Annotated in this window: 94 protein-coding genes (2 of these 94 only partly in view); 34 read left to right on the forward strand and 60 right to left on the reverse strand. The window is 43.6% G+C overall.

The genetic code is table 11. The features are described from left to right. The 4 genes from pheT to rpmI form a co-directional block, all read right to left on the reverse strand. Positions 1-1,495: the 5' portion of a phenylalanine--tRNA ligase subunit beta gene (gene pheT, locus A6J60_RS07240; protein WP_096065385.1), read on the reverse strand. It extends 917 nt beyond the left edge of the window; the window shows 1,495 of its 2,412 coding nt (coding positions 1-1,495); the start codon lies at positions 1,493-1,495; its stop codon lies off the left edge, out of view. Between the two features lie 91 nt (positions 1,496-1,586). Then, positions 1,587-2,588, reverse strand: a complete 1,002-nt coding sequence (gene pheS, locus A6J60_RS07245; RefSeq protein WP_096066516.1) for a phenylalanine--tRNA ligase subunit alpha — start codon at positions 2,586-2,588, stop codon at positions 1,587-1,589. A 397-nt stretch (positions 2,589-2,985) separates the two neighbouring features. Next, positions 2,986-3,342: a 50S ribosomal protein L20 gene (gene rplT / locus A6J60_RS07250; RefSeq protein WP_007394884.1), complete on the reverse strand. Its 357-nt coding sequence runs from the start codon at positions 3,340-3,342 to the stop codon at positions 2,986-2,988. 83 nt (positions 3,343-3,425) lie between these two features. Further along, positions 3,426-3,623 carry a 50S ribosomal protein L35 gene (gene rpmI, locus A6J60_RS07255; protein WP_007394883.1) on the reverse strand — a complete coding sequence of 66 codons (198 nt, stop codon included), beginning with the start codon at positions 3,621-3,623 and terminating at the stop codon, positions 3,426-3,428. Positions 3,624-4,102: 479 nt separating this feature from the next. Between rpmI and hisIE the strand changes: the two genes are divergently transcribed. From hisIE to A6J60_RS07285, 6 genes are all read left to right on the forward strand, one after another. Then, a complete protein-coding gene (gene hisIE / locus A6J60_RS07260) occupies positions 4,103-4,966 on the forward strand; it encodes a bifunctional phosphoribosyl-AMP cyclohydrolase/phosphoribosyl-ATP diphosphatase HisIE (RefSeq protein WP_096066517.1) in 864 nt (287 codons plus the stop codon). Between the two features lie 71 nt (positions 4,967-5,037). Next, positions 5,038-5,292 carry a twin-arginine translocase TatA/TatE family subunit gene (tatA, locus tag A6J60_RS07265; protein ID WP_096065386.1) on the forward strand — a complete coding sequence of 85 codons (255 nt, stop codon included), beginning with the start codon at positions 5,038-5,040 and terminating at the stop codon, positions 5,290-5,292. Between the two features lie 132 nt (positions 5,293-5,424). After that, complete coding sequence (gene tatB, locus A6J60_RS07270; protein WP_096065387.1) at positions 5,425-6,288, forward strand: Sec-independent protein translocase protein TatB; 864 nt, start codon at positions 5,425-5,427, stop codon at positions 6,286-6,288. 86 nt (positions 6,289-6,374) lie between these two features. Further along, positions 6,375-7,139, forward strand: coding sequence for a twin-arginine translocase subunit TatC (tatC, locus tag A6J60_RS07275; protein ID WP_413772381.1), 765 nt, complete (start codon positions 6,375-6,377; stop codon positions 7,137-7,139). A gap of 302 nt (positions 7,140-7,441) precedes the next feature. After that, positions 7,442-8,956, forward strand: coding sequence for a UvrD-helicase domain-containing protein (locus tag A6J60_RS07280; protein ID WP_096065389.1), 1,515 nt, complete (start codon positions 7,442-7,444; stop codon positions 8,954-8,956). Positions 8,957-9,035: 79 nt separating this feature from the next. Then, a complete protein-coding gene (locus tag A6J60_RS07285; protein WP_096065390.1) occupies positions 9,036-10,037 on the forward strand; it encodes a tRNA dihydrouridine synthase in 1,002 nt (333 codons plus the stop codon). A gap of 38 nt (positions 10,038-10,075) precedes the next feature. Here the strand turns inward: A6J60_RS07285 and A6J60_RS07290 are convergent, their stop codons facing one another. The 4 genes from A6J60_RS07290 to A6J60_RS07305 form a co-directional block, all read right to left on the reverse strand. Next, the gene (locus tag A6J60_RS07290; protein WP_096065391.1) at positions 10,076-10,501 is read right to left on the reverse strand and encodes an MAPEG family protein; all 426 of its coding nucleotides are present in this window, start codon (positions 10,499-10,501) and stop codon (positions 10,076-10,078) included. Positions 10,502-10,578: 77 nt separating this feature from the next. Further along, a complete protein-coding gene (locus A6J60_RS07295) occupies positions 10,579-10,989 on the reverse strand; it encodes an OsmC family protein (RefSeq protein WP_413772382.1) in 411 nt (136 codons plus the stop codon). A gap of 266 nt (positions 10,990-11,255) precedes the next feature. Continuing rightward, the gene (locus tag A6J60_RS07300; RefSeq protein WP_096065393.1) at positions 11,256-12,071 is read right to left on the reverse strand and encodes a hypothetical protein; all 816 of its coding nucleotides are present in this window, start codon (positions 12,069-12,071) and stop codon (positions 11,256-11,258) included. A 69-nt stretch (positions 12,072-12,140) separates the two neighbouring features. Continuing rightward, positions 12,141-14,141, reverse strand: a complete 2,001-nt coding sequence (locus A6J60_RS07305; protein WP_096065394.1) for an autotransporter domain-containing protein — start codon at positions 14,139-14,141, stop codon at positions 12,141-12,143. Positions 14,142-14,693: 552 nt separating this feature from the next. Between A6J60_RS07305 and A6J60_RS07310 the strand changes: the two genes are divergently transcribed. Next, complete coding sequence (locus tag A6J60_RS07310) at positions 14,694-15,215, forward strand: RNA pyrophosphohydrolase (RefSeq protein WP_096065395.1); 522 nt, start codon at positions 14,694-14,696, stop codon at positions 15,213-15,215. 151 nt (positions 15,216-15,366) lie between these two features. On the opposite strand, the gene A6J60_RS07315 is transcribed toward A6J60_RS07310, so the two are convergent. After that, a complete protein-coding gene (locus A6J60_RS07315) occupies positions 15,367-16,215 on the reverse strand; it encodes an NRDE family protein (RefSeq protein WP_096065396.1) in 849 nt (282 codons plus the stop codon). 193 nt (positions 16,216-16,408) lie between these two features. Here A6J60_RS07315 and lgt point away from each other — a divergent pair, with 193 nt between their 5' ends. The 4 genes from lgt to A6J60_RS07335 all read left to right on the forward strand — a co-directional run bounded on the left by lgt (position 16,409) and on the right by A6J60_RS07335 (position 20,514). Beyond that, entirely contained in the window at positions 16,409-17,305 is an 897-nt protein-coding gene (gene lgt / locus A6J60_RS07320) for a prolipoprotein diacylglyceryl transferase (protein ID WP_096065397.1), read from the forward strand. A gap of 118 nt (positions 17,306-17,423) precedes the next feature. After that, positions 17,424-18,284, forward strand: coding sequence for a thymidylate synthase (locus A6J60_RS07325; RefSeq protein WP_096065398.1), 861 nt, complete (start codon positions 17,424-17,426; stop codon positions 18,282-18,284). A 54-nt stretch (positions 18,285-18,338) separates the two neighbouring features. Beyond that, on the forward strand, positions 18,339-18,923 hold the full coding sequence (locus tag A6J60_RS07330; protein ID WP_096065399.1) for a dihydrofolate reductase: 585 nt from the start codon (positions 18,339-18,341) through the stop codon (positions 18,921-18,923). Further along, positions 18,913-20,514: a phospholipase D family protein gene (locus A6J60_RS07335; RefSeq protein ID WP_096065400.1), complete on the forward strand. Its 1,602-nt coding sequence runs from the start codon at positions 18,913-18,915 to the stop codon at positions 20,512-20,514. Before A6J60_RS07330 ends, A6J60_RS07335 begins: the two co-directional genes overlap by 11 nt. A 92-nt stretch (positions 20,515-20,606) precedes the next feature. On the opposite strand, the gene A6J60_RS07340 is transcribed toward A6J60_RS07335, so the two are convergent. The 6 genes from A6J60_RS07340 to lnt all read right to left on the reverse strand — a co-directional run bounded on the left by A6J60_RS07340 (position 20,607) and on the right by lnt (position 28,077). Continuing rightward, positions 20,607-21,386, reverse strand: a complete 780-nt coding sequence (locus A6J60_RS07340) for a class I SAM-dependent methyltransferase (protein WP_096065401.1) — start codon at positions 21,384-21,386, stop codon at positions 20,607-20,609. A 204-nt stretch (positions 21,387-21,590) separates the two neighbouring features. Further along, complete coding sequence (locus A6J60_RS07345) at positions 21,591-23,423, reverse strand: aminopeptidase P family protein (RefSeq protein ID WP_096065402.1); 1,833 nt, start codon at positions 23,421-23,423, stop codon at positions 21,591-21,593. Positions 23,424-23,617: 194 nt separating this feature from the next. After that, complete coding sequence (locus tag A6J60_RS07350; protein ID WP_096065403.1) at positions 23,618-25,189, reverse strand: peptide MFS transporter; 1,572 nt, start codon at positions 25,187-25,189, stop codon at positions 23,618-23,620. 27 nt (positions 25,190-25,216) lie between these two features. Then, positions 25,217-25,417 carry a hypothetical protein gene (locus A6J60_RS07355; protein WP_096065404.1) on the reverse strand — a complete coding sequence of 67 codons (201 nt, stop codon included), beginning with the start codon at positions 25,415-25,417 and terminating at the stop codon, positions 25,217-25,219. A 277-nt stretch (positions 25,418-25,694) separates the two neighbouring features. After that, a complete protein-coding gene (locus A6J60_RS13525; RefSeq protein ID WP_096065406.1) occupies positions 25,695-26,141 on the reverse strand; it encodes a hypothetical protein in 447 nt (148 codons plus the stop codon). A 358-nt stretch (positions 26,142-26,499) separates the two neighbouring features. Beyond that, a complete protein-coding gene (lnt, locus tag A6J60_RS07370; protein WP_096065407.1) occupies positions 26,500-28,077 on the reverse strand; it encodes an apolipoprotein N-acyltransferase in 1,578 nt (525 codons plus the stop codon). A 380-nt stretch (positions 28,078-28,457) separates the two neighbouring features. Here lnt and recG point away from each other — a divergent pair, with 380 nt between their 5' ends. Further along, a complete protein-coding gene (recG, locus tag A6J60_RS07375) occupies positions 28,458-30,692 on the forward strand; it encodes an ATP-dependent DNA helicase RecG (RefSeq protein ID WP_096065408.1) in 2,235 nt (744 codons plus the stop codon). 59 nt (positions 30,693-30,751) lie between these two features. On the opposite strand, the gene A6J60_RS07380 is transcribed toward recG, so the two are convergent. Continuing rightward, the gene (locus A6J60_RS07380; protein WP_127891436.1) at positions 30,752-31,222 is read right to left on the reverse strand and encodes a hypothetical protein; all 471 of its coding nucleotides are present in this window, start codon (positions 31,220-31,222) and stop codon (positions 30,752-30,754) included. A 635-nt stretch (positions 31,223-31,857) separates the two neighbouring features. Then, the gene (locus A6J60_RS07385) at positions 31,858-32,388 is read right to left on the reverse strand and encodes a Spy/CpxP family protein refolding chaperone (RefSeq protein ID WP_096065410.1); all 531 of its coding nucleotides are present in this window, start codon (positions 32,386-32,388) and stop codon (positions 31,858-31,860) included. Positions 32,389-33,030: 642 nt separating this feature from the next. On the opposite strand from A6J60_RS07385, the gene A6J60_RS07390 reads away from it, so the two are divergent. Further along, the gene (locus A6J60_RS07390; protein ID WP_193778035.1) at positions 33,031-34,737 is read left to right on the forward strand and encodes a flavin-containing monooxygenase; all 1,707 of its coding nucleotides are present in this window, start codon (positions 33,031-33,033) and stop codon (positions 34,735-34,737) included. Positions 34,738-34,850: 113 nt separating this feature from the next. On the opposite strand, the gene A6J60_RS13380 is transcribed toward A6J60_RS07390, so the two are convergent. The 5 genes from A6J60_RS13380 to A6J60_RS07410 form a co-directional block, all read right to left on the reverse strand. Then, complete coding sequence (locus A6J60_RS13380; protein ID WP_193778036.1) at positions 34,851-35,021, reverse strand: hypothetical protein; 171 nt, start codon at positions 35,019-35,021, stop codon at positions 34,851-34,853. A gap of 479 nt (positions 35,022-35,500) precedes the next feature. After that, positions 35,501-36,034: a DUF2058 domain-containing protein gene (locus A6J60_RS07395; protein ID WP_096065411.1), complete on the reverse strand. Its 534-nt coding sequence runs from the start codon at positions 36,032-36,034 to the stop codon at positions 35,501-35,503. A 198-nt stretch (positions 36,035-36,232) separates the two neighbouring features. After that, positions 36,233-37,084: an arylamine N-acetyltransferase family protein gene (locus tag A6J60_RS07400; protein WP_096065412.1), complete on the reverse strand. Its 852-nt coding sequence runs from the start codon at positions 37,082-37,084 to the stop codon at positions 36,233-36,235. A gap of 133 nt (positions 37,085-37,217) precedes the next feature. Continuing rightward, on the reverse strand, positions 37,218-38,324 hold the full coding sequence (locus A6J60_RS07405) for a PTS transporter subunit IIC (protein ID WP_096065413.1): 1,107 nt from the start codon (positions 38,322-38,324) through the stop codon (positions 37,218-37,220). Positions 38,325-38,407: 83 nt separating this feature from the next. Next, positions 38,408-38,971: a TIGR00730 family Rossman fold protein gene (locus A6J60_RS07410; protein WP_096065414.1), complete on the reverse strand. Its 564-nt coding sequence runs from the start codon at positions 38,969-38,971 to the stop codon at positions 38,408-38,410. Positions 38,972-39,303: 332 nt separating this feature from the next. On the opposite strand from A6J60_RS07410, the gene A6J60_RS07415 reads away from it, so the two are divergent. Continuing rightward, positions 39,304-39,819 (forward strand): O-acetyl-ADP-ribose deacetylase, encoded by a 516-nt coding sequence (locus A6J60_RS07415; protein WP_096066519.1) that lies wholly within the window; start codon positions 39,304-39,306, stop codon positions 39,817-39,819. A gap of 130 nt (positions 39,820-39,949) precedes the next feature. Here A6J60_RS07415 and A6J60_RS07420 read toward each other — a convergent pair whose 3' ends face one another. Together A6J60_RS07420 and A6J60_RS07425 are read right to left on the reverse strand one after the other, a co-directional pair. Then, positions 39,950-40,681 carry a glycosyltransferase family 2 protein gene (locus tag A6J60_RS07420; protein ID WP_096065415.1) on the reverse strand — a complete coding sequence of 244 codons (732 nt, stop codon included), beginning with the start codon at positions 40,679-40,681 and terminating at the stop codon, positions 39,950-39,952. Positions 40,682-40,929: 248 nt separating this feature from the next. After that, positions 40,930-42,333 carry an FAD-binding oxidoreductase gene (locus A6J60_RS07425; RefSeq protein WP_096065416.1) on the reverse strand — a complete coding sequence of 468 codons (1,404 nt, stop codon included), beginning with the start codon at positions 42,331-42,333 and terminating at the stop codon, positions 40,930-40,932. Between the two features lie 721 nt (positions 42,334-43,054). Between A6J60_RS07425 and A6J60_RS07430 the strand changes: the two genes are divergently transcribed. From A6J60_RS07430 to A6J60_RS07455, 6 genes are all read left to right on the forward strand, one after another. Further along, positions 43,055-44,182: an OmpW/AlkL family protein gene (locus tag A6J60_RS07430; protein WP_096065417.1), complete on the forward strand. Its 1,128-nt coding sequence runs from the start codon at positions 43,055-43,057 to the stop codon at positions 44,180-44,182. A gap of 400 nt (positions 44,183-44,582) precedes the next feature. Continuing rightward, positions 44,583-45,224: an MOSC domain-containing protein gene (locus A6J60_RS07435; RefSeq protein ID WP_227526185.1), complete on the forward strand. Its 642-nt coding sequence runs from the start codon at positions 44,583-44,585 to the stop codon at positions 45,222-45,224. An 83-nt stretch (positions 45,225-45,307) separates the two neighbouring features. Next, positions 45,308-46,753, forward strand: a complete 1,446-nt coding sequence (locus A6J60_RS07440) for an efflux RND transporter periplasmic adaptor subunit (RefSeq protein WP_096065419.1) — start codon at positions 45,308-45,310, stop codon at positions 46,751-46,753. Between the two features lie 59 nt (positions 46,754-46,812). Further along, positions 46,813-49,896: an efflux RND transporter permease subunit gene (locus tag A6J60_RS07445; RefSeq protein ID WP_096065420.1), complete on the forward strand. Its 3,084-nt coding sequence runs from the start codon at positions 46,813-46,815 to the stop codon at positions 49,894-49,896. Positions 49,897-50,028: 132 nt separating this feature from the next. Next, positions 50,029-50,655 (forward strand): YceI family protein, encoded by a 627-nt coding sequence (locus tag A6J60_RS07450; protein ID WP_096065421.1) that lies wholly within the window; start codon positions 50,029-50,031, stop codon positions 50,653-50,655. Between the two features lie 231 nt (positions 50,656-50,886). After that, positions 50,887-52,596, forward strand: coding sequence for a formate--tetrahydrofolate ligase (locus tag A6J60_RS07455; protein WP_096065422.1), 1,710 nt, complete (start codon positions 50,887-50,889; stop codon positions 52,594-52,596). A 61-nt stretch (positions 52,597-52,657) separates the two neighbouring features. Here the strand turns inward: A6J60_RS07455 and A6J60_RS07460 are convergent, their stop codons facing one another. Continuing rightward, positions 52,658-54,292 (reverse strand): YifB family Mg chelatase-like AAA ATPase, encoded by a 1,635-nt coding sequence (locus tag A6J60_RS07460; RefSeq protein ID WP_096065423.1) that lies wholly within the window; start codon positions 54,290-54,292, stop codon positions 52,658-52,660. A gap of 313 nt (positions 54,293-54,605) precedes the next feature. Between A6J60_RS07460 and A6J60_RS07465 the strand changes: the two genes are divergently transcribed. After that, positions 54,606-55,511: a DMT family transporter gene (locus tag A6J60_RS07465; RefSeq protein WP_096065424.1), complete on the forward strand. Its 906-nt coding sequence runs from the start codon at positions 54,606-54,608 to the stop codon at positions 55,509-55,511. Between the two features lie 338 nt (positions 55,512-55,849). Continuing rightward, on the forward strand, positions 55,850-57,400 hold the full coding sequence (gene hemN, locus A6J60_RS07470; RefSeq protein WP_096065425.1) for an oxygen-independent coproporphyrinogen III oxidase: 1,551 nt from the start codon (positions 55,850-55,852) through the stop codon (positions 57,398-57,400). Between the two features lie 247 nt (positions 57,401-57,647). Here the strand turns inward: hemN and A6J60_RS07475 are convergent, their stop codons facing one another. The 8 genes from A6J60_RS07475 to A6J60_RS07510 form a co-directional block, all read right to left on the reverse strand. Further along, positions 57,648-59,309, reverse strand: a complete 1,662-nt coding sequence (locus A6J60_RS07475; protein ID WP_096065426.1) for an alpha-keto acid decarboxylase family protein — start codon at positions 59,307-59,309, stop codon at positions 57,648-57,650. Between the two features lie 344 nt (positions 59,310-59,653). Continuing rightward, positions 59,654-61,099: an esterase-like activity of phytase family protein gene (locus A6J60_RS07480; protein WP_096065427.1), complete on the reverse strand. Its 1,446-nt coding sequence runs from the start codon at positions 61,097-61,099 to the stop codon at positions 59,654-59,656. A gap of 248 nt (positions 61,100-61,347) precedes the next feature. Continuing rightward, positions 61,348-62,208, reverse strand: coding sequence for an SPFH domain-containing protein (locus A6J60_RS07485; RefSeq protein ID WP_096065428.1), 861 nt, complete (start codon positions 62,206-62,208; stop codon positions 61,348-61,350). 79 nt (positions 62,209-62,287) lie between these two features. Beyond that, the gene (locus A6J60_RS07490; RefSeq protein WP_096065429.1) at positions 62,288-62,764 is read right to left on the reverse strand and encodes an NfeD family protein; all 477 of its coding nucleotides are present in this window, start codon (positions 62,762-62,764) and stop codon (positions 62,288-62,290) included. 262 nt (positions 62,765-63,026) lie between these two features. Further along, positions 63,027-63,572 carry an outer membrane beta-barrel protein gene (locus A6J60_RS07495; protein ID WP_096065430.1) on the reverse strand — a complete coding sequence of 182 codons (546 nt, stop codon included), beginning with the start codon at positions 63,570-63,572 and terminating at the stop codon, positions 63,027-63,029. A gap of 322 nt (positions 63,573-63,894) precedes the next feature. Then, complete coding sequence (locus A6J60_RS07500) at positions 63,895-64,470, reverse strand: porin family protein (protein ID WP_096065431.1); 576 nt, start codon at positions 64,468-64,470, stop codon at positions 63,895-63,897. A 321-nt stretch (positions 64,471-64,791) separates the two neighbouring features. Beyond that, positions 64,792-65,379 (reverse strand): porin family protein, encoded by a 588-nt coding sequence (locus tag A6J60_RS07505; protein WP_227526094.1) that lies wholly within the window; start codon positions 65,377-65,379, stop codon positions 64,792-64,794. Positions 65,380-65,522: 143 nt separating this feature from the next. Continuing rightward, positions 65,523-66,092 carry a porin family protein gene (locus A6J60_RS07510; protein WP_096065432.1) on the reverse strand — a complete coding sequence of 190 codons (570 nt, stop codon included), beginning with the start codon at positions 66,090-66,092 and terminating at the stop codon, positions 65,523-65,525. Between the two features lie 709 nt (positions 66,093-66,801). Here A6J60_RS07510 and A6J60_RS07515 point away from each other — a divergent pair. Beyond that, a complete protein-coding gene (locus tag A6J60_RS07515) occupies positions 66,802-68,034 on the forward strand; it encodes an 8-amino-7-oxononanoate synthase (protein WP_096065433.1) in 1,233 nt (410 codons plus the stop codon). Between the two features lie 179 nt (positions 68,035-68,213). Here A6J60_RS07515 and dnaK read toward each other — a convergent pair whose 3' ends face one another. Further along, the gene (gene dnaK / locus A6J60_RS07520) at positions 68,214-70,148 is read right to left on the reverse strand and encodes a molecular chaperone DnaK (RefSeq protein WP_096065434.1); all 1,935 of its coding nucleotides are present in this window, start codon (positions 70,146-70,148) and stop codon (positions 68,214-68,216) included. 336 nt (positions 70,149-70,484) lie between these two features. Beyond that, positions 70,485-71,087 (reverse strand): nucleotide exchange factor GrpE, encoded by a 603-nt coding sequence (grpE, locus tag A6J60_RS07525; RefSeq protein ID WP_096065435.1) that lies wholly within the window; start codon positions 71,085-71,087, stop codon positions 70,485-70,487. Between the two features lie 496 nt (positions 71,088-71,583). Between grpE and A6J60_RS07530 the strand changes: the two genes are divergently transcribed. Beyond that, positions 71,584-73,065 (forward strand): efflux RND transporter periplasmic adaptor subunit, encoded by a 1,482-nt coding sequence (locus tag A6J60_RS07530; protein WP_096065437.1) that lies wholly within the window; start codon positions 71,584-71,586, stop codon positions 73,063-73,065. A 113-nt stretch (positions 73,066-73,178) separates the two neighbouring features. Beyond that, entirely contained in the window at positions 73,179-73,640 is a 462-nt protein-coding gene (locus A6J60_RS07535) for a hypothetical protein (RefSeq protein WP_096065438.1), read from the forward strand. Positions 73,641-73,735: 95 nt separating this feature from the next. Here the strand turns inward: A6J60_RS07535 and A6J60_RS07540 are convergent, their stop codons facing one another. From A6J60_RS07540 to dprA, 8 genes are all read right to left on the reverse strand, one after another. Next, complete coding sequence (locus tag A6J60_RS07540) at positions 73,736-74,827, reverse strand: hypothetical protein (protein ID WP_096065439.1); 1,092 nt, start codon at positions 74,825-74,827, stop codon at positions 73,736-73,738. Between the two features lie 62 nt (positions 74,828-74,889). After that, positions 74,890-75,360, reverse strand: a complete 471-nt coding sequence (locus A6J60_RS07545) for a DUF2269 family protein (protein WP_096065440.1) — start codon at positions 75,358-75,360, stop codon at positions 74,890-74,892. A gap of 101 nt (positions 75,361-75,461) precedes the next feature. Further along, complete coding sequence (locus A6J60_RS07550) at positions 75,462-75,938, reverse strand: DoxX-like family protein (protein WP_096065441.1); 477 nt, start codon at positions 75,936-75,938, stop codon at positions 75,462-75,464. Between the two features lie 460 nt (positions 75,939-76,398). Next, a complete protein-coding gene (locus tag A6J60_RS07555) occupies positions 76,399-77,430 on the reverse strand; it encodes an epimerase (RefSeq protein WP_096065442.1) in 1,032 nt (343 codons plus the stop codon). 255 nt (positions 77,431-77,685) lie between these two features. Continuing rightward, positions 77,686-78,714 carry a fatty acid desaturase family protein gene (locus A6J60_RS07560; RefSeq protein WP_096065443.1) on the reverse strand — a complete coding sequence of 343 codons (1,029 nt, stop codon included), beginning with the start codon at positions 78,712-78,714 and terminating at the stop codon, positions 77,686-77,688. 460 nt (positions 78,715-79,174) lie between these two features. Beyond that, positions 79,175-79,693 (reverse strand): GbsR/MarR family transcriptional regulator, encoded by a 519-nt coding sequence (locus A6J60_RS07565; protein ID WP_096065444.1) that lies wholly within the window; start codon positions 79,691-79,693, stop codon positions 79,175-79,177. Positions 79,694-79,935: 242 nt separating this feature from the next. After that, positions 79,936-80,625, reverse strand: coding sequence for an L-threonylcarbamoyladenylate synthase (locus A6J60_RS07570; RefSeq protein WP_096065445.1), 690 nt, complete (start codon positions 80,623-80,625; stop codon positions 79,936-79,938). Between the two features lie 83 nt (positions 80,626-80,708). Next, a complete protein-coding gene (dprA, locus tag A6J60_RS07575) occupies positions 80,709-82,034 on the reverse strand; it encodes a DNA-processing protein DprA (protein ID WP_096065446.1) in 1,326 nt (441 codons plus the stop codon). A gap of 469 nt (positions 82,035-82,503) precedes the next feature. On the opposite strand from dprA, the gene A6J60_RS07580 reads away from it, so the two are divergent. Continuing rightward, on the forward strand, positions 82,504-83,655 hold the full coding sequence (locus tag A6J60_RS07580) for a cytochrome-c peroxidase (RefSeq protein ID WP_227526095.1): 1,152 nt from the start codon (positions 82,504-82,506) through the stop codon (positions 83,653-83,655). Positions 83,656-83,806: 151 nt separating this feature from the next. Here A6J60_RS07580 and thrC read toward each other — a convergent pair whose 3' ends face one another. Then, positions 83,807-85,222, reverse strand: a complete 1,416-nt coding sequence (thrC, locus tag A6J60_RS07585) for a threonine synthase (protein ID WP_096065447.1) — start codon at positions 85,220-85,222, stop codon at positions 83,807-83,809. A gap of 175 nt (positions 85,223-85,397) precedes the next feature. On the opposite strand from thrC, the gene A6J60_RS07590 reads away from it, so the two are divergent. Beyond that, positions 85,398-86,330, forward strand: a complete 933-nt coding sequence (locus A6J60_RS07590) for a hypothetical protein (RefSeq protein ID WP_127891438.1) — start codon at positions 85,398-85,400, stop codon at positions 86,328-86,330. Between the two features lie 95 nt (positions 86,331-86,425). On the opposite strand, the gene A6J60_RS07595 is transcribed toward A6J60_RS07590, so the two are convergent. The 3 genes from A6J60_RS07595 to A6J60_RS07610 all read right to left on the reverse strand — a co-directional run bounded on the left by A6J60_RS07595 (position 86,426) and on the right by A6J60_RS07610 (position 88,959). Next, complete coding sequence (locus A6J60_RS07595; RefSeq protein ID WP_096065449.1) at positions 86,426-87,076, reverse strand: IS1595 family transposase; 651 nt, start codon at positions 87,074-87,076, stop codon at positions 86,426-86,428. Between the two features lie 310 nt (positions 87,077-87,386). Continuing rightward, a protein-coding gene (locus A6J60_RS07605) for an IS3 family transposase (protein ID WP_096064200.1) occupies positions 87,387-88,552 on the reverse strand; the annotation gives its coding sequence in 2 pieces (ribosomal slippage) (positions 87,387-88,294 and positions 88,294-88,552; 1,167 coding nt in all). A 53-nt stretch (positions 88,553-88,605) separates the two neighbouring features. After that, positions 88,606-88,959 (reverse strand): hypothetical protein, encoded by a 354-nt coding sequence (locus A6J60_RS07610; RefSeq protein ID WP_127891439.1) that lies wholly within the window; start codon positions 88,957-88,959, stop codon positions 88,606-88,608. 387 nt (positions 88,960-89,346) lie between these two features. Here A6J60_RS07610 and A6J60_RS07615 point away from each other — a divergent pair, with 387 nt between their 5' ends. After that, a complete protein-coding gene (locus A6J60_RS07615) occupies positions 89,347-89,634 on the forward strand; it encodes a polyhydroxyalkanoic acid system family protein (RefSeq protein ID WP_096065452.1) in 288 nt (95 codons plus the stop codon). Between the two features lie 122 nt (positions 89,635-89,756). Here A6J60_RS07615 and A6J60_RS07620 read toward each other — a convergent pair whose 3' ends face one another. The 11 genes from A6J60_RS07620 to rpmH all read right to left on the reverse strand — a co-directional run bounded on the left by A6J60_RS07620 (position 89,757) and on the right by rpmH (position 101,772). Then, entirely contained in the window at positions 89,757-90,365 is a 609-nt protein-coding gene (locus A6J60_RS07620; RefSeq protein ID WP_096065453.1) for a hypothetical protein, read from the reverse strand. Positions 90,366-90,469: 104 nt separating this feature from the next. Further along, positions 90,470-92,050, reverse strand: coding sequence for a transcription antitermination factor NusB (locus A6J60_RS07625; RefSeq protein ID WP_096065454.1), 1,581 nt, complete (start codon positions 92,048-92,050; stop codon positions 90,470-90,472). Positions 92,051-92,272: 222 nt separating this feature from the next. Continuing rightward, positions 92,273-93,337 (reverse strand): methionyl-tRNA formyltransferase, encoded by a 1,065-nt coding sequence (gene fmt / locus A6J60_RS07630; protein ID WP_096065455.1) that lies wholly within the window; start codon positions 93,335-93,337, stop codon positions 92,273-92,275. 66 nt (positions 93,338-93,403) lie between these two features. Beyond that, positions 93,404-94,006 carry a riboflavin synthase gene (locus A6J60_RS07635; RefSeq protein ID WP_096065456.1) on the reverse strand — a complete coding sequence of 201 codons (603 nt, stop codon included), beginning with the start codon at positions 94,004-94,006 and terminating at the stop codon, positions 93,404-93,406. Between the two features lie 660 nt (positions 94,007-94,666). Then, entirely contained in the window at positions 94,667-95,731 is a 1,065-nt protein-coding gene (gene ribD, locus A6J60_RS07640; RefSeq protein WP_096065457.1) for a bifunctional diaminohydroxyphosphoribosylaminopyrimidine deaminase/5-amino-6-(5-phosphoribosylamino)uracil reductase RibD, read from the reverse strand. 256 nt (positions 95,732-95,987) lie between these two features. After that, complete coding sequence (gene nrdR / locus A6J60_RS07645; protein ID WP_096065458.1) at positions 95,988-96,449, reverse strand: transcriptional regulator NrdR; 462 nt, start codon at positions 96,447-96,449, stop codon at positions 95,988-95,990. Positions 96,450-96,678: 229 nt separating this feature from the next. After that, a complete protein-coding gene (mnmE, locus tag A6J60_RS07650) occupies positions 96,679-98,070 on the reverse strand; it encodes a tRNA uridine-5-carboxymethylaminomethyl(34) synthesis GTPase MnmE (protein WP_096065459.1) in 1,392 nt (463 codons plus the stop codon). A gap of 231 nt (positions 98,071-98,301) precedes the next feature. Then, positions 98,302-100,020: a membrane protein insertase YidC gene (gene yidC / locus A6J60_RS07655; protein ID WP_096065460.1), complete on the reverse strand. Its 1,719-nt coding sequence runs from the start codon at positions 100,018-100,020 to the stop codon at positions 98,302-98,304. A 543-nt stretch (positions 100,021-100,563) separates the two neighbouring features. Further along, a complete protein-coding gene (gene yidD, locus A6J60_RS07660; RefSeq protein WP_096065461.1) occupies positions 100,564-101,028 on the reverse strand; it encodes a membrane protein insertion efficiency factor YidD in 465 nt (154 codons plus the stop codon). Beyond that, on the reverse strand, positions 101,021-101,422 hold the full coding sequence (gene rnpA, locus A6J60_RS07665) for a ribonuclease P protein component (RefSeq protein WP_096065462.1): 402 nt from the start codon (positions 101,420-101,422) through the stop codon (positions 101,021-101,023). Before rnpA ends, yidD begins: the two co-directional genes overlap by 8 nt. Before the next feature lie 215 nt (positions 101,423-101,637). After that, the gene (gene rpmH, locus A6J60_RS07670) at positions 101,638-101,772 is read right to left on the reverse strand and encodes a 50S ribosomal protein L34 (protein ID WP_007394757.1); all 135 of its coding nucleotides are present in this window, start codon (positions 101,770-101,772) and stop codon (positions 101,638-101,640) included. Positions 101,773-103,196: 1,424 nt separating this feature from the next. Here rpmH and dnaA point away from each other — a divergent pair. The 5 genes from dnaA (at position 103,197) to A6J60_RS07700 (ending at position 111,798) form a co-directional block, all read left to right on the forward strand. After that, the gene (dnaA, locus tag A6J60_RS07675) at positions 103,197-104,591 is read left to right on the forward strand and encodes a chromosomal replication initiator protein DnaA (RefSeq protein WP_096065463.1); all 1,395 of its coding nucleotides are present in this window, start codon (positions 103,197-103,199) and stop codon (positions 104,589-104,591) included. 148 nt (positions 104,592-104,739) lie between these two features. Further along, entirely contained in the window at positions 104,740-105,915 is a 1,176-nt protein-coding gene (dnaN, locus tag A6J60_RS07680) for a DNA polymerase III subunit beta (protein ID WP_096065464.1), read from the forward strand. Between the two features lie 742 nt (positions 105,916-106,657). Then, on the forward strand, positions 106,658-107,938 hold the full coding sequence (recF, locus tag A6J60_RS07685) for a DNA replication/repair protein RecF (protein WP_096065465.1): 1,281 nt from the start codon (positions 106,658-106,660) through the stop codon (positions 107,936-107,938). Positions 107,939-108,467: 529 nt separating this feature from the next. Continuing rightward, positions 108,468-111,077 (forward strand): DNA topoisomerase (ATP-hydrolyzing) subunit B, encoded by a 2,610-nt coding sequence (gyrB, locus tag A6J60_RS07695; RefSeq protein WP_096065467.1) that lies wholly within the window; start codon positions 108,468-108,470, stop codon positions 111,075-111,077. A gap of 133 nt (positions 111,078-111,210) precedes the next feature. Continuing rightward, positions 111,211-111,798: a manganese efflux pump MntP family protein gene (locus A6J60_RS07700; RefSeq protein WP_096065468.1), complete on the forward strand. Its 588-nt coding sequence runs from the start codon at positions 111,211-111,213 to the stop codon at positions 111,796-111,798. 103 nt (positions 111,799-111,901) lie between these two features. Here A6J60_RS07700 and rlmF read toward each other — a convergent pair whose 3' ends face one another. Next, the gene (gene rlmF, locus A6J60_RS07705) at positions 111,902-112,906 is read right to left on the reverse strand and encodes a 23S rRNA (adenine(1618)-N(6))-methyltransferase RlmF (RefSeq protein ID WP_096065469.1); all 1,005 of its coding nucleotides are present in this window, start codon (positions 112,904-112,906) and stop codon (positions 111,902-111,904) included. 299 nt (positions 112,907-113,205) lie between these two features. Further along, positions 113,206-114,348 carry a fructosamine kinase family protein gene (locus A6J60_RS07710; RefSeq protein ID WP_193778037.1) on the reverse strand — a complete coding sequence of 381 codons (1,143 nt, stop codon included), beginning with the start codon at positions 114,346-114,348 and terminating at the stop codon, positions 113,206-113,208. Positions 114,349-114,656: 308 nt separating this feature from the next. On the opposite strand from A6J60_RS07710, the gene A6J60_RS07715 reads away from it, so the two are divergent. Continuing rightward, positions 114,657-115,343 carry the 5' portion of a crotonase/enoyl-CoA hydratase family protein gene (locus tag A6J60_RS07715; RefSeq protein WP_096065471.1) on the forward strand. The gene runs 114 nt beyond the window's last position, so the window shows 687 of its 801 coding nt (coding positions 1-687); the start codon lies at positions 114,657-114,659; its stop codon lies beyond the right edge, outside the window.

A 115,343-nucleotide genomic window follows, 5' to 3' on the forward strand; every position in this document is an offset into this window, starting at 1 on the left:
CGGTGTCATCATAACGCATATCGACGCCAAGCTTAGGCAAGGTGCTTGGAATGTTGTCGTAGCCATAAATACGCGCGATTTCTTCAATCAAATCTTCTTTGATTTCAATATCATAGCGATGGCTAGGCGGTACGCAACTTAACACCACTTGATCGTCTTTTTCGGTTTCGGTCACTTCAATTTCAAGCGCTGTTAAAATCTTAACAATGCGGTCTTTGTCGATATCAATACCGATAACTTCTGCTACTTTGTTTAACGGTAAGTTCACCGTTTGACGGCTAGGCAGTTTATCCGTACTTTCAACCGTAGTAATCTGTCCTGCCTGACCGTGGGCCACGTCACTGATTAGGTTAACCGCACGGTTCAGCGCCGTTAATGGCAACTCAAAGTCGACCCCACGCTCGAAGCGCTGTGACGCATCTGTATGTAAACCAAAGCGACGAGCACGTCCTGCAATAGCCAGAGGGCTAAAGAACGCACTTTCTAGTACGATATTAGTGGTTTCATCAGTAACACTGCTGCGCATGCCGCCCATGATACCGGCCAATGCTAGGATACCCTCATCATCGGCAATCACCAACTCATCACCTTTTAAGGTAACGGTCTGCTCATTTAATAGCTCAACGCTCTCGCCTTCATTGGCCAGACGCACTTGAATATCACCAACAATTTTGTCTGCATCAAAGGCATGCAGTGGTTGACCCAGTTCTAGCAGCACATAGTTAGTGACATCTACTAAGAAGTTATGCAAACGCTGACCACTTTGTAGCAGTGCTTTTTGCATCCAATCTGGCGTCTCTACCTGACGATCGATATTTAATACAGGTTGTGCCAAGTAGCGAGGACACGCATCAGTTGCGACAACCTTAACCGCTTGGCTCGCATCTACTTCTGCTTGTTGTGACTGAATGTCTGGCGCGGTGCAGCTCATCGCATTAATAACCGCAATTTCACGCGCAATACCACGTACGCTAAAGCAATCACCACGGTTTGGGGTAATAGAAATGTCTAGGATTTTATTATCTAGGCCCAAATACTCACGAATGTCAGTGCCGACAGGCGCATCATCTGGTAGCTCAAGCAAACCATCAACCACATCCGGCAAGTCAATCTCAGAAGCGCCGCACAGCATACCTTGAGACTCTACACCACGTAGCTTGCTTTTTTTAATCTTAAAGCCTTTGCCATCTTCTGTCGGTAACTTAGCACCGATAGTCGCTACAGGCGCTCGCATACCGACGCGCACATTTGGCGCACCACAGACGATTTGTAGAGGTGCTTCGCCATTAATGTTGACTTGTGTCACGCGTAATTTATCGGCATCAGGATGTGGCTCAACCGATATAACCTCGCCCACAACCACGCCACTAAAATCGGCAGCAACCGCTTCGATGTCATCAATTTCTAAACCGGCCATGGTCAGCTGATCAGCCAGTTGCTCAGTATTATTGTTAGGGTTTACCCATTCACGTAACCACTGTTCGCTAATTTTCATAGAGTTCTCAAAAGAATATCAATTTATTGTATTTTGTCGTGTCGTATAGAATAGGCCAACTTTATGAGCCTAATATAAACCTAGTGCTGCATTAACCAAACTGGCGTAAGAAACGCACATCGTTTTGGAAGAACAAACGCAAGTCATCAATGCCATAATAAAGCATCGCAAAGCGTTCAATGCCCATACCAAAAGCAAAGCCGGTAAACTTGTCCGAGTCTATACCACAATTTTCTAATACTTTTGGATGCACCATGCCGCAGCCCATCACTTCTAACCACTTGCCATTATCTGCCAAAATATCTACCTCAGCAGATGGCTCAGTAAACGGGAAGAAAGAAGGACGGAAACGTACGGTCAGTTGACGACCAAAGAAAGCTTCTAAAAACTCATTAATCAGACCTTTTAATTCTGCAAAAGTCGTATGCTCAGTCACCATTAACCCTTCTAACTGATGGAACATCGGTGAGTGAGTTTGGTCAGAGTCATTACGGTAAACGCGGCCTGGACAAATAATACGAATCGGCGGCTCACCCGCTTCCATCGTACGAATCTGAACCGGGCTGGTGTGCGTACGCAATAAGTAGTGTGCGTCAAAATAGAAGGTATCATGCATCGCACGTGCAGGGTGATGTGACGGAATATTAAGCGCTTCAAAATTGTAATAATCACTTTCAACTTCAGGGCCAGTCGCCACGTTGAAGCCTGCTTGCATAAAGAACTGCTGCATGCGCTGAGCCGTCATGGTCACTGGATGTAGCTGACCTTTTTGTTGACCACGTGCTGGTAAAGTAATATCAATGCGCTCAGCAGCTAACTTGGCTTCTAGTGCCGCTTTTTCGATGGCTTGTTGTTGACTGTTTAAAGCCTCATTAATCTGAGTACGTACCTGATGCAACCAGCCGCCCTTGGTCTTTTTATCATCGGCATCTAGCTTGCCCATTTGCTTCGACCACTGGGTAAGCGCACTTTTTTTACCGGTCAAATTAACCCGCATTTGCTGTAAATCTGCGCTGGCTAAAATCTTAGCAATCGCTGACTGTGCGGCTTGCGTATAGCTTTGCAACTGATCTTGTGTCAGTTCACTTAACATCTCAGATAAGGTAGGTAAGCTTGCAATCAGCTCGTTGATGCTAGGTTGTGGCTCAGAGCTATGATCGTGTTGAGTGTTTGATGTGCTGTCAGATTGAGTCATGTAAGCATTCTCAGATAGTTGTTGGCTATGGGCAACCTGTCTCAAACAAGGTGCCTTAAAATAGGATGTTAAAAGTATAGAATTAAACTATGGAACTAAAATATTGAGATATCGAGGGATAATGGGAATTGTACGATTGAATGGGATGATTTAATCAGATTATAAATCACGCCGTTTGTTATCCACTCATATCCGTTTGTGTGTCAGTAATTGTAAGCAAATTAAACAAAAAAAGCCATCGATATGCGATGGCTTCTTTTTTTACGATAACTACTTATAGTTTAATTAATGCTAATTAAGCCAAAGCAGCTTTTGCTTTTTCAGTCAAAGCAGTGAATGCAGCAGCATCATGCATAGCGATGTCAGCTAGTACGCGACGATCGATTTCGATGTTTGCTTTCTTCAGACCGTTGATGAAACGGCTATAGCTTAAACCATTTAAACGTGCACCAGCGTTAATACGAGCAATCCAAAGACGACGGAAAGTACGTTTTTTGTTGCGACGGTCACGGTACGCATACTGACCAGCTTTAGTTACAGCTTGTACTGCTACACGATATACACGTGAACGAGCGCCGTAATAACCTTTAGCGCGCTTTAAGATTTTTTTGTGACGACGGTTTGCTTGAACACCACGTTTTACACGGGCCATAAGATACTCCTAATAAATTGATTTGCCTGAACTTATACTGTTAATAAGTAAAATAATATAAGAACAATAGAAATTAAGTGGGTTTATAAATAAGGGCACATACGGCGAACCGCAGCTACATCAGCAACGTGCACCAGTTTCGTACCACGTAATTGGCGAATACGTTTAGGAGACTTTTTGGTCAGAATGTGACGTTTGAACGCTTGTTTGCGCTTGAAGCCGTTAGCAGTTTTTTTGAAACGCTTAGCAGCACCACGTTTTGTTTTCATTTTAACTTTCATAAGAACCTCTTATTCTTTGTTGTTAGCGTCGGTGAATCTAAAAAGATAACACTTAGCTTAACAGCCAAGGGAAAACCTGTTCGTCAGTGTGTTTATCTTATTTAGTGATTCATAAAATAGAATAAATAAATCAGATTCCAGCACTGCCTTGAGGTGGGAAGCGCGCATTATATCAGAATAGGCGCTGTTAACCAAACCTATTTAGCAAAAACTTGTGTCAAATTTGACCAAAATTACGCTGTTTTGACAAAAAATAGCGAAACTTGATGGTTTATGACCCATGCCTAAAAAAGTTAGCCATAAATTGTTAACAATCTCATCATGATTGCTGATGATGATTAGCCGATAAACCTATATACTAGAGACGACCTTATTGTATTAAATATAGAGTATGCTTCATGTCTTATTCAGATCAAACCAATCCAGCAAATCAAGCTAACTTGTCAGATCAGTCTAGTGAGCGTCTTGATACCGCTTCTATGCCCGCCGGCAGTTGGCTAGATGAGGTTCAGTTTAATTCAGATGGTTTAATCCCAGCCATTGCTCAGGATAAAGAAACTGGCGAGATATTAATGATGGCGTGGATGAATCGTGAGTCGTTACAATTAACGGCTGACACCAAAACCGCGGTCTATTTTTCACGCTCACGCAATAAGCTGTGGCATAAAGGCGAAAGCTCAGGTCACACCCAAATTGTGCACAATTTATACTTAGATTGTGATGCTGATGTGATCGTGCTAGAGATTACCCAAATAGGTAATATAGCCTGTCACACTGGCCGCAAATCTTGCTTTTATCGTCAACTCGATCTGAGTAATCCAGAGGCACCAAGCTGGAAAGCGGTATTACCGGTATTAAAAGACCCAGACGCTATTTATGGTAATAGCAGCAATGATATAATAGCGGCAACAGATAACAGTGCTGCCTCTGCTGCAACTGGCTCTGGCTCTGAACAGCTATCGAACACCGACGGTCGTGCCAGCGCCATCCTAAAGCAACTCGACCAAGTGTTGATTGAGCGCAAGCAAGCGGATGCGGATAGCTCTTATGTGGCTAGCCTGTACGCCAAAGGTATTAATAAAATTTTAGAAAAAGTGGGTGAAGAAGCGGTAGAAAGCATTATTGCTGCCAAAGACTTAGCGCACTATAACGATCAGCCTTCCAAGCAGTCTGCCGACCAGCAAGCCCTAATAGACGATTTAATTTATGAAACAGCAGATGTCTGGTTTCATACCTTGGTCACGTTAGCTTGGTTTAATATCGGCTCTGAGCAAATATTAGCAGAGTTAGCAAGACGCTTTGGGCTATCGGGTATCGAAGAAAAGAACAGACGCACCCAATAGTAATGCTCCCTAATTTTTAAAAATATATTTTTCTATCAATGACTTCTGCAACATCATAAAAGGACAAGACTATGAGCTTATCTCCAATGCAGTTATTAATTATCCTAGGTATTGCCCTGCTTATCTTTGGTACTTCAAAGTTAAAAAACGCCGGAAAAGATCTGGGCGGCGCGGTAAAAGGCTTTAAAGATGCGGTAAAAGATGAAGAAGAAGCGCATGCCAAAAAGCAGCACAAAGTGATTGATCATGATGGCAATGCGAATAACAAAGTAAATAGCAGCAACATTGATGACGCCAAAGTAAAAGAAGACACGCATCAGTCCTAATGATTGGCTTTTAAACACCTGCCTTTAATAGGTTTAGATTAATAGCTTTCAGAGTAAACCATCAAAACAGTCAGCGGCAGTGCCTGATCGGCTTTGCTTGCTATTTATACAGTCATAGGACAAAAAGCGGTTATGTTTGACTTTAGTTTTTATGAGCTCTTGGTATTTGGTGTCATTGCACTGATTGTGCTGGGCCCAGAAAAGTTGCCGCAAGCAGTGCGCACTATGGGTACCTATTACGCCAAATTCCGCCGTACTGTGGGTACGATAAAGGCAGAAATGGAAGCAGAGCTTGATTTGGCCGAAACTCGACAGCTGATGCAGCAAGAGTTGGCCAAAATACGTCAGACTGAAGCGCAAATGAAGCAAGAGATGGATCAGTTGCGTGACAGCATGCAGGAGTTTGAGCAGCAGCAAAACTCACAGTTAAAGCAAACGCTGAATGCAGATGGCAGCACGTCTGAGAACGGTCTAACTACGGATACGGCTGCTACTGACAGCCACAGCCTCGAGTACAGTAATGTTGATAGCAGCAAGGTTGATGACGTCAATAACGATAAGCCACATCATGTTAGTGCGCACCGCAATTATGAAGACAGTTGGGTGCATCCAGTGGCTGGGGCAAACCCTGTCACCGCAACCACTGCGGCTGGACTGACGACAGCTGCTGCAACAGATTCCGAAGCAGTAACAGAAGACCACGTATCCGCTGCGTCGAATAGCGCGCAATCTACTCGCTATCAACACAACACCGCTGACGACTGGCAACTGCCGATGACCCGCCCTTGGGAAAATATGTGGTTCTTGTTGGGTGAATATGATCGCGTCAGACGCTTGCCGCCAGCGCCTTTTTTGCCTAATTATAAAGCCAATCCGCTGCTGTATATGCTGCCTAAAAACAGCAACGTTCAAAGCGCTACTGAGCAAGCTAACAACAGTACAGATACGGACAGCAGCACGCCCCTATCGACCGCTAGCTCTGAGGCCAAATCATGAGTTTGTTTAAGAAAAAGAAAGCTCGTTTTGCCTCAGACAACAGTAATGACCCCGAAAACCCCACTAACAATAGCGCAAGTGAGACTATGGCTAATAAGGATGACAACAGTCTGGCTGATATGCCGTTAACCGAGCATTTGGTTGAGCTAAGATCGCATTTAATTAAGATTATGGCCGTGGTTGCTGTTATCTTTTTGGGTTTAGTCGGCTTTTCACGTGAGCTTTATGACTTTATCTCTGAGCCTTTGGTTGAGATATTGCCTACCGCTTCGACCATGATTGCTATTGATCCTGTGGCCAACTTCATGGCGCCGATACGCCTAACCTTGCTGACTTCTGCGTTTATTGCGATGCCTTTTATCTTATATCAGATTTGGTCGTTTATCGCGCCAGGGCTATATAAGCATGAAAAGCGCATTGCGGTTCCTATCTTGTTGTCGTCAATCGTTTTATTTTATACCGGTGTGGCATTTGCCTACTTTATTGTACTGAAGCGGGCACTCAGCTTTTTAATCACCTTCTCGCCCTCTAGCGTCGTGCCTATGACAGACATTGAGAGCTATCTGAGCTTTGTCACTAAGCTATTAATGCTATTTGGTATTACCTTTGAGATACCTGTGGTCGTGCTTATTTTAGTGATTACTGGTATTGTATCGGTCGCAACGTTGGCTGAAAAACGCCGCTACGTGATTGTCGCTTGCTTTGCTGCAGCGGGTGTAATGTCACCGCCTGATGTACCGTCTATGTTTTTATTGGCACTGCCCATGATATTGCTGTTTGAATTTGGACTATTGATGGCGCGCCTTTTGATAAAAGAGAAAAAGGCAGCACTGGCCGAAAAAGAAAGCTAAACGCTCGGCAGGTTACTGGGTACATTGAGCCTCTGATTGAGCAAACGCTTAGCAACAGTATCGCTAACAAAAACACGCCATAGACCATAAGATAGGGTCGTTTGAAAGCGCCCTTATCTGCTAGTAACTGGCCGCTTAAAAGCGTCTAATTAAAGCGCTTAATTAAAAGGTGCTATCAACGCCAACCTAACCGCATTGCTTTAAATCCTCTGCTTTATCTGCATCACTCATTGCTATTTACTATCACACCCTCATATTTAACATTGTTCACTTTTCATTTTTATCACAATAGGTAACTGTCCATGTCCGTCACTGATTATTCGTCTGATTCTATGCCTGCTTATATGAGCGATCCGACCGATGAGCAGCTAGCAGCGCTAAATATGGCCATGGATGGCAAAACCTTTAAAGTCGTGGCCTACGCTGGTGCCGGTAAAACAACCACATTGAAGCTTATCAGCGAGCGCTTGCGTGGTCGTGGCTTGTATTTGGCATTTAACAAAGGCATTGCGACTGAAGCTAAGCAAAAATTCCCAGGCCATGTCGATTGCCGCACCTTCCACTCGTTAGCTTATCGCCATGTACCGCGTGACATCACCGCCAAGCTGTCATTACCACGATTTTCACCCAAACGCTTGGGCGATGATTTGGGACTGCGAACCGTACAAGTGCGCCGTCAAATCGAAGGCAAAACCAATTACGTTAACCTGACACCAGCGCGCCAAGCACGATTTGTCAGTGACGCGGTCAGCTATTTTTGTAGTACTCATGCCAGCTACCCTGCCCCGCGCCACTTGCAGTTTCCAAGCTGGGTCAATGAATCCGATGCTGAGCAGCTGCGTGAGATGCTATATCCAGCGGTAGAAAGACGCTGGCTACAATCCATTGATGCCCGTCATCCGGCCGGTATTGGCCATGATATTTATCTCAAGCTATGGGCCTTATCAAAGCCGAGCATTCCTGCCGACTTTATTTTGTTTGATGAGGCGCAGGATGCCGATCCGTTAATGATGGGAATCTTGACCCAGCAGCCTCGACAGGTGATTTATGTCGGTGATGCACATCAGCAGATTTATGAATGGCGCGGCGCGGTTAATGCCATGAAAAAGTTACCACTACCGCAAACCTTGCTGACTCAGTCATTTCGCTTTGGTGAAGACATTGCCGATGTCGCCAACTTGCTATTAAAAGCGCTGCAAGAAGAAGTACCGCTAAAAGGCAACCCTAAAAAGAAATCATCAACCTCTAAAATCTCAGCTCAAGGTAAAAAAGACGCTATTTTATGCCGTACTAATGCGGCGGCCATGACTCAACTGTTAGCCGGCTTAAAAAGTGGTCATAAAGTAGCCTTGCAAGCAGATGCTGATAGAATGCTCAAATTCTGTAAAGCGGCAGAGAGCTTAAAAGCGGGTAAATCAGCCTATGGCGTGCCTGAGCTGGCCTATTTTTATCAGTGGAGTGATGTACAAGACTATGCTGAGACCAATGAAGGCAGTGACCTGAAAACTTTAGTCAAACTGGTCGATGACCATGGCACTGACGTATTGAGCCAAGCGGTGAATAGCTTAACCGATGTCAAAGATGCCGATTATGTGATCTCAACCGCGCATAAAGCCAAAGGTCTTGAATGGGGCAAAGTTCAACTTGATGATGACTTTTATTATGACGTCACCCCGCATGGGTTAAAAATTAACCCAGAAGAGTTGCGTCTGTTATATGTCGCTTGTACCCGTGCCAAAGACACGTTAGATATTCAACATATTCAAGACCTTATCTCAGGCTTAAAAACCGGTAAAAAAGTCATGTATGGATCGTAATACTCCGCGAGCAATTGTCACTGTACTGACCATTTGCGAGAGCCAAGCGACGTTTTAATTATTATATAAGTTTAGAGTTATGAGCCAACACCCCCACTCTGCGCACCCTGCCACAGCACAGCTGTTCTCAAATCCAGTGCGCCTGCTTGCCCCGATGGAAGGCTTAACCGATCCGTTGATGCGTCAGATATTGACCCAAATCGCCAGTGACTTGGGCCGACCTTATGATTGGTCAGTCAGTGAGTTTATCCGGGTTACCCATCATGTGTTACCGGCTCATGTGTTTTACCGCTTTGTGCCTGAGTTGAATCATCAATGCAAAACTGCCAGCGGTACCCCGATTCACATTCAGCTGCTCGGTAGCGAGCCTGAATTAATGGCTCAAAATGCATTAGCCGCTTGTGAATTGGGCGCACCTGCCATTGACTTAAATTTTGGTTGCCCGGCTAAAACAGTTAACAATCATCGCGGTGGCAGCGTGTTACTCGATGAGCCGAGTCTGATGCGAGACATCATCTCTGCAGTGCGTGACACCGTGCCTAGCCACATTCCGGTGTCGGCTAAGATTCGTTTGGGTTATACCGATACCAGCAATCTTGATGATATTCGAAAAGCCATCGCAGACAGTGGTGCAAACTGGCTGACCATTCATGCACGTACCAAGACCCAAGGCTATAAACCACCGGCGTATTGGGAAAAGATTGTTGGATTTACTGAGCTTGCGATGCCAGTGATTGCCAATGGTGAAATTTGGAACAATCAACACGCGCAGCGCTGTTGTGAACAGGCCAATACTCCACACCTAATGCTTGGTCGCGGTGCGGTCACTCGCCCAGATCTGATTGCACAAGTGGATAACCCAGATACTGAGCTGGATTGGCAGGCATTGATTACTCATCAACTGGCATTTTTGCATGGCGATGCCAAAACTGAAATGGCTTTGATTGGGCGTTATAAACAGTGGTTGGCCATGCTGAGTAAGGGTTATGCTGAGGCCAAAGTATTATGGGATGACATAAAAAAGCTGCGCGATAAACAAGCGATTATCGAGCAGCTACAGGCACAACGTGACGAGGTTTAGCGTTTGGCTTTAGGCTGACTTATATTTAAAGTCGGTGTTTAAAACGCCATGCGTAATGACAAGTAAAACAGCATAAAACAACACACCATCGACAAACCCCAAACGATGGAGCGGAATGTGGGCATATTAATCACATAGGCGATGCCATACACAATGCGCAAAGCGATATACATCACTGCCAAATAGTTAACCACTATTTGCGGTACGAAAAACAGCATCGAAGTAATCACAGCCGCCAAAAAGATAGGCAAACCTTCAAAGCTGTTTTGCTGCGCCGCATTGGCACGGGCAGCGGCACCAGTTAGTTTGGCCAGCGACTCACGAGGATGGGCATTGTCTGCCAGACGAAACCCGCCCAACGCTTTGGCTAATAAGGCAAACACAATAGGCAGTGCACTGGCAATGATCATGGTCCAAATGGCCACGCTCGATGACTCCGGAATTAAGGCAAAAAACCAACTCATCTTATCTCTCTTTACCGCTTATGGGATTATCATATTTAGGATCTAGTCATTAGTATCTAGTGGCGCGTTGCACACCATTAGCCAGCGACCACTTCAAAGCTATGCGTAATATGCACACCGCCGTCTGCCAGCATCTTACTGGCTGAGCAGTATTTATCCGCTGACAGTGCAACCGCTTTCTCTACCTGCTTCTGTTTGACATCATTACCGGTGACCACAAAGTGCAGATGAATATCAGTATATACCGCTGGTACCGTATCGGCACGAACCGCTGATAATTCACAACGCACATCTTTAATATCTTGACGGCTTTTTTCTAAAATACCGACCACATCATAGCTGGCACAACCGCCAAGACCGAGTAACACCAGCTCCATTGGGCTAGCGCCTTTCTCTTTATTGGCATCAATATCAACCGTCTTACCGGATGGCGCTGTACCGATAAAATGTCTGTCTTGTTTCCAAGTCACATCGCCTTGAAGCGGCATGGTTTTTGGATCTAATCTTGGGGCGTCAGTGCTCATGTCTGCGTACTCCTGAAGGCTATCTTTTTTTGTAAGGTTGAGACTGTATTTTTATAAAGATTGTATTTTAATAGAGACTGCTGCTAATCCTAGCATGACAACGACCCAATGCAAATGACCTTTGGGTAATTTGCTGCGGCTGACGATAACTTTAGCTGCTACCCTCTATATTGATACTAAAAAGCCAGTGTCGATTGGCACTGGCTTAAACATTTAATATAAGCGATGACTTAAACACCATGCTTACCCATACCGCCCAGAAAGAATAGGAACTGCAAAGGTAGCGTAATCACATCCACACCAACCGCCACTGGCGTCAGAAGCTTTAATGCCTGACGGCCTTGGTTATCGTGCTCAATGGTTTCAGTTACCGTTAACTTGACTGGTTGCTTTAACGGATAGGATAAGCGGTCAGTATTATTGATGCCTTCGATTAAATGAATCTGAAGCGCCACTTCTCGTGAACATTGCACTGTATTATAGCCACTGTTTAACTGGGTAGAAGTTGGCTCAAAGCACCTAAAGCCTAACGACTCCATCTGTGCTACCTCACCATCTTTAATCAGATTAAGGGGTTTATAAAAGTTAATCTTGGTTGTCGCACACCACTTATTGTCTTTATAACATTCATTATTAACATCTATATTTAACGACGTGTTTGGCTGTTGTTTCATATAACTGCCGCCAGCGTCATAAAAATCCAAATACAGATAGTCGGTATCGGCTTTGGTAAAAATATCTTCTAGCAACTGTGGTCTTTTGGCATAATCACTGGTCAATAAGTAACCATTCTGCTGACCGACCAATACCAAGGCATGCTCATAACCACGGATAGGTTGAGCCGGCTTTCCCATGTGGGTAATGGTATCAGATAAGTGAACGATGACCTCTTTGTCCTTTTTATCGGCGGCATCACTAACCATCGCCGTCATACAAGACGATAACCACAGTGGTGACAGAAGCGTTCCTGCCATCAATGCTACTTTTAAAGCCTGATGTTTGATAGCTTTACTATTTATGGCTTTATCATTCATAGCCTGTGCCATTAACAACCTCTCCCACTGTTCATCGTCCACTCATTATTATCTGCAATAATTTAGCTTGGCATACAACGGTTAAAACTTGCTACTAAGACCCACAAAGACGCTGGTCATATCGTCGTCATCACCTGTGCTGTGTGACACACCCGCATTAGCCGTCATTGCACCGAACTCACGTGAGATACCCAGGCTCATGCCAAAGCTGTCATCATCGATATCAAACTTAGGTGTTGTAAATGGCATATCAGGCTGAGTGTTTAAACGTGCCGTGACTTGCTTTTGATTGTCATCCAGCTGTTTTTGATAATGTACATCACCGAAAATATGAGTACGATCGCTTAAACGGGTATTGGCTTTTAGACCCAACGTGCCATACGTGGTGTTGTACTTTTGCTTATCAAACTGCATGGCGATACCAGTCATCTCTTTTTCTTCGATGGCATCAAGTTTGACTTGGTTGAACGTCGCTGCCAGATAAGGAGTCACACTGGTTTGACTAAACTGGGCAAAATCACCAAATTGGATCGGATAGCCCGCCTGAAGCGTCGCATAGTAGCGCTTACCATCAATTTCTGATTCAAACTGCTGCTGCAAGTCATCTAGGCTGACCACTCGGTTAATATCCATATCAATTTTGCCATAACCAACGGCGCCATTGAGCTGTACGTTACCCACTTTGTTGCTGTGATACAGGCCGATACCTATTTCGTCGTGATCTACTTTATTGATGCCACTACGAATACTTTTGTCCAATTCTGCTTGGCTGATATGACCATAAATACCAGTCACCGCATCTGCAGAGCCCGCATAATCATAATCTAAACCCAATAATACTTGGGTGTTACCACTGCTATCAAATCCTGCCACATCCATTGAATTGACATCAACAGAAGCCCAAACTGAAGGGCCTGAGTAAGGCTGTGTTGGCTTAATATCTTGACGCTGATTGATATGATTTTGTAGGCGCTGAGTGGTTGCCAGTCCAGACTGAGTCGCGATGTGTGGTAATAGACCCACCTGACTCGGCGCAGTCGTCACTGCATTGGCGTAGTCTGCAATCATGCGGTGTGCACGGCCTGTAGGGTGAATGCTGTCAGCAAAGAAGTAGCTGTTTTCAGCACCTACTTCCTTCAAGTTATCTCGACCACATTCAAGCGAGCTGGTATCACCACAGGCTTTTGTTGAGACATCTTTATAACCATACGCAGCAGGATCTGCGGCTACTTGCTGTAATAAGCTAAACGTATCAAGTGGGATAATATTGGCGCCTGATTGCTGTAACTTTTGGTACAAAGCATCATTGTAGGCAGCTGCTAATCTATTCCCAGTTTTCTTAAAAACATCCTTGCCCAGTTTCTCCTCTAGGAATGCATTTCCCTCAATTGCCTCATCTGCTTGAATAGTCTCAGGTGTCAGTCCAACATCAGGTATATTCGGAACTAAAATATATTCAGCACCATTAGTGTGTAATCTACTAACTGTAGCAATTTGATCTTCTACTGCTGGAAGAATATAACCATCAATTGCTTTCTGAATAGTTCCCTCTTTATTGGAGATAAAGCTCCCAATATTTTTTTGTATGTAATCTGAAGCAGCAAACAAATCATTAGCACCGATCCAGACCGAATATAGGCCATTTGAATCCACATTGTTATTGGCCAGATAAGTGTCTAACTGAGTTTTTGCAGAAGCAACAGGCAGCCCTTCTCTTTCGACATCCTGACCGGCTCTTGCGCCGCCAATGGCATAGTTATTACCCGAATTATCACCGCCCAAAGTATTGGCTGTCGAATTCAATCCTAAGCTTTCTGCAAATGAGGTTGCCCACGTATTGTCTGGGTTGGTCGTAAATTGGCCTGATTCTTCTTTATCTAATACCGGCTTAAAATAACCACCATCGGTCAAACTGTCACCAAAAAAGGTCACGCTGCTGTAGTCGCTGTTATAGCCACTGGCATAAGCTGTACCGGTAGTGGCCAAGCTGATTGCTAAAATTGCTTTGGTTAAGGTTTTTAATGCTTGTGGCGTTTTGGTGTTTGAAGAGGCTACCGGGGTGTACAGATGAGAGTTCGACATCTTGACTTCCTTGTTATAAAAATAGGTAATGCTAAAGGGGGAATAGTGAACAATTGTATACGCTTTGCTAAAAGCAGGCAATGATTTTGCAAATTCTAATCGTAATCAATTGCCTAGCTGCTATTTTTGCATAACTGCTACCACAATTGCGACTAATTATTTCTTGCTATAACACTGCAGTGGATTTCAAGCAGCTGAGTGCCTAAATCACCTTTAACAGGTTGCTTTAACAGCGCTGAGACCCTATATATACAGTATAGAGAGGGCTTTATTATTAGGGCCCATCACAGTGACAGCATACTTAATTTGTTACCCTGATGATTATAAGTGCATGCCTTATTAAACAGTGAAACATTTTATATCAAAATATTATTACCATTTAACTCGATTTACTGGTTTAATAGAAGCAACGATAATCAACCTATTAATCCTTTGTTTTGATTGCAGATTCAACTGCAGGTTTACCTGCCTATTAAAATGATAAAAGATGCAAGATAATAAAGAGTAATAGATTGATCTACTTAAACATTTAATAATTTTAAGGTTATAGTCATGATTGATGCAGACGGCTTTAGAGCCAATGTCGGTATCATCTTGGCAAATACACAAGGACAAGTACTATGGGCAAAACGAGTTGGTCATGATTCTTGGCAGTTCCCGCAGGGGGGCATTGATGCAGGCGAAACGCCTGTTGATGCTATGTACCGTGAGCTGTGGGAGGAAGTAGGCCTATATCCTCGACACGTTCAGCTTTTAGCCTCAACTGATAACTGGCTAAGGTATCGCTTACCTAAGCGTTATATACGCCATGGTCAGCAACCTTTGTGTATTGGACAAAAACAAAAGTGGTTTTTGCTCCGGCTAGATGAGCCGAATACTGAACATATCCGCTTTGATACAGCAAAACCAGAATTTGACCATTGGGAATGGGTTAGCTACTGGTATCCACTGGGTCAAGTGGTTCATTTTAAGCGAGGCGTTTATCGCCGTGCATTGCGAGAGTTAGCACGTGAGTTACCGCTAAAAAAAGAGTTGATTTTACCTGAGACCACAAACCACTTGTTACAGGTTTGAGCCTCAATAAAAGCAACTTCTGCTTAAATATATTGATGTATTTAGATTAAAAAAGCCCGTATCTGAGTGATGCGGGCTTTTTTTGTGGGTATTTATATTATCGGGGCTTTTTTATATTTATGAGCATTTATAGTCCATTCGTTATCGTCCATTAACTGCGCCGCTGATATTCACGGCTCTCTAACACCAGTAGCAGTCGTTTATCTATGCCGGCTTCATTTGACGGCTGCAATCGCAACGTCAAAATACTCTGGGTACGCGTACCATAATTGGGTAATTCAGGCGTATCGATACAAATAGAGGACAACGACTGCTCTAATTGCTCGGGCATCCCCGTATCTGGCAGCTGATTACTCGGTGCCTGCACCCTATCTTGTAATACTTGCCAAGCCGCAGATTGCCAATAACTCATATCACCGTTATAAAACTCAAAACTCTCGGCAATCAGCGGCAGCACTTCTTGGCGCACACGCCCACGTAATTTTTCAGACTTAAACCAAGGATCATTGGGTTGACCATTTGAGATAACATGTAGCCCGCTGTGCAATGGCGTTGGCGGATAGCCTCGATTATTAACCACAACTGCTTGCCTCTGGTCTCCCACTATTAAATTAAAACCGGCATAGTCTTGCAGCTTAATCTGACGTGCAAAAACCAATGGTGATAAGTCACTGGTTAAAAAGTGAGTGACCAACTCACCCCGAGAGCGCTGATCTGGCGAGGATTGTCGCCCATCGCGAAAGTTAAGCACCACTGCCCAGCGACCATTTTGAGTGACTTGCTGTTGCAAATCAGTGTGCTCATTTAAACTAAGCTGCGAAGATATCTGATGTAATCCCAACCAAGTGCCGCCACTTTGCTGATCACGTCCTGCATAGATAGGTGACTCTTGCCACTGATGCGCCGCTAAGGTCGGACGAGCCAAAAACTCATCGCGATTAGACAACAGTACTAAAGGCATCTCGTCAAATAACTGCCACGCAATGGCAACAATACACATAATTTACTCTTCTTTGGTTGTTATCAGTTTATGGATTAAAGCAAGACTGTTGGTGAGCAAGCATAGCCTATTTTTGTGGCCAGCATCAATGATTTGTCTGTGGCTAAATGTGGCCGTTTTCAGTCTGCCAGTATTCGACACTGCCAAATTTTGCTATCATGAGCCACACCACATAACTACGTAGATTTCACTCATGATGATTCATCCCCAATTTGATCCGATTGCATTGTCACTTGGCCCTGTCCAAGTACATTGGTATGGCTTTATGTATCTACTGGCTTTTGCCGCTGCCTATGGCTTGGCCTGGTATCGTAGTAGCAAACGCGAAGGTTGGACCACCGAGATGGTCTCCGACTTAGTCTTTTACGGTGCACTTGGTGTGATTTTAGGCGGCCGTATTGGTTACGTCTTCTTATATCAATTTGGCGAACTACTGGCCGACCCCACTTATATCTTCAGAGTATGGGAAGGCGGCATGTCATTCCATGGCGGCTTTATTGGCGTTGCTTTGGCGATGATTTATTTTGCCCGCAAATACAAAAAGCCCATCTTTAATGTGCTCGATTTCATCGTACCTTGTGTTCCAACGGGACTGCTATTTGGGCGTATTGGTAACTATATCAACGGTGAGCTATGGGGCCGAGTTTCTGATGGCGGTTATAATTGGCTGACGTATTTCCCACAAGCCGCACGCTTTGATGCAGAGCTACTCAACAGCACGCCAGCGCTTCAGTCATTAGCCATGCAGGTCAATGAAGTCGCGCTACTACCGCGCCATCCTTCACAGCTTTACGAAGCCTTTGCCGAAGGGTTATTAACCTTTATTTTAGTTTGGTGGTTTTCTTCTAAGCCACGCCCACGCATGGCGGTATCTGCTTTATTTATGCTGTGCTACGGCATCAGCCGCTTTACCATTGAATTCTTCCGTCAGCCTGACGCTGGCTATGATCTGATTTTTGGTTGGATGAGTAAGGGTCAGTTATATACCCTGCCAATGATTTTAATTGGCTTGTTATTAATGGTATTGGCCTATCGCAATCAAGTCTATGACTGGGGCAAATACGCGAATAATGCACCTCAAAGTCGTTAAACCTGAGAGTCGTTAAATGCGTTAGCCATTAACACATTAAATCAGATAGTAAAAATCATATTGAACATTAGGACAGCGCGCTAAGCCGCTTTAACCAAACAAGATAGAGCAACTGACTATGACACCTGTTAAAAACGAAGCCGCTTACTTGGATCTCATTCGTTATGTACGTGACCACGGTACACCAAAAGGTGACCGCACTGGTACCGGAACGTTAAGCCACTTTGGCGCCCAAATGCGCTTTGATTTAAAAGATGGGTTCCCCCTACTCACTACCAAAAAGGTACACATGAAGTCGATCACCTATGAGCTGTTTTGGTTCTTAAAGGGTGATACCAATGTTCAGTACCTCCAAGATCATGGGGTACGTATCTGGAATGAGTGGTCAACTGCTGAGCAGACTGCCCGCTTTGGTCGTCCTGAAGGCGAGCTGGGTCCTATTTATGGTCACCAATGGCGTAACTATGGCGCCAGCCAAAGTGATGATGGTGGCTTCAATAAAGACGGGGTGGACCAAATTACCCAAGTTATTGATCAAATTAAAAACAACCCCAATTCACGCCGCTTAATCGTATCGGGCTGGAACCCAGCCGAAGCCAACTTAGTGGCGCTGCCGCCTTGCCATACTCTATTTCAATTCTTTGTCGCTGACGGTAAGCTCTCTTGCCAACTGTATCAGCGCTCAGCAGACTTATTCTTGGGAGTACCGTTTAACATCGCCAGCTACTCGCTACTGACGCATATGATTGCCCAAGTGTGTGACTTGGAAGTGGGTGAGTTCATTTGGTCAGGCGGTGATTGCCATCTGTATCAAAACCACTTAGAGCAGGTGAATGAGCAGTTATCACGCACGCCTTACGAGCTGCCGACCTTATGGCTGAACCCTGAAGTTACCGATATTTTTGACTTTACTTTTGATGATATTCGAGTTGAAAACTATCAAACACACCCTGCGATTAAAGCACCTGTGGCGGTTTAGCAAAATGGGTTATATCAAAACCCTCGAGTATTTTTCAGTATTTAAGGACATCACATGAGTTACGCCGGTACCCAAGTTGCCCAAATCGCTGCTATCAGCAACAACCGTTGCATTGGCAAAGGTAATGACTTACCTTGGCACATCCCAAATGATTTAAAGCACTTCAAAGCGTTGACCACCTCAGAAACCGATACCTATGCTGACAGCAGCGTTAAAGGTATCGTTATCATGGGCCGCAAAACATTTGAGTCAATGGGCAGCAAGCCGTTGCCGAAACGGGTTAACTTTATCGTTACAACCCAAATGGACTATGAACAGCAGCACAATCTCGTCGATAACAAAAACGTGTATGTGATGCACAATCTTGATGACGCCCTGACCCAAGCGGCGAATATTGCGCACGGTCTCAAGTTCGATACGATTTGGGTGATTGGCGGCGAGAAGATATTCAAAAGCGCCATGATATTCACCGACCGCATTGAGCTGACGCTAGTGGACACAGACATTGAAAACGGTGATGCCTTCTTCCCTGAGATTCCAGGCGGATTTGAACAGACCGAAATATCTGACTCATTTAGCGATGAAAAAAGCGGCTTAAGCTATAAGTTTGTGACTTATCGCCTTAAAGATGGTGAATAATAGCGCATCGTCCTCTAGTCACAGTAAGACTAAACAGGTCGTTTTTACACTGCTAAAAGTCACCAAAACCGTCTTCGTTATTCTTATTGTGCTGATTGCTAGCTTAGCACTGTTGGCTATTATCAGTCACCAGTCACTGCCTGACAATCAGCAGCGCACGATATCCACCTCCCTTCCTTTCAACCCTCAAAGCGCATTGGCTCAGCAGCTATTGCCAGACATAGAGGCACACCCACAGCAAAGTGGCTTGTACCTGCTAGACGACAGTCATGAAGCTTTTTTAGCTCGTCTAGCGTTGGCATCTTCAGCCGAAGATACGCTCGATGTGCAATATTATATTTGGCATGACGACACCACCGGCCATCTGCTGATGCAAAGCTTGTATCAAGCTGCTGAACGTGGCGTGCGCGTGCGACTGCTACTTGATGACAACAACACCGGCGGCATGGACGCCCTACTCGCTAGCGTCAATGCCCATCCTAATATTGAAGTACGACTGTTTAACCCGTTTATGCAGCGCCGTTTGCGTCCGTTGGGCTACTTAAGTGACTTTTTTCGCTTAAACCGACGCATGCACAATAAATCCTTTACTGCTGATGGCTTAGTGACCATTGCAGGCGGACGCAATGTCGGCGATGAGTATTTTGGTTTTGGTAGTGGCGTGATGTTCGCTGACTTGGATATGGCCGCTGTTGGGCCCGCTGCTCAGCAAGTAGAACAAGACTTTGATCGCTATTGGGCCAGTGATTCCAGCTACCCTGCTGAAAATATTATATCGATTAACAATCCTGAGCCTTTTGATACTCAACCAGCAACCGATGAAGAGACTCAGCAATTTTTGACCGAGTTAATCCACTCTAAGTTTGTCACTCAGCTCAAATCAGGCGAGTTACCATTGATTTGGACCAACACCGAATTAATCAGTGATGATCCTGCCAAAGGCTTGAGTAAACCCAAACAAAGTGATTCCGTCCTGGCTCATATTGCGCCATTAATGACGCAGACCAAAGAAGAATTACTGGTCATTTCACCCTACTTTGTGCCGACTCAAAAAGGTACGCAGCTGTTTGCTGACCTAGCCGATCAGGGTAAACAGGTTGGCATCTTGACCAACTCGCTGGCCGCTACCGATGTTATTCCTGTCCACGCCGGCTATGCCAAGTATCGCAAACCGCTATTAAATGCTGGTATAGAGCTATATGAGCTAAAGCCAATGGCCACCATCAGCACCAAAGATCATGGCGGCATTATCAAAAGCAGCGGTGCCAGCTTGCACGCCAAAACCTTTATTATTGATAGCAACACCTTGTTTGTCGGCTCCTTTAATATGGACCCGCGATCGGCTGCGCTGAATACTGAAATGGGCTTTGTGTTTGACAGCCCTGAGATTGCCAATTACTTGGTTGATAATATGAAGCAAAAGCAGATGCAGTACAGCTATGCTGTCACTAAAACTGCTGAGGGCAAGCTATACTGGCAAACCGAAGAAGACGGTGACATCATTGAGTTCAACAACGAGCCACACAGCAGCTGGCTATCTCGCTTCGGCGTCTGGGTGTGTTCATTACTGCCCATTGAGTGGCTATTATAGCCGTTTATTTGCACAGCTACACAGCGTCCTTATTTGTCAGCCTCTCTATCTTAAGCATCCTTATTTTTCAACATTGATATTTTCAAGCAATCCTATTTATCAGCAATCAGGGTTATCACATCTGTGGTAAACGAGCCGTCTGCTTGTACCTGAAAATAATCTGTCGCTTCTTGACCAATGCTTTGTTGCAGCGCACGAATCGCTTTTACATAGTGCTCAGGCGTGCGCATGCGGGTCACCCAGCTATTAAATTCTAACAGCAACTTATGGGTCTGCATTCGATTCACCTTCAGCCCTGCCTGACTGAACATGTTCTGCCATTCAGCAACAGAATAATCACGCACGTGACTGTTGTCACGCAGTATCTCAATGGTCTGCAAAAAGGTATCACACACTGGGTTTGGCGGTGCCATCACATCAATCATCATCACTGTTCCATTGGGCTGACACACACGGCGCATCTCTCGTAAAGCTTGTGGTACATCCTGCCAATGGTGTGCTGAAAAGCGGCTAACCACTACATCAAAATGGTTGTCCTTAAAAGGCAGGAACTCTGCAACACCTTGTTGAGTACTGATGTTATTCAGCCCTTTTTGCTCAGCAGAATCAGCCACTACCTTGAGCATATCTTGCGACAAATCGTAAGCGATAACGCTCTCGGCATGTGGCGCCGCATAAAAGCTGATGTGCCCTGCACCACTGCCTAAATCCAGCACCTTAGCATGATCATATTGCGCTACTATCTCTTCTACTAACGCGAACTCTTGACCTTGGGCATGCACGCTGCTGTTTAAGTAGGCTGTTGCTTGCGAGCCAAATTGATTGTCGACCACTTGGTTATGGGTCATAGTTTTAGAATTGGATTGAGTCATCGTTATTCCCTTTTTATATTTTGTCATTATCGTGCGTGGTGTGATGTTAATTGCAACAATAATTAATGCGGTTGGATTTAATAAAATTAGCGGTAATGAAATTGGAGTTCGTAAAATCAGAGTTGAATCAGCTTTAATAAAAAACCCTCCTTTAGCTGCCTAAAAGAGGGTTTTAAATCAATAGCTATACCATGTAGACCCGTACTAGATGGCTTTGGTACGTTCAGTTAACCAGTCTAACGCCTCACCTTCAACACGGTCTTTTAGCTCGTTATAGACGTGGCTGTGGTAGTCGTTTAACCAGTCGATTTCTTCTTGGTTTAACACGCTCGGGTCAACCAAACGGGTGTCGATTGGGCATAGAGTAACCGTTTCGAAGTTGAGGTAGTGGCCAAATTCACTCTCTTCTGGGGTTGGAACCGGTTGATTCACCACTAGGTTTTCGATACGAATACCCCAGCGACCTTCACGGTATAGACCAGGCTCATTACTGGTAATCATACCCACTTTCATCGCACGCTCTGGCGGTGTGGTCGCGCTGTAGGCGATCACTTGCGGGCCTTCGTGGACGTTTAAGAAGTAGCCCACGCCATGACCGGTGCCATGTCCATAATCACGCTGCGCTTGCCATAATGGGGCACGGCAAATGGCGTCAATAAGCGGTGAAGCAATACCGTCTGGGAAGCAAGCTCTGGCAAGGGCGATGTGCGCTTTTAGAACAATGCTAAAGTCACGTTTTTGTGCAGCATTGACGTTACCAATGCCGACCACACGGGTGATGTCTGTGGTGCCGTTTTGGTACTGAGCGCCTGAGTCGATTAACAATAAGCCATCGCCTTCAATGTAGCTAAACTTGTCTTCTGTGGCACGGTAATGTGGCAATGCACCGTTTTCATTGAAGCCGGCAATGGTTGGGAAGCTAGGTGATACATAGTGTGGCTGCTTGCTACGTACGTCAATCAGCATGCTGTCGACATCTAGCTCGCTTAAGCGCTCGCCTTGGTTTAGACGGTTTTCAAACTCACTAAAGAACTGACATAAAGCAGCCCCGTCTTGACGCATGGCTTCACGGATGTGCTCGATGTCTTGGTCTGTTTTGACTGATTTTAACAAGCTGCTTGGGGCAATGCTTTCAATCATGCCAATGTCATCGGCTAAGTCGTTTAAGGTGCCCACCGCCACTTTATTTGGATCCAATAGTAGCAAGTCTTCTGGCGTCAACTGACCCAGCGCTGCTTGTACTTGATCGTATTCAGCAACCTCAATACCGGCATCGGCAAGTAACTTAGCGATATCAGCACTCACCTTCTGAGTGTCCACATATAAGGTAGCGCTGTCAGCACTGATTAACATGTGTGCCAAAAATACTGGGTTATAGTCGACATCGTTACCACGTAAGTTAGTCAACCACGCGATGTCATCTAAGCTTGAAATCAGATGATGCGTCACTTCAAGCTGTTGCATCTGAGCACGCACTTCGGCCAGCTTTTCTTTTGCTGATTGTGATAAAAACTGCTCATCATGCGCATATAGGGGTGCACTTGGCAGCGCTGGACGGTCTTCCCAAATTTGATTTAATAAGTCTTCTTCTGTGATCAGACGGATGCCGTACTCTTCGTCATCATTGTCGTCTTCATCTGCGACATCTGCAAAAGCAGCTAACAATCTGTCCTGCTCAGCCAACGACAACACATTGCCGTCAATGGCAACACTGTCACCTGCTTTTAGATTCGCAGCCAACCAGTCGGCGTGATTAGGTGCTCCTTTTTGCAGCTTTTGTAATTCAATACCCGTACCATCAAGCTGATCAGCCGCTTGTACCCAGTAACGGCTGTCGGCCCATAGTCCCGCAAAATCTGCCGTTACTACTAAAGTGCCCACTGAGCCGGTAAAGCCAGATAGCCACTGACGACCTTGCCAATATTCAGGTAAATATTCTGATAAATGTGGGTCTGCTGATGGCACCACAATGGCATTGATATCATTGTCCTGCATCACCTGACGTAGGTTATTAATGCGTTGTTGGATGGTACTCATAATATCCTCTTTTTGTCTTGTCTGTATTTTGTCGATGTTTTTTATTTATAAGATTGTTTATTACGCTATTAAAAGCTAAAAACGTGCTACCAGAATTATGGTAACACGTTTTGTTTTTTGAACCGTTTTCAGTTAGTAAGTGTATCAACCAAATACTGACTGCCAACGATTAAAAAGATTCATGGCTCAGACCATTAAGCATTGTTTTTGAGCTTATCTTCAGCTTCACTGCGATCCAACATGGCTCTCACTGGCTTAGCCACTGCCAATAAAATAAGCGCAGTGACCACTAAGAAAATAACCATGGTCTTGAACAAGCCTGGCAAGCCATTGATGGTATCAGCAGACACATGCCCGCCAAAGAAGGCAGCCACTAAGTTACCCATGGCATAAGAGGTAAAGAACAGCCCCATCATCTGACCCTGCATACCGGTTGGCGCCAGCTTAGTCATAGACGATAAGCCAACTGGACTAAGTGCCAGCTCACCTAAAGTTAAAAGCAACAAACTACCGGTCAACCATAAAGGCGATACCAAAGTACCTGGGTTGTTCACTACCGCTTGAGCAGCAAAAATCATCACCCCAAAACCAGCAGCGGCCAATAACATACCAATGGCAAACTTAGTCATACTGTTTGGCTCAAGACCACGGCTGCCCAACTTCACCCAAATGATGCTGACAATCGGTGCCAATAGCAAAATAAAGATTGGGTTTAATGACTGAAACCAAATACTTGGGATGCTAAAGCCCATCACATCCAAATCGGTATAACGATCGGCAAATAAGTTAAACGAAGTCGGTTGTTGTTCAAAGCTTGACCAGAACAGCGTCGAGCCAATGATAAGTAAGAAACAAATGAACAAACGCAGCTTGTCGGTTTTATCCAACTTGGGGGCGATGAACATATAAGCAAAATATAAAATCACCATGCCGGCAATAATATAGGTCATGTACTCTGCAACCATTGCCGGATTAAATGGCATGATGCCAGTCGCAATCAATACAATCAGCGCAATCAAAACCGCCATAGACACCGCGACCCAGCGCCCTATGTTCTGGTACTGACTGTTAGGAATTTCCCATTCAGGCGTTATGCCTTTTGCTTGAGCATAGCGCTTTAAGTTTTTGCGTGCCGCAAAACGATACACCAGTAATGAGATTAGCATCCCGATACCACCAACGCCAAAGCCGATGTGCCACATTTGACGCTCTTGGAAAATACCAACGATTAATGCCGCAACCAATGCCCCAATATTAATACCCATATAAAACAAGGTAAAACCACCATCACGGCGGCTGTCGCCTTCTGGATATAGCGCCCCAACCATCACCGAAATACAGGTCTTAAATAACCCTGAACCCAGCACAATAAAGGTGAGACCAATAAAGAACAGTGACATACCCATAAAAGCAGATAAGGCGATGCTCAAATGACCTAAGCCAATAATAATACTGCCCCACCATAAAGCGCGCTCTTGTCCTAGCCAGTTATCAGCTAGCCAGCCACCTGGCACCGCTGCCAAATACAAAGTACCGGCGAAAATACCGTAAATAGCAGAGGCAGTGGCATCATCAAAGCCAAAACCGCCATTACTTACCGAAGCGACCATAAATAATACCAATAAAGGGCGAATACTATAATAAGAAAAACGCTCCCACATTTCGGTAAAAAACAACGATCGCAATGGCTGCGGATGCCCCATAAAACTATTATCTAACGCCTCAAACTCCGCTGAGGGCTTAGAGGGTCGTGACTCTATACTCATACATTTCGTTCCTTAACTGTCGATACTTTAATAGTAAAAAAACCAGCCCATCAATGCGCCAATACTGATAACAGCCATTACTGATGTCAAAAATGATTTACCACCGATATCGGTCTGTACGATGACAGTGATGGTATAAAAAAAAGCTGTTGTGGCGGTAATGCTCGCCCCTGCATGACGACAGTGGGTTGGTTGATTACGACAAATAAAATAGAATAAAAAATACAAAAAGCCCGCTTAATCCTTCGATTAAACGGGCTAACTGATACAGCTTATATCAGCTTCAAAGCTGGCTTTAGAGTTGGCTTAACGGTTAGTTGCGGCTGCAGCTGTGTCGTAGCTTTTGACAACACTGGTGACAAAGTTGATGACAAAACTGAGCCAATTTGAGCGTGGTTACGCTCAAACTGATGCTGAGAATCTAGGTAGCCGATGCTATGGCAAACGTTGATTGCCACAAAGCGTGCTACTGTGCCTGCCAGCTCATTAAATATCAAACCAACAACTACTGAGCGGTTGCTTCTTCAGTAGCATCAGCGTCTGCTGATTCAGATGCTTCATCTTCAGCAACTGTTGTGCTATCAGCGGCGACACCAGTAGTAACTTCAGTGGTCGCTTCCACCGCTTCTGCTGTTTCTTGTGCGGCTTCAGAAGCAGCATTTTCTTCAACAGCTGTTGCGATATCAGTCTCTTCTGCCGCTTCCGCTGTGCCTTCTTCAGACTCTGCTGCTTCTGCAGTGGCCTCTTCAGTGGTAGACGCTTCAGGTGCTGCCGCTTCTGCTGTTGCTTCCTCAGTTGTCTCTGCTGCAGACGCCTCAGGGTCTGCATGATTACCTGCTGGGCGTAAGAAGGCTGAAATAGCAATGATAAGTACGATAGCCAAAAAAGCAACAGTACCAACTAGAGCGTAGGCAAATTCTTTCTTCGGTTTATTTTGGCTTGCATCTGCCATAGGTCACCTATCCGTATAGTTTAGTTATAGCCAAAATGATAGCAAATAATCACTGTTATCGCTTATTTTGGACTATCAATAAAAGTTAAAGGGAAATGGTTCGTTGTCGTTATCCGCTTCAGAACCAGTTACAGTTGTCGCTATTATATCGCAATTTAATGCGTTTTGTGAAAATGCCCTATCCTATTTGTGGATTAGTAGTACATTTTATTTAAAATTTATTTAAAAACAGTCCCATTTATTGTGGCTGATCAATATTTGAGTCACTGCTGGATGTTAAATAGCAATGTTAACACACATTGATTGAGACCGCTTTTGGACCGCATTTAGCCGACATTCGGGCGGCTAATTTAACATATCACGCGCGTCTTGCGCCTCGTTTGGCAAACACACTCAACAATAATAACAGTCCTATCACAATCAATATAGGATAGTTACCAAAACGCACATAAGGGGTCATGCCGGTTCTTGATTGCACCTCACCACGCAACACCGTACGCTCAAACTGAGGCGCGCGCTCAACAATACGACCTTTGTGATCGATAATGGCAGTCACCCCGGTATTGGTTGCCCGCATAAACCAGCGACCGGTCTCAAGGGAGCGCATCTGTACCATTTGCAAGTGCTGTAAAGGACCGGCGGAAGTGCCAAACCAAGCATCATTAGAGATGGTTAACAAAAAGTCGGTGTCTTTGGCATTGCGGCGTGTGGTGTCTGGATAAGCCACTTCATAACAAATGGCGGTGCCTAAGTTGTGACCACGCACCTGCAGCGGCACTTGATTGGCATCACCGCGGCTGTAGCTCAGAATATCTGGGCTACCCGCCAGCTTTGGAAACAGATCCAGCGCGCCCTCTAACGGAATATATTCACCAAAGGGTACCAAGCGCTGCTTTTTGTATATCCCTTCAGAGTCAGCGCCTAATGCCATCACACTGTTATAGAACGGCGCATATTTGTCCGTTTCCGGATTATAAGCGGCATCGTCTTTAAAAGGCACACCAGTCAACCAAGCAGTATCAGTTTGCTTGGCAATTTTGTCCACTTCAGAGATAAAGCTCCAAGCCTTAGTTTGGAACATAGGAATAGAAGACTCAGGCCAAACCACAACATCTTGATCCCACTCGGTACTGGTTAAGCTGGCATAGATTTCTAAGGTTTTATACTGATAATCGGTCAACCATTTTAAATCTTGTGGGATGTTGCCTTGAATTAACGACACTTTTAGATTGTCACTGCCTGCTTTTGGCTGTGTCCAAGCGGGATTGGTCAGCCACAGACCAATACTGATTGCCATCAATATCGCAGTCACTACCAAATAGCCAGCACGCTTGCGAAACACATCTACCAGACTTGCCGCCAATAATATGGCAACGAAAGATACCGCAAATACGCCAGCTACTGGTGCCAGTGACGACAGCCAATACTGCTCGGTAAACGCATAACCGACGAACAACCACGGAAATCCAGTAAATAGCCAAGTTTTAAGCCACTCTTGTAATACCCACAGCGCAGCAAAAGCCAATGGCTGCTTACCCACAAAACGGTTAAATATCACCGCCATAAAGGCATGAAACAACCCCATTCCGAGTCCCATCACCGCAATCGCTAATAACGACAGCGGCATGGATACATAGCCATATTCATGAATAGAGGTGTATAACCAAAAGGCACCGACGCACCACAGCCCCATGCCATACGCTTCACCGATGATAAAGGCACGTTTATTGGTCATCGGGCCCAGTAGTAAGGCATAAAGCAGCGCTGGTGATAGCAAGGCAATAATCCAATAACCATATGGCGCCAGTGACAACATAAACATCGCACCGGCCAGCCAAGCGACGATCACTGCCAGTCCTATGGGTAATTGTGAGGCTTGCTCAGAGACGGCAGATGCGTTAAGTCGTTTTTGCAGATGTTGGGTTGAGGCTCGCATGACAGCTCCGGTAACTGATGTTTAGGACGTATTGCTATCCTATTTAACCTGCAATAATTAGCAGTACATTAAATAGGACAATAACATTCAATAAGACAATAAATAGAACAAAGGGATTACATGAGATTGGTGGTTTTAATAGGCGTATCATAACAGCCTAACCGCAAAAAATCTCAAAGCTGATATAGTATAAGCAATAAGTGCAAAGATAAAGAGAGACCCAACCAATAGACAGCAAAATAGGATATAACGCTAAACACAAACAGAAGTTCACATTGCCAATCATTCACGCTATTATTTGCTGATACTGCAACTTATTGATAGCGTTATATTGTGATAGCGTTATTCGATCACGCCCACCGTTTATCAAGAGGCTGACCATGCCCGATACTGCCCATCCAAACTCTAGCTCGATGCCGCCAACCAGTGCCGTTGATCTGCCGGTCAATGTCCTAGCCGGTGTCGGTAGCAAAATTGAAGGCCAACTTGAGCAGTTGAGCGTGGTACGTTTGTTTGATTTGCTACTGCATCTGCCCCGCGATTATGAAGACCGCAGTCGCTTAGTGAATATTCGCGACTTACAAGACGGTCAGTCTGCGTTAATTGAAGGTCAGGTGACTTTTGTCGATAACAAGCGCAGTGGCATGACCGTAGTGGTTGAAGATGCCACTGGCGCGTTGCAACTGCGCTTTTTTAAAGTCTATGCCAGCTTGGCGCAGACCATGACCTTAGGCACTCAACTACGTCTGTTTGGTGAGGTCAAATACAGCCGTTATGGCATCCAAATGGCACATCCTGAATATACGGTCGTGACGCCTGGTGCGCCTGTGGTCAATACTGGGTTGCAGCCAATTTACCCGATCGTTAAAGGCTTGCATCAAAATAAGCTACGCACTCTGGTCAAGTTAGCTTTACAAACCGTCTATCAGCAAGGCTTGCCGTTAAGCGTGTTTAACGCCTCCGACTGGGAAGCAGTCAATCATTTGCCGGCGCCGTTACCGACCAATTCGTATGGCTTGCCTATAACGCCCACTGCCGGCGCTGCATCACCACAACCAATAGATAACAGCATTCCCAGTTGGCAAGGCTTAAGCTTATTTGAAGCGCTGACTTTAATTCACACCCCTCCGATGCACACCGATATCAGCTTGCAAGTGGCACAGCTTGAGCAATTAAAAGAGCGTACCCACCCTGCCTGCCAGCGTCTGATTGTCGAAGAGTTAACGGCACATCAGTTAAGCATGCTATATCGCCGTAAGCAGCTGCATCAGCACAAAGCACCCAAATGTGACAGTGACAGCCCATTGGCCAAGCAGCTACTCGACAACCTACCGTTTAGCTTAACCGGTGCTCAAGACAGAGTGGTAAAAGAAATCACCAGCGATATGGCAACCTCTATTCCGATGCTGCGTCTGGTGCAAGGCGATGTCGGTGCTGGTAAGACCTTAGTGGCGGCATTGGCGGCTTGTTATGCACTTGATAGTGGCTGGCAAGTGGCGGTGATGGCACCGACAGAAATCTTAGCTGAGCAGCATCTGATTAACTTTAAAGCTTGGTTTGAGCCATTAGGTATTGGTGTGGGTTGGCTCGCCGGTAAGCAAACGGCCAAGCAGCGCCGAGAGTCATTAGAGCAAGTCGCAGAAAATGAAGTGCAAATCGTGGTCGGTACCCATGCCCTATTCCAAGAGTCGGTAGTGTTTGCCAAACTGGGCTTGGCCATTATTGACGAACAGCACCGCTTTGGGGTTGAGCAGCGCATGGCGTTGACTGATAAAGGCGTCGCTGACAGCACCCCGCATCAGCTGATTATGACCGCCACCCCTATTCCACGTACGCTAGCGATGAGTGCCTATGGCGACATGGACACGTCTATTATTGATGAGTTACCGCCAGGACGTACGCCGATTACTACAGTCACCATTGACCGTGCCCGCCGCGATGAGGTGATTGAACGCATTGCCGCTAACTGTAAAGAAGGCAAGCAAGCGTATTGGGTTTGTCCACTAGTCGATGACTCAAGCACCTTAAACGCACAAGCCGCTGAAGCCACTTTTGCTGATCTAAGTGAGCGCTTGGACATCCGCATCGGCATGGTACATGGCAAAATGAAGTCAAAAGAAAAGCAGCAAATCATGGCGGCGTTCAAAAATGCTGAATTGGATTTGTTGGTCGCAACAACGGTCATTGAGGTCGGGGTTGATGTGCCCAATGCCTCCTTGATGGTGATTGAAAATGCTGAACGCTTGGGCTTATCACAGCTACATCAGCTGCGCGGCCGTGTTGGCCGTGGCTCGACCAAAAGCTTTTGTGTATTGCTGTACCAAACTCCCTTATCCGAGACGGGGATTGAACGTCTTAACGTGTTGCGTGACAGCAACGACGGCTTTGTGATTGCCCAAAAGGACTTACAACTGCGTGGTCCCGGCGAGCTACTTGGCAAGCGCCAAACCGGTAATGTGGGCTATTATGTGTCGGATTTAACCCGAGATGAAAACTTACTGATGATTGCCAGTCATCTGGCCAAACGCTTGATTAATGATGACTCGCGCAAAACGGAAGTTACCCAGCTAATTCACCGCTGGATGCCAGAAGCAAGCAAATATACCAATGTGTAGCTGGTTGTACGGCGTATTAAATACGGAGCATTAAAATAGTTAATCTTAAACCAAGCAATCTATTCATTAATGCTGGCTTGCTTTCTTTTATAAATACGTCTGTCTTGCTTGATAAACCAAAATGGAATCAAGCCGAATAACACAAATGACCAAAACCATTCCCTGCGCTTTTGCTGCTGAATCTGTCGATATTTAGCATATTGCGTTTCGAAGTCATATAGCGTATCGCTACCGACCTCAATCTGATATGCCAAATTACCAAATCCACCCAACTTCTGATATTGAGCCGTCATAATCTGACCACGATAACCCTCATCTACAAATAAATCTGCACAGCCATCATAGGTGCTGTAATCACAATGCAAATGCACTTTATTGATAACCAAATATTTAGTCGCCGATGTTCTTCTACCGCTTGGATAAGTCATGGGTCGATATGGGGTCAGGCCCGATACTTGCTGTAGCTGCGATGGATCTGTGGCAAGCCTAGTGAACAATATAGGGCTGTCCATCAATGTATACAGAAGCAAAGGTATCCAGATTAAGCTGATTAACTTATTACCCTTAAACGCTTTAGGTAATGATGGTTTTAAATAAACCCTAGAAATTACGGCACAGAGCAACAAGATGAACAGCGCCATAAGTGAAGTCACCATATCAGCGATATAGAGGCCTATCATAGGTGCCACCACAGCATATACCCAGCTAATTATCACAAATTGCTTGGCTGTTGGTCGTGTTAACCGTTGTTTTAGAGTGGGTTTTGGCATAACAAGTTGGCTTCGGCTGCTGCGTTTTTGTTGTTGTCTATCCTGTTGTCTATGATACTTTAATCCAATATACCCAGTGGTTTAAAGTTTTGATACCGACACACTAACACTGTGATTTTATAACTCAGCTTTCTTTCAGCCATAAAAAAACGCCTCAGTGCAAACTGAAGCGCTTTAACAGGATATTAAGGTATTTTATAACGTGTCTTTTACAGGAAGTTTATCGTAGCAAGGGCGCTTAGATAGTCTTATAGTATTTTACAGTCCAAACCAAATAACTATTCAAATCAAACCATTCAAATTAAATAGCTATTAAAACTAAATGCTATCCAAATCAACACCCTTGCTAACGTATCTCACGTGTTGCTTGTCACTTGTTACTTATGATGCATGACTTATGACGCGTTACGCGTTGCATTTCTAGTCGCTCTATTCGCTTGACGCTCGGTTTGAATCTTTTCAAGCTGTGCAAGCTGCTCAGGAGTCAGAATGCTTGCTAGAGCCTGTTGCATTTGCTGACGCTTCGCTTGACGCTCTTCGGGAGTTAACTGTTTACCCTGTGGGTTTTGGCTACGATGCGCTTCTTTTAACGCCTCAATTTGACTTTTTTGAGTGTCAGTTAAGTTTAAGCTGTCGTAAAGCGCTTGCATACCGCCACGCTTGCCTTGTTGCTGACCTTGCTGTTGGTGGCGTTGCTGATGCTGACCTTGTTGACGCTGACCTTGCTGGTTCTGCTGATTGCCATCAATTCTTCTTATTTGTCTGGCTTCATTGATTTGTGCGCCTTGAGCGACTTGTTGGTTTTGCGCCTGTGCAGTCGCCGTTGTGGTTGGTGTTGCTGTAGTCGCAGCGGTTGCTTGGGTGACACCTGCCATAGCGAATAAACTAGAAGCGGCGACCAGTGAACTCATTGCAAACTTTTTCATGTTATTTCCTTTATGGGTTGTCATTTATTTATTTTGCATCGTCTGTTGCGACGACTGAATAGATAACAGCACTGCCATTTAGAACCTGACATTCAAAACTTGTCATTCAAAAAAGCTCATTGAAAAACAGCACTGAGGATAAGGGCTACTACTGTTTAGCTTACGGTTAGCTCTTTATACCCATGTATTCGATACAATATCTAATGCATTCGATACAGGTTTGGCTAAGCGCCTCATATCCAACGACATCCATCATAATCAACTTTTCTATTGCATAGGTTTATGAAGTTTTAAGAAGCGTAACAACTGTGTCTCAATTGCTTTTTGTTATACTGCTATGTTGTTGAATATAAGAACATTTACCTAAGATGCACAACCAAAGCCGTATCTTTCTGTTAAATAACACCGCGTAGAAAAAAACGTTATTTTTGTGAGCTGCCGCTATAACTGATTCTATAAAAGGATGAACTGTAAAAGTTAAAAGTATCGATATAACACATTGTTTTCTTTGATATATTCAAAAGCGCTTCTCACTTATTATTAAAAACAACTGCTTTTATTCAGCCACTGCGCTATGCTTTATTAAAACAACCTCATTATTTGTCCTATTTTATATACCGCCTCTTGTTTCAAGGAAGAATCATGCCTGACAGCAGCAATACCAAATCTAAAACCAATTCTGATTCCAACTCAATAAAACCAATGGTACCGCTATCAACCAAGCTGCCACAATTGCCGGCATTGCCTAACTTGCGCAAACGTGCAGCGGCCTCTGCTCGGCGCCGCTTACCACGCCTTCCGCTGATCAGCAAACAACCCAAGCTAGATGTGCTTATCATCGGGGCGGGTCTATCGGGTATAGACATGGCCAGTCACATCAAACGCGATAAAGTTTTGTCAAAATCAATAAAAAAAGGACGCGTGGCTATTGTAGAGAAGCGCGCAGCCATTGGCGGTACTTGGGACTTGTTCAAATACCCAGGGATTCGCTCTGACTCTGACATGACGACCTTTGGCTTTGCACATCGACCTTGGCTAGGCAATAAGACATTGGCCGATGCCGACTCGATTAAGCGATATATTGAGCAAACCGCTCAAGATGAGTCGATTACATCACTGATAAGCTTTAATACCAATGTCGTTCGTCTCGATTGGTCGAGTAAGCATCAGTATTGGACAGTAACCCTAGCTGATGTGAATAGCGGCAAGCAGCGAAAAGTAACCACTCGATTTGTGGTTGGTGCCACTGGTTATTATGACTATGACCAAGGTTATCAGCCCCAGTTTGAAGGTGAAAAAGACTTTAAAGGGTTAATTGTGCATCCCCAACAATGGGATGAGCAGATTGATTATCAGGACAAGCGTGTGGTTGTCATTGGGAGTGGCGCAACGGCGGTAACCTTGGTACCCGCTTTGGTCAAGCCATTGATTGATCCGAGCAGCAGTCAAAGCCACGCTAAGCAGCAAGCGGCGGCGCACGTAACCATGCTACAACGCACACCCACTTATATCGGCAGTGTGCCCAGTGAGGATAACAGTGTGCAGACATTATCGAGCCGCTTTAAGCTCAAGCCTCAGACCGCATATCGATTAGTGCGTGGCAGAAATATCTTATTACAGCAAGGGGTTTACCAGCTATCAAGAATAGCGCCGGATACGTTGAAAAAGGGATTGATTACTCGAGCCAAAAAGGAGCTGGGCGCTAGTAAGGATAAGCTGAAGCACTTTACGCCGGATTATCAGCCGTGGGATGAGCGTCTGTGCGCTGTACCTGACGGTGATTTGTTCAAAGCGGTACGCTCTGGACATGCCGATGTAGTGACAGACCGTATTGATCACTTTACAGCAGAAGGTATTCAACTGGCTTCAGGGCATCATTTGCCTGCTGATATTATCATCACTGCCACTGGGCTTAAGCTACAGATGCTTGGCGGTGCGCAGGTGTATCTCGACGGTCAACTCGAAGAGGTAAGCAAAAAGATGACCTATAAAGCGGTGATGGTAGAGGATGTGCCCAACATAGCTGTGCTATATGGCTATACCAATGCCTCTTGGACATTGAAGATAGATCTGGCTTGTGGCTATATCACGCGCCTGCTGCGTCACATGCATCATTATGGTTATCAGATGGTAACGCCTAAGCCTACTGCAACCGATGGCGAGCAAGCACATATCCAGCCTGACACCATTATGGGATCACTAACTGCCGGCTATATTCGCCGCGCACAACATGTGTTGCCAAAACAGGGCGACCGCTACCCTTGGTTTGTGACCAATAATTATTTTAGCGATGTGATTATGCTTAAATACCGCCGCGTTGAAGACAAATGGCTACACTTTAAACGTTAGCGTTTAACGGCTAATCCATTAAATTAACACATTAAAAAAGAGGACAGTGGTTACTGTCCTCTTTTTTTTATGTCTATCGATCATGACATCTTATAAACCATTAAGGTAACGGCTTATTTTTTCTTTTTGTTTTTCTTTTGCTTCTTAGACTGTTTTTTGTCTTTTTTAAGCTGCTTTTTTAGCTTCTTAATTTCTTTTTTCTTTTGCTTCACTTCTTTCTTGGCTTCTTTTTTAGCCTGTTTGATGTCTTTTTTAAGATCTTTAATATCTGACTTCTTAGCCATATTCAACTCCTTGATTGGTTACTTCATTAATAAAATGATTAAAAACAAATCCATTAAAAATAATAAAGCGATAAATATTTAAATTGTATCCCTTTCACCATCTATTTCACTAGCATTTATTCAACTTAATAGCTGTTTCACGTGAAACCTATCTCACTAACATGACTCAAACTACTTATTTAAAAATACAGAAGAATCATAAGTAATAAATAGTTAGTTAGCCATTAGCGTCGATGGCAAAAGTGTTAACTTAATAGTAGCAAACCTAGGATTTAACTCAAGCGTGTCCTGTATGCGCTGTGTAATATTAAGTAAGCAAACATTTATAATGAAGCGCATGTTTTAAATATTTATGTCTATTTAACCGCTACCCTACTCCTACCATGCTGCATTATTACAGCGCACTGTTATTATAGAGCACGAATTACAGAGTACGGCTATCAGGTATCGCTATTATTAGCAGAACCAAATTAAGTCAATTACCACATCAAATCATCAGGTATCACATACTCAGCATACGGATCATCTTCTGCTGGTTGGTCGTCCGCCTTATCATTAGATTCAACAATAAAACCTTCAAGCTTGTCATTAATACGATCCGCTAACGGTCGTGGTAGCAAGGCATAGCCCTCTTCTAGACGGGCGATACTGACGTGACCGGCAACAATTTGATCAAACAACTTTTGAGTGATGTTTAACTTTTTGATTTTGCTGTCATCAACAAAGCGATACTCAATATCACCTTGAGTATCGGTGATTTGATGCTGCTGAATCATTTGAATGATGTTGGCTCTGAGCGTTTTTTCTTCTAGCGCTTGCTGGCGCTGCTGATTAAGCTGTTGGTCTTTTTTTAGCTTTTCAGCTTGTGCATCAGCCACCGCTTTTTTGATCTCGGCATCAGGGGCATTACCGGTACGCTTAGCGTGTTCGGCTTGTTTGGTCAGTTTTTTGGCTTTTTTGCTGTCTACCAATCCAGCTTTTAACAGTTGTGCCTGTAACGCATTTTTCGCCATGAATCGTTCCTTAACGCTTAAGCTGATGTCGTCAATTCAAATCTTTATAATATTCGCGACATCAACCAAATAAAAGTAATAACCAAATAGAGTAGCAAGTTTTATAGCTCAGTGTCATCACATTTGTGTTTTAACCGACTCCTATCCTGCCAACCCTATGTATAAGCAAGCCATAAACCCACTGTGTAATATTGGGTATCATTGGGTGTTATTGGATTTGTCTTTAACATAGCCCTCGAACAATTGGGCTAGCTCCTGCTTAGTGTAGTTCACCTTTAGCTCATTTTGCATAATATCGCTGAACTGATCAAACTCAGTGATTTCAATCTGTTCGGTGCTGTCAGCATGAATCTTAAAGTAGGCATTGTTACGCAGCGAGTTGATTGAATCCTCTGTATTGCAAGAAACCACTAGCGTGTTGCGCCATAAACCCTCTGGGTTCATGTAAGAGTAGAAGTTACCCATCTGAAAGTCAGCTTCGACATTTTCGATTAAATTAAACTGAGTCGCGTTAAATGGTTTGCCTTTTTCAACAAGCTGCATGGTGTACACGCCTTTATCAGCGTCTACTGGCAGTACTTTGTAAGGAATACCTAAGTGACTCACCGCAGGCTCATTGGTGTCGCCAAACTTAACCGCCACGCTTGGGCTGCGAAAGCCAACGCCCACATCGACCAAGTACGTCTCACCTTCATAATACAAAATAGTCACGCGATGGGTCAGCGGTGCTCTTGGGGCCTCATTATTCACCACACGCGCAATGTGCTGAGTCACCTCAAAGCCTTTTAACTTAAGGGTTTCATACATCAGCTTGTTGTGTTCAAAGCAGTAACCAGCACGTTTATTGACCACTAAATTATTGTAGATGCCTTCAAGATCTATCGGTACCGACTCCCCAACTAAGATCTTTGGATTACCAAAGGCAAAGGCTTTCAGATGAGCGTCTGCCAGCTTGGAAATATCTTCTAGCGTTTTTAGGTCTGGATCAATGTTAAGCGTCTCTAGATAGTGATCAATAATGCGTTTAGTGTCTGTCTGTTTGCTATTCATAACTGCTCCAGCTTGTAAGTATTTATTGTTATAGAGGTAAGGTTATACGTTTCATCTTAATAAACTTCATCTTAACAAACTGGGTATGAAATAAGGTAACGGTTGGTTAAAGTAATAGCCGGTTTGGTTAAGGTTAGGGTAAAGTCATATCACCGTCATCAATCCAGCCGACGCGGCGCATCATCCAAGCAACTAAGCCTGCAATGAGCGCCGGTAATGCAAACATTAATAACACAATGGCCAGCCAGATTTGACTACTACTAAGCGTGCCAGCAGAGGCTTCAAGCACCCCAAACACCCCGACAAAGCCAGCAGTACCCATGCCTGCACCACTGGCAGTACTCATCAGACCAAATCCAGTAGTGGCAATCGGCCCGACCACGGCACTGGCAATCACTACCGGTAATAAAATAATCGGTTTTTTAAAGATATTCGGAATCTGTAGCATACTGGTGCCCAGTCCTTGAGCGATGACGCCACTGACGCCATTGTCTTTGAAACTGGCCACCGCAAAGCCAATCATATGCGCCGCGCAGCCGACCACAGCAGCGCCACCCGCTAGACCATCAAGGCCAATGGCAATACAAATCGCTGCGCTTGAGGTCGGCATGGTTAGCAGTAGTCCAACCACCACTGCTATCACGATTCCCATCATAAATGGCTGTAACTGAGTGGCCATCTCGATACCGGCACCAATGCTATTGACCACACTGACCACCGGCGGATTGAGCCAAGCGCATACCGCTAAGGCCACCACACCGACCGCCCAAGGCACTAGGATAATATCCAGTTTGGTTTTGCCTTGAATCCAACTGCCAGCGCGATAGGCAAATACCGTGGCTAAATAAGCACCGATTGGATTGCCCGGTACTGCTAAAAATGTCGCAGGTGAACCATCTTGTGGCGTGAACAAATGCCCTGCTATCAAAGCTTCAGAATGTGCGCCCATCATGCCAGCAACCAAACACGCAAACACCACCAAGGTTGGCGCCTTTAAATAATAAGCGATACCGACCCCGATGCCAGCACCCATCAAGATTGACGCCAACTTACCTAAATCCATTAACAGCGGCAGATTAAGTGCTAACCCCGCTTGAGAGAAAATCAGCCCTGCAATCAAGGTCACAAACAGACCCAGCGCCATACCGGTAAAGGCATCAATCAAATACTTATTGAAAAAAGCACGCAAAGGCGTGGGTAATAGAGTGTTCGGTGACGATTGCTTCGATGTGGTGCTCATGGCGGGTATCCCTATACTGATTCTAAATCTGAATCTGTTTTTTTATTTTGATGGTGCTATTGCTCGATTAACGCTGTCATCGGCTATTTTTCCCACTTTGGGGGCGGAGGCGTATAGTCCTGTAGCTTCTCAAGCAGCTCATTAATGTCATCAGACACGATCAACATATCCAGATAAGTCTGACGCATAAATCCAGCCTTAACCATGTCAGCTAAGAAGCTTAATAGCCCGTCATAGTAACCATTAACGTTTAAAAAGGCGCAAGGTTTGTCATGTAATCCAAGCTGAGCCCAAGTCCATACCTCAAATAACTCTTCTAATGTCCCTGCACCGCCTGGCAATGCCACAAAAGCATCGCCATAATGTGCCATTTTTTGTTTGCGCTCATGCATGTCTTTGACCAAAATCAACTCATTGATGCCGGTGTGTGCCAACTCTTTATCGGATAAATGCTTAGGGATAACGCCAATAACGTGTAAACCTGCGGCAACCGCAGCATTGGCCAATACACCCATTAGCCCGACTTTACCGCCGCCATACACCACATCCAGTTGATGACGTCCTAATGCCGCCGCAAACAATCGAGTTTGCTCGACGTAAATGGGCTCTAACCCTTCGCTTGATCCACAATAAACCGCTACTCGCATATTTTATTATTCCTTTTGTCTAACGCTTGTCTGTACTAAAGCCTGTATTCTATCACTGCTGTGTATAAAGTACTTAGCACACTATGGCTGCTGATGTTTATTGTCGGTTTTGGTTGATTGGTTTTAGACAGTGCGTTTGGCTTATACTAAATGCTAAATTTTAATAACCAAAGCCTGTTAATCACCATTAAGGAGTGTGTACCATGTCAGCCTCTCATTCTCATTCAGCTGCCGATAACCACAGTGTGTTTGATAGCACTGCCCTATCTCCACTTGCTCAAATCAAAATCAGCTCCGCTAACGATGCTGAATCTCACTCCCATTCAGAAGTAATGTTAACAGTGATTCAGGCCGACCTTACCACCTTACCCGTTGATGCAATCGTCAATGCGGCCAACTCAAGTTTGCTTGGCGGCGGTGGTGTCGACGGTGCCATTCATAAAGCCGCTGGCCCAAAGCTGTTGGCCTATTGTCGCACCTTAAATGGTTGCCCTACTGGAGAAGCAAAAATCAGCCCAGGCTTTAAGCTACCGTCAAAGCAGGTGATTCATACTGTCGGCCCAGTCTGGCATGGCGGTGAAAAAGGAGAGCCTGAGTTACTGGCCAATTGCTATCGTAACTGTATGCAACTGGCGCAACAAAACAACATCGCTAGTATCGCTTTTCCTGCGATTAGTACTGGCGTCTATGGCTATCCTATTGAGGAAGCGACCAAGATTGCCATTGCTACTGTGATAGACAGCTTAAGACAGGTGAGCGCAGCAGAAGCCGTCACCAAAGAAGTGATATTTTGTTGTTTTTCAGCTGCTGATGCCGCTATTTATCAACAACAGTTTGAGGCTTTTTAGATGACAGCTATTTAAGTTAGAGCTACTTAAATGAAAGCTATTTAGATAAAGACTATTTGGTTTGAGGCTGTTGAAATAAAAGCTATTTAAATGAAAGCTGTTTGAATTAAAACTTTTTAGACTTTTTGAGCTATGGCTTAGATTTGTAATGACCAAATTCATAGCGGATTTTTTGATTGCGCACCTCACCGATAAACAATCGGTGTAGATTGGCATGCAAATATTTTCTTCCAGTGGTTAGTACCCCATCTTGTTTGAGACGCCTTGGGTCAAAGGTAAATCCTAAAGGCAACATACGAAACCGGGTAATGTGACTGGCACGATTGACATAATCACAGTCTTCGCACAGGCTGATAGTAGTATCAAAGCCATTAATGGTAGTATGTACGCGTTTGGTAGAAAACAAACAGGCACCAATAGCAGTTGGGAACACAAACTGAGTCAAACCAATGCCGATATTAAACAGCTTATAGCCAAGACTATAACGTTTGGGCAATCCTTTTGGCGACAAGTACACCCCAGCCACTTGAAGCTGCTTGGTGTTTAAATGCTGTAACGCTTGTTGTAGAAAGTCAGGCGCTAGGCGCACATCGGCATCCAAAAACAGCAGGCGCTCATACTGAGCCAGATTTGCACCGGTATTGCGCCCCAAACACACGCCTCTTGTGCTCATCTGCTCGATATGCAGCCGTGGTAACCGCGTAGCATAACTTTCGGCGATGGCACAGGTCTCATCGTCACTGTTTGAATCGACCAAAATAACCTCGAAGTCTTGATGCGTTTGCTGCACCAAGTCATCGAGCAGTCCACTGATACGCTCGGCCTCATTTAAGGTAATAATAACAATACTGACTGAAGACACAGGGCCATCCTATAGGGTGTTAAGCACATACATAAAAAAGGTAACGCCAGTCCTAGACCGACGTTACCCATGCTACGTCCTAAATATGTCAGTATCATTATGCTAAACAATCGCCCAGCGGCTTTGACTAAAAACCATGCAGACTTTTAGTCAAACGACCTCAAATATAGGCGATTGCGGCTAACTATTGGTGCTCAATCAGTATTAAATAACTATTTAGCTATTTAATTAATTTAGCCTTCCAACACCTATTGTGGCCAAATTTTGCCTGGATTTAGGATATTGTTCGGATCCAGCGCCTGCTTGATGGCCTGCATCATCACAACCGCCTCGCCATGCTCATAAGCCATATACTTGCGCTTACCCTGACCAATACCATGCTCACCGGTACAAGTACCGTCCATATCGATAGCACGTTTTGCCAGACGACCGACCAAGTCTTCAGCCGTTTTTACCTCATCAGGGTTATTAGTGTCGACCAATAACAACACATGGAAGTTACCGTCACCCACATGCCCAACGATAGGCCCAATCATACCCGAGGCCTCAATGTCTTTGGCGGTTTCACTGACGCACTCTGCCAGACGTGAAATAGGCACACAGGCATCGGTTGACAACGCTTTGGCTTCAGGGCGTAGCGCACAGCTGGCCGGATAAGCGTTATGGCGCGCATGCCATAGTTTGTTGCGCTCAACTTCGTTGGTATCCCAAGCAAAGTCTGAGCCACCGCACTCCTCTACAATTTCACCGAAGATTTGTGCCTGCTCTTGGACACTGGCCTCACTGCCATGAAACTCAATAAATAAGGTCGGCGTCTCTTTTAGATTTAAATTAGAGTACTGGTTACACGCCTTGACTTGTAGCGCATCTAACAGCTCAATACGGGCAATCGGCAAACACATCTGAATGGTCATCATCGTCGCTTCACAGGCAGCTTCTACGCTTGGAAAATGACAGATACCACTGCCGATACACTCCGTAATACCAAATAGCTTTAAGGTAATCTCGGTGACAATACCCAAGGTACCTTCTGAGCCAATAATTAGACGGGTTAAGTCATAACCAGCCGCTGACTTTTTGGCACGGCTACCGGTTTTAATGATTTTACCTTCAGCCGTGACAATCTCTAATGACAGCACCACATCTTTCATGGTGCCATAACGCACCGCATTGGTACCCGACGCACGCGTGGCGACCATACCCCCAATAGTGGCATTGGCACCTGGATCAATCGGGAAAAATAAGCCTGTATCGCGCAGATAGTGATTGAGCTGCTCACGAGTAACACCGGGCTGAACGGTGACGGTTAAGTCTTCATTATTAACCTGTAACACCTCGTTCATCTCACTCATATCAATACACAGCCCGCCCTCAGGTGCGTTCAGCTGCCCTTCTAATGATGAGCCGATACCAAAAGCAATCACTGGCATCTTATATTGGTTACAAATCTCAACCGCTTGCGCTACGTCCTGCTTGCTTTGAGCCACAAGTACCGCATCTGCTGGCTGATTTTTCAACCACGTCATGGTGTGTGCGTGTTGCTGACGCGTCGTCAGATTAACACTGAGCTTATCGGCAAAGTGCGCTTGTAATTTAGCAATGGCCTCTTCATAGCGTGCTGGTTGAGAGGATTGATTGGCTGTTTGACTCATGACAGAACTCCTTAGGGTTAGATGATGTTTTATGGCTATACGACTTACTTGCTTTAGGACTTAACTGCTATATAAATTAATGGATAAACTGGTTAATCACTATATTAAAGACTTCTGAGTAAATGGTTAAGCTGTTTTCATCCAATTTCTCAGCGTTTTTGGTCAAGCTTTATCAATCTGTTTGGTTCAACGCTATCACTAATGTTGGTGTCAAAACTATTATTATTGAACAAATACTGACCGTGTTAATTGTAAAGTGACAGCAAATAACTCTTCAAATTGCTTACATTTGTTGGCAATTAGAACGTTAGTTTTATCTAAATTGCTTTATAAATCAAATTTATACGATAGCGATTGACTAACGTTGGTAAATTTTCTAGAATGAAGACGTCATTGAAACAATTGTTACTAAGTTGACACAGGATGACAACACTTTTTTAGAAGCTGCTTTTTAGAAGCTTACTATAAATAAACAGTGTGGTTATGATCAGATTAATTATATGCTCATCGTCAACAGCGTAAAAACTGTTTTGAAACGCCTGATAAAATCTACATGGAAGTTATTGCAGATTATAACGTTTAGCACACTACAAAGTTAGCTATATCTTGATAAAGATATCTTTGTATCAATAAGATAACTGTATCAAGCGCTAATCATAAAGTATGCTGCCATATTAATAGTTAGTGTGAACTCGACACTTTGCTTATACAAGGATGTATCATGAATAAAGCCCTATCACTTGCCTGCGTTGTCGCGGCCCCCGTCATCTTTAGCACGTCTGCTTTTGCAGAGTTTGATTACAAAAAATACATTGAGACAGATGGTAGCTTTAAACGCTTCTCGGTTTCTGCAGGTTGGTTACATGCCAACCCAAGCGGTGATGCGACTCCTATTAAAAACACCACCGCCATTCAAGATGGCTCAAGCCATGAAAATGGTAGTGTCAGAGCCAGTACAGTTAGGGATGTTATTGACCCTAATCAAGATAAAGATGTATATGATAAAGTTTATGGCACTATTGACGGATTAATATCAGACGACTCAGATCCAGACTTAGGTGCGCTTAATGCCTCAGGGTCAACGGTTATCAATGGCCTTCAGAACTTTGCTACTGCAGGTACTGGCCTTGAGTCTGACGATGTTGATACCGTTGGCCTATTATTCAACTACTTCTTTACCGATAATTGGTCACTTGAGGTCAAAGCTGGTATCCCGCCTAAAGTTGATATCCTAGGTAAAGGTACTGTTATCGCACCTTTTGAAGGTACGGTGAGTCCTGGTCCGACTGCTGTTGCTCTAGGTTTAAGTGAGTTTGATATTAAAAAGAATATCGAAATCACAGATATGACCCAGGGTAGTAAAGCTTCTACCGCTCGCGCTTGGTTACCTGCTGCTGAAATCCATTATCAATTTGGTAAATCTGGTGTTAATAAGTTCCGCCCTTATGTGGGTGCAGGTCTGATGTACGCTCACTTCAATGACCTAAAACTTAACTCTGGTATTCGTCAAGACTTAACGGATGCAGGCCACATGATTCAAAACATCAAAAATGGCCAAGCGGGACAGTCTTTACAGTATGATGGTCCTGATGGAAGAGTGACTCCTTCTGACAGTGGCATGCGTATTAAAGTAGAAGCAGATAGTGCTTGGGCCCCTATGCTGACACTTGGCGCGACTTATGACTTCGACGAAAGCTGGTTTGCAGTTGGCTCTGTAACCTATGCCAAACTTGACAGCGAGACCACCATTACCGTTAACAATGATGCAGGTGATGAGCTGATTCGTGCTAAGTCAAAAATTGACATCGACCCATATATTACCTATCTAGGTGTGGGTTACCGCTTCTAGGTCTTCTCTCCCACTCTATACAGACTAGAGTAGACAACATAGAAATGATTAATAAAAAACGTACATTCTTAGAATGTGCGTTTTTTTATTATGCTTACTATTATTACTACCATGGTGTTTGATTGTGCTTGGTTATACTGACTATTAGTAATCTTTAACTAGTATAACCAAGCTCGTACTTCTATCGCACTACTGATAAGATATACTGATAAGATTTTTGAACAATAATGATGAGTGAGCTGCTATGCCCCAACCTACCTCCAATACTGCCGAAGCTGCCTTATCGAGTACTGATTTTTCCAGTTCTGATTTACAAAACACGGTGAATGCACAGTCCCTCGGTTCACAACAGCTGCCATTACAGATAGCGACTTTAACCGATGTGCGTGCAGGTAAGGCGATGCCATTTACCCGCGAGCAGCTCAGCGCCATTAATAAGATACCTATTCAAGCGCCGGTTGCGGTCAATTACTTGGGGTTGGTTAGCGATGAGCAAGCAGATAGGCGCCACCATGGCGGTCACTTAAAGGCAGTACATCAAATGCCGACAACCACTTATGATAAACTTAATGCCGAATTTGATCTAAAACTAGCGGCTGGACTACTGGGTGAAAACCTTATAACCACAGCTGTTAGCGACGCTGTTGATATGAGCGAATCTACTGTCTGTATTGGTGATATTTATCAATACGGCGATGGTGATGACTGCGTGCAGCTACGCATTGTGCAACCCAGACGCCCCTGCTACAAAATTAATGATCAAATTGGACCAATGGCTAGCAATCGTAATATCGCTGCGTGGATTACCAGCCAAGGCATTGCCGGTTGGTACTTCCAAGTGGTCAAAGAAGGGGTAATAAATCAAGGTATGCCGGTTTATTTAATCAAGCGCCCTTATCCCTTTGCCAACTTACAGACGTTGTGGCAGCTTACGAATCAAAAACAACCGGTAAGCGCTGATGTCATTGAGCCTTGGTTGGCGATTGATTGCTTAGAAGACAGCTGGAGAAAAGCACTGGCGAAAAAAATCAAACAGACCTAGCGCCATTATTTTGTTTAAATTGATATATTATTTTAATTGCCAATAATTTTATTTATCCAAACCCAGGTGTTTGCGAGACTAATATGACAACTTCTTCAGATTCAAATAACAAAAAGCCGACCGAAGCAGACAACCATTCTGCTGACCAACATCAAGCTGATGTTGGTTCGAAAACGAGTGGCAATGCTTCTACTGATAGCCCTAATGCTAATGATAGCTCTAATGCTAATAAAAGCGCTGATGGCAAGGTTACTGGTAAAGTCGATACAACGGCCAATAGCACCGTAAAATACCCGACCTATACAGCCAAAGCTGCCACTCAATCAAAGCCGAACTGGCTATGGGTATTGCCGCTAGTGCTAGTCGCTTTAGCGATTGGTGTTTTTGCCGGCCAATGGTGGCAACAAAAACAGCTAGAGGCCAACGCCTCAGATGAAGAAAGAACTGTATCGCCACAAGTGGCTACTGCTACCGGCGTTACCGAAGTTGAAAAAGAAGTGACTCAAAAGCCAGTATTAACGGTAGAAACCGTCAAGCCAGAGCCTTCTGAGATGAGCAACGATCTGTCTGCAGATGGCACCATTAGCCCTGAAAATGTGTCTTCTGTCAGTGGTAAAGTCAGTGGCGTGGCTTTAGAGCAAGTGCTGGTAAAAGAAGGCAGTCAGGTCAAAAAAGGTCAAGTATTGGCCGTATTCGATACCGATGCCATTCAGCAACAAATCATCCAAGCCCAAGCTGAGCTAGCAGAAGCTGAGTCTAATTATGACTTAGCCAAAAAAGATGCCGAGCGCGTGCTGCCTTTATTAGACATTCGTGCTATTAGCGAACAAGAGGCTGATCGTTATGTTGCCACCGCCAATCAGGCGGCAGCGTCAGTTGCGGCGTCAAGAGCACGTCTGAACAACCAAAAAGTAACCATGCAAAATGCGAAAGTTACTGCCCCTGTCAGTGGCGTTATTAGCGAAAAGAATGCAGATGTGGGTAACGTACCTGGTCCTGAGCCTTTATTTACCATTATTGAAGACGGTCAACTTGAGTGGCAAGCCCAAGTTGATCCCAATAAAGTGGGTTCTATTAACGTCGGCACCACGGTTGAAGTGAGCCTACCGGATAACCGTAGCGTATCGGGTAAAGTAACCCGCATCTCGCCTACCGCTGAAGAAGGCAGTCGTCAAATTACTATCTATGCCTCTTTAAATAGAAGTCCTTATGCCAAAGCCGGTATGTATCAACGTGGTGTATTCAAGCTTGGCAGCAACAACCAGATCACTATTCCGGTTAGTGCGGTGATTACTCAAGATGGTTATGACTATGTGATGCAAGTGCGAGCCGATACCAACGATGAAGGCGAAACCATTCACCGCGTATCTCGCGTCAAAGTAGCACTGGGTGAACGCCAAGGCGATCGAGTGATATTGCTTGAGCCTCTCGAAACAGAAGACCCTATCGTACGCCAAGGGGGTAACTTCCTAAGTGATGGCGATGTGGTTCGTGTGGCGCAGCCTGAAGCAGCTACTGCTGACCAATAGAGCTTTCATAGTTTATCGGCGTTGTTTTTGACCTCTACTTTTCAAGCAGGATCTAATTTATGAGTCTTAACGTCTCAGCCTACTCAATCCGCAATCCGCTGGTCGCTATTTTGTTATTCATATTGCTGACCTTGGGCGGCATTTTAGGCTTCAAACAAATGAAGGTCCAGCAGTTCCCGGATATTGACCTGCCAGCAGTGGTGGTCACCGTGAGCTTGCCTGGTGCAGCCCCTAATCAGCTTGAAAATGATGTGGCCAAGAAGATTGAGAACCGAATATCAAGTATTGAAGGTATCAAGCACATTCGGACCACATTACAAACTGGGGTGGCGACCATCTCCTCTGAGTTTGTGTTAGAAAAAGACATTCAAGAAGCGGTCGATGATGTTCGCTCCGCGGTCGGAGAGGTGCAAGCTGACCTACCTGCTGCCGCAGAAGATCCTATCGTGACTAAGGTCACCACCGCCGGCTTGCCTGCGGTCACCTATACCGTAACCGCACCTGGCGTCAGCGTTGAGGACTTATCATGGTTTGTTGACGATACCATCGACAAGCGCTTGTCTGATATCAAAGGCGTCAGCTCAGTCAGCCGTGTGGGTGGTCTTGAAAGGGAGGTGCGTGTTGCGGTCGATCCGACCAGTCTAAACGCCCTAAAGCTACCCATTACCCAGTTGTCTGATCAGGTAGCAGGTATTCAACAAGACAACTCAGGTGGTGAATCCAAAGTTGGCAGCAGCAAACAAACCATCCGTGTGTTAGGTGCAGTCAGCCAAGCGCGTGAGCTCAATGATTTACAAATTGCACTACCCACAGGCGGCACTCAGCGCTTGGGCGAGATTGCCCGTATTACAGATGCCACTGCCGACCCTGACTCGTTAACCGTCCTCGATGGCAATACAGTAGTGGCATTTAACGTGTCGCGCTCGCGTGGTGCCAGTGAGGTTGAAATCGTCGAGCTGGTCGATGCTGAGCTTGAGCAATTACAAAAAGACATGCCCAGCTACACCATTACCAAAGTATTTGATAGAGCAACGCCGGTTGCCGAAGACTATGAAGCCTCACTGAGAATGCTGATCGAAGGCGGTATCTTGGCGGTAGTGGTGGTGTTCTTATTCTTACGCAACGTGCGTGCTACTGTGGTCGCTGCGGTTGCCCTACCCCTTTCTGTTATTCCGACTTTCTTAGGCATGTATCTGTTTGACTTTAGTTTAAACCTGATCAGCCTGCTCGCACTGTCACTAGTGGTCGGGGTATTGGTTGATGATGCCATTGTGGAAGTCGAAAACATCATGCGCCATTTGCGGATGGGAAAAACACCCTATCAAGCCGCAATGGAAGCTGCTGATGAAATTGGGTTGGCAGTAATTGCCACTACGTTTACCCTAATTGCGGTATTTTTACCGACCGCATTTATGAGTGGCGTTGTCGGTCAATTCTTCCGTCAATTTGGTTGGACCGCTGCCATTGCTATTTTTGCGTCTTTGTTGGTTGCACGCCTCATTACTCCGATGATGGCCGCCTATGTGCTGCGTCCTGAAAAAGACCACAAGCAAGGTACTAGCCGCACCATGAAGCTGTATCTTAAAACCGTTGCTTGGACCTTAAAACACCGCTGGTTGACCATGGCTGTGACTTTGATAATGTTTGCCGGCTCTTTGACCATGGTTAAGTTATTGCCAACCGCCTTTATTCCAGAAAATGACATCGATCAGTCGCGTATTGGCATTGAACTGACTCCAGATGCGAGCCTCGCTGACACCACACGCATTGCGAAAATGGTACAGCAAAAAGTATCCCAAATTGATGGGGTAAAAAGTATTTTAAGTGTGATTGGCGATCCACAAGCAGCCAGTCTGGACGCCTCTTCTGGTGGTGGCGGTGAAAATGCGGCCAGTATGGATATCGTACTGGAGCCACGTGGCACCCGCCCTAGCAAAATAGACATTGAACGTGAAATCGCCGATGTGTTAACCGAAGTACCGAGCGCTCGATTTGATGTTGGTTTATCCAGTGGTGGAGAGTCTGGTTATAGCTTCGCACTAACCAGTACCAACGCCAACTTATTAGAAAAAACTGCACAGCAGGTGATGGATGAAATACGGGCGCTACCTATGGCCGGTAGTGTGACCAGTAACCGCAGTTTACCCAGACAAGAGCTATCCGTGATTCCCGACCGAATCGCTATGGCTGACTTAGGCGCCACTACTCAAGGCGTTGCTGATACCTTACGCGTTGCCACTCTAGGCGACTATGAGCAGCGATTGTCAAAGCTAAACTTAGATACGCGCCAAGTGCCTATCGTGGTGCGCTTGCCGGATAATGTAAAAGACAATGTTAGCCAATTGGGTGATCTGTATGTACCTAGCAATGGCAGTTCTGGCGCCCGTGTTAGTGAAGTTGCGCAATTAGAATTTGGTACCGGTCCTGCGGAAATCCGCCGCTTTGACCGTGAGCGTGCTATCACCATTACCGCTCAAGTCGGTGAAGGTGAGCTGGGTGAGTTAATCACCGCTGTTAAGGGACTACCCAGCTTACAACCTGGCAGCTTACCTGCTGATATCCGCTTGATTGACCAAGGTCAGGCCGAAAGTATGGCTGAGCTATTCAGCGGCTTTGTGATTGCGATCAGTATTGGCATTATCTGTATCTTTGGGGTGTTGATTTTACTGTTTGGTAAAGTATTGCAGCCATTGACCATTTTGATGGCATTACCGTTATCGATTGGCGGTGCTTTCGTTGGCCTAGTGCTGAGTAACAGTAGCTTGTCGATGCCTTCGATGATTGGTTTTATTATGCTGATGGGTATCGCGACCAAAAACTCAATCTTACTGGTTGATTATGCTATTTTGGCCGAGCGTGAACATGGTCTAACCCGATTTGAAGCACTACTTGATGCGTGTCGCAAACGGGCACAGCCCATTATTATGACCACCGTCGCTATGGGTGCCGGTATGTTACCCCTCATCTTTGGTCTAGGTGATATTGATTCAACTTTCCGCCGTCCAATGGCTGCCGCTGTTCTGGGTGGATTGGTGACTTCAACCCTGCTGAGCTTGATTGTTATCCCTATGGTTTATACCTTTATGGATGATATATCACGCTGGTTTGCTAAGTGGTTACAGCCACACGGCAAGACCGATTAGTTGATACCGGACTCATAATTCACTAAAAAAATAGCAACACCACTCTAGGGCGTGTCTTCATTTACACCATTGAGGACATGCCCTAAATCAATATTAATAATGACATTAAAACAATAACAGGGAGTTTCTCTTATGACATCATCTATTCAGCGCCTTTCTTCTTTTCGCTTGTTACCTCTATTAACCGCTACCGGCTTAGCATTGACGATAATGAGTAGCGCCCATGCTGCTACTTACGACATCGATCCCACTCACGCCAATGTACGCTTTGCTATTGACCACTTTGGCACCTCTACCAATACTGGCGGCTTTTACAATTTAACCGGTAAAATCGACTATGACCCGAAAGCCAAAACCGGTCATGTGTCAATCGTTATTCCTCTAGATACTATTAATACTGGCAATTCTGAATTTGATGAGCATCTAAAAGGCAGTGACTTCTTTGATGTAACAAACAATCCCACTGCCCGCTTTGAATCGACGCAGTGGCATTTTGAAGACGTCAAATCAGGCTTTAGCACTAAGTCAGTAGTGACCCAAGTAGATGGCAACTTAACTTTAAATGGCAAAACTAAACCGGTTCAATTAACCGCTACCAAATTTAACTGCTACTTTAGCCCTATCTTTAAAAAGTCTGTCTGCGGCGGTGATTTTAAAACCACCATTGATCGTACTCAGTGGGGCATCAGCAAATATGTTCTGTTAGGCATGACCAAAAATGTTGACCTTAACATCCAAATCGAAGCGGTGAAGCAATAATATCGAAGCGATGCAGCAATAAGCCGATGACCCACATTCAATAACCATAACAGTAACGATTTATATTAAATAATAATTGACCAATAAGAATTTGAACTAACAAATAAGTCTGTGATATAACGACTTATCGTTAATCACTGAATGGTTAAATCATTAATTCAACAACAGCCGTTTACTTTTATTTTCATCGGGCTTTCCTCTCAACGATTTTAACTTAAAGACTTTTATTTCATGACACATTCTAGCGACATTGCCATTGCTCAAAGTGCCACCTTACAGCCTATCGCAAATATTGCCGATAAAATTGGCTTGGGCCCTGACCAAGTTGAACCTTATGGCCACTATAAAGCCAAAATCAATCCCAACGACGTGTTTTCCATGCCTGCCAAATCAGACAAAGGCAAGCTGGTATTGGTCACAGCCATCAACCCCACACCAGCTGGTGAAGGCAAAACCACTGTTACCATTGGCCTAGCCGATGCCTTAAACCGAGTGCATCAACAGCAAGGTAATGATAAGCGCACCGTGGTTGCTCTACGTGAGCCCTCATTGGGCCCAGTGTTTGGCATTAAAGGCGGTGCAGCGGGCGGCGGCTATGCCCAAGTGTTGCCGATGGAAGACATTAACCTGCACTTTACCGGCGACTTCCACGCCATTGGTGCGGCCAACAACCTGCTGTCTGCCATGTTAGACAACCATATTTATCAAGGTAATGAGCTAGGTATTGATCCTAAGCAAGTATTGTGGCGCAGAGCGGTAGATATGAATGACCGTCAATTGCGTCATGTCATTAGCGGTCTAGGCAAGCGTACTGATGGCGTTGCTCGTGAAGGCGGCTTTGATATTACCGTCGCCTCAGAGGTGATGGCCATTTTCTGTTTGGCAAAAGACTTGGTTGATTTAAAACAGCGTCTGGGCAACATTTTGATTGCCTATAGCTATGATAAAAAACCAATTTATGCCCTCGACTTAAAGGCACATGGCGCTATGGCTGCTCTACTAAAAGAAGCCATTAAACCCAACCTAGTACAGACCATCGAAGGCACGCCAGCCATTGTGCATGGCGGACCTTTTGCTAACATTGCTCATGGCTGTAACTCAGTAATTGCGACGCGCACAGCGATGCACTTGGCTGATTACACTTTGACCGAAGCTGGATTTGGTGCTGACTTAGGCGCTGAAAAGTTTTGTGATATTAAGTGTAATTTGGCAGGCTTAACTCCAGATGCCGCAGTGGTTGTGGCTACTATTAAAGCGCTAAAATATAATGGCGGCGTGGCCAAACAAGATCTAAAAGAAGAAAACCTCAGCGCGCTAGAGAAAGGCTTACCTAACCTGCTTAAACACATCGAAAACTTAAAGCAAGTGTTTGGACTGCCAGTAGTGGTCGCCATCAATCACTTCGTTACTGATACAGAAGCAGAGGTTGAGTTGGTACGACAAGCCTGTGCTGACAAAGGCGTTGAAGTAGCTCTAACTCAAGTTTGGGAGAAAGGCGGCGCTGGTGGTGAAGACTTAGCGCATAAGCTACTGACTTTATTAGATAAGCATGATGATCAACCAAGCAGCTTTAAGCTGGCTTATGACAATGAAGACAGCATTGAAGATAAAATCCGTGCTGTGGCGCAGCGTGTGTATGGCGCAGATGATATTGATATCAGCCAAGCAGCGAAAGTTAAAATTCGCCGCCTCACTGAGCAAGGCTTGGATAAAATGCCTATCTGTATTGCCAAGACTCAATACTCACTCAGTGATGATGCCAAATTATTAGGACGCCCAACCGGATTCAATATCCACGTGCGAGACCTAAGTGTGTCAGCCGGTGCAGGATTTATTGTGGTCATTTGTGGCAACATCATGCGTATGCCTGGCTTACCAAAAGTACCGGCAGCCGAGCACATCGACATTGATGCTAAAGGTAACATCACTGGTTTGTCTTAATTCAGGGCTTGGCTTAGGCCGTGGATATCAATTAAAGAAGAAATCTGATTGCAAAAAAACACTATCCGGAACGATAGCTCAGTGCTTCACTCAAGTGGCTGGTTTTGATATCAACGCTGCCAGCCAAGTCGGCAATGGTACGCGCTACTCTAAGCAATCGGTGATATCCCCTGGCTGATAAGTTGAGCTTAGCCTGCGCCATGGTGAGTAAGTTTTTCTCACTATCGCCAAGCACAATATGCTCATCAATCTCACTGGGGGTTAGCTCGCTGTTGGGTTTATCTTGCCTGTCTTGTTGACGCTGATAGGCTTCTGTCACCCGCTGACGCACGCCTTTAGAGGCTTCTCCAGCGCTGCTGTTTTGTAAATCGCTGATCGGCAGCGCTGGCACACTCACATGTAAATCAATGCGATCTAACAGCGGTCCTGAAATTTTATCTTGATAACGCTGAATTTGTTCAGGGCGACAATGGCAACGTCCAGAAGGGTCGCCATGGTAGCCACACGGGCAAGGGTTCATAGCAGCGACCAACTGAAAGTTAGCAGGAAAGGTTGCCTGTTGATTGGCGCGGCTGATGGTGATTTGTTTCGATTCTAACGGCTGACGCAATACCTCTAACACATGACGATCAAACTCCGGCATTTCATCTAAAAACAAAACACCCTTATTGGCCAAGGTAATCTCGCCAGGTTTCGGCCGTGAGCCACCACCGACTAATGCCACGGCGGATATGGTGTGATGAATTTCACGAAAAGGCCGTGTCCCATATTGATACTCGGTATCGGTGACAGAATAAGTGCTGGCAACCTCAAGTGCTTCTTCATCATTTAAGTCTGGTAAGATGGTTGGCAACCGCGCTGCCATTAAGGTTTTGCCTGAGCCAGGCGGTCCGGTAAATAACAAAGAATGCCCGCCAGCAGCTGCTATTTCTAATGCGCGTCTGGCATGATGCTGTCCTTTAACATCGGCTAAATCCACCTTATAAGTCGCATTAATAATCGGCGCTTTGGATAACACAGGCGATAACAGACCTTCGATAGTGCTGGTTCCATTAGCCGTCTTACCATCAGCCGTTTCAGCATCAGTCATGTTAGCATCATAGTTTATGCTATTTTCAGCGCGTAGATGATCGCATACCACTTGCAGTGTTGAGGCGGCATATACCGTCACCCCAACCACACGACTGGCCTCTTCGCCATTGTTGGCCGGTACCATCAGCTTAATTGAGCGCGGCGTTTGGGGCGGATCACTTTTATCAGTTTTAGGGCGTTGATTAGCCTGTTGTTTGGCCTTATTGGCTTCGGTTTTAATCGCCCGTGCCACGGCAAGGCTGCCTGACACCGAACGTAAATTACCGTTTAATGCCAACTCACCGATAAACTCATAACCATCGAGCCAGTCTGCTTCTATTTGGCCACTGGCTGCCAATATACCCATCGCAATTGGCAAGTCTAAACGGGCGCCATCTTTTGGCAAATCGGCTGGTGCCAGATTAATCGTAAGCCTGCGATTGGGAAATTGAAAGTTGGCATTGATAATGGCGGAACGCACCCTATCTTTGCTCTCACGTACCGCGGCTTCTGGTAAGCCAACGATGGTCAAGGCCGGTAGCCCTTGCGACAAATGCACTTCAACCATCACTTGTGGTGCATGTAGCCCAACCACAGAACGGGTACTAACTTCAGCAAAAGACATGAATAAAACCTTAATGTTAAGTGCCGGCTAATCAAAGCAAACGATTGATTGCTATATATAACGATAATTTATTAATTATTTTAAACTAATAATAAATTATTAGTTAGTAGTAAGCAAATGCTATACCACTAAAATCGTAGATGTTCTGTCTATGCCATTAAAATAGTCTTAATCTGCGCACTATGTTTAAATTATCTTTGCTTGCACTTTACTTAAGATTGCTACTATGCTGATAGCGTTTTAAAGTGATATTGAAACTGCTGTATTAGCGGTATCATTAGTCATTGCCATTAACCAATAAAAGGCCAGCTTGGTGAATAAAGAAACAATAACCGCTATTCTCTGTTTGATTTTTGGCGGTATGTTATTGGGTGTCTCAACCAATGTCGCTAAGTATGCAAGCGTCATCGGATTGGCACCGCTTGCTTTTGTATTTTGGTCCATCACTGGCGCTGCTGTGATTTTACTTTTGATTGCTCAGTATCGCCGCCAAGCGCTCCCATTTACAGCAGCCAGTATCGAATATTACCTAATCGCCGCTTTGGTCAGTGTCGCCGGCTCTAACTTAATTTTCTTCTCTGCCATACCCCATGTTGGCGCCAGCTTTGTTGCCCTGATTATCTGTCTGCCACCATTACTGACTTATCTGGGCGCGCTGCTGCTTAAGATGGAAACCTTTAAGCCCATGCGTGCTGCCGGAGTTGCTGCGGCGTTAACCGGTGCTGCGGTGTTGGCAGCAAACAAAGTCAGCGCACCCGATACCAGTGTGTTTTGGATTGTCATTGCGCTGTGTGGCCCTGTACTACTGGCAGTCGGCAATCTGTATCGCACCTTGCGTTGGCCAACTGGTGCCTCACCCAGCGCTTTGGCACCCGGCATGTTAGTTGCTGCTGCGCTACAGCTTGGATTGGTGAGCTTATTACCTAACTTCTCATTAGAAGTTGATATTAACAATAAGCTGATGCTATCGATTATTGTGCTACAGGCATTTATTTTTGCCGGTCAGTTCCAGCTATTATTCTTATTACAAAAAGCAGGCGGACCCGTATTACTAAGCTTATTGGGCTCAGCGGCAGCCCTATTTGCGGTACCTATTGCCATATTTCTACAAGCAGAACCGCCGCCAGAGGGCTTGGCTTTGGGCGCTTCTCTTATCACGCTCGGGGTTGTTTTAGTCACTCTTGGCGGGCTTAAAAATTGGGGTCGACTCAAAAACTGAAACGGTCGACAACAAGCTGAGGCGTACTATCCGTTATTAGTTAGATAAATCGTTTAAGTCGATACTAAAGAGGTATGGAAAACTGGCTGGATTAGAGCTACCTTAAGGTTATTTGATATAATCGGTACATACAAACACGATATGACGTATGTTTACCCATCCTCCTAGCTTTTATACCCTTTTTTAAACAATCACGTTTTTAAAACAATCACACTGAGCAAAAGAGCCTATTAATATTGATAATAGTTCAATAAAACCACTAGGCGCAGCAAGTTTGATAAAGCGTTGATATTTAGAGAAGCGGTATTGTTTATCGGGATACCGATAAGGCCAATGTTATGACTAATTCTTCGATTTTTACTGATCAAGCTGACCTGCCGCCTACCACACAGCGTCCTGACTTCACGCCAGCCAATCCTTATGCGCGTCGCCAATTTGACGATGCCAGCTCGGCGATGCCAAAGCTTGAGTATGACGATGCACTGATTCACAAATACAACCGTTCTGGGCCTCGCTATACCTCATACCCAACCGCGCTAGAATTTAAGCCTATTGAGGCCGGTGCAGAGCTTGATATCCTGACTCATAGAGATGCCAAAACGCCACTGTCTTTATATTTTCATATTCCGTTTTGTCGTCATCTTTGCTATTACTGCGCTTGTAATAAAATCATTACCAAAAAGAACAGTGATGCCGGCGACTATCTGGACTATTTGAAACGTGAAATCAAACAAAAACAGGCATTACTGGCCAAGTCAGAACCGGGTAAAAAGCCATTCGTTAAACAACTTCATTTGGGCGGTGGTACACCTACCTTTTTTAATGATGATGAACTGATTGAACTGTGGCAGTTTTTACAGACTCAGTTTGAGTTTGATGCACCCTCAGAACAAGGTGGTAAAGGCGATTACTCGATTGAGGTAGATCCTCGCGAGCTACGTGAAACCACTTTAGAAAAGCTACGTGAGCTTGGCTTTAACCGAGTCAGCTTTGGTGTACAAGACTTGGACCATAAAGTTCAAATCGCTGTTAACCGCGTGCAATCAGAAGCGTTAATCCAAGGCGTGGTCGATGAAGCACGTCGACTAAACTACAATTCGATTAATATTGATTTGATTTATGGCCTGCCACATCAGACGCCTGAGACCTTTGCGCACACTGTGGCACGTATTATCGAGATGGGTCCAGACAGACTGTCTATTTTTAACTATGCGCATTTGCCCGATAGATTTAAAGCGCAAAAACAAATCAAAGAAAGCGACCTGCCCTCGCCAGCAGAGAAGCTGACCATGTTCAAGCAGACCATCACTGCCTTGACCGAAGCAGGCTATCAGTATATCGGTATTGACCATTTTGCAAAGCCTGATGATGAGTTGGCCATCGCCCAGCGCGAAGGCAATCTACACCGCAACTTCCAAGGCTACACCATCTTGGGCGATTGTGATCTACTGGGCTTCGGTGTGTCTGCCATCAGTCAAATCAACAGCACCTTGTACTCAAGCTCTGGTGCCTCAGCCAGTCATATCTTACAGAACAATACTGATCTTGACGCTTATAGAGCAGATATTGATCATCAAAAACTGCCTGCCGTCAGACACATTAAGACCAACATTCAAGACCGCCTGCGTGGCTATGTGATTATGAACTTATTGTGTCATGATTATATTGACTTTAAAGACGTCAATCAGAAGTTTGGTATTGATGCCATTACCTATTTCATTAATGAAATTCAACAGTTGGGTGACATGCAGCAAGACAAGCTGATTGATATGGATGCTGCCGGTATCCGTATATTACCTAAAGGTCGCCTGCTTGCCCGAAACGTGGCCATGGCATTTGATACCTATTTGGCCGGTAAAGCCAAAGGTCGTTTCTCAAAGGTAATTTAATAACTGGCTATATAGTGAATCCACTGTAGCGCAGCAATAGATAGCGGTTTTTTTATAAGTTTAGCAGCGTTTGGTTTCTTTAAAATCAGGTACAGCTAACCAGAAAATTCTAAATAACCGTCATCACGGCATATGCCACTTTTCAAAAATTAGCTGTGCTACTTTTACTAACTTTAGAAGATAAAAACAAAAAGCCGACCCCTATGAGGTCGGCTTTTTTAGTTCAATATCGTTAACAATCAGTGCCTTACTTCAAAGACGCAGCCACTTCTTTTAACAGAGGAGGAATGTCCATCACACCGGTAATCACCTCAATGAAAACCATCTTATCAGGAGTCTGATACGCTTTATCTAACGCAGACTTCAACGCTGCTGGGGTATCTGCTTTTAGAATGTCACAGTTTTCGTCAGTCGCACCAAACGCCTTCGGCATTACCTGCCAATCACAAGCAGGAATGTCGTTATACAGCTCTTCTTCACCATGAATGGCACGCTCGACAGTATAGCCATCATTATTCACCAAGATGATGATAGGATTAATCTTCTCGCGCAACATGGCAGCGACATCTTGAATGGTTAACAAGGCTGAACCATCACCAATAAGTAGCACACTGCGCTTGTGCGGCGCTGCAACACCGGCGCCAAAGCTTGCCGGTAAGGTATAGCCGATTGAGCCCCACAGTGGTTGACCGTAGAAAGTAACCCCTTCTGGTAGACGCACTTCACTCATACCAAAATACGAGGTACCTTGGTCGGCAAACACAATATTATTCTCCTGCAAGCGCTCTGCGATTAAGTGCCACAAGTCTCGCTGTAACAACGGAGCGTCATCGTCACCGTGTTGTTTAAAGGCACTGACCTTACCTTTTAGCGGCTTAGACACCACGTTAATGCCAGAGGTCAATACCTCATGCAGTACTTGCAGGGCGTCTTTCATGGCGATAGGCGCAAAGGTATCCTCGCCGACTGACGCACGCTCTTGATGGATATCAACCACACGTGAGGTGTCGATATTTTGGGTAAAGCCAGCAGTGGTGGTATCGGTATAATTGACACCCAGCTTAATTAAACATTCTGCATTTTCGACTGCATCTTTAACCGTCGGCTGTGAAGGCTCACCAACATAAACACCCGCCCAACGCTCGCTGTTTTCATCCAACAAGGTTTTACCCCACGACAAGGTAGCATAAGGAATCGTAGTGTCGGCAATCAATGCTTTAAGCTGCGATTGTAAACCTAAGCGATGCACCATAAGATCAGCAATAAGTGTGGTCTCTTTGCCCTCTATATACTCGGTTAATGCTTGTTTGAAGTCAGCCAGTGCCTTATTACTGGTGATGTCTTCATCGGTATCTCTCAGCTGAGTGGTGGCTGGATAGATAGGCTGCTTGGCCACATCTGGCGATAACAACAAGTATCCTGGACGCTGCTTTTTGAGCACCAGACGTATGACTCTATCGATTTCAGAGGCGGCGTTTTCCGGCGTTATCTCAGCGCGCGCTACTGTCACTGGCTCTACCATCTTGATAAAGTGGTTAAACACGCCATCGCCTAAGCTATGATGCACACGACGTTGATTGTCAATCGCTGCAGTTGGTGGCGCACCGACCACATGTAGCACAGGCGCGTACTCTGCGTAAGATCCTGCGGTTGCGTTAATGGCAGACAGCTCGCCTACCCCAAACGTAGTCACCATAGCCGCAAATCGACGCTCACGAGCATAGCCATCTGCTGCATAACCAGCGTTTAGCTCGTTGGTATTACCAACCCAGCGCAACTTATCTGAAGCAATAATATTGTCTAAAAAAGATAAGTTATAGTCTCCTGGCACACCAAATACTTCTGTGGCGCCGGCTTCTGCGATGCGGTCAAACAGGTAATCTGCGATGGTATAGTTTGGCTTTTTCATAAGGCGTCCTTTTATTCTATTATTTATTAAATGATGTTATTAACTGAGTGATTCACTCAAGTAATTATTATTGTTGTGACAGTCAAACGCTTCTTAGGCAATCGACAGCCCTATTTATATTAACGGCTTATCATTTACATTAATGGCTTGTTAATGATATATAACCAATAGTTTGACTGCTTATTACTTATTTTAAGGCTTTACTTTACCAACCTTATCGCTATAGCGCAAATAACAACTGTGTTATAAAAAGTCGCAGATATGTAAACCCTTTATTTTCAAGGTCTAGGGGGCTAAGATAAAGACTAGGCGGTTACGGTAAAGGCTAGCGGTTAGGATAAATGTTAATTTGGCCAAACCTGATATAAGCGGGTCATATCTTCGATGCGTTTGGCGCTATCAAGATACTTTTGTTCGATACCTGCCTCTGAATCATTCATACCGAAATCATCATCATTGACCAGTCCAATGGAACCGTCCTGACGCAGCCAAATCCCCTCTAGCTTGTCATGCGGATAATCAATGGCTTGCAACACATCGACTGCCAAAGTTTTGGTCACCGGATGGATGCCTAGGTCAGCCAGCAGCTCCCAATTGTCTTCGCTTTCAGCCAGTAACTGCTCTAGTGTCAGCCCATTCACCAACAGCCCTAAATGCACATCATAAGCGACTGCTTTGGTAGTCAACAGCTGGTCGTGTTGATTGATATTGGTCGCAGCGCTAATGTCTATTTGATAAATACGCTTAACCGCATCTGCAGCCTGCAGCGGAAACTTTCGATCGTGCTCTACCACATAGAACTGATGCTCTGATAGGGCCGCAATGGCAGAGTTAACATGATGTGAGGCATCAAGTCGGTATAGATACTGGCCGACATCTCCTGTGTGTAAGTTAATGGTTATCAAGCGGGTTAAGCAAGACTGCCGCCCTGAACGATCTGGATTGTCCATTGAGGACTCCATTATGCCCACTAGCGTGCTTTGGTCTGGCGTAATGGTCAGTGACTCCATGCCTTTATTGGTTCGACGCTTGCTCAGCTCAGCCGGTAAACGTAGTGGCTTGCCATTGATAATCAGCGTGTTGCGCTCATCGGCCTCAAAGGGATTAATACGCCATATCTCTACCCCTTCAGCATCATAGTGCACTAAGTGAGGACCATATTCATCACTGACCCAAAAGCTACCATCGTTTAATGCCACCAATCCCTCAGGATCAAGGCCATTGATATCAGTTTTGACTGGATTATCTGTGGGGTGATAGGCCTGATTTGGATCGATCAGAATCGGAGCGCCTGTGACATCATAGGCAATCTCATTGGTACCACCAAACTCTGGCGGATTGGGCAAACCACTAATCGGCTGACCAGAGCGGTCTTTTAATATAATCTCTTTCACCTTGATAATGCTGCCATCTGCTTGTAACTCAAACAGGCCGATTTTTGGTGTAAATCCTGTTACCAAAAACTGCTTACCCTCGCCCAAACTGCCCTTAAAGTCAGAGTTTGGGCCTCTGTCGGTTAGAGCATAGAACTGATTGGGATGGGTTGGATGTGCACAGGCATCAGACCCAAAGCCGCCATTACGAATCTGTAGCGCACTGCCTGGGTAGGCGGCATTTTGATGCTGCTCATCCAATACCTCGTGCGGCAAAATGGCTCCCTGACGTATTGGGTGCAGTGGGGTGGAAGCGTGATCACTGGGCGAGTTATGATTTTGTGGTGTCGTTGTTGATTTTTTATTTTCTAACGGCTCATTTTTTAATTTTCTATTCGAAATATACGGATTTGACATAACACAACCTCTAACAACCTATTCTACTGTCCTGCGTCATTACTCTATACGCCATGCAGATAAGCTCAATGTCTGTCTCGCTAACTGCGAGATACTTAATGAATACATACATACCAATCATACCAATGACACTATTGTGGACTTTAACTTCAGCCATGAAAATAGCCCATCAGTAACTTATGTTGCTGATGGGCTAAAAAGGCCTTTGGGATTATGGGTAATGTCAGTTTATGGTAAGTACAAGCAACCTATGGCTTAAATTTGTTACCGACCATACCTTTAACTGTGCTTAAGATATCAGCTGGTAACACCACAGTCTTGGCATTATCAGACTCAGCCAACTCACGCATGGCTTTAATATACTGCTCACCAAGCAAGTAAACCACTGGCATTTCTTCTTTACCCATCGCTTGGGTAATCAGTCGAATAGACTCTTCTGAACCTTTGGCCAGTACCACTTGCGCTTCGGCATCACGGCGTGACGCTTCAAGACGACCATCTGCTTCTAAGATTGCCGCTTGCTTCTGACCATCTGCACGGGTCACAGTCGCACGGCGCTGACGCTCAGCCGCAGCCTGCTCTTCCATCGCTGTTTGCATTGTATCTGACGGGTTAATATCTTGAATTTCAACAGTTTTAAGCGTTATACCCCAGTCGGCAATATCTTCAGAGATGGCTTGTTTCAATAATGCCTTGATATGATCACGACTAGATAACGCACTGTCTAAGTCCATCTCACCGATAATAGAGCGCAGCGAGGTCTGCACCAAATTACGAATACCATGCTCATAATCTTCAATACCATACACCGCTTTTTCAGGCTGCACGATACTGATATAAGCCACAGCGTTGGCAATAATTACCACGTTATCACGGGTAATCACTTCCTGAGAGGGAATGTCTAATACAATATCCTTGGTCGTCAGCTTATAAGCCACATCATCGACATAAGGGATAATAATATTTAGCCCAGGCTCTAGAGTCTGATGATACTTACCCAAGCGCTGTACAATCCATTTGTAACCTTGAGGCACAATGCGCACCCCTTTAAATATGGTAAACACTACCAGTGCTACCATCACAATCATAACCACACTAAATCCGCCCATATTATTATCTCCTACTCCGTGTATCACTTATTATTTTGACTTATTATTCACTTGTTTTTTGCTTAAATCGATTATTGTTCTATCTGTATTCAACATGCGCAGGCAGCTTAGCAGGTGCGACTATGAGCTCATTACCAATAATCTCAATAACCACTACTCTCTCGCCCAACTCAAGAGGTTCACCACGGGTTCGGCAGCGCCATTCAGTTGCACCAACAATAGGAACGCTAAAGCGTATGGTGCCCACTTTATCTAGTGTCGGAACTTTAGTAATAATGCCGGTTTCACCAATAATGACACTACCTCCTAGGCCAGCTTTTGTACGGTCTATCGATAAGGGTTTAACGTATTTAAACCACATTACCACCATCAATATTGAAAACAATAGCCATAGCAGAACCTGAAAAACTTCGGGAATTGGAAACAGCCAGCTTAATAAAGCGACCATAACCGCAGCTATCCCAAACCAAAGCGTGGCGAAAGTCGTTAAAAACATTTCAGAGATGATGAGTACACCACCAAGCGCCAGCCAATGCCAAGGCTCTAAAACAAACATAATCTTATCCTTAAAATAGTTTCATCCTTAAAATAGCACTATCCTTAAGCCTGTATTTAGTATTATTTTAATCAATATGTTATTTATACTATCACTTTTAAGGACTTAGGTATTACTTTCTGCTTTCAAATTTTATTTACCAAATATATTTATCCCGCTAATTATAGCCTCTAATTTAACCTATCTTTTTTAAACAATAAAAAAACGACCGCAATTGCGGTCGTTTCTTTGTTCTTAAATCTAGTCTATATTAGATTAGATCTTAGAATTTGAAGTGTGCACCTAAAGTAACACCTTCAGCGTCTACGTCTTTATCGTTACCTAGGTTAACGTCGTTAACTTTTGGATACCATTCGTATGCTAATTCAACAGCAGCGTTTGGTGCGAAGTTATAACCGAAACCTAGACCGCCACCGATACCAGTGTCAGACTCAGAACGCTTACCATTAACACTTTCTAGCTTAACTTTGTTATGCGCAACGCCTAAACGGCCTTTAGCATATGCATTAGAACCAGTGATGTGGTGCTTATAAGTACCGTATAGACCGTAGTTCTCGCCTTTGTATTCTTGAGTAGCAGTAGCATCTTCTTTCTTAGTAGTGATGTACTCAGCCTCAAGACCAACTTCAGGAGTGAACTGCATGCCAAGGTAGCCACCGTATGAAAAGGCTTCATCTTTAGCATTTTCAAGGTCATAGTAACCTACTTTAGCACCGATGTATGGTTGTGCAGTCATAGCAGCTTGTGCACCAACTGTCATTAGTGAGCCGGCAGCTAAAGCAAGTAATGTTTTCTGTAAAAGTTTCATCGTGATTCTCCTGTAAAATAATCGTGACCTTTAAAAGTCACAAAATAGTATAAATACTAATATAGTTAACCTGTTTTCTATAGTTAAAATAGTAACAAATTATTTCATATAATATGTCGTCTTTTGATAGCTGAGTTGTTAAGTTTTGCAAACATATATTACCCAACAATCATATAGCACCAAAACAAAGTGGAATTTACTATAAGCCCATGTAAATATCAATGTTTATTAATGAACCATGGTGCTAAGTTAACGATAAATAACACAAAAAGCGACCGCCGGAGCGATCGCTTCTTTATTTTCTATCAGGACTAGACTTGGTTTAGAATTTAAAGTTAGCACCTAATGTTAAGCCTTTTGCTTTTAAGTCTTCGCCTCTGTTACCCACATCTTTGACTTCTGGATACCAGTCATATGCTAGTTCTACTGCTGCATTTGGGTTGAAGTTGTAACCTAGACCAACACCGCCAGCAATACCTGTGTCAGACTCTGAACGGTTGCCGCTAATATTGTCACGTACTTTAACTTTGTTCTTCGCAACACCTAGACGGCCTTTAGCATACATGTTTGAGCCTGGGAATACATAGTCTGCTGTACCATATAGACCATATACATCAGCTTCGTATTCGCTTTTGTTAACACCATTGTTGGCAAAGTCTTCTTTATTGGTAGTCATGTACTCAGCTTCAACACCGAAGTTTGGCGCAAACTTAGCACCACCATAAATACCGTATGAGAAAGCTTCGTCATCTGCTTTATCTAGGTCATACTGACCAATTTTAGCACCAACATATGGTTGTGCAGTCATGCCATTACCATAGTTAATGGCAGCTTGTGCGCCAACTGTCATTAGTGAACCAGCAGCAAAAGCAAGTAGTGTTTTTTGTAATAGTTTCATTATTGTTCTCCTATTAAACATATAAACATAATCTCATATAAGGCCAGGTGGACATCTGTCATAAACTACGAATTTAACTTAACTTATGTTTAGCAGCTGTGGCTAAGCGTTTTCGTTTAAAGCGTCTATGACCGCCACGCCCGTCCTTAGTATGTTTATATAATAGCAGAGCTTTCTGTTAACTCTGTGGACGTTTAATAGGTTCGCTGTTAAGTTTTGAAAACGAATAATGCCAGTTAAAACAAAAAGTTACTATACTCCTTTTATGGCTACAAGTCGCTACATACGCCAAAAAATAGTAGGCTTAATTAACACAACTTACTAGAATTTTAAATTGGCGCCAAGCGTAATCCCTGAGGCATCTGAATCACCCTGATCTGCAACGTTTTCAACTTTTGGATACCAATCATAAGCGAGTTCTACTGCTGCATTAGAAGCAAAGTTATACCCAAAACCCAAACCTCCAGCGAAGCCACTATCTGACTTACTGCCGTCATGTTGTGCGTAAGCAGAAGACTTTGCATCTATTTTGACTTTGTTTTTAGCCACACCGGCACGGCCTTTGACATATATTGGCGTACCTGGGAACAGATATTCTGCTGTACCATATAAGCCATAGACATCAGCATGATATTCTGACCTTTTTAATCTGCCAGTTTGGTAGTCTTCATCACTGCTACCTAAGTACTCAGCTTCGATACCAAAGTTCGGCGTAAACTTGGCACCGCCATAAATTCCGTAAGAGATACCCTTATCTTCTGCATGATCTAAATCATACTGACCGAATTTAAGTCCAACATAAGGTTGGGCTACCATACCATTACCATAGTTGACTGCTGCATTTGCACTCACTGCCATTAATGATCCTGCACAAGCAGCTGTCATCACAACTAACATTTTATTAAACATGAGCCCTCCCAAGCTTTTAGATAAATCACCGGTTAAAGAAAAAATAATCTTTATATTTAGGCTTAGATTCTACCGGCGCAACACAAAAAAAGCGACCGCCGAAGCGATCGCTTTTTTATTTTCTATATCAGACTAGACTTGGTTTAGAACTTGAAGTTAGCGCCTAACGTTAAGCCTTTTGCTTTTAAGTCTTCGCCATTGCGGCCGATGTCTTTAACTTCTGGATACCAGTCATATGCAAGCTCTACTGCTGCATTTGAGTTAAAGTTATAACCTAGACCAACACCGCCGGCAACACCGGTATCAGATTCTGAACGTTTGCCTGTGCTGCTGCGCATCTCAACTTTGTTCTTCGCAACGCCTAGACGGCCTTTAGCATACATGTTTGAACCTGGGAATACATAGTCTGCTGTACCGTATAGACCATATACATCAGCTTCGTATTCGCTTTTGTTAACGCCATTGTTGAAGTCTTCTTTGCTGGTAGTCATGTATTCTGCTTCAACACCGAAGTTTGGAGCAAACTTAGCACCGCCATAAATACCGTATGAGAAAGCTTCGTCGTCTGCTTTGTCTAGGTCATATTGACCGATTTTAGCACCAATGTATGGTTGTGCAGTCATGCCATTACCATAGTTGATAGCAGCTTGTGCGCCAGCAGTCATTAGTGAACCAGCAGCTAAAGCAAGTAGTGTTTTTTGTAATAGTTTCATTGTGCTTCTCCTATTGAAGTACGAAATCGAAATATAGTATCTTAATTGATAGTATTTTAATTAATTGTTGTAATGAGACACTTATTTAAACAGCTATTTAGATAGCCCGTTTAATCAGACAGTTGTATGAGACTTAATCGTGTTCTATATATCTTGTTCTCTAACTACAAGTTTTAAAACAGTTTTAATCTCAATGGCCTCGTCCCTTATCCATGCTTAGTATAGTAACAAAATATTTCATGGGGTCTGTCGCAGTTTGATAGGCTGCCGGTTAACTTTTGCAAGTTTTAGTTGTGTGAGCGGTTACAAACCCTAGTTTATGAAAACTTTTGTTACAAATAGCGATTTCTGCAATAGAAGCGATATATTTTTCCCTCCTTTTAAGCATCTACACCCCTGTTTTTAAAATATTTTTAGTAATAATTTTATAAATCAAACTTTTTTAGGCGCATCTTGCCAACTTTTAAGCAGATATGTGTAGGATTTGGGTCCATCTAAGCCAGGTTTAGATAATAAACTGTGAGTTGTCAAAACTGTTGTAGAATATATTCGATCAATTAAACAAGCAATTGAATTAATCAAACAGTCGCTACCTAACAAAAAAATGAAAGTAGACAAATAAAAGCAGACAAGCAAATAAAACACCACAGCGATTGAACTGACTTCGTTAAATCATCAGCACCACTTAAACCATTAAGGACAGACGTTTATGAAAGGACCCACGCGTTTAGGGGTTATGCAGCTATTAGACACTCTAAAGTCGAAAGATCAGTATCGAAAGCTACCGCCTATTAAACATCAAGATCAATGGATTATCTTAAATAATCAGCGACTGCTGAATATCTCAAGCAATGACTATCTAGGATTGGGTAATGAGAAACAGCTACAATTGCAGTTTTTGAATTATTTGCAACAGATGCCTGATACAGAGCTGCCAAAAATGGGCTCTACCTCCTCTCGATTGCTGACAGGCAATCACAGCCAACTGCCCTTACTAGAAGCCGAGCTATTAGACTGGTACAAGCTTGCCTTGCCTCAGCCACAGCGCTCAACCAGTAGCAAAGCAGTGTTAGTCGTCAATAGTGGCTACCATGCCAATATCGGTATCCTGCCAGCACTTGTTAAGCTGCCTATAAACACCTTAATTCTGACCGACAGTCTGATACATGCCAGCCTTATAGATGGTGTGCGTCTTATTGGTAAAAATCATACCCACTGCCGTTATCAACGCTATCGTCACAATGACTTACAACATTTGAGCGATTTGATTAAGCAAGCCGGTGCTGAGGTTGAGCGCATTATTGTAGTGACAGAAAGTATCTTTAGTATGGATGGCGATCGTGCGGATTTAAAAGCGTTAGTCGCGCTAAAAGCCCAAGACCCTCGTATTGAGCTGTACATTGATGAAGCGCATGCAGTTGGCGTGCTTGGTCACCATGGGTTGGGACTGGCTGAAGAAACCGAGACCCTAGAAGATATTGACTATATAGTGGGTACCTTTGGCAAAGCCTTTGCATCAATGGGTGCTTATGTCATTTGTGATGAATCCATCAGAGAGTGGCTGGTCAATCAAATGCGCTCGTTTATCTTCAGCACCGCCCTGCCGCCTATAACCCACTGTTGGACCCGATTCGTATTGGCCAAGATGCCTAAGCTGCATCCGCTACGTAGCCATTTGGCTGATATTTCTCTACGGGTGTCTCAAGCGATTAATAATGACTCAGACAGCCGTTCAAATACTCGCTATCAGTCGCCTATTATCCCTTATGTATTGGGCGACAATGCGAGTGCGGTACAAAAGGCACTGGCGCTGCAACAAGCGGGCTTCTATGCCCTACCTATCCGTCCGCCGACTGTTCCTGAGGGCACAGCACGCATCCGCTTAGTGATGAACGCTAAGCTAAGCAATGACGACTGTGAACGGTTGATTGAGCAATTATAGTCATAGGGCGATTGATCGGTTGCCATGTAGCCTTTCTTGCAGCCATTTTTGTAACCTTTCTCGTAGCCATTTAAGCTTAGCTTATAAGCTGAAGTTCTCGCAAAAAAAAGACCGTACTCTATTGAGTACGGTCTTTTTGTGACAACTAATTAATAGCTAAACGATAGCTAGATTAGTTATTACTTCTTGTCGTCTTCATTCACTTCAGTGAACTCTGCGTCAACCACATCGTCATCAGCAGCATTTTCAGCTGTTTCTGCGCCTGCTTGGCTTGGGTCAACACCTTGTGCACCGTCTTGGCCAGCAGCATAGATCTTCTGGCTGATTGGTAAGAAGGCATTGTCTAGTGCTTCAAGCTTCGCTTTGATGTCGTCGTGATCATCTTCTTTCGCTGCAGTTTCAAGGTCGCTGATTGCTGACTCAACCGCTGACTTCTCATCGGCTGTTACTTTGTCTTCAGCTTCTTTCATTGCTTTTTGAATCGCATGGATACGACCATCTGCTTCGTTACGTACTTGAGCTAGGGCAGCAAATTTCTCGTCTTCCGCTGCGTTTGCTTCAGCGTCTTGTACCATTTGCTCGATTTCTTCATCCGATAAACCAGAGTCTGCTTTAATCTGAATGCTCTGCTCTTTGCCAGTACCTTTATCTTTCGCTGAGATGTTCATGATACCGTCAGCGTTGATATCAAAGGTTACTTCAATTTGTGGGATACCACGTGGTGCTGGTGGGATATCGGTTAGGTTGAAGTTACCAAGCAATTTGTTCTGTGAAGCCACTTTACGCTCACCTTGGTATACCTGAATGGTTACCGCTGGCTGATTGTCTTCTGCGGTTGAGAATACCTGTGATTTCTTAGTAGGAATCATGGTGTTTTTCTCAATGATAGGTGTCATCACACCGCCCATAGTTTCAATACCTAGGGTTAGTGGCGTAACGTCTAGTAGTAGTACGTCAGTCTTGTCACCTGAAAGTACTGCACCTTGAATCGCTGCACCAACCGCTACTGCTTCGTCAGGGTTCACGTCTTTACGTGGCTCTTTACCGAAGAAGTCTTCAACTGTTTTTTGTACCAGTGGCATACGAGTCTGACCGCCCACTAGGATAACGTCGTCGATTTCGCTGGCTTTTAGGCCGGCATCTTCTAACGCTACTTTACATGGATCGATAGTACGTTTAACCAAGTCTTCCGTTAATGCTTCAAGTTTTGAGCGGCTGATAGTCACAACCAAGTGTTTTGGACCAGTCGCATCTGCAGTGATGTATGGTAGGTTCACTTCAGTGCTTTGCGCGCTTGAAAGTTCAATTTTAGCTTTCTCTGCCGCTTCTTTTAGACGCTGCATCGCTAGCGCATCACCTTTAAGGTTGAAGTCTTGCTCTTTTTTGAACTCATCAACTAAGAAGTCGATTAAGGCTAAGTCAAAGTCTTCACCGCCTAGGAAAGTATCACCGTTGGTTGATAATACTTCGAACTGTTGCTCGCCATCAACGTCAGCAATTTCGATGATTGATACGTCGAACGTACCGCCACCTAAGTCATATACAGCGATAGTGCGATCGCCTTGCTTTTTATCCATACCATACGCTAATGCAGCTGCGGTTGGTTCGTTGATAATACGCTTAACGTTTAGACCAGCGATTTTACCCGCGTCTTTTGTTGCTTGACGCTGTGAGTCGTTAAAGTAAGCAGGTACGGTTACTACGGCGTCTGTTACTTTTTCACCTAAGTAGTCTTCTGCTGTTTTTTTCATTTTCTGTAAGATTTCAGCAGAGATTTGTGGCGGAGCCATTTTCTTACCGTTCACTTCTACCCACGCATCGCCATTGTCTGCTTTGACGATTTTGTAAGGCACCATGCCGATATCTTTTTGAACTACTTTGTCTTCAAAGCGACGACCAATCAAACGCTTAATTGCATATAAGGTGTTGTTTGGGTTAGTCACTGCTTGACGCTTCGCTGATTGACCAACCAAGGTTTCGCCATCTTTATAAGCAATAATTGATGGGGTTGTACGTGTACCTTCAGCATTTTCGATGACTTTAACTTTGTCACCTTCCATTACTGCCACACAAGAGTTGGTTGTACCTAGGTCAATACCGATTGTTTTAGCCATAATATAAAACTCCAAATAATTTATTGTTTATTTCTAATTAACTGACATATTAGCGCTCAGCTCACCTATCTATAATCGTATCTATGACGTATCACCCATCCATTGTGATACCAAATCGTGATAGCCATGGTACATACCAAGATGTGGTAAGCCTCGCTTGTTGTCTCTATATATCGGTTTACTGCTTATATTTTTCAAGCCGTATTCCACAAAAACCTGTATTTTTTTGTCTTTTTATGTATTTCTGTTTGCTGTACAACATCCTATCTAAGCAATATTTACAGGCAACTTGATAAGACAAAGCTACTCATCAAGCGCCTGTTATATGGCTAAAACTTACTGGCCCACTTTAACCATAGCAGGACGTAGTAGACGACCGTTTAAGGTATAGCCTTTTTGTAATACTTCACCAACGGTATCAGCAGCTGCTTCTGGATCAATACCAACCGCTTCGTGATATTCAGGGTCAAATTTCTGATCCAATGGATCAACCACTTCAACCCCTTGCTTGTTCAATACATTTAAGAACGATTTGTGGGTTAGCTTCACGCCTTCTAAGATAGCGTCGTCGGCATTATCATCTGCCTGAACACTCACAATGGCACGCTCTAAGTTATCAACCACTTCCAATAGCTCTTTTGCAAACTTCTGCAAAGCGAACTTACGGCTTTTTTCAGTCTCTTGCTCCATGCGCTTTTGAGCGTTGTACGCATCAGCATTGGCACGTGCTTGACCTTCTTTAGCGGCTTTTACTTCATCTTCTAATTCGGCAATACGTGCTTCATAAGCGTCGACATCCACGCTGCCGTCAACGGTCACTTCATCTTCCACTTCAGGATTAAATTCATTAAGTGTTTTTTCTAATACAGTCTCTTCAGCTTGTGTTTGCTCATCTGCTTGTTGATTGCTGTTTTGCTGGTTTAACTCATCATTACTCATGATATCTCCTTAAAGATAGTTAGCTGGTTTTATTAAAATTATAGGAAGTGATGAAAATATATACGCGTCCTTTGGCAATCATGTATGGCAATCATGACAGCTGACCCATACTGCAGCTGATTAACAATCTACCTAACATTGCCTAAAACGATTATTAAATGTCTAAAATCTAGTACTTAAAATCCAATGATTAAAATAATGAATTCTTATTACTGGTTGATAAAGGCAGTACCGAAAATTTCAAGTGCAACGCACAAACTTAACACAATCTACCAACAAGATTGTGGGGTTGATGGATTAAAATTACTAGAGTCGCTCAGTAAGGGTGTTAAATCAGCCTTTCTTTTGCGTAAAATTTATTTTATTTTTTTGTTTTTAATGCTTTTTTAAGTCTGGTTTTAGGTCTAATATTTGGATTAATGATATTTAGCTTTTATTGCTGACTCATTGCTTACTAACTCATTGTTTTCTCTATACAACACAGGACCCCTGGTTTATGTTATTACCCTTGACCCTTGTCTCACACCAACAACGAGCGAGCCGCAGTCGTCTTCTTAGGGGTCTGTTAATTGGTATGCTCAGTACTAGCCTGGTACTGACTGGTTGCGGATCGTCTGCCAATCAAGTCGATCCAGAGTCAGGATTTGTGGTGCTCGATGATAAAGTTGTGGTCGATAATGACCTCATCCATACCAGTATTCCTGAACGCTATCAGCCCAGCTATAACCTTGAGGGCACCTTAGTGCCTGCCTTAACTTCAGACGTATCAATGCCTTATGATCTGATTTCAGGCAGTTTGATGGTAAAAGAAGGAGAGCAGGTCGAAAAAGGACAGGTTTTGGCCAAAATAGAAGCCAAAATAGCAGAGCATGAGTTACAAAAAGTCGCCGGTGAGTTTGTTGAGGTTTATGTCGATGGCGTGCAAATTCAGGGTGCCAGTCAATCCAATAATGACCAAGCCAGCGACAACCAAGCAGGTAGCAATCAAGCAGCTGACGACGCTTCACAAGACGCTCAAAGCACAGGCTCAGCCACACAGAATCCGGGTTCCCAAAAACCAACTGCCTCTGCAAAGCAGCCTGCACCAGCCACTAGTGCCACCGATAAAAGTGCAGACACTATAAAGTCAGCAAACAACTCCTCTGACTCTACTCAATCGCAGCAGTCGCAGCGTATGGTCACTGCTAATCTGGTCATAAAATCACCGATTACCGGTGAAATCACCCAAATTGATAACGCCAATCAACTCAGTAGCGCTGTTAATACAAACACTGCGAGCAAGCAATCTGCATCGTCAGAAAAAGCCTCTAATACATCGGCCAAAGCACCTAATGCTCAAGAAACTGCCGATCAAGATACTGACGCTAAAGATACTGCGCCTGACTCAGACTCTGCTTCTACTGCCACCTCTAACACTGATAAACAAAATCAGGTGAGCTATCCTGTGATTCATATTGATAGCAATCATGAGCTACAACTGACCGGTGAGCTGCCCATAACCACTCAATCGCAGCTTTCTGTTGGTCGACCTGTTAGCTTCACCGTTTATGACTTACATACTGAATTTTCAGGTCAAGTTAGCCATATCATTCCGGACACAACCACCAATACTTTGACGGTGCGTGCGTCATTAATCCCTGGTGAAGACAATGATAGTGAGCGATTAAAGCCAGGGATGGGCGCCTCTATGCGTATTGAATATGGTCAAATTGAGCTTGGCGTGCGTCTGCCACGAGAAGCAATTCATGAGGCCAATTTAGTCGAGCTTTCAGCCAAGCACCCGCGCCCGACCAGTCCGCTTAAAGGTTATGTTTGGATTGTAGAGCAGGACCAATCTTTGTCTTATAACCCAGTACAGGTAGTGCAGTACTTCGAAGACTCCGATAAATTCTTAGTCAGCGGCATTAATAATGACAGCCTAGTCTGCTTAGCTGACTTACCAAAAACAGCAGCCGGTAAGACGCTAACGGTTGAGTAACCCTTGTGGCTAGTAACTCTTTTTTATTGATTCGTTACTAGTCGCTAGTGCTAATATGCCTCTTTTAAACCAACTATTGCATCTATTCGCGTAACAAATATCAGTGTGAAAATATGACAACGACGGCAAAAAATCATTGGTTATTCTGGGGCTTTTGGATATTAATCAATGCCCTAACCAGCTTTATATGGGGCAGTTTACTTGTCAACTCAGCACTGTGGGCATTGCTCGGTATGTTACTCGGGATTATGGTGTTTATTGTGATTTATGGCGCAGTCGACCACTACTTTATTAAGCACAATCACTTAAATGTACACCGTGCGCTGCGACGAAGTGTGTTTATCAAAGCCGGCTTACAGCTGCTTAATGTGTTTGTGTTGATTGGCTTTTCTGTTTCGCCGGAAATATGGGCGGGTATCATCGCTGTTGGTATCACTGACGAGATATTGGGCATTAATCAAATCCAACACCCCTTTCTATTCGCCTTATTGAGTACCTTATTTACTGGCGCTTTATTATCATTATTGGTAGCCGCACTGACCGCTATTATTGCCTTAGTTAAACGTTGTCGTTAATTTCTTGTTCCACGTGAAACACAGGCCTTAGCTTGTAAAAAACTTAAGCTGAAAAGAAATTAAGCGACAAAAGCTTAAGCTCCAAAGAAATTTATCTACAGACAAAACTGCCGATACCCTAGCGGTTTTCGCCCTAACAGTTTAATAAAGTCGCGATTATCCGCAATCGAACCGTCTGCCAATAAGCGCAAACTGTCTGTAGTTAACATCGCCTCCGTTATCCTCCCCTTTGTGAGAGCTGATAGCAGCCAAGATATAGGCGATAGCATAATTAATCCCATTTGCGCCAACCACCATGGGATGGGGATTATATTAGGCACAGCCAATTGATATCTCTGTATGCGTAGTGCACTTATATAGTGGGCAAAACTGACCACTTCGCTGCCAGTCATGTTAATTAACTGACTGTTGCTTGGATTATTGCTACTCTTCCTCTTAACTTTTTCCGCAGCTTGTTTGTTGTCTGGTTCACTATCAGAGCTACGCTGCAGATTATCTAAGCCAGTATCCGCGGCAATCAACTCTGAACCCATTCTATCGGTATTGTCGCAGTTATTATTAGTATTAAGCACCAGAGTACTCAGCACCAGTGCCGCGAGTCCCTGTACTACATCATCAATATGTACTGGCTGAATCAAATAACGCCCGCGATCAGGCAATATCAAAACAGGCAGCTTTGCCAATCCCAAAAACATTGCTGTACTGGCACCGCCAGAGCCGAATACCAGTGATGGACGCGCAATAGATACTCTAAAGCCAGTGTCGGCAAGAGCCATTAACTGCGCATCACCCTGTCCTTTGGTCGATAAGAAAGCGACCGAATGCTGTGGGTGTGCGCATAGAGCAGATAAATTTATCCAATGTTTCACGTGAAACCGCTTGGCTAAGATTGCCATTTTCACAGGTATCGTATGATGCACTTGCTCGAGCAACTGTCGTTGCCTGCTCATGATACCTATCGCATTGACCACCACATCCACGCCTTGTAGTTGAGCCGTTATTTGCTGCCAATCAGGTGTAATAAAGTTAACCTGCTCACGGGTCGGGGTTATTAAAGTCACATTCGGCTGCTTAGACAGCCATGTTTTTAATTGTCCACCGATAAAGCCAGAGGCGCCCAGTAATAACACCACAATTTTATTTCCCAAGTCTGGCTGGGTAATATTTCTTCTAATTTGTGCTGACATCTTGTCCTTTATCCTCTCTGCATTTTTTATCATTTCAACATTTCAATACCCTCGCAAACGATTTACATAGGTTTAATGACCATCAAGAAGAATATAATTACCACTGCACTAAATGCCGGATATCCTGCCATCTCCCAACGTCTTGCCAATCGCCAATATTTAGCCGGTAGCTTATTTGAGCCTCGTTGCTGAGTATGCTGCGCCATATCGCGCATTTGTATCTGCCAGAACACCACTGGTAACCAAAAAATGCCAGCAAAAACAAATAAGGCCAATGACATCCAGATCCAAGTCGCGCTAAATGGCATACCTAAATAATGCGCCATCCACAGCCCTGATAACGGTTGAAAAATGACCGCTGGCGTTGTAAACCACCAATCTGCTTTACAAACCCATTTACTAACCACTGCTTGCGCGGGCACACTGTCACTGCGATTGGCCACGAATAGATAAAAAGCAGTACCCAATCCTGTACCCATAATTAATGTGGCTGATAAGATATGTAAGGTCTTAATCAATAGATATAGGCTCATCACCCCTTCTCCTTTTTAGATATAAACTATGTTTTAGACTAATTCAGTTATTTCTGTCTAAACAGAAATAGTCGTTTAAAAAAAACACCAACCGTTAACTATTAATGCGTTTGTCTATTAACGCTCACACGATGGTATTGATATAAAAAAAGCAGTATTGCGATGATGGGTATGTTTTTGATCAAAGGTGCAAATGGATGCAACAAGTTCTCTGGCAACCCTACAGCCACGATTAAACTATAAGTGGTCACCACTACCAGCTGAGCCAACCACAATAATGGCTGTTGGCGATACTTTGTTAATATCAGCAGGCCAAATACAACATCTAATAAAGCAGCCAGATAAAACACCAAGCTTTGATAAGTGTCACTAATACCCAATTCTGCCAACATCTGTAGCGACTGCTGCTTTGCGAAAAATACAGGTACCAGACCGCTATATAGCCACAACAGAGATAGACTTAAATAAATATACTTAGGCAAGGTCTTACCTCTTTTATTACTCAATGTTTTTTCATCCAATGCTTTTTCATTTTTACTCAATGCGTTATCTATTGATTGATGATAGGTAGCTGTCATAGTGACTCCTTTTTAACCCAACTCTTAAAAATTTTCGTTCAAGCTCTTTTTCATTCAAGATCTATAGTCATTATTGAATCAAGGCTTTCAGCAAGTTTGTTTTCGCTCGCCTATTTTTTCGCCAATATGCAGCCTGCTTATTTTTATAATACTTTTCTTATCACTGCTTTTTTTATCACCTCTTGTTTTTTATCTTTATTGTTAACTTTTCCGGTTTGTGTGTTTTGGACGATATTTATCTAAAACCAATCATTATAAAAACCATTATTTTCAATTAATCATTATTAGCTAACTTTTGTTTTTGAGAATTTGAAAAAGCCTTTTATTTTATTTATTACAGTATAAACAGAAATTAATATTTGCAAAAACATATAGAATAACTGACTAGTAATATCATTTTTTACAAACAACTATTGACGATTACTAGCCATAACAATTTTAAATTTTTTAATATTAGAGATTAATTTAAATTAGTAATGGAATACTGCTCAACCAGGGCTTTTTTCAGCGCAATATGCTCAAATTTGAAGCCGGTATTTAGCAATTGATTAGGCAATACTTTTTGACCATCAATCAGCAGAGTTGCCATCTCACCAAACATCAGTTTTAACACCGATGCCGGTAATGTCATCAGCGTAGGTCGATGTAACCAGTCACCCACTATCTGAGTGAATACCGCATTTCTAACCGGATCAGGAGCAGTAAGATTGTAGATAACGCTTTTGGCTTTTGAAGTGATCTTGGCATTTGTAGTATTCTTGGCTTCTGTAACACTATTAGCTTCTATCACATCGCCATCTTCTGCCAGATGCTGTTCAATAATATGCCAGGCAGCACGTACCCAGTCATTAAGGCTAATCCAGCTCATCATTTGATTGCCGTCACCCAGTTTGCCGCCCATTCCCATCTTGAATGAGGGTAATAACTTGGCCAACATACCGCCCTTAGGATGAATCACAATACCTGTGCGTAGAATAACCACAGGAACATTAAACTCTAATACTTCACTGGCTTTGGCTTCCCATTTCGCACATAGATGATGTGCAAAATCTTTCGATTCATCACCTTCAAAGGGGCTGGTCTCATCCAAAGGTCTGTGCCCTTGATTGCCATACCATCCAATGGCTGAGCCGCTGAGCATCAGCTTTGGCTTGTGCTCAATACGTGCGATATAGTCCATCAAAGCCTGAGTTGGCTTGATACGACTTTGCATCAATAGCTGCTTGCGCTGCTCACTCCAGCGCTTATCGGCAATACCTGCTCCGGCTAGATTCATCACGATATCAAACGCTTCCTCAGTCGTTTGCAGCTGCTCATAGCTCATCATGTTTATAAAGTCTGGATGCGCTTGATTGATATCTCGGGTCAGCCAAGTTATCTCAACAGGCTGATGTTTAGCTTGATTATGCTCAGAGCCATTGATACGGTTTTGCACCCAATGGCTAAACGCTGTCCCTATTAATCCTGTTCCGCCACTGATTAGTATCTTCATGTCACTCTTCCTGATAATGTTTTTCTTTTTTTGATTGTTTAAGTTTTAAATCTAATTAGGCACCTCAAACCAGCTATCCAATTCCTTGATTACTCTGATCGGTACCGGTTCTTAATGACTACTGACTACCGATGAGCTGACGCCTCGTTATTTCTTACGCTCCTTAGTTATTGATAATCCCACATTAGCTGTTCTAGGTTAAATATTCATTAATCTATTCAAATCACAACAACTAAATGGCACCAACGATAAGGCTTATAGTGCCAAGCGTTTGCGTATCGGACAGTGGTCATTATTCTCACTATACTTATCTTTTAACCTAACCACTGTATTGAAAATATAATCATTAATAACACCGCTGGTTGGCAGCACTCTATTTTGGGTTAATTGAGGCATGGTAGCGTCCAACCTTTTGGCAAGCTGCGGTAAATGATTGGTTGGGACTGATGGGAATAAATGATGCTCTACATGAAACAGTAACCCAAAAGTAAACCAATTAATAAGTGTATTGCGCTCGGTTCGGGCGATACTGCCTTCGGCATCATGATGCACGCCCCAAACTGCTATGATGCCGACCAACGCATTGGCTAAAAACATGACTATAAAATGATAAGCCGCGACTTTAGCCAATACAGGAAAGTACAGAAAGTCAGCCATGTTTTGCAGCTTAGTGGTCATGGCCACTACCCCACTGTTAGTCACTTCAGGTATCAGCATAGGCACAATCAAAGACATCACGATAAGCAGCACAGCACATAACAACGCAATGCCAATCAGTACAAATTCAATCGCTGACTTCATTCGGTTACGCTGATTACTTAACAAAAAGCCTTGTTTATAAATCGCCAGCCGATAGCTAACACCGCCTACAAGCGCCTGCTGCCAACTTAATTTTGCCAAGCTACCCTCAATGTCATCGTCACCCAAGGGGTTACGATGGTGCTGAAGATGCGTGGCTTTAATCGCATGCAAACTGGTCAATAAAAAAACACTCATCAGCATTAACAAAGCGGTCGTCACTCGTTTACTGACACCCAAGCTATGATGATAGCCATCATGCGCTTGGCGAAACGCTGATGCAAAAAACAAATAGGTACTGCAGCAAGCAAAGATAAACAGTGACTGACTAGCAAACCACCAAGACAGTGCTAAAAATGGATACGGCAAGATCAAGTTGTAAGCGACTTGCCACTGACTTAATTGACGCAAGTCTTTCCATTCAACCTGAGTAATGGCTTGTTTGATGATGTGCTTTTTATCCTGTAAATGTTGCTGCGATTTCATGTTGTCATTCCTTGTATCAACCCATTTTGGATAAATAATTAACGACTTATTTTCCGATCAATTTGGCGTTATTTATAGACAATAAAATTAAAATAATACTTATAAAATTTCCGAAAACTCGTCATAAAATTCAATATTTTATTTAAAATCTATTTAATTTAAATTATGATTGATTTTGCATATTTTCTGTAATTTCAGTCTTAACAGAAGTATTAAATTAAAAAAAAGAGCAAAAAAAATAGTGGGTAACCATATAATTTGGTGAAGTTAGTATCAACGCATAACTGATGCTTTGATTTATATTAAGGCGCTATAAAAAATAATGCTCTATAACGCCCAGTTATGACCTAATAACGACCTAACTAAAAACTACACCACACTCAGCCACTCAGCATAGACACTCTCACCTATATAGGGGGTTATTAAACGGAATCTAACAGGCTAATACGAGTAAATTAGATTAGCCCAACTTCTTCTTAATACGCGCACCCAGCTTAAGAATCTTTTTTAAAGTACTGGTCGGCAGCTTTAACATTTCATCCGACCAACTGGTTAGGGTGTCAACAAATTCTTGGGTCTCTTTAATGCGCGTTTGCACCTCTGAGTTCTCTTGAGCGAACTCGGGGCTATCAATTAAGCTCTGTAAGAAATCAACCGTTGGTGCCAGCTCTCGTTTTTGACGCTCAACAACAATGATACGTGCTAGCTCCCACACATCGGTATGTGTACTAAAGTGATCACGTCGATCTCCTAAAATAGATACCTTTTGTACCAGTCCCCAATTTTGCAATTCTTTTAAGCTATTAGAGACATTAGAGCGGGCCACACCCAACGTTTCGGTGATTTCTTCCGCATTTAGTGGGCGGCCGATAATATAAAGTAGCGCATGAATTTGTGACATGGTGCGATTAACGCCCCACTGTGTGCCCATTTCACCCCAATGTAAGACAAATCGTTCTGTTGCTGGATTTAACTTCATTTAATACTCTTCCTATAAGCTTTTGCCTAGTTTTATAACTAGAAAACAACCTCAGTATGCTACTTTCTGTTATTTCTGTCAATACAGAAATAACAGAAAAAAAACTCTATTGCAGATAAATAATAAGGTCTCAGTGGGTATTATTAATGATATTCAGATAGTCAGTGAAGATTCAGCCCCTACAAGTCCAAGGCGCTGTAGCCTCTAAGACCTGTTGCAGTCAATAATACTTAGCGAAATACCTAGCGAATCACCTGCCCTGTTGCCGCATCTCGTATTTGACTGGGTAGCGTATAGCCTAGGGTTTCGCCTAATAAATAACCTATTTGCTCACCAAAATAAGCATAGGCCTGCTCAAAGTTGCTGGCCGGCACCTGTCCTGATGGGTTACAGCTGGTAGAGACTATCAGTCCATATGGATTGTTATCACTGACCATATTGGCACACAGTTGGGTGACTTGTGGGTGATGGATGACCCGTACCGCGATGGAGTCATGCTTACCGGTAATCCAGGTCGGAAACGGTTGTTGCTGATGGCTGGGAATAGGCAGTAGCCAGGTATGCGCTTGTCTTTGTCCGTTATGCGCTTGCATCGCTGATGTAGACTGCGCTGTATTTGTGTTTTGATTGGTGTCTAGAGGCGGCTGCCAACTCTCTATAATCTGCTGACGCTGCTGAGCATCTAACCCTTCAAGTAAGGGCGCAATACGCTCAACACTGTCGGTAACCACTATCATGCCCTTCTCTGCTGGCCGCTGCTTAATGGCCAATATCTGCTCAACGGCTGCCTGATTATACGCATCACAGCCAATGCCCCACACGCTTTCCGTCGGATACGCAAGCAGACAGCCTTGTCGTAGCCACTGAGCGGCTTGTTCGCTAGAGTGCGTTGCTTGAGTACTAATCGAGTGTGTAGAGGTGTTTGAAGTCATGGTATATGGCAGGTTGTTTAATATCGGTGAATGAGGGTCATTTTAGTGAGTCAGATTGGTTGAAGCCGTTAATATACAGACGTTTAAACACGCTGATAACGACCGCCAGTTTGTGCAATAGCACCAAGCAGCTCAAGCTCCATAAGTTGGCTTAACAGGGTCGCTGTGTCTAATTGGGTTTTATTCATTAATGCGTCTAAGTCTTGTGGCTCAAACTCAATGTGCGTCCACAACGACTGCAAATGCGGGTCGACCTGAGTCACTTGATGTTTTGCAGCTGGTTTCGCCTCTTTTAACATAGGCTGTGCTTTGGGCTTTATTTTAGCACCAGTCGCTACTGTGGTGTTAAGAGGATTGTCGGTATTGTTTATAGCAGTATTAGTTGTACTAGAACTGGTTGTATCAGTGCTCGCTGTTGATTGAAATTCACTGGATTGGCCCTCTTTTTGAACATCAGCAGGATAGCTTGGCATTAATAACTGACTGCACAAATCAACCATGATCTGATCGGGGTGATATACCAAGGTAGCCCCTTCTCGAATTAGATGGTGACAGCCTTCGGCGTTGGCATTATCAATGCTGCTTGGCATGGCAAATACTTGCTTGCCCTGCTCTGAGGTCAATCTAGCCGTAATCAATGAACCGCTTTTTATCGCCGCCTCAGTGACTACTGTGCCTAAGCTAAGACCCGCAACCAAACGATTACGACGTGGAAAAGTATGCTTATGCGGCAACGTATTGGGAAACAGCTCACTAATAATACAGCCGCCCTCATGCACAATTCGTTCAAACAAAGCCTTATGTTGAGTCGGGTAGCACACATCAATACCGGTACCCATTACTCCAACGGTGCGCCCTGACGCCTCCACAGGCTGAGCCAGCGCGCCCAAATGCGCTTGTGCATCGACGCCTTGCGCTAAGCCACTGGTAATCACAAATCCTGCCTGTGCCAGATACTGAGCCATATCAAAGGTAAATTTTTGTGCTTTTTGACTCGGTTTACGACTGCCGACAATGGCCACTTGTGGCTGATTTAAACGGCTTAAATTACCGCGAAAAAACAACAACGGCGGTGGATCAAACAAGCCTAACAGCTGTTGCGGATAGCCTGCTTCATCCTGAAACACCATATTAAATTCGTGATTGGCAATCCGTTGCTCAAGCTGCTCAATAAACGCCTGATCCGCGCTATCAGTAGCCTGCTGATGCCGTTCGATATGCTTACGATGTATTCCGATATCCGCCCACTCAGCGGCGGCGGCTTGCTTGGCACTGTGCGCTGAACCAAAAAACCGAGTTAACTTATCATAAGCAGATAAAGAGGTATTCACCCGCTGCCAGACGATAACGATCGCTTGCTGCTCTGGGGTCAGCACCCGCCTATCCGTTGGCTTGGTTGTGGTTGTCATCAACAGTTAACCTTTTTTTATAAATCATCGTTTGCCATGCTTGTGGAACACCTTTGAGTACTTGTGCAGCATAGCTATTTAAGTCTATCAGCCGCTGAGTACCGACACGATTAACTGTGTTAGCGCTATCCTTGTCACCTTTGATACTTCTTTTTGTTGCTCATCAGCGACTTCTGTTACTCATCAGTGACTAGACAACAGTTCAGGGTTCAATACTACATCAGTATCGGTAACACGCATAGCTGGCATTTGGTTATATGTCACTTATATTTTATTTAATTCTCAGTTTTAACACGCTATCTCGGCAATCTATCTAATCAATCAACCGTCTCTATTCAACGAGATAGCCGCCACTGACCCTGGCTATACTTTTTAATCCCTTAATGCTATCATGGAATTAAAACAATCATCGATAGCTATTAATGACAACAATAACAACTGTTTAACTTCAAAAATAGGTAGGTAACCGATGGCAAATGCAAATCAGAACAACCCCAGAAAAGAAGTGACTTATGCTTTGGTTGGGGTTGTGGTGTTTTTAGTATTGGTGTTAATCGTCGCCCTGTCTGGCTATTTCCGTCCAGGTGGGCATAACCCTGCAGTAGCTGCAAACGATGAAGTCAATAGCAGCAACTCAGCTGAAGCAACAGCACAACAAGCGCCTGAACCCATCGTCAGTGTCCGTGATGAACCCATTGAACCGATTGTGGTTGAAGCGGTTGCTGAGCCCAAAAAAGTAGCACTGGGTAAGATGCTGTGGTTTGACACCCGCTTATCAAAGTCAGGCACCCTGTCGTGTAACAGCTGTCACGACTTGGCTAAAGGCGGTACCGATAACATCCCAACCTCAGTGGGTTACAACTGGGCAGAAGGCCCTATCAACTCGCCAACCGTATTAAACAGCCGTTACTCGTTGGCTCAATTTTGGGATGGCCGTGCCAAAGACTTGATGGAGCAAGCGGGCGGCCCTATCGAAAACCCGCTAGAAATGGCCTCTAGTCACGAATTTGTGGTTAAGGTACTTAACTCTATTCCAGAATATAAAGCCTTATTCCATGAGGCGTTTGCGAACGAAGATGACATCAATATTGATCAAGTCACCAGTGCCATTGCCCTATTTGAAGAAACCTTAGTCACGCCGAACTCTCGCTTTGACCAGTGGCTTGGCGGTGATGATGAATCAATAACTGCGCAAGAATTAAAGGGCTATCAGCTGTTTAAAGACAGTGGCTGTGTCGCCTGTCACAATGGATCAGCAGTCGGCGGCGGCTCTTTCCAAAAGTTTGGTGTGTTTGACAAATATACCACTCAAAACTTAGCAGAAGGCCGCTATGCAGTCACTGGTAATGATGACGACAAACACTTATTCAAAGTACCGACATTACGTAACATTGATCTAACCTATCCGTACTTCCATGATGGTCAGGTTGACTCGTTGGCAGATGCGGTCAATATCATGGGTAAAATCCAGCTAAACCGTGACTTTACCTCAGAAGAAACAGCGGATATTGTGGCATTCTTAAAGACTTTAACCGGTGATCAGCCTCAGATTAAACTACCTAAGCTGCCACCTTCTAACGAGAACACACCAAAGCCAGTTCCTTTTGAAAAACAAAGCTAGACTATAAACATAAAAAATTACAGTCAGCATTAATCTAACACTAAGTGTTAATTATTAGATAAACAAAAAAACCAGCGATTAATTCGCTGGTTTTTTTATAGCTTAGAGAAATATGGATTAGATCAATTACGTAAGGAGACTAAACCTAAAATTAAACAGGCGCAACCACTGCTTTAATCTCATTGGCTACTAGGTTGGCATCATTGTCTAGTACCGTCACATGCTGCTCTAAGCTCTCAATATCTTTAGTATGCTCAGGACGTTCAATGTCTATCTCACCAACCGCTTCAAAGATAGTCTCTGAGAATTTCACTGGCAAAGCAGTCTCTGCACAGATGATAACCTCACCCTCTTTTTGTAGCTCTTGCGCTACTTTGATACCGTCGGCAGTGTGTGGGTCAACCAAGTCGTTATAGGTCTCGTACACCGCTTTAATGGTGTTTAAACGGTCTTGATGCGTAGATTTACCGGCTGCAAAGCCATAACGGTTATTCACCGCATCTAGCACGTCTGACAAGTCAAAGCCTTTCCCTGCTTTCACCCCATCAAATAACTGATGTACACGTTTGCTGTCTTTTTCTAATAATAAATATACAAAGCGTTCAAAGTTTGACGCTTTTGAGATATCCATTGACGGACTTGAGGTCACATAAGTTTTATCCGCAGGACGTGGGGTATAAACACCTTGGTTAAAGAAGTCGTTTAATACGTCGTTCTCATTGGTTGCGACAATCAATCGGTCAATCGGCAGACCCATTTCACGGGCAATATGACCGGCACAGATGTTACCAAAGTTACCTGACGGTACACAGAAGCTGACTTTTTCATCGTTGCTTGTAGTCGCTGCAAAGTAGCCTTTAAAGTAATAAACGATTTGCGCTAAGATGCGGCCCCAGTTAATTGAGTTCACCGTACCCAAGCTGTATTTGGCTTTAAAATCAGCATCTTGTTGCAGTGCTTTAACGATATCTTGGCAATCATCAAACATGCCTTTAATGGCAATATTATGAATATTGGCATCGGTTAGGCTATACATTTGCGCGCGCTGGAACTCACTCATTTTGCCATGTGGCGACATCATAAATACTTCGATATTCTCTTTACCGCGCAGCGCATACTCCGCCGCACTACCAGTATCACCACTGGTCGCACCAATGATCGTCAGACGCTTACCTTTCTGTTTCAACACATATTCAAAGGCATTACCCAAAAACTGCATCGCCACGTCTTTAAACGCCAACGTTGGACCATTAGACAGACCTAAGATATACAAGTCATCTTTAAGCTGACGCACTGGCACGATGTCATCACTGCCGAAGACTTCAGCAGTATAAGTACGCTCGATAATGTCTTTTAAATCCGCCTCATCAATATCAGTCGCAAACAGACGCATAATCGCAAACGCCAGCTCTGGATAGCTCAAATCACGCCACTTATCCAGCGTCGCGCTGTCAATCTGTGGATAGCTTTCAGGTAGCATCAAGCCGCCGTCCGGCGCCAATCCCATTAACAACACATCGCTAAAATCCATCTTCTCGGTTTGACCGCGCGTACTGATATATTTCATGTCTTCGTCTTATCCTGTCAAAAGATTACATAAATTTTTATAACAAAAAGAGTATCATATTTTTAGACATAAGCCATATTAAATAAACGGCTTATTGGTTTTTGTGGTGAGGTATATGGTAGTTTTGGCATGTGCGTCATTAACAACTCTATTAAAAAACAGCAAAAAGACAACTATGAATAACATGTTCAGACTCAAATCAACGTTACTAACCCAAGTAGATAATAAATGGTATTACCAAGGTATGCCATTTACAGGGGTTATCTTTTTTGATAAAGAAGACAGTCAAATAGCGCCCTTTATCGTTCATAACGGTGTTATTACTGAACCATATATCTCTCCATGTATAGAAAGTCCGCCTTCAATAATGCAGGTTGATCAGTCAGCTTTACTTAGTCCAGACTGTCCCTACAACGAGATGCCAAGCTGTTGGAATGATATACGATTGTGTTATCAGGATAAATTATATGCGGGAATGGTATATGACTTTGTAGAGGGGAAATGTTTGTATGAGAACTATATCGACGATGATCGTTATTCTGGAAACTATATAACTTGGAATACAGACAGTCTTTTGCCAGTAAGTTTTGAATTACTTTATAAACCTGCCGGATTAACATATAGTTATGATGGGTTTAGAGTAGATGAGGTGTTTTTTTCTTATACGGATTGGCGAAACATGGAAGAAGTAGATGAAGTTAGAATAAAATATAATCCAGTTACTAAAAAAATTGGAGAATTCTCTGCGACTAAAAGCGTTTTACAAGACAAACCCTATACAAGTTGTCCGATACCTTTACCTGATGTATATAAGATGATCGATAGTTATCAAACTTTTACTTTTGATGAATTTACGATATTAGGATTCGATAAAAATATTATCAATGAGGTATTTGAGATATGGTCAAATAATGATAGTTTTCAGGATGTTAAAAAATTATTAATAGATGGTTTAGATGGGCTAGATGGGTTGGCAAATTTTAGTATTTTTAATAACAAGCAGGTGCTTGGTTCATTAACAGAAATAATTCTTATGGGGGGGAGTTCGTTAGAAACAATAGAAACGATTAAAGCGACTGTTACTAACCTTAAAGTAAGGTCTTACTAACTTCAAAATAAGGTCAGTCTAGTATTAGTTAAAAGAGTATTGTCTGATTAAAAAATAGACGATGTTATTTATGATTAAGGGGCTGTCCTAGATAACTAGTTCAAACCCTGTTTAACCCATTGTTTTAATTGTAATAATTGCGACTTTGGGTCACTGTGATTAAAACGCCACTCACACTCCTTTAGATAGAGGTGAAAATGCTCTTTTGGAACACCGTTAAACTTACGTAAATGCCGTTTAGCTTGATTCCAGAAGTTCTCTATGCCGTTAATATGGTTTTTATTATTAACAAAGGTTTTAGAGTGGTTGATACGATAATGAGTAAATTCACTGACATCTAATGCGTTGTAGCTTTTAAATGAGTCAGTGTAAACAATGCTATCAGGCTTCACCTTTTCTCTTATGATTGGGATCAAGGTATCTGCTTTAGCATTGGGTATAATACAGGCGTAAACCTTGCCATTACGCTTTAATAGGCCAAAGACGGGGACTTTACTACCAGCACCTCGTCCTCGTTTGCCTTTGCGGGTTCCGCCAAAGTAAGACTCGTCTACTTCGATTTCACCTTCGAATAGACCAGGCTCTTGGCTATTCTCGTAAATAAGCAGTCTTAGTCTATGAAAATAATAACTGGCTGTGGTTTTGTTAACACCGACTAAGCTTGCTGCTGTTCTGGCTGTAGAGCCTGCAACAAATAGTTCGATTAGTTTGGTCTGTTTGTACCAACTTAGTTTACTCTTTCTCATAGTTCTATCCTAAATAATTTTACTTATCTAGGACAGCCCCATGATTAATTACTGAGATTACACTCATCTAAAGGAATGCCATTGATCTACCTAATCTTAGACGTCCACTATCAAACCGACCTTACAACGCAAACCGAGACCGCCAAAGTATCAGGCATACGTTTTCAAGGTATCGAGTCAAATAAGATACTAAGCGAACATATTGTTATCGTAAACGAGGTCGCCCCTTATGAATCAGGACAATTCTATAAACGAGAAATGCCTTGACCCCTGCCGTCAAATCCGTACACCTAAACTTGGGAGATTTTGATCAGGCAGCTTGACGATAGAAATCCATCCAAACTTGTCTTGGCGATCTCATACCTAAACTCTGCTGAATCCTGACTTGATTGTAATCTAACTCGATATATTTTATGATACTGTTGATTGCTTCAAATCGAGTTTTGTAATTATGATGATATATCAGCTCATTCTTTAAAACGCCCCAGAAGCTCTCTATTGGCGCATTGTCATAACAGTTACCTTTCGCACTCATAGATCCTTTAAAACCGTATTTACTGATCATTTTGCGATAATCTTCGCTGCAATACTGGCTGCCTCTATCTGAATGTACAATAAGCCCTTGGCTAGGTCGTTTATCCTTGATTGCTTTATTTAAGGCTCTACAGACTAAATCTGCTTTCATGCGTTTATCGATAGCGTAGCCAACCAATTCTTTGGTATATAAGTCTTTGACGCCTGCTAAATAAAGCCAGCCCTCATCTGTCCAAATATAGGTTATATCACTGACCCAAGCACAATTAGGACGGTTAACGCCAAACTGTTGTTTAAGAAAATTAGGATAGACTCGCTTGTTATGGTCTGAGTCCGTTGTCACTTTAAAGCGTTTATGACGTCTACATTTGATGTCATGTTCTTCCTTGATACTACGCACCATGTACTTGCTAATCTCATGTCCATGCTCACTTAAATGTGCATGCAGACGCTGATAACCATATCGCTCTTTAGTCTCACTATGCGCAGCTTTTACAAGCAGCTCACAGCGGTTACGATGTATTTGCTGAGCACTGATATTACGCTTGGTCCAGTCATAGTAGCTTGATGGTTTAATATCAAGGGTTTTACACATGCTGGTAATGCTAAATTCATATTTGTGATGGTCAATAAAGGCGTACCTTACTGACCGTGTTTCGCAAAGTACGCCGTGGCCTTTTTTAGTATCTCTCGTTCTTCTTGTGCTATTTTTAGTTCACGCTTTAAACGCTTCATTTCTTCAAGGGCTGAAACAAGCTCTGGATCGTATTGCTTAGTACCCTTGAGCATGCCTTGATTGGCTTTTCGTTGCCAGTTAGCCAGTGTCTGCATTGGCAGCCCTAACCGCCTAGCTGTAGCACTAACATTGCCACCATTATTCTCTATTGCTTTAACTGCTTCTGCTTTAAATTCTTCACTGTATCTTTTAGCTTTCTTTGTCATGGTAAACTCCTATTTGTCTTCCTTAGTTTACCAAGTTTTTGTCTACGGTTTTTTCAGCATAGCTCAGGTGTACCAGACCAACTTATCGGATAATAGTAATAAACGGTTTGAGGATCATCTTGTAACCAGTAGCGTTTAAATATTTGTCGCTTCTGCTCAAGATAGTTATCCATTAGTGCTCTATCACTTTCTTCTTTCGCCATTTCATTTGCTATTTTCACTTCAACAACATACAACTCATCGAAGTATTTTTTAATAAACGCACTAACCATTTGCTCATTACTGTTGGCACGATAAACAGACGTATTCAGCCTATCTATGATTTCAGTTGCCAACTGACCGCCTTCACTTTCTAAAAGCTCTTTCTCATAGTTAGCTTCACTATTACCAGCGAATGCTACTGACATGCTGCTCATAACTATTAATACCAATAAAGCTTTATTAATGAATTGAAGGTTAAAGCTTATCATTTTTTTTGAAAAGTAAACGTGCATAGCAACCCTTAGTAATTATTTTTTTATTATGCTAACTGGTAACTTCTATATGATTATAGGCTTAAATTAATGAATAAAGCTAACAACCTAGGTGCTAATTCGATAGCTCTAAAAACTTAAGTCAAATTTAGTTTCCGGGATTATTAGACTAAGTGTTACGACCCAAAGTTATCACTCACACTACATAACTGAATTGTTAGCCATACAATTAAATGATATAAATACGCCACTGTCTGACTTATGATTAGATCATAATCAGTCTAAATCGTTTAATAATTAACAATAACAGAGGGTAACACCATGGCAGATATCGAAATCGAAAAACAACACAGCTTAGACTTCAACACCGCTCGCGAACAGGCTAAAAAATGGCTTGAAAGTGCCAAAGAAAAATACGGCATTGATGCCAACTATGTTGAAGGCGAGAATGAAGATAATGTCACAATCAGTCGTAAAGGCATCGATGGCAAAGCTACTTTGGATGCCAATAAAATACGCATTGAAGCGACCTTAGGCTTTTTGGCTAAGCCATTAAAAGGTAAGATTAAAGATGCGCTAGAATCAGGTTTAAATAAGCATTTAGGCTAACCTGCTTTTATGCGGATTGACCGTATTTTGGCTATTATTGATACCATAAAAAACCCAGTTCATTAGTGAACTGGGTTTTTACTTTTTATAAAACGATTTAATTTGTTCAGGTTGAAAGTGACTTAAAGCTCAGCCACTCTATCCACCACAAACTTGCGTGACGCTTCGCCATCTACCAAACGATAGGTAATCTGACGGGTTTTGCCAGTGGGATTAGCATTGGTATCGCCATCTAAATATAGCTTAAACTCTCTGACCAATTGATTGCCCTTAATCGCAAAACTGTCATGCCCCATGTAACCTTGGCTTAGCTTCTCAGATAACTCAGGGAAAGAAGCCTCAGTCCACGACTTGCCATTGTTGCTCGAATAGGCAACCACATCCCCATACGAGCCACTGCCGACGCTTTGAGTAAACACCACAACTTCAGGATAACCGTCTTGGTTTAAGTCAGCCGCTTCTGCCTTCATAACTGGCGCATCGATTTTCTTTTCAATCGCCTTCTCGCCCATTGGCTGGATACGTAGCACATAACCGCCCATGCCATCAGACACACTACTTACATCAGCAGAAAACTGTTTATATTTAACCGTCGTCGCATATTGTGCCTGCTGTGACTGGCTAGCATTTGTTTGAGTGCTAGTGTTCTGAGCAGGTGTATTAGAATCAACATATGAACTCTGACACGCTGTTAACGCCAATAAAGAACCGGCTAAAAGGATATGTTTCATTGTTATCTCCTCATTTTGTTATAAGTTATTGGACGAATACAGTGCTTTTAATACGATTTTTAGTCATTGCTTTGTTTGCTAATGTTACTCTTTAATCTTGTTTTTTAGCCTTGTTTTCTAATGATTGCATAGTAGAACCCATCACCGCCAGCCGGTGCTTGAGCAGTATTTTGTTGCTCATCATCTTCCAGCCCATTATCTTCAATGCCTGTCGGCTCTAATGCGTTATTCATTTTATAAACAGGCAAGCATTGACGACCGACCTCTTGCTCGATACCCCAATTGGTGTGTTCATTATCAAAAGGTACAGCCACGGCATCTTTATGACGCTCTAGGAAGGCTTGCATCTGTTCCACGTTTTCTTGTTTTAATATTGAACAAGTGACGTATAACAAATAACCACCCGCCTTTAATTGTGGCCACAAGTTATCCAAGATTTGCTCTTGAAGTTGTGCGGTATGCTGCACATCTTCTTCAGTACGCAGCAAGGTAATATCTGGATGACGACGGATAACACCGGTCGCCGTACAAGGCGCATCGAGCAGTATTGCATCAAAACCAGCCGACACATCACTCGCCTGTTTGACTTGCCAAGTGGTCGCATCGACACATTCGATTTCCAAATGCAGCTTACTATTGACGATAGGCTTTGGCAGTTGCAAACGCTCCAAGTTTTCAAAGATGCGGGTGATGCGGTTGGGTTCATTATCAATGGCGAGCATATCAACTTTAGTCATGCTGTCATTAGAATCTTGCTGTTTCACGTGAAACAATCCGGTTTGATTAGACTCTTGCAAACCCAATAGTTCAAGCCAATGCGCCAGTTTGCCGCCTGGTGCAGCACAAGCGTCAAGCAAACGTATGTTCTGTTCTGGATTAGCACTAACTGCCTTTTGCAGTAGCGCATCAATAATAGGGGCAGCCAGCTGTGCATGCGCATCTTGTACACTGACAATACCCTCTTCAAACTCAGGCAGACGACTAACAGGTACGCTATCAATCAGCTCAATCGCATGCTGTTTAATTTCAATACTATTTCCAATACCTTCCAATTTAATGGCCGTGTCTAGTGATACCAACTCTGCTGAAACTTCCTCTTCTGCCAGCTGGTAGATATAGCGCTCACTGTCGGTTTGCAGGCTATTTGCCCGCAAAAACATCGGCGCCGACTGACGCAGACTTTGAGTCAGCTCATCATAGTGCTCACGCCAATCTGCTTTTAACTGCTGTGCCAACCAATTTGGCAGACTGTGATTTTTATTGGCTTTTTTACGGAATTTATTCGGATTTTTCGCCACTTTACGCAGTACCGCATTGACTAGACCTGAGGCACGCGCAAAGTCGATATGTTTCACCGCTTCGACCGTTTCATGAATCGCAGCATGGTCAGCCACATTCAAATACAGCAACTGTGTAATACCTAATTGAATGGTCGTACGTACCTCAATCTCATCAATCGGATTGTCCGCTAAGCTGTCCACCAAGCGTGCTGTCGCATGCCAGTGACGTAAAGTTGTCAGCAATAAGGCATGGGCAAAGCCTTTGTCATCGCCATTAATGCCGTTTAATAACGGATCGAGAAGACTGCTTAATGACTGTCCTTGTTGTATTGATATCAAGGTATTAATCACCGCGACACGGACGTTTTTTTTATGTTGCGGGATAGGGTTTGGTTTACTGCTCATGGAATGCCTAATTTGGATAATTGATTGGGTTAAATAATTGACTGGATTATAAGTTGAATAGATACTGGTTTGATGTTTACAGCTGAAGGTTAACTATGACCTGTCATTTTAGAGGATATTTTTAAAACCTCAGTTTAAAAAAATATCAGTTTAAACAAATAAAAATAGAGACCAAACGCCCCCTTTGAATAAAAGGGGACTTTGCAGAGAATTTAATACAAACTACTGACTTTGTGGCACAAACTGATCGCCATCATCAAGTTGACTGCCATGACACACTTGCTCAGCGGTGACAGGCTTACTGCCAGCAAACTGTAGCTTAGTCAGACGCAGTGTTGTGCCAGCCGCATCAGCCTCTGTTTCTGACTTACCGCAGGCCACTAAGATAGCATTTTTACCGACACTAATCACTGTACCCGGGGCAACGGCTGTTGTTTGAGAGGGATTAACAGGCATTGCTGCCAACACTTTCACACGCTTCGGCTCACCCTTACCTTCTGTATCTGCCAAAAAGGTATAAGCACCCGGATAAGGATGCATACCGCGTATTTGACGCTCAATCAGCTGTGCAGGCTGTGACCAATCGATTTCGCCCTCAGATTTACTCAGCTTTTCTGCATAATTGGCCAGACTATCATCTTGCTTTTCAGCTTGCGCCTGATAACGCGGTAAGTCTTTTAATACAGTAACGATCGCTTCAGCGCCAAGATCAGCCATCTTGTCATGCAAACTGGCAGTGGTCTCATCAGCCGCAATATCATACGCTACCTTATATAGCATATCGCCGGTATCCAAGCCCTTATCCATCTGCATGATAGTAATACCGGTTTGCTCATCGCCAGCCAACAGTGCACGATGAATCGGCGCCGCACCACGCCAACGTGGCAGCAAAGAGGCATGAATATTCAAACAGCCATGGGTTGGCGTATTTAACACGCCCAATGGCAATATCAGACCATAGGCAGCGACGACCATCACATCAGGCTGATAGCCCGCTAATGTTTCACGCGCTGCCTGTCCTTCCTCAACTGACTTTTTGAAGGTCAATGGCTGCTCAACAGGGATATTATGCTCAAGCGCTAGCTGTTTCACAGGAGATGCGGTGAGTTTTTGACCACGCCCTGCCTTACGGTCTGGCTGAGTATATACCGCCACAATGTCTATATTAAGCGCCTGTTGCTGCTCAATTAACGCTTGCAAGCTAATCGCTGCAAATTCAGGGGTTCCTGCAAAAATAACCCGCTGTTTTTGGCTTTGGCTAGGATTGTTATTATCAGTATGTGTCATTGTTCAGTGCCTTTTATGATTGATATTATCTTTAATGCTTATGAAACAGAGGTTGTAAACTTACCCCTACTCTGCTTCGGCACTGTTTAAGCGCTCAAGATAACGAGCAATCAGATCCACTTCGATATTCACCTCACCGCCTACTTTCCAGTGACGACCAATATTGGTCACTTCAGCGGTATGCGGAATAATGTTCAGGCACACAATATTATCTTTCACCAAGTTAGTGGTGAGACTAATACCATCGACAGTGATAGAACCCTTAGTGGCTGCATATTTTTTCAGCGCATCAGGAATGGCTATTTCGATATAAATAGAACGCGCATCTTCACGCATCACTTTAATGACACCCACATCATCCACATGGCCTGACACCATATGTCCACCAAAACGGGTTGTTGGTAGCATTGCTTTTTCTAGGTTAAGCGTATCGCCTGGTTGCCAGTGCTTCATCGTGGTTTTCGCCAAAGTTTCACGTGAAACATCGACTGAGTAGCTATTATCATCCATAGCGACCACGGTTAAGCAAATACCGTTACTGGCGATTGAATCTCCTAGTTTGACATCGTCAAAGCCTAAATTGTCAGACTCAATGATCAAACGCACATCACCGTCCACTTCCTCAGTGGCACGTAAAGTACCTGTACTTTCAATAATACCGGTAAACATAATGACTCCTATTATTTAATGAATGGTTTAACTGTTTATCTGTTTATCTGTTTATCTGTCTATTTGATGATGTATTAATGGTTAGTGTATTAATAAATGAGTGCCAACTGTCTAAAACTCAAATGCTTAAATAATAAAACCTTAAAACCCTGAAACATGAAACCTCAAACATGAAACCTCAAATATGAAAGCTAAAGGCAAAACTAAAACCAACTTGATGACCAACTGTCACCGCTTCATTGTGCTTAAAAATGAACATGAAACACAGCTGTTACTGGCAAATTTAGCACTATTTACAACACTAACACCCTGTGGATAACTTTTTATAAAAGCAATAAGCCTATGTAATACAAGGGTTGCTAAAGATAGTTATCCACAGGGTGTTGAAAACTGTGGGTATTTATTAACATCAATTGCAGTTTCACGTGAAACCTTTATATACAAGGGGTTTAGAGCTAGGTTTATCAATTTAGGTTCCACATGAAACTTAAATAATCCACAGTTCCATGTGGAACGTCCCATTTTAAGTTTAAAAATAACACTTTAATTTTACGCACTGTGGATAACTATTTTTTAAACAATAACGATAAGTACGTTATCCCAACACTGGCACCACTGTTAGCCGTACTAACTGCTGTAATAAATTCACTATTAACTTCACTATTTATTTGTCAATAAGCGCTCTGAATAGGGTCGATAAATCAGCTTTAAATCTTCACCGATAGGTGTTGCAGAGAGTAAGTCAAAGCGTCGCTGTGCCGCTAAATGATCCATAGCAATCGTTAACATGGGTTTGGCTTTATCACCTAACACACAGGGCGCTTGATAAACAACAAGCTCATCAACCCGTCCCGCTTCAACAAAACTACCTGCTACCTCAGAGCCTGCTTCTACCAACACATCATATATCTGATATTCGCTTACCAATGTTTGCAATAACTGGGTTAAGTCAGATTGAGACCAAATCAACGTATCTTGACGCTGTAATACTTGATAATCTGCGCCTTGTAACCTGCCTCTCCTATCTAATACCACTACTTTCGGTTGAGGAACCTGTTCGACATCCACACCCAGTTGAGTGGAACGCACATTAAGGCTTGGATTATCATCAATAACTGTTTGACTGCCGGTAATAATCGCCCCACTAAGCGCCCGCAGCTTCTGCACATCTTCACGCGCAGCAGGACCAGTAATCCACTTGGACTCTCCTGAGGCCATGGCGGTACGTCCATCAAGACTAGTCGCTATCTTTAATCGTACATAAGGCATCTGAGTCCGCATGGCTTTTAAAAAGCCTAGATTTAACTGCTCGGCTTGGCTACTACCTATACCAACCGTTACCGCTATACCAGCCTCTTTCAGCATCGTCACACCACGTCCAGCCACTTGTGGGTTTGGGTCTAGTCCTGCAATGACCACACGACTGATGCCAGATTCTATTAATGCGCGTGCACACGGCGGTGTTTTACCAGTATGACTACAAGGCTCAAGAGTGACATAAGCGGTTGCGCCTTTGGCTGATTGTTTAGCTTGTCTTAACGCAAAAACCTCTGCATGAGGCTCCCCTGCCTTAGGGTGAAACCCCGCCCCTACTATTAAGCCATTATTAACAATAACACAGCCAACAGCTGGGTTGGGACGGGTACGATAAATGCCTTTTTTGGCCTCTTCGATGGCCAACATCATGTAATAGTTGTCTGTCGCTGTTTGCTCATTTGCTGTCATTATTGGGCTCGCTTTAGCAGATATGGACTTGGAATGGATGCGTTATTTGATGTGTTTTGAATGATTGTATTTTGAGTGATTATGTTTTAAGTGATTGTTTTTTGAGTGATTGTGTTTTAAGTGATATAGTCAGCGAATGACTAAATAGTTACTGTATTAACCTCGCTAAACCTACATTTGTCGTACTTGCGCTCGACTGCCTTGTAACCACTTTAGACTTGTTTGACTATAGAATAAGCATGCTGAAGACAATATTTTACTGCTCATCAGCCGGACGAATATTTTGTAGCTCTTGGCGAAATGCTTCGATATCTTGAAAATCACGATAGACACTGGCAAAGCGCACATAAGCCACGTCATCAAGCTCTTTAAGCTCACTCATCACCACTTCACCCAAGTCTTTGCTACTGATCTCACGCTCACCAAGCTGACGGATACGCTTTTCAATACGGCTGATCATTGCCTCTTGCTCATCGAGCGTGACCGGTCTTTTTTGTAGCGGTAACTGAATGGAGCGGCGCAGTTTTTGTGAATCATAAGGCTCAATACGGCCATTAGATTTGATGATACGAGGCATCACGACCTCCACAACCTCAAAGGTCGTAAAACGCTCTTGGCACTGGTTACATTGGCGACGACGACGCACTTGTGCCCCTTCAGCGGCTAAGCGTGAGTCGATAACCTTGGTATCATCGGCATTACAATAAGGACACTGCATAGATTATTCTCTACTTGTATTTAATCAATTATTTGGCGCGCCCTAACGTTAATGTTAGGGCAATACAGTTTAGGCTTTAAGCTAATGTAATCTAGGTGAATACTACTATAGTCAAAGAAATCTAAAATGGTTACAAGGCAACCGAGCGCAAGTACTACAAATGTAGGCTTAGCGAGGTTAACACTGTAACCGTTTAGTCGTTCGCTGACTATAACACTGCTTACGGCTGTTACTTACCTATACAAAAGCTACCAAAAATACGGCCTAATAAATCATCAGCGCTAAACTCACCGGTAATCTCACCCAAACTGTGCTGACCTTGGCGCAGGCTTTCGGCAACCAATTCACCTGCCTGATAATGCACTAACTGCTCGTGAGCATCGTTTAAATGCTGCTGAGTGCGTCTGAGCGCATCAATATGGCGTGTACGTGCAATTAAGCTATTCTCAGGCGGATGGAAGCCAACTTTATCGCATAACGTGGCAATTAATTGCTCAATACCTGCTGATGTTTCACATGAAACATTCACCTGATCATAGCCAGTTACGGTTTCAATATTCGCTAGATGTTGTTGCACATCTTGCTCAAGCAGATCACGCTTATTACCAATCAATAACAGCTTACTACTATCAAAGTTCGGTGTACCGGACTCACTGTTACCAAAAAGCTCCGACGCCAAAGCAATAGGGTCTTCTTGCTGCGACAAATCATACACCAAAAGCAGCAAATCAGCTTGATTGATAGCGCTACGTGCACGCTCAATACCGATACGCTCGACCGCATCTGTGGTATCGCGAAGACCTGCGGTATCGGTCAAATGAATGGTTAAACCATTGAGCACAATGGTCTCTTGTAAGGTATCACGAGTGGTACCTGCCACATCAGTGACAATAGCGCGCTCTTGCCCTGCTAGGCTGTTTAATAGGCTAGATTTGCCTGCATTAGGTCGCCCTGCTAGTACCACATGCACCCCATCACGCAGCAGTTGCCCTTGTTGAGCAGTGGCCATGATGGTGTTTAATTTATCCTGAATAGCGGTAAGCTTGCCCTCAATGACTCCATCAGATAAGAAGTCCACATCCTCCTCATCGGGGAAATCAATCGAGGCTTCTACGTACAGTCTTAGCTCAATAAGCGCTTCTAATAGCTCATTAATCTTATTAGAAAAAGCGCCTGTCAACGAGCGAATAGCACTACTAGCAGCGGCGGCACTGGTCGCATCGATCGCATCAGCAATGGCCTCAGCTTGTAGCAAATCAAGCTTATCATTATCAAATGCACGATAAGAAAACTCCCCTGCTTGTGCCTGATGCGCACCGAGCTCAAATACCCGAGCGAGCAGTTGGTTTTGTAATATCATACCGCCATGGCCTTGTAGCTCAATGACGTCCTCGCCAGTAAAAGAATGAGGCGCTTTAAAGTACAGCACCAAGCCTTCATCAAGCACATTGTCATTGGCATCATAAAAGCGGCAAAAGCTGGCTAATCTTGGGGTAAAGCTGTCTTTTCCTGTTAGCTGACAGGCAATCTGAACGGCCTTAGGTCCAGAAAGACGAATTATACCCACACCGCCTCTGCCCAAAGGCGTGGCTATCGCCGCGATTGTTTTTGTCTGTGTCATAAGTATTGGCTCAATTTATATGGATAGTGCATTATTTGAATACTGCAATGGTCTCAACAAACATTGCCTTGATGGGTCTATAGTAGGTGCTAGCCGTGCAATATTCAATCATAGAATAATAGATTAGACCTCAGCTTTGCCGATAATGGCTATTTATTACTCGCTAAACAAAAGCGCCTATATGAATCCATATAGGCGCTTTTTAATACAATACGATTTAGATAGTAGCGTTTAGCTGGCCATATTTGCCGCTTTCTCGCGCTGTTCTTTTTCTACTTGCTTGTTAACCAAGAACTGCTGACCCATGGTGAATAAGTTGTTCACGGTCCAGTATAGTACCAAACCTGCTGGGAAGAACAGCATGAATAAAGTGAAAATAATAGGTAAGAACTTCATTACTTTCGCTTGCATTGGGTCTGTAGGCTGCGGACTAAATGACTGCTGCGCAAACATACTGGCACCCATCAAGATCGGTAAGATGAACCAAGGATCCATTGAAGATAAATCTTGAATCCACAAGATCCATGGCGCATGACGTAACTCAACGCTTTCTACCAACATGTAGTACAAGCCTAGGAAGATAGGCATTTGTAGTAAGATAGGTAGACACCCTGCCATTGGGTTGACCTTCTCTTCTTTATAGATGGCCATCATCTCTTGAGACATCTTCATGCGGTCGTCGCCATGCTCTTCTTTCAACGCTGCCAAACGCGGTGCAAGGGCACGCATTTTTGCCATTGAATAGTAGCTTTTGTGAGAGATCCACATTAGCGCCAGTTTCACAGAAAGCGTTAGTCCAATGATTGCCCAACCCCAGTTACCTACCACGCTGTGGATGGTTGATAGGATTAAGAATAAGAACTTAGAAATTGGCCATGCCCAACCATAGTCAACTGTCTTTTCAAAGCCTGGTGCAAATCCGCCCAATTCTTTTTGAACTTTTGGACCGGCATATAAGGTTGCCGTCACGTTGGCTTGTTTGTCAGCAGGTACCATAATTGGCTGACTTAACATACCGATGATGTAGTCACCGTTAGCGGTTTCACGACTAAAGAATTTACCGGTAAAGTTCTCTGGTGTCCAAGCAGACACGAAGTAATGCTGAACGATACCAACCCAGCCATTATTGCTGCTGGCATTAAGTTCATCATCGTTAAAGTTTTTAAACTTCAGCTTATTGTATTCATCGTCAGGCGTACCCCAAGCACCGCCTAGGTAGGTCGCCATGCTTAGTGCACCTTTACCGCCCATACCTGGGTCTTTGCTGCTATCACGCTTTAACTGTGCAAATAAGGTACCGTTCCAGTCCTTACCTGTGGTGTTATTCACATTGTAGTTGACTGAGATCGGATACTTACCGCGCGTAAAGGTAAAGGTCTTAGTCACGCGTAGACCGTCTTGTCTATACACTAAAGGCACTTCTAGTGTTTCTTGACCGTCCTGCATGCTATAGCTGCTTGATTGGTAGCTATAGTTAGCTGGGCTTTGTGGTTTATCGATACCATCACCATTGTTATTGGTATCAATCAGACCAGATTGAGCAATATAGACACGCTCAGATGAGTTTTCTAATAAGACAAACGGCTGCTCACTATCCAACGTCGCGTCATAGTCACGCAATGCTGCGTAAACCACGTTACCGCCTTGAGGGTCAATTTTGACATGATAGCGGTCTGTGGTGACGTCAATAAGTTCCCCAGACTGTGCTTGACTCATCTCAGACACACCTTGGGTATTAGGTTGGTCTGAAACGGTCGCTACAGGAATATCGCTGTCACTAACACCTGTGCTAGTTGGGATGTCTGAACCAGTAGAAGTGGATACAGAAGGGGTTACTGCGTCTGCTGATGGTGCTGGGGCGTTGGCATAGTCTTTTTGCCACGCTAGCACCAGCAAGTAAGCGGTAATCAGCATCGCAATGATGATGAGCACCCGTAGTATCTTTTGCATAAGATTGTCCTAAACAACTCAAAATGAATGTTCTAAAAGGTTATAAAAAAACTTAAATTAAAACGAAAACAAGGCAAACGTTGTGGATGCAGCCTGTGATAAAGCGAAGACTGCTGTCTGTATTTATGCCTCAAAAAGGCAACACAGATACCTCACTGATAGGTTTACTATCAGTAAAAACGTTTACAAAATGGTGACTATTTTACTAAAAAACCATGGTAAATGATATAGAATCTATTTTTAAGCCAAAACAGGACCGATTTGCATTCATACCCTGCTCTAAATTCTGTATTAAATCACACTAAGGTGTCATTGAGTTGACGGTTGGTTTAATTGGAAGCAAACACTCGCCCATACCCCATACATAAGTAATCAACTGAACAGAACCTCTGCACACAAATAATCAACTGACCATTCATTAGCAATTACCCTAACCTACTCCAACCTAACCTACTCCAACCTAAACTAATCTCGCCTACACTGACCTATCGCAGTTACGCTAATACTCGCTGCAAGTGATAATAAATATTGTAGAGTGTAAGACTAACGAGACTGCCTGATCTGAGCATTTAACCGTGCTCGATAACTGCTGCTGTCTTTATAAACACCACGTTCAACAATTTTTGTTTCACGTGAAACAAAACTTAGATTGCTATTGATATCGGTTTTTGGTTGATGAGCGGGAGAAGATTTGGATAGGTTCGAGCGGTTAGACGCTAAATGATAAGGATGTAGCAGGTCATTATTGATGGGATAAAACAGGTAGCGGTATAAAGGTAAAGGCACAAAGTCGATACCGTGACCGCCTAATGGATGACAGCGACAAACACGCTTTAGGGTTAACAGGCCGCCCCTACCCGCTCCATGCCACTGTATCGCCTGCTTACCATATTCTGAACAGGTTGGATAATAACGGCATCTTGCAGGCAACACAGGACTTATAAAGTTTTGATAGCCCTTGATGATTAACAGCAATATACGAGCCATCATAGATGTAAATCTAGCCATGTTGTTGACGACTGTCCTGACTTTGTTTTTGCTGCAGCACCTTATGTTTGTGCTTAATTTTGCCTAATAAATCTTGTATTTCTTGCTGCAGCTGGGCATTAGTCAATGCTTTAGGCGACTTTTTGACAATAAATACCAGGTCTAACGCTGGCAGCTGTGCATGACTGTGTCGAAACTGCTCACGTATGATGCGCTTGACTCGATTCCTAGCAACCGCTGTCGATATCTTCTTTTTGGTAATCGCCATCCCTAATCTTGCCTGAGTGCGATCAGAAGGATAAGCAAAGGCCATAAAGTGAATTTGATGCACTTTTAATAGAGGCTGGTTAAATACCTGCTTAAACTCTGCTGGCTTTAACAATCGCTTTGTTTTGGGATAACAATAATCAGTCATGGTAGGTCAACGCAATAAGTAACGAGAAGAATCGGTCTGTGAAAGATAGAATATATAGCAAAGAAGTGATCAATTTTGATTTTTGGGTGCTATAAGCAAAAAAAGCACCTAATAACTAGGTGCTTTTAATATAATATAAAAATCAATTTGTCTATGCAGATGCTAGCATCGGTTAGTATAGGTGTGTCTTATCATCAAAGTAGACACGCTATAAACTATACAGTTAAACGATGACGACCTTTTGCACGACGGCGCGCTAAAACTTGACGGCCTTTTTTAGTTGCCATACGAGCACGGAAACCGTGGGTGCGCTTGCGTTTGATAACGCTTGGCTGGAATGTACGTTTCATAAATCACCTTTGACAGCAAAGAAAAGAATGTAAATTTTAAATAAATACAGTTTACTAAGAATTTGTAGTAGCAAGCGATTATGCCATAAATAAATATTTATGTCAATAATTTTGACACTGCCAACAACCAGCGCCAACGACCCGTATTATATTGGCTTAACCGCCCTATTCGACTCACTGATACCAGCGTTTACTTTAGATAACTGAGCTTACTACATGCCTCACTGATTAAAACAACTTAACACTTAGGTTTTCTTATATATTCAAAATCAGGTCATTAATTAGATAAACTAAATAAAAATAAATGGTTTATTTCTCATATTTTGAATCCGGAACTACCTGATGATTGTTAAATATATCTAACCTATCGACTATTGGCATTTTTATTGATTGATAACTTTTTTGAATACATTGGGGTCTTCGATCTTGCGACTAAGCTAAGCTTGGTTTATAGCACTCATTTTTCTATCGAGAATGAATTATCTAAAAATAAGTTCTGTGGTTTGCCGCTTAATCAAAACTCTGTTTCAATCCAGTTATTGTTCTTAAGTTTGGCTATTTTTCTATAAACAGCGATTTATCTTTGACCCATTTATGACCATAATACCCTTAGTTTTTAACCTAAAACAAGCCTGTTACTCGAGTTAATCATACCCAAATCAATCAAGTCTAAGCGCTTATCTCTCTGAGTTTTCAGATCAAATCACACCAGCGACTCTGACTTAGTCAAACCGCTTTAAACCAATCATTCAAATGAGCTTGTTATAGATTTTACTAACTTTGTAGCTTTGTTCATTTCATTTTGATTGAGTTTATCAGTATTGAATGACCACTAAGATTTACTGGTTAATTATCTTTGTCATTAATTAAATATGTGGTTAAAAACCGAGTTCGTAATTAAGCTGATAACTGGTTAATTATTCACTGCTAAATCTGTTCCTAGCCAATCTATTTGGTATCAAACATCATGCTTTCCATAGGTTTGTACCGAACTGAATTTTCATATATTCAAAAAACTTATCCACAGAAACCGCTTTCCCCTATAACTATATATATAATAGTTCTTTTGTTATTATTAGTACCCTTGTTTTCTGTGTATAACCATAAAAAACACAACAATATCAATAAATTATCTTGTGGTTAAAGGTGTTGATAAGCTGTTACTAAAACCTGTATAACTTCGCTATTTTAGTTATCCACAAGGTTAGCCACAAAGTTATCCACAGAATAAATATGATGATATTTGCGAATTTGTGTGCTAAAGTACCCCCATAAATAGGACTGGGCGTCATTAAAATAGCGACAGACTTAAACCAACAAGCGTCGTATACACCGATAAGACAACAGCCTACCCTATGCTTGTTTCAAGTCTTGTTTTTTAGTTTTCATTTTTGTCATATTTTTTTGTCACTGTAGGATGGGTCATGTCAGATAGTTTGCCGTTATGGGATAGATGTCTTGATGACTTAAGATATCAACTCAAAGAAAATGAGTTTACGATGTGGTTACGCCCACTATCGGCCAATGTGTTGGGTGATACTTTAGAGCTGTTGGCACCAAACCAGTATTTCGTATCACATTTAAAACAGCATCATTTTGCTGAAATTGAAAAATTGGCCAAGCAGCACAGTCAAGGCAGTATCAAACAGGTTGTCATTCAAGTTGAAAGCAGCGTGCAACCAAAGCAAAATCAAGCTGCGGGTCACTTAAGCGATGCGCTACAATCGGCGCCTACTTCGTCATCAGCGTCGACGGGCTCTACGCAAACAGAAGCGGCAAACATCAATAGTGATAAAGCGTTAAGCTATATCAATCCGATGTTTACCTTTGAAACCTTTGTGACGGGTAAATCTAACATGCTGGCTTATAAAGCCTGCTTAGAACTGGGTAAAAAGCAGTCTCAAAACCGTCATAATCCTTTGTTTTTGTATGGCGCATCAGGATTGGGTAAAACTCACTTGATGCACTCTGTTGCGCACCGTTATCTTAAAATTGGTAAAACCTTTTATTATTTTTCCTCAGAAAAGTTTATCAATCAGCTGGTTTATGCGCTGCGAAATCAAAAAATTGAGCAATTTAAGAAAAAGATCAAACGCGTTGATTTGTTAATTATTGACGATGTGCACGTGTTGGCCGGTAAAAACAAATCCAGTAGTGAGTTTTTGTCGCTGTTTGCTGATTTTATGGTTGAAGGTAAGCAAGTGATCTTGGCTTCAGACAGACATCCGTCGCAGATGACAGAGTTTGATGAACGTTTCCGTTCAAGATTTTCTTCAGGATTAGCGGTATCGATTGATCCGCCTGAGATGGAAACACGGATGCAAATTTTGCAGAAAAAAGCGCATTTATCTGGGGTAGAGTTACCAAAAGAGTGTGCGTTGTTTATTGCGCAAAACGTGGTGTCGAATGTGAGACGCTTAGAGGGCGCATTGAACCAGGTGATGGCAACCGCTAACTTGACCGGTAATCCTATTGATTTGGATATGGTGCAATACGCGCTAAAAGACGTGATAGCCATACGCTCACAAGCGGTGAGTATGGATAATATTCGCAAAGTAGTCGCTGAATATTACGATGTATCGGTAAAAGATTTGATGAGTAAGAAGCGCACACGTAGTATTGCGCGTCCTCGCCAAATTGCGATGGCATTAGCACGTGAGCTGACTAAAGACAGCTTCCCAGATATCGGGCAATCTTTTGGTGGCCGTGATCATACGACCGTGATGCATGCTTGCGATAAAGTGGCCGAGCTGCGCAAAGAAGATCCTGCGTTAGACAAAGAATATAAAGCGTTGGCGATGACACTACAAGCAGGGTAGGGGTGAGTTGGTTTTACTCAGCAAATGCTTAGCATATCGCCGATATCGTATCGTCAATAGATGCGATGCACAGCCGCCAATATTTAGTTATACTAGCGATAAACCTTGACTGTACACTCCAGATATTCAATCAAAGAGTCCTATTATTATGCAACTGTCGATAAATCGTGAATTGCTGCTAAAAGCCATTAATTTGATTGCTAAAGCGGCAGATAAACGCCATAACATGGTCGTGTTAGGCAATATAAAACTAGAGATAACAGAGCAGGCATTAATTTTGACTGCTTCTGATTTGGAAGTGGAGCTCACCGCTGAAGTTAAGCTGGATAACGGCGCAACTGGGCAGGTTGGTGCGACAACATTACCAGCCACTAAGCTGCATGAAATCTGTAAGCTGCTACCAAAAGATGCGCAGATTAATATCAGCGCTGAAGGCAATGAGCGCTGTGTGATTACCAGTGGTAAAAGCCGCTTCGTGCTGGGTACTTTACCGGCAGCAGACTTCCCAATTTTGGGTAATCCAGCCAACATCACCGCATTGACCTTAAACCGTCTGGTGCTGCTAGATTTGATGACCAAAACTCAGTTTGCGATGGCCATTCAAGATGTGCGTTATTACTTAACCGGCATGTTGTTTGAGGTCGGTCAACGTCAATTAACCACGGTAGCAACCGACGGACACCGTCTGGCACTGGCTCGCAGCGTGATTGATGTGGCTGATGACTTTGCCATGCAAGCTATTTTGCCACGCAAGGCAGTGATTGAGCTTGAGCGTTTGGCCAATGAGTTGGGCAAGTTGGTTGGGGACAAAGACGGTACCTTAACCTTAAGCTTTGGACGTGAGTTTTTGCAGGTAAGCTTGCCATTTGGCAATGTTGATAGTGCAGGGCAGATTGATGATTCGGTAAAAGTCACCTTTACTGCACGTCTGATTGACGGTAAGTTCCCTGACTATCGCCGTGTGATGCCGACCAGTACCGACAAGACAGCCTTGGTCAACAAAGAAAAAATGCTCGATGTGCTGAGACGGGTATCTATCTTAAGTAACGAGAAGTCACGAGGCGTTATCTTTAAGTTCGCGCAAGACGGTCTAGTGGAAGTGCGTGCCAACAACGCTGAGCAAGATGAAGCGGTCGAGGCATTGCAGGTTCAATACCAAGGTGAGCCAATCGAATTGTCATTCAATGCGGCTTATTTGCAAGATGTTCTTGATGTATTAGGCGGCGATGTACAGCTACATATGAGCCAAGCCAATAGCTCAGTATTGGTGAATCAGCATAATGATACTCAGCATCAATATGTGATTATGCCGATGCGTATTTAATCGGTTGGTATGGTTAGAAGTAAAGCAAGATCTTAAGGGTCTTGCTTTTTTTTGGCCAAAGTTTTGATCGCTATATACCACGGTGCTTTGCTATTGACTTATCTGCTGCTTTTAAGGGTAGGTTTTGGCTTTAATTTAAGGTTGAAAGTGCTAATGATTTGTCTATTTTCAACCGTACTTTTACCTAATTTCATTTAACATAATTATGGTGTCTAATATTTACTGTAGATTATGTTAAATAGAATGGGCGAATTAATCACTCAATTAGGTCATTAAAATTAACGGTTTTTAAAACTTAAAATCAGCGGTTATTAATCTAGGTGATGACGTATAAGATTCGCTTAAAGTGGCTGACCTTAATTTTGGGATTAAAAGTTTAAGCGTTAAATATTGGCGTGAAAAAATTGGTGTTAGGAAAGGGTCTGGAAAATTGCCAACACATATAAGTCTGGTCAGATTTAATTAGAACAGGTTAGAAAAAGACGAATAACGAAAAGATAGGCGCTGATAGTTTGGATAAGATTAATGATGAATATCGTCAATGATAAAAGTATGGCGATAAATCTAAGCGATGAATGACTATCAATGAGTGAATATAGAAATAACCATCATAAGCTCAATAATAAGAAACATACGATTAAAAGATGCGCATTAGATGCCGGTCATTTAAACTAAGGCGTATCCTAGATGGGATTATGAGGCTAACGTTTCTGAGTTAGATGAGTGTGCAAAGGTTTTTATTATGCTGACGCAACTGAGTGTCTATCAATTACGCAATTTACAAGCTGTCAGTATTCAGCTTGGGCAGTGCAATGTGTTCGTGGGTGCCAACGGCAGTGGCAAGACCTCTTTGTTGGAGTCGCTGTATCTGCTGTCACGGGGCAAAAGCTTTCGCCATCATCAGCCTAAGCGCTATATCTCGCATCATGCGCCTAATACCACGGTACACGCTAAGTTTGCCGATGGGGGCAGTATGGCCATTCAAAAGGCGCAAGATGCCAGTAGCGTGATGCGACTGGGCCAACAGACCGTCTATGTACAAAGTGCATTGGCCAAGCAGCTACCTACCCTGTTAATCGATCCGTCATCGATGGATATCTTAGAGGTCGGTAGTGGCAGTCGCCGTCAGTTATTAGACTGGATTGCGTTTCACGTGAAACCAGGCTTTCATCCCCAATGGCTGGCCTATCAGCGCTTACTAAAACAAAGAAATACTTTGCTGAAGCAATCACCACGTTTGTCACAGTATCAGCAGCAAGAGTTAGCTGCCTGGGATAAAGGATTGGCGACCCATGCGGCACTGATAACTCATTATCGGCAGCAGGCATTCGACGAGTGGAAACCACTATTTGAGCAGTTAATCAGTCAGTTATTACCAGACTACGCCCCGTTTATTCAACTTAGGTTTGCGGCGGGCTATAACACAGAGGTGCCGCTAGATGAGTTGTTACAGCAGCGCTTAACCCAAGACTGTCATATGGGCTATACCCGTATCGGCTGTCACCGTGCAGACGTTCAGGTGCTTTGGGTCGATGATGCACAAGCGCGTCAGCTGCAGCATGAGCAGCAGCAACTACAAAATGAAATCCCTGAGCAATTACAGCATCAGCAAGCTGAAGGTTTACCACAAGACCAACTGTCACAAAAGGAGCTGCTAAAAGAGGAGTTGCCACATAAAGGGGTAGAGGACAATGTGCGCGAGCAGGCAGCTAATGTATTGTCACGGGGTGAAAAGAAGCTATTGATCACCGCGTTAAGATTGTCGCAGCTACCCATATTATCGGGAGCATCATTATCCTCAGGTACGGATGTGAGCGAGGTGCTACCTGTGGTATTGCTGGATGACATTACTGCTGAGCTTGATGAGTATGCGCTAGATATCTTATTGCAGACACTATCTCAGTTATCGTGCCAAGTATTTATTACCAGTTTGGATACTGAGGTTATGGATAAGATTAGCGCCTATTGGCCACAAGCTCATTTGTTTCATGTGAAACAAGGCAGTATAACTCAAGCGCTATAGTAAAAGACACGAGACTGTTGATAGGTCAATCAGTTGCTTTTGTATAAAACATGGCTTTATAAAATGATTAATTGCAACAAAAAATAGGCCGCTTGATGTCGAACATTAATCAGATTTAGTTAAGCGTGATAAATATTCACAAAAACCAGGCTTAAAGCCATGAGTTGGCAGTAATGGCGCCTAATATTGGCCATGCTTTTATTGGTAAAAAATGCTATAATAACGGTTAAGATTTACCCCCATTTTATTGGCATAATGAATCGGGTGTTTGGCAAGATTGGAAGGCCAAAAATGTTAGCACTAAGCGGGTGTTTCACTCATGCGAAAACCAAAATAGGTTTTAGTGGTTTTGGCATGAATCGTTTGTATTTGAATGTTTTTAGTATCAATAACATCAACAGAAACACCCCGCTAGACAAAGCAGGACGGTGGTCTAAAAAAACAGACCAGACAAGACACTAAAAATCACCTCATATGCCATTTGAATTGCTGATCGTATCAGCAGAGCCGTTTTAGGAAAGGATATATCATGAGTGAATCAAACCACAATACCGAGCAAGACGTACTTGCAGGGTTACCACAAGACGTCCCAGCGGAGGCGTTGCCTGAAGAGTATAGCTCAAAAAATATTCGCGTATTGCGTGGACTAGAAGCGGTGCGAGTACGCCCTGGTATGTACATTGGCGATACCGATGACGGCACAGGCTTGCACCACATGGTCTTTGAGGTGGTGGATAACTCAATTGACGAAGCATTGGCCGGACATTGTGATCAAATCGATATTATCATCCACGAAGATGAGTCGGTCAGTGTGATGGATAATGGCCGCGGCATCCCGGTTGACGTGCATCCTGAAGAAGGCGTGTCTGCCGCTCAGGTCATTATGACTGTACTGCACGCTGGCGGTAAGTTTGATGACAACAGCTACAAGGTATCTGGTGGTCTGCATGGCGTTGGTGTGTCCGTTGTGAACGCCCTATCGAAAAAGCTAGAGATGAATATCTGGCGTGAAGGTAATCACTATCAGCAAACTTATAGCGATGGTGTGCCTGATGGCGATATTCAAATGCTAGAAGAAACTGAACAAACTGGTACTCAAATTCGCTTCTACCCAAGCCCTGACGTATTTACCGGTACCACCTTTGACTTTGAAGTGTTGGCCAAGCGTTTGCGCGAGCTGTCATTTTTGAATTCAGGTGTGCGTATCGTGTTGACCGATGAGCGCTCTGATAAGCAGCATGTGTTTGAGCACAAAGGGGGTCTGTCTGAGTTTGTGGCTTATATCAACTCAGGTAAAGAAGGTCTTAATGAAGTATTCCACTTTGTCAGTGACCAAGACGACGGTATTGTTGTTGAAGCAGCGCTGCAGTGGACAGACACGTATAACGAAAAAGTATTGTGCTTTACCAACAACATTCCGCAGAAAGATGGTGGTACTCACTTATCAGGATTTCGCTCGGCATTAACCCGTTGTCTGAACACTTATATGGACAACGAAAATCTGATGAAAAAAGAAAAAGTGCATACCACCGGTGATGATGCGCGTGAAGGTTTAACCGCTATTGTCTCGGTAAAAGTACCTGACCCTAAATTCTCAAGTCAGACCAAGGATAAGCTGGTATCTAGTGAAGTGAAGTCTGCTGTTGAGTCAGCAATGCATGATAAATTCAACGACTATTTACTAGAAAATCCAAGCGCTGCCAAATCGATAGCAAACAAAATTATCGATGCAGCCCGTGCCCGTGATGCAGCGCGTAAAGCGCGTGAGCTTACCCGTCGTAAGACCACATTAGATATTGCCGGTCTGCCTGGTAAACTGGCGGATTGCCAAGAAAAAGATCCTGCATTATCTGAACTGTATATTGTGGAGGGTGACTCTGCGGGCGGTTCTGCTAAGCAGGGTCGTAGCCGTAAGACGCAAGCCATTTTGCCGCTAAAAGGTAAGATTCTAAACGTAGAGCGTGCCCGTTTTGACAAAATGTTGTCTTCTGCTGAAGTGGGCACCTTAATCACGGCGCTAGGCTGTGGTATTGGTCCAGATGAGTACAATCCGGACAAAGTGCGCTATCACAAAATCATCATCATGACCGATGCTGACGTCGATGGTTCGCACATTCGTACCCTACTACTGACATTCTTCTTCCGTCAAACGCCTGAGCTGATTGAGCGTGGTTATATTTATATCGCGCAGCCACCTTTGTATAAGGTGAAAAAAGGCCGTCAAGAGCTGTATCTAAAAGATGATGAAGCGTTAAAAGCGTATCTATTGTCATCAACCATTGATGAGATGAACCTGCATATCAATGAAGATGCGCCAGCAATCACTGGTACAGCGCTTGAGCAGTTGTTAAATGACTACAACCAAACTCAGCTGGTCAAAGCGCGTCTACAGATTCGTTACCCCTCTGTGTTGCTTGATGCATTAACACATGTGCCTAAGCTGACCACAGAGATGACTTACGACCATGATGCGATGAGCGAGTGGAAGTCGGTGCTGCAAGAACAACTGGAGCGCTTTGGTAGTGAGTTAAGACCGGTGATTGAGTTGGATAACATTCATGCGCCGAAGCGTGATGATGACTCTGAAGCCAAAAAAGATGCTGACAATCAGTTTAACTTTAAACTGGGCGCTAAGTCAGATGACGCAGAAAATGAAATACCAGAAGGTGAAGACAGCGAAATGTGGTCGAAGAAGCCACAATGGTTACCTCGTATCACCATTTATGTGCATAACTTAGCACAGCATTACTTACTAGATGTTGGCTTTATCAACTCAGGTGAGTATGCGCGTCTCATGCGCTTATCGAAAGAGTGGAATACACTGTTAACCGATACCGCCTTCATCCGCCGTGGTGAAAAAGATACCTTGTTACGTGACTTTGATCACTTATGGCAACAAGTGATGCAAGAAGCGCGTCGTGGCTTGTCAGTTCAGCGCTATAAAGGTCTGGGTGAAATGAACGCCGATCAGCTTTGGGACACCACTATGGATCCTGAAAATCGCCGTATGTTAAAAGTCACTATTGAAGATGCGATTGCGGCTGATCATCTGTTTACCTGCTTAATGGGTGATGATGTTGAGCCTCGCCGTCAGTTCATCGAAGAAAACGCGCTAACAGTAAGTAACCTAGATATTTAATATCAAAGCGTTGTAATTCATTCAAAAGAAGTCATCTTGCTAGCAAGGTGGCTTCTTTGTTTCACGTGAAACATAAACTTCCATGCTCTGTTTTTAAACTAGCTGTTACTGCTCAACGCTTAGGAAATAAATCATGATTGAACTTTTGTTTTTGGCCATTGCGTTAGCGATGGATGCTTTTGCGGTATCTATCGGGTTAGGTGCTAAGCAGGCCAATGCGCCTTTTGCAAGCTCAGCAAAAGCGAAATCTATGTTGCTGCGACTGGCATTGATGGCAGGACTCTACTTTGGTGTTGCGCAGGGTGTGATGCCATTAACTGGCTATTTGTTAGGTTCTGCATTACTCGGCTGGTTGGCCTCTGCTGCCCCTTGGATAGGCTGTATAATCTTAGTCGCCTTGGGTGGTAATATGCTGTACGAAGCCATCATGGGTGACGATGAAGAAGAGGAGCTTGGGTCAGATGACATTACAAAAATTGACCATAAGGTGATGACATCGTTGGCGATTGCAACCAGTATCGATGCCATGGCAGCAGGGTTTACCTTAAACCTATTGGCAGTTAATGCGTGGTTGGCGTGTGTTATTATTGCACTGGTAACCGCTGTTTTTAGCTTTATAGGTGTTTATTTGGGCCGTCAATCAGGTACTTGGCTCGAGGATAAAGCTGAGATGTTAGGCGGCGTGGTATTAATTATTATTGGTATAAAAATGGTGTTGTAGTCGAGTGGTTTTGAACGGCACATTGTTGATTAAAAAAAGCCCTTTGTTTACATACAAAGGGCTTTTTTATTGCTGTAATAAAGCTAACTGAACTTTTTGACTATTACTTAAAACGCCAAGCCAAGATGCGTGTCGCTTTTTGACCATGCTGCATATTAATGGTTTTAATCTGTCTCGCACCCACTCGGCGCAGTAGAGCATCGAGTGGTTTTAAGTTTTCTGCACGAGACACAAGGGTGGTAAACCAGTTCACTTGCTGAGCATAATCAACACTTTCATTAATCATGCGAGTAATAAAGGCGAACTCGCCGCCTTCCGTCCACAGCTCAGCGTTTTGACCGCCAAAGTTTAGGTTGTTTTTGGCATCAGCAAATTTATTGGCTTGTCCATTAGGATTACGGCGAGCGCGGTTCTTTTGCAGCTTGGTTTGCTTGCGATTATTGGCATCGAGCACTTCTTGCATTGACCCATGAAACGGTGGGTTACATACAGTGATATCAAAGTAATCATGCTCTCCGATAACACCTTTAAAGATATTTTTCGGGTTTTTTTGCTGTTTGACGGTCACTAGTTTTTTAAGGTTTGGATTAATCTCACAAATGGTCTTGGCAGTATTAATCGATACCGGATCGATGTCAGTGGCCGTAAAATGCCAGCCATAACTTTGACTACCGACAATAGGATAAATCAAGCTGGCACCAGTACCAATGTCTAACACATGCGGCTTTTTGTTCTCTGTGCCACTGTTATTATCGGCCAATAAGTCGGCTACTTGATGGATATAGTCGGCACGACCTGGGATAGGTGGGCACAAATAACCTTTGGGTAAATCCCAGTATTTAATGTTGTAGTGTAGCGCCAATAACGCCTTATTTAGGGTCAATACCGCATCGGCATCTGAGAAATTAATGGTCGGTTCACCACTGGGATTGGTGATGGTGTGCTTGGCCAATTCAGGCAAGGCTTGTGTTAATTTTACAAAATCATAGCGACCGTTATGAGGGTTGCGTGGATGTAGGGTATTGGCTTTGGGTTTTGATTCAGTAGAGGTGTTATTGTGTTTTGCAGTGGTGTGGTTAGAGGTATTGCGAGGGGTGTGCTGTGTCATAAGAGTTCAAGGCTTTTTAAATATAATAAGGGCGCTGCTGATAATAGAGGCGATAAGATATGGGGCTGTACAGCGCTAGTTTAACAGGTTTGCTGTGTTTTAGCGCCTTATCACGCTTTAATAGGACAATTTAATTGTAATGGCACCGATCAAAAAAGGAATTTAAAGACAGCCAGATATCATTTATTTACACTGCTTGAGAGGTAGAGCTAGACGCCTTAATACACAATATACCATGACTGATAAACGAAAAACTCTCTAAAGCTGTTTGTAAAAAAACAAGCGTAGCAAAAGCATCATCAGCCGTAGCGTTTGGCGATATGCTCAACCGCGTTTAAGTAGCCACTGCCAAATAGATTCAGGTGATTGAGGTAGTGATACAGGTTATAAATATCGACCCGATCAGCGAAGCCATCCTCAGTTAAACCGTAAGCAACATAGGCCTCGTAAAACGATTCGCTAAAGCCACCAAACAACTGCGTCATTGCCAAATCAGTCTCAGGATGACCGACATATACCGCCGGATCTATCAAATAACCAACGGCCTGTTGGGCTTTATCTTTACCGATATAATCATCAGCTTGGCCGAGCATGGCATTACCTGCCCATAAGTCACCATGTAATAAACTGGGTCGTGGCTGTCCGCCATCATCTGTCAGCGGATAGTCAGGCAGATACAGTGATAGCTTTTGTTGCAGGTTTTCAAGCTGTCGTAAGATTTGACGACTGATGCGGTGATTATCAAATGCCAACTTGGTTTGCTCGCCTAGGCGCTGGGTAGCAAAAAACTCATACCAATTTTCGGTCCACTGATTGCGCTGTGGGTTGCTACCAATATAGTTGTCACTAAACCAACCGGCATACCAAGTAGCGGTTTGTTTATTTTCATCTTCCACTGAATCAGAGTTAATACTCGCTTTATCAGGTTGTGGTGGCACAGCTTTATGTAGCGTGGCCAGCTGCTTCGCTAAGTCGTACCATCCTGCGTCTTTATCAGACCTGCTCCCTTGATACGGCTGAATCATTGACAGCAATAAAAAACTTCGTCCTATCTTATTATCCACACCGTAAGCCAAGGGTCGACAGGTACGCGCACCTGTCGCCGCTATGGCGCATAATCCATCAACCTCAGCAAACAACAGTGGCGCATTATTTAGGGTGTTTTGTTTCAAAAATACCTGTGGATTTTGTGATTGGTTCTGAACAGTTTGGTCATTGTTATCAGCTACCTGACTCAAGTCTGCTTTTGAGTTGGGTAGGGTCAACACGCTTGCCTGATTGATATCACCACCTGAGACAGGGCGTAAATCAACCTCATCTAATGATTTAATTATAGGGTGATGCGCATCAGTACTCAGCGCGTTGATGGCATCCATTAGGCTATCAAAACGTGGCACTTCAGAATAAGGCGCATCGGTGTCTAAATCAGAGGTGTTATCCATACTATTGTTACAGTTAGCGTTGGTAGAAGTTGAATTTAAAGAAGTGATCATTGCTATACGTTTTGTTGCGGCTGTAGGATGTGTCTTGTGTTATAGCTTGGCGGTGTCTATATTAGAGGTAGCTAATAAATATATTTAGTCGAGGCGGCAAGGTTGGAAGAGAACCAAGCCTTTATGGCTAGCAGTACAGCCAGAATAAAGGCGCTAATAAAATAAAACTACCACTACCTATAAGCTAGGTTATCACAAACCTTGCAAGCCTTAAAATTTCAATAACGATAAAAAATAACCATAAGAAGGATGACATTATGAGCACTGAAACGGATAGTAATAATCGCATTAGTTACCAAACGGACGGCGGTTATATTTGCTTAATTGGACTCAATCGAACCGACAAACGTAATGCCTTTGACAGCCATATGATTGCTCAATTATCAAAGGCGCTAACGGACTATGAAGAAGACAGTAATCTACGCTGTGCGCTAATCTTTGCGCATGGTGAGCACTTCACCGCGGGCCTTGACTTGATGGAGCTACAAGACAAGCTGGATAAGGGGGTGTTTGCCTTTGATAACACTCAAATTGACCCGTGGGGTATCAGTGGTAGGCAGCGAACCAAGCCAGTGGTTGTGGCGGTACAAGGCACCTGCTTTACCGCTGGTATTGAGCTGATGCTCAACAGTGATGTGGTCGTTGCTAGTGACGACTGCAACTTTGCACAGATGGAAGTTCAGCGTGGTATCATGCCGTTTGGTGGCGCAACCGTACGTTTTGTGGCTGCCGCTGGTTGGCAAAAAGCCATGCCGTATTTATTAACCGGTAAGCCATTTGATGCGGCAACAGCAGATAAGTTGGGCTTGGTCAGTGAAGTGGTGCCCAAAGGTCAGCAGTATGACCGTGCCTTTGAGTTGGCGACTGAGATTAGCAAAGCAGCACCACTTGGGGTTCAAGCGCTGCTTGCTTCGGTACAAGATGGCGCACGTAATGGTGCAGAC

The sequence above is a fragment of the Psychrobacter sp. FDAARGOS_221 genome, from assembly GCF_002313155.2.
In the GTDB taxonomy this organism is placed as follows: domain Bacteria; phylum Pseudomonadota; class Gammaproteobacteria; order Pseudomonadales; family Moraxellaceae; genus Psychrobacter.

What these genes read in the sequence shown, in the direction of transcription:
- A6J60_RS07385 (WP_096065410.1), bottom strand. Translation starts at nt 32,388, where the DNA reads ATGAAAAAGTTTGCAATGAGTTCACTGGTCGCCGCTTCTAGTTTATTC.
- thrC (WP_096065447.1), bottom strand. Translation starts at nt 85,222, where the DNA reads ATGAAATATATCAGTACGCGCGGTCAAACCGAGAAGATGGATTTTAGC.
- ribD (WP_096065457.1), bottom strand. Translation starts at nt 95,731, where the DNA reads ATGACAGCAAATGAGCAAACAGCGACAGACAACTATTACATGATGTTG.
- hemN (WP_096065425.1), top strand. Translation starts at nt 55,850, where the DNA reads ATGACTAATTCTTCGATTTTTACTGATCAAGCTGACCTGCCGCCTACC.
- fmt (WP_096065455.1), bottom strand. Translation starts at nt 93,337, where the DNA reads ATGACACATACTGATAATAACAATCCTAGCCAAAGCCAAAAACAGCGG.
- A6J60_RS07295 (WP_413772382.1), bottom strand. Translation starts at nt 10,989, where the DNA reads ATGCCGCTTCAAGGCGATGTGACTTGGAAACAAGACAGACATTTTATC.
- A6J60_RS07410 (WP_096065414.1), bottom strand. Translation starts at nt 38,971, where the DNA reads ATGCGAGTAGCGGTTTATTGTGGATCAAGCGAAGGGTTAGAGCCCATT.
- A6J60_RS07430 (WP_096065417.1), top strand. Translation starts at nt 43,055, where the DNA reads ATGAATAAAGCCCTATCACTTGCCTGCGTTGTCGCGGCCCCCGTCATC.
- A6J60_RS07635 (WP_096065456.1), bottom strand. Translation starts at nt 94,006, where the DNA reads ATGTTTACCGGTATTATTGAAAGTACAGGTACTTTACGTGCCACTGAG.
- A6J60_RS07425 (WP_096065416.1), bottom strand. Translation starts at nt 42,333, where the DNA reads ATGAGTCAAACAGCCAATCAATCCTCTCAACCAGCACGCTATGAAGAG.
- A6J60_RS07580 (WP_227526095.1), top strand. Translation starts at nt 82,504, where the DNA reads ATGGCAAATGCAAATCAGAACAACCCCAGAAAAGAAGTGACTTATGCT.
- A6J60_RS07515 (WP_096065433.1), top strand. Translation starts at nt 66,802, where the DNA reads ATGAAAGGACCCACGCGTTTAGGGGTTATGCAGCTATTAGACACTCTA.
- A6J60_RS07595 (WP_096065449.1), bottom strand. Translation starts at nt 87,076, where the DNA reads ATGAGAAAGAGTAAACTAAGTTGGTACAAACAGACCAAACTAATCGAA.
- A6J60_RS07475 (WP_096065426.1), bottom strand. Translation starts at nt 59,309, where the DNA reads ATGAAAAAGCCAAACTATACCATCGCAGATTACCTGTTTGACCGCATC.
- A6J60_RS07570 (WP_096065445.1), bottom strand. Translation starts at nt 80,625, where the DNA reads ATGACTTCAAACACCTCTACACACTCGATTAGTACTCAAGCAACGCAC.
- A6J60_RS13525 (WP_096065406.1), bottom strand. Translation starts at nt 26,141, where the DNA reads ATGGCAGATGCAAGCCAAAATAAACCGAAGAAAGAATTTGCCTACGCT.
- tatC (WP_413772381.1), top strand. Translation starts at nt 6,375, where the DNA reads ATGGCTAATAAGGATGACAACAGTCTGGCTGATATGCCGTTAACCGAG.
- dnaN (WP_096065464.1), top strand. Translation starts at nt 104,740, where the DNA reads ATGCAACTGTCGATAAATCGTGAATTGCTGCTAAAAGCCATTAATTTG.
- A6J60_RS07560 (WP_096065443.1), bottom strand. Translation starts at nt 78,714, where the DNA reads ATGAAATCGCAGCAACATTTACAGGATAAAAAGCACATCATCAAACAA.
- A6J60_RS07335 (WP_096065400.1), top strand. Translation starts at nt 18,913, where the DNA reads ATGGTGAATAATAGCGCATCGTCCTCTAGTCACAGTAAGACTAAACAG.
- A6J60_RS07340 (WP_096065401.1), bottom strand. Translation starts at nt 21,386, where the DNA reads ATGACTCAATCCAATTCTAAAACTATGACCCATAACCAAGTGGTCGAC.
- A6J60_RS07290 (WP_096065391.1), bottom strand. Translation starts at nt 10,501, where the DNA reads ATGAGTTGGTTTTTTGCCTTAATTCCGGAGTCATCGAGCGTGGCCATT.
- mnmE (WP_096065459.1), bottom strand. Translation starts at nt 98,070, where the DNA reads ATGACACAGACAAAAACAATCGCGGCGATAGCCACGCCTTTGGGCAGA.
- A6J60_RS07325 (WP_096065398.1), top strand. Translation starts at nt 17,424, where the DNA reads ATGACACCTGTTAAAAACGAAGCCGCTTACTTGGATCTCATTCGTTAT.
- rpmI (WP_007394883.1), bottom strand. Translation starts at nt 3,623, where the DNA reads ATGAAAGTTAAAATGAAAACAAAACGTGGTGCTGCTAAGCGTTTCAAA.
- A6J60_RS07315 (WP_096065396.1), bottom strand. Translation starts at nt 16,215, where the DNA reads ATGTGTATTGTTGCCATTGCGTGGCAGTTATTTGACGAGATGCCTTTA.
- A6J60_RS07620 (WP_096065453.1), bottom strand. Translation starts at nt 90,365, where the DNA reads ATGAAACATATCCTTTTAGCCGGTTCTTTATTGGCGTTAACAGCGTGT.
- A6J60_RS07435 (WP_227526185.1), top strand. Translation starts at nt 44,583, where the DNA reads ATGCCATTTACCCGCGAGCAGCTCAGCGCCATTAATAAGATACCTATT.
- rplT (WP_007394884.1), bottom strand. Translation starts at nt 3,342, where the DNA reads ATGGCCCGTGTAAAACGTGGTGTTCAAGCAAACCGTCGTCACAAAAAA.
- recF (WP_096065465.1), top strand. Translation starts at nt 106,658, where the DNA reads ATGCTGACGCAACTGAGTGTCTATCAATTACGCAATTTACAAGCTGTC.
- nrdR (WP_096065458.1), bottom strand. Translation starts at nt 96,449, where the DNA reads ATGCAGTGTCCTTATTGTAATGCCGATGATACCAAGGTTATCGACTCA.
- A6J60_RS07415 (WP_096066519.1), top strand. Translation starts at nt 39,304, where the DNA reads ATGTTAACAGTGATTCAGGCCGACCTTACCACCTTACCCGTTGATGCA.
- rnpA (WP_096065462.1), bottom strand. Translation starts at nt 101,422, where the DNA reads ATGACTGATTATTGTTATCCCAAAACAAAGCGATTGTTAAAGCCAGCA.
- hisIE (WP_096066517.1), top strand. Translation starts at nt 4,103, where the DNA reads ATGCCCGCCGGCAGTTGGCTAGATGAGGTTCAGTTTAATTCAGATGGT.
- A6J60_RS07590 (WP_127891438.1), top strand. Translation starts at nt 85,398, where the DNA reads ATGAATAACATGTTCAGACTCAAATCAACGTTACTAACCCAAGTAGAT.
- A6J60_RS07530 (WP_096065437.1), top strand. Translation starts at nt 71,584, where the DNA reads ATGTTATTACCCTTGACCCTTGTCTCACACCAACAACGAGCGAGCCGC.
- A6J60_RS07280 (WP_096065389.1), top strand. Translation starts at nt 7,442, where the DNA reads ATGTCCGTCACTGATTATTCGTCTGATTCTATGCCTGCTTATATGAGC.
- A6J60_RS07510 (WP_096065432.1), bottom strand. Translation starts at nt 66,092, where the DNA reads ATGAAACTATTACAAAAAACACTACTTGCTTTAGCTGCTGGTTCACTA.
- A6J60_RS07450 (WP_096065421.1), top strand. Translation starts at nt 50,029, where the DNA reads ATGACATCATCTATTCAGCGCCTTTCTTCTTTTCGCTTGTTACCTCTA.
- yidD (WP_096065461.1), bottom strand. Translation starts at nt 101,028, where the DNA reads ATGGCTAGATTTACATCTATGATGGCTCGTATATTGCTGTTAATCATC.
- A6J60_RS07540 (WP_096065439.1), bottom strand. Translation starts at nt 74,827, where the DNA reads ATGTCAGCACAAATTAGAAGAAATATTACCCAGCCAGACTTGGGAAAT.
- A6J60_RS07505 (WP_227526094.1), bottom strand. Translation starts at nt 65,379, where the DNA reads ATGTTTAATAAAATGTTAGTTGTGATGACAGCTGCTTGTGCAGGATCA.
- tatB (WP_096065387.1), top strand. Translation starts at nt 5,425, where the DNA reads ATGTTTGACTTTAGTTTTTATGAGCTCTTGGTATTTGGTGTCATTGCA.
- A6J60_RS07615 (WP_096065452.1), top strand. Translation starts at nt 89,347, where the DNA reads ATGGCAGATATCGAAATCGAAAAACAACACAGCTTAGACTTCAACACC.
- A6J60_RS07400 (WP_096065412.1), bottom strand. Translation starts at nt 37,084, where the DNA reads ATGAATAGCAAACAGACAGACACTAAACGCATTATTGATCACTATCTA.
- dnaA (WP_096065463.1), top strand. Translation starts at nt 103,197, where the DNA reads ATGTCAGATAGTTTGCCGTTATGGGATAGATGTCTTGATGACTTAAGA.
- A6J60_RS07445 (WP_096065420.1), top strand. Translation starts at nt 46,813, where the DNA reads ATGAGTCTTAACGTCTCAGCCTACTCAATCCGCAATCCGCTGGTCGCT.
- lnt (WP_096065407.1), bottom strand. Translation starts at nt 28,077, where the DNA reads ATGCGAGCCTCAACCCAACATCTGCAAAAACGACTTAACGCATCTGCC.
- A6J60_RS07500 (WP_096065431.1), bottom strand. Translation starts at nt 64,470, where the DNA reads ATGAAACTATTACAAAAAACACTACTTGCTTTTGCTGCTGGTTCACTA.
- A6J60_RS07555 (WP_096065442.1), bottom strand. Translation starts at nt 77,430, where the DNA reads ATGAAGATACTAATCAGTGGCGGAACAGGATTAATAGGGACAGCGTTT.
- A6J60_RS07535 (WP_096065438.1), top strand. Translation starts at nt 73,179, where the DNA reads ATGACAACGACGGCAAAAAATCATTGGTTATTCTGGGGCTTTTGGATA.
- A6J60_RS07440 (WP_096065419.1), top strand. Translation starts at nt 45,308, where the DNA reads ATGACAACTTCTTCAGATTCAAATAACAAAAAGCCGACCGAAGCAGAC.
- A6J60_RS07460 (WP_096065423.1), bottom strand. Translation starts at nt 54,292, where the DNA reads ATGTCTTTTGCTGAAGTTAGTACCCGTTCTGTGGTTGGGCTACATGCA.
- grpE (WP_096065435.1), bottom strand. Translation starts at nt 71,087, where the DNA reads ATGAGTAATGATGAGTTAAACCAGCAAAACAGCAATCAACAAGCAGAT.
- A6J60_RS07545 (WP_096065440.1), bottom strand. Translation starts at nt 75,360, where the DNA reads ATGAGCCTATATCTATTGATTAAGACCTTACATATCTTATCAGCCACA.
- A6J60_RS07350 (WP_096065403.1), bottom strand. Translation starts at nt 25,189, where the DNA reads ATGAGTATAGAGTCACGACCCTCTAAGCCCTCAGCGGAGTTTGAGGCG.
- A6J60_RS07395 (WP_096065411.1), bottom strand. Translation starts at nt 36,034, where the DNA reads ATGGCGAAAAATGCGTTACAGGCACAACTGTTAAAAGCTGGATTGGTA.
- A6J60_RS07490 (WP_096065429.1), bottom strand. Translation starts at nt 62,764, where the DNA reads ATGTTTGTTTTAGAGCCTTGGCATTGGCTGGCGCTTGGTGGTGTACTC.
- A6J60_RS07390 (WP_193778035.1), top strand. Translation starts at nt 33,031, where the DNA reads ATGCCTGACAGCAGCAATACCAAATCTAAAACCAATTCTGATTCCAAC.
- A6J60_RS07285 (WP_096065390.1), top strand. Translation starts at nt 9,036, where the DNA reads ATGAGCCAACACCCCCACTCTGCGCACCCTGCCACAGCACAGCTGTTC.
- A6J60_RS07330 (WP_096065399.1), top strand. Translation starts at nt 18,339, where the DNA reads ATGAGTTACGCCGGTACCCAAGTTGCCCAAATCGCTGCTATCAGCAAC.
- A6J60_RS07625 (WP_096065454.1), bottom strand. Translation starts at nt 92,050, where the DNA reads ATGAGCAGTAAACCAAACCCTATCCCGCAACATAAAAAAAACGTCCGT.
- A6J60_RS07305 (WP_096065394.1), bottom strand. Translation starts at nt 14,141, where the DNA reads ATGTCGAACTCTCATCTGTACACCCCGGTAGCCTCTTCAAACACCAAA.
- A6J60_RS07610 (WP_127891439.1), bottom strand. Translation starts at nt 88,959, where the DNA reads ATGTCAGTAGCATTCGCTGGTAATAGTGAAGCTAACTATGAGAAAGAG.
- A6J60_RS07310 (WP_096065395.1), top strand. Translation starts at nt 14,694, where the DNA reads ATGATTGATGCAGACGGCTTTAGAGCCAATGTCGGTATCATCTTGGCA.
- yidC (WP_096065460.1), bottom strand. Translation starts at nt 100,020, where the DNA reads ATGCAAAAGATACTACGGGTGCTCATCATCATTGCGATGCTGATTACC.
- A6J60_RS07550 (WP_096065441.1), bottom strand. Translation starts at nt 75,938, where the DNA reads ATGACAGCTACCTATCATCAATCAATAGATAACGCATTGAGTAAAAAT.
- A6J60_RS07700 (WP_096065468.1), top strand. Translation starts at nt 111,211, where the DNA reads ATGATTGAACTTTTGTTTTTGGCCATTGCGTTAGCGATGGATGCTTTT.
- A6J60_RS07455 (WP_096065422.1), top strand. Translation starts at nt 50,887, where the DNA reads ATGACACATTCTAGCGACATTGCCATTGCTCAAAGTGCCACCTTACAG.
- A6J60_RS07485 (WP_096065428.1), bottom strand. Translation starts at nt 62,208, where the DNA reads ATGGGCGGATTTAGTGTGGTTATGATTGTGATGGTAGCACTGGTAGTG.
- A6J60_RS07495 (WP_096065430.1), bottom strand. Translation starts at nt 63,572, where the DNA reads ATGAAACTTTTACAGAAAACATTACTTGCTTTAGCTGCCGGCTCACTA.
- pheS (WP_096066516.1), bottom strand. Translation starts at nt 2,588, where the DNA reads ATGTTAAGTGAACTGACACAAGATCAGTTGCAAAGCTATACGCAAGCC.
- gyrB (WP_096065467.1), top strand. Translation starts at nt 108,468, where the DNA reads ATGAGTGAATCAAACCACAATACCGAGCAAGACGTACTTGCAGGGTTA.
- tatA (WP_096065386.1), top strand. Translation starts at nt 5,038, where the DNA reads ATGAGCTTATCTCCAATGCAGTTATTAATTATCCTAGGTATTGCCCTG.
- A6J60_RS07710 (WP_193778037.1), bottom strand. Translation starts at nt 114,348, where the DNA reads ATGGATAACACCTCTGATTTAGACACCGATGCGCCTTATTCTGAAGTG.
- A6J60_RS07480 (WP_096065427.1), bottom strand. Translation starts at nt 61,099, where the DNA reads ATGTCAAATCCGTATATTTCGAATAGAAAATTAAAAAATGAGCCGTTA.
- A6J60_RS07405 (WP_096065413.1), bottom strand. Translation starts at nt 38,324, where the DNA reads ATGAGCACCACATCGAAGCAATCGTCACCGAACACTCTATTACCCACG.
- dnaK (WP_096065434.1), bottom strand. Translation starts at nt 70,148, where the DNA reads ATGGCTAAAACAATCGGTATTGACCTAGGTACAACCAACTCTTGTGTG.
- A6J60_RS13380 (WP_193778036.1), bottom strand. Translation starts at nt 35,021, where the DNA reads ATGGCTAAGAAGTCAGATATTAAAGATCTTAAAAAAGACATCAAACAG.
- recG (WP_096065408.1), top strand. Translation starts at nt 28,458, where the DNA reads ATGCCCGATACTGCCCATCCAAACTCTAGCTCGATGCCGCCAACCAGT.
- rlmF (WP_096065469.1), bottom strand. Translation starts at nt 112,906, where the DNA reads ATGACACAGCACACCCCTCGCAATACCTCTAACCACACCACTGCAAAA.
- lgt (WP_096065397.1), top strand. Translation starts at nt 16,409, where the DNA reads ATGATGATTCATCCCCAATTTGATCCGATTGCATTGTCACTTGGCCCT.
- A6J60_RS07300 (WP_096065393.1), bottom strand. Translation starts at nt 12,071, where the DNA reads ATGGCACAGGCTATGAATGATAAAGCCATAAATAGTAAAGCTATCAAA.
- A6J60_RS07345 (WP_096065402.1), bottom strand. Translation starts at nt 23,423, where the DNA reads ATGAGTACCATCCAACAACGCATTAATAACCTACGTCAGGTGATGCAG.
- A6J60_RS07565 (WP_096065444.1), bottom strand. Translation starts at nt 79,693, where the DNA reads ATGAAGTTAAATCCAGCAACAGAACGATTTGTCTTACATTGGGGTGAA.
- dprA (WP_096065446.1), bottom strand. Translation starts at nt 82,034, where the DNA reads ATGACAACCACAACCAAGCCAACGGATAGGCGGGTGCTGACCCCAGAG.
- rpmH (WP_007394757.1), bottom strand. Translation starts at nt 101,772, where the DNA reads ATGAAACGTACATTCCAGCCAAGCGTTATCAAACGCAAGCGCACCCAC.